We start from the raw sequence: 113,186 nt of genomic DNA, 5'->3' as shown, positions 1-113,186 counted from the left end.
ATAGGCGTCATACCGCCCGCTCTCGCGCCAGAGGTCGGCTGACTGGATTGTCGGCATCAGCATTTCGACAGCCCCGGCGCGGTTCTGCTCCTCGCGCACGATCTGCGCGATTTTCTGCAACACGCGATGGCCGAGCGGTAGCCAGGAATAAATGCCCGCAGCCCCCTGACGCATCATGCCCGCACGCAGCATCAACTGGTGCGAGACAATAGACGCCTCCGCAGGCGTTTCCTTCAAGACAGGCAAAAAGAATTTCGACAGGCGCATGAGTTATGATCCTTGATTGAAAGCGCTGTTTAGGAAGCCCGCTCGCGCTTGTCTACAAGGACTGCCGAAACTGAATGGCTCTGCAATGGGGCAAACACAAAGACTGAAACCATTAGGTGTGAAGGTACAGGACTCAAGCCTGGCTGTCAGAAGTCAGTGGGGTAAAGGAACTTTCTCGTAATAAAACCTCTGAATGCCACCATTCTTGAAATCGACCGCTGCTTCCATACGCCCTGGTTGAGTTTCTACAAAACTGAGGCGATCAAAATATACCGCATGATGCTCAACAGAAACGAGAGGAAACTCCGCGTAGTCAGACTTTTCTTCCCAGCCTGTGAAGTCAGAAGAGAAATGCTTCATCCGCAGGACAACAGTGTCATCCTTTTCCACGAAAGTGTAAAATTGATACATGGTAGTGTCACCTTCTGATGTCTGCGCCTGAAAAGCGCCCATCATCTGGGACCCGCTAGCTGGTGAAATCAGTTGGACGACTTTGCCACCAAAGCCTTTCCCCTCCCAATACCCGGCCAACCAGGATATATCTTTGATCGTAGCTGGATGGCTGCTTGCTCCCTCTTCCAGGTGGTAGACGCTAATCTCTTCCGCAGCGCAAATGCCAAAAAACAAATTCAGCACAATGAAAAATAAAATTTTCCGCATACTATTCAATCCTCGTCCAGAACACTAATATCCACTTAAATCGTTCTTGCACTTTTATATCCTGTTATTTGTGTCTTGGCGAGCGGACTGGTGTGAACCTTTAACACGTAACAGCGGCTTGTGGTCAGTTGCAGGAAAGAGCGCCATGTGCGGAATTAGGCACGGCAGTGTCATATCATGAGGCATCATCCTGAAAGCTGAGCAGAGCTCGCGTAACTAAACGGCAACGCACGGAAAAGCCGATCAGGAACCATCAACCCCTACTTGATATTGAAGCGCTCACCATTGTGCAGGGCGAAAACGTAGGCCTTAAATATCGGTGGCTTCCGATCCTACGTTGAAACAGTTTCCAAAACTGCTTTACCCATAATTAGACACCCGATAAAACATGATCAGATTTGCCATTTGGCGAAATGGGAACGATGCTGAAATTGAACAAACTACTTTACTGCGCGGCTATTTTATCGGTCGCCGGACTAATGTTCTGTATTGCTCCCGATGCTGCGGCCCATTCCGTTATCGAGGGCGATAAGGGTTACATTCAGGAAACATCCGGTGTTCACCTGACGGCATTTCTGTATCTCGGCGCAAAGCACATGATTACCGGATATGACCACATCCTTTTTCTGCTGGGGGTTATTTTTTTCCTTTACCGAATGAAGGAAGTTGCAACCTATGTCAGTCTGTTTGCCATTGGTCATTCCACCACAATGCTTGCCGGTGTTTATTTCGGTTTTGGAATTAACAGCTACATCATCGATGCCATCATTGGCCTTTCTGTTGTGTACAAAGCACTTGATAATATGGGTGCTTATCAACGGTGGTTTGGCTTTCAGCCCAATACCAAAGCAGCCACGTTAGTTTTTGGCTTATTCCACGGCATGGGTCTCGCAAGCAAAATTATCGACTACGAGATTTCTCCGGACGGGTTACTGCCAAATTTGCTCGCGTTTAATGTCGGCGTGGAAATAGGTCAGATCCTGGCGCTAAGTGCTATCTTAATCGTGATGGGATTTTGGCGCCGTACTGAGAGTTTTTTTCGTCACGCTTACACGGCCAACATGCTGCTTATGGCCGCGGGGTTCATCTTAATTGGCTACCAACTGACAGGGTATTTTGTCGCTTAGCCAAAATCGTAAAGGTCAGTCATGTACAACGCAAATACACCAGACAAAGACGAACTTCCCACGACACGGCAGTTACTGCGCTCGACGGCCATTGCTTTTGGCGTAGCTGCCATATTGCTGGTCACCGTTGTTTTACCGGCTGAATATGGCATTGATCCGACAAGGATCGGACGTGTCCTTGGTCTTGCGCAGATGGGTGAGATCAAGATGCAGTTGCATCAAGAAGCTGAAGCAGATGGCCTCAGTGTTGTTGAAGCAGCTACAGTTGCCCCTGAAACGGCGCTTGAACCCGTTGAGTCAAAATCCGTGGCCTCTGAGGAACCGGTCACAGCACCGATACCAACAGAATCGGCAGTCCCTGTCTGGCAGGATGAGCGTACACTAACGCTCGCCCCTGATGCCGCTGCCGAAATCAAGCTGGTGATGTCAAAAGGTGCTGTCGCAGAATATGAATGGGTCGTTGCCAATGGACACCTCAATTATGATCTTCATGGGGATGGAACAACCGGCGAATCGACAAGTTACAAACGGGGCCGTGCCGTAGAGGGTGGTGCAGGAAAATTAACTGCGGCATTTGATGGTTCTCATGGCTGGTTCTGGCGAAACCGCAGCGGCGAGGCAGTCACATTCACTCTTCGCGTGCGCGGCGCTTACGCTGAAGTGAGACGCGTTCTGTAAAGTAGCCAAAAGCGGAAACAGTATATCCGCCCAGCTGCTCAACCAGGCAACGCACGGAAAAGCCGATCAGGAACCGTCTTCATATTCTGCCATAAGCCAGCTATGCTGTCCTTGGTTTCAGAGGAAAGTCGCGTATGTCGATCCATCCGGCGATAGAAGTCAAGAACCTGACTTTTGCCTATCAGCGCAATCAGCCCCTGCTTGATATTGAGGCGCTCACCATCGCGCAGGGCGAAAAAGTGATGCTCGCCGGCCACAGCGGTTCTGGCAAGAGCACGCTGCTGGGCCTGATTACCGGCGTTGTGGAAGGGGCCGCTGGCACCCTTAATGTGCTGGGGCAGGATTTTGTCAGCCTCCGGGCAAGCAAGCGCGACATGATCCGCGCCGACCATATTGGCTATATCTTCCAGAGCTTCAATCTGGTGCCGTATCTCTCAGTTGTCGAAAATGTCACCCTGCCCTGCCGCCTGTCGAGTGTCCGTGCGGGCAATGTGCAAGGCAGCACCTCAGCCATCGCCAAGCGTCTGCTGCAAACCCTTGGCCTGGAAGACCCTGCGCTGCTGAAACGCTCTGTCACAGCGCTTAGTATCGGTCAGCAGCAGCGGGTGGCGACCGCGCGGGCGCTGATCGGGTCCCCCAAACTGGTCATTGCCGATGAGCCAACATCCTCCCTTGATGAGGATGCCAAGCGGGACTTCCTTACCCTCCTGCTGGAAGAAGCTGACCGGGCTGGCGCGGCTGTCCTGTTTGTCAGCCATGACCGGACCCTGACTGACAGCTTTGACCGGGCCATCATGCTGGAGCAAATCAACACGGCATACAGTGCCAGACAGCGGGAGACTGCCTGATGCGTTTCCCGCTCCTGTCTCTCAGCTATAAAAGCCTGCTCAACCGGCGTGTCAGTGTTTTTCTCACGGTCCTGTCGCTCGCCCTCAGCGTCACCCTGTTCGCCGGTGTTGAGAAAATCCGCGAAGGGGTGCGCACCGGGTTTGAAACCACAATTTCCGGCACGGACCTCATCATCGGGGCGCGTACCGGACAGATCAATCTTCTTCTGTACACGATCTTCCGGATTGGTGAAGGCACCCCTGGTATCAGCTGGGAAAGCTATCAGCTTGTGGCCAACCGGCCGGATGTGGCCTGGACGATCCCGCTGTCTCTTGGGGACTCCCATCAGGGCTATCGTGTGGTGGGTACGGACAACAACTATTTTGAACATTATAAATATGGCCAGCAGCGCAATCTCGCCTTCGCTGAAGGTGGCATCTTTGATGCCCCGACGGATGTGGTGATCGGCGCAACGGTTGCCGCTGATCTGGGCTATGCGCTGGGCGACAGGATTCGCATTGCCCATGGTCTCGTCTCGGCCGCTTTCGCCGAACATCAGGAAGCTGAATTCGAGATTACCGGCATTCTGCGCCCGACGGGAACCCCCGTTGATGCTTCGGTTCATGTCACGCTTGACGGGCTGGAACTGGTTCATGCGGATGAAAGCAGTCCTGCACCGACGAATACACCGCGCACAGAGCCGAGTACGCATGATGAGCACAGCGATGCGCATCATCATGAAGGAGCTGGCGCGCCCGACGACCATGCACATCATGATGACCATGAAAGTCATGACCATGACAGCCATGGTCATGAGGGTCACGCTGAAGACGGTGACCCAGCCCATAATGAAAGCGCTAACCATCCGGAAGGTCATGATCATGACCACGATCATGCACATGAGCCGGGACAGATCTCTGCCTTCCTCGTGGGCATGACATCCCGGCCGCTGGCTCTGCGCCTGCAGGGACAGGTCAACAATTATCAGGGCGAGGCGCTGATGGCGATCCTGCCTGGGGTCACCCTGCAACAACTATGGTCCATGTTTGGTGTCGCGGAAAAAGCGCTGTTCGCCATTTCCGCTTTCGTCATTGCCGTTGGTCTCATCGGGATGCTGATCCGCATTCTTGCCAGCCTGAATGAACGCCGCCGGGAAATGGCTATCCTGCGGGCGCTGGGCGCGCGTCCGGGGCATATTTTCAGCCTGCTTGTCTGCGAAACCATGCTGAGTGCCTTTGTTGGCGCGCTGCTGGGGCTGGGTATCCTGTATGGTGGTTTCTGGATGGCCGGCACTCTGTTTGCCGACAGCGCCAGCATCCCCGCCTTTGCTGCCATCATCAGCCAGAAACCCGGTCTTTTTGACCTGTTGCTGGTGGCGGGCGTCACCTTCCTTGCCGCGCTCATGTCGCTGTTCCCGGCCTGGAAAGCGTTCCGGGATTCGCTCAGCGACGGGCTGACAATCCGGGTTTGACCTCTGTCTGTTTGCTGTGGCTGACGTCATTGTCACTGGCCAACCCGGGCCGGGGATCGTATTTGAAGGATAAGTAACAAGGATACCTGACATGAGAGTTGCACTGTTTCTCATCCTGATGATTTTTGCGGTCAGCCCGTCCGCGATGGCCAAAGAGCCGCGGGAGATCGGCTGGGACGACTTGCTGCCGGCAGGCGAGGATGCGGGGCCTGGCAACAATGTCCAGCATGAGCAGTCCATTCCCCTGTTCGGCGACATGACGGGTGACCTTGGTGGCGGCGAAATGGGCGGCTTCCCGCCGGTGCAATACGGCACCTTCAACACCGTGGAAGAACTGGACGGTGAGTATGTCAAAATCCCGGGTTTTGCGCTCGCGCTGGAGTTTGCCAGCGAGGGGAACGTCAACGAATTCCTGCTGGTCCCCTATTTCGGCGCCTGCGTTCATGTGCCGCCCCCGCCGCCAAACCAGATCGTTTATGTGACCTCGGAAGAAAACGTGAAGCTGCGCGGTATCTGGGACCCCGTCTGGCTGATCGGCACGATGCGCGCAGAGCGCAACTACAACGATCTCGGCAACGCCGCCTACACACTGGAGCTGGAACGCATGGAGCCGTATGAATAGGGTGTGAGGGATAAAGGAGATCAGACATCTCACCAAAAATAGCCCAGATCACTCAAATCAAGCTACATATGGCTTTGAACATGAGACCGACGATCCCTGAAGGTCTACACAGGACTGGCACATGAAAATGTGGGGCATAACAACGGTGTCCGACTTCCAGATCAATAATGGCCGGTCTGGTAGATTAGAGTCGCTAGCGGTCATTCAAGGCACCAATTCTTTCTCATATAATAAACTATCAACTCTCATTTGATAAAATTGAAGAAAGCCTACCAATAGGAGCCGCTAACATGAACCTATACCATTGCATGATAGAACTGAAGAGTGCCGACCGCTCGCTAGCTTTTGCAGCAGCGACAGAAGCTTGGCTAGGGCACCTCGAAAACGAGCAACTTATTCTTGGTTGGCGGCTTTTCCGGCGAAAATTCGGCCTTGCTTCAGGGGAGCATACAGATTTCATTCTTGAAATCGAACTCGAAGGCATGGCGTCTTTGGAAAATACCTTTGCCGCATTGTCCGGGATCGGTGAAGAACACACCCGTCGCTATGAACAGATGCATTCAATGATTGAATCTGTTCAGACTGGTTTGTACAGACCCTATCCCGATCCGGAGCAACGTGAACGGATTGCTTTAGTCTAGTATCGAATTTGACATAGCCCCGCTGACGCTCGGCGCAAAATCTCCCGATGGCGCTATGATTACAATAATATCAGGTCTCATTCCGCCCACAACGGAAAACCACCGGCAATCGTGGGGCATGCGTTTGAGCTATTGGATGGTTCCACGCACACCGCGCTCGCCAACACTCAAAACATCAACTATGAAAGTAAAATACTCACCTTTTGACCATGGGCATCATGGGGAGCAGGTCACGCGCCAGCTGCAGGCGGGCTAGAAGGAGAAATGGCGCTCTTGTGGAATGCGGTTTAATGCTAATTAAGCTGGGAGGTTAAAATATGCACTCCCAGCTTAATTAATGGAGGGGGCTTCCTGAAAGGGTTCCCTTTAATTCTTCCTCGATCAAAGGAGCAAACCAAGCCTCAAGTTCTGAAAATGGTACGCCAGTGGACAGTCTATCTTCTTTCCATGGCGTTTGTTGTAGAGTTGCAAACGCAAATGCTTCACAAGTTCTGCGAGGATGCCTCATTAAATATCCCTCGTCGTATTTCTGGGAAACTGAACTATGAGTGCCGGATATGAAATCATCCCAATCCTTGCGCACTTCGTCTTCGGATCGCACGTCAATTAGGAACATCTCACCTAAAGTTTGTGTAGGGTTTTTTCTCCAGGCCTCCAGTAAAAGGCTTCGCGCTTCGACATCCGACATTGGCGCGCTATATCCAATTACTGTAACCAAATACGCGTCTCGAAGGTGGGTCGTGGCATTTTGCCATTCATGAGATATAAAGGGATCGTCTGTGTAGTTCTTTTCAAGAACTGGGTAAAGTAATTTACTTTTTGAAAACCCGTCATTATTTGTTGGGTGATCTGAGCAAAAACGAACTTGCTTTTTCTCCGTATTGACACAAACGTCAACGTTCCCATGAAGAAATGCCAGTTTTGGAAGAACCGGCCCCAAATGTCGCCATCTCTTAAATGCTTGTGGCAAAAGAGGGTCCCAGTTGAATGTGACAATAATATCCTTCGGGCGAAGGGAGAGAATCAAATAGTCATAAAGGGTTGCTTGTTCTGGCAATTCAAGCGTGGAAAAATATTCGTTTGTCCTTCTCTCGAGTATTTCTACGAAATCGATCATTCCCTTTGTTGCAGCAGAGCTGTAAATTGCCTCGAAATTTTCATTTACGTTGAAACCAGCATTTGACACCTCTTCCTTCAGGTCGAGCACATCAATATAGTCGGCCATCAAAGGGAGCTTCGACCCAGATTTGTCCCCGTTTAAACAACATGCCCGACTTGCTCCCGCTCCCAAAATAACAACATGAGGAGCGTGATTAATACGATTAACAATATCTAGTGGTGGAAGAGATTTTCCTGTCATCCTACAATTCCATTCGAGTTTCTCATGGAAATCAAGAATGGAATTAGCAGCCGAGGCTACGTTCTTACAATCGACACAAACGGACTTCTAATGGAGTCTACCATGTGCGGCCCCGGTGCGGCCCGGGGCCAGTTTTCATAAACGACAATTCGCATTACCCAAGGTGGTTCCGCTGAATTCATTGTTTTTGCTGGCCTTTCTGGTGCACCTGACAGGTGAGACTTCGAACCAATTATTCGAAGAATTAGCCCGGTGGAACAATCATTTAGCCAGCACCGACACGCTTTTGTCGGAGCTATCAGATGACTCTCAGCAATGAATTCAACCAAGTCAGTACAAAATCCAAAGACAAGCGCCCAACACCTGTTTCGGTGCGTTTGTTACCCGAGGAAAGATCAAGGCTGGAAACTGACGCCGGGGATTTAAGCCTCAGCGCCTACATCCGACTATGCCTCTTCGGGGAGAGCATCCCCAAAAAGCGCAGGAAGTCGCGTCAACCAGTCAAAGACCAGCAAGCACTGGGCAAAGTCCTGGGGCTCCTCGGAAGGTCCAACATTGCCAATAATCTCAACCAACTGGCGAAAGCCGCCAATACAGGCACCCTCACTATTGACGATGATACAAAGGAGTTGCTGGTGGAAGCCTGCTCCGATGTTCAAGCGATGAAAACAGCCATGATTGAGGCCATGGGGTTACAAGCATGATCCTGAACGGAAGCCAACGCGGCGGTGGGCAAAATCTAGCAACCCACCTCCTGAAACAAGAAAATGATCATATAGAGTTGTATGATCTTCGCGGTTTCATATCCGATGACCTTCATGGGGCATTCAAAGAGGCCCATGCACTGAGCCGGAATACGAAGTGCGATCAATATCTCTATTCGTTGTCGCTGAACCCGCCTCAACAAGAAGTCGTCTCGACGGACTTATTTAAACAAACCATTGACCGGGTTGAAAGCAAACTTGGCTTGAAGGGTCAGCCTCGCGCCATTGTCTTTCACGAAAAAGACGGGCGGCGGCACTGCCATGTGGTTTGGAGCAGAATTGATGCTGAAACCATGACAGCCCGGCAGCTTTCTTTCTCCAAGCTGAAGCTAAGAGAAATCTCTCGTGAGCTCTATCTCGAAAATGACTGGAAGATACCTCGTGGGCTGATGAACAGCCAAGAACGTGACCTCAAGAACTTTACACTTGCAGAATGGCAACAGGCAAAGCGCGCGATGAGAGACCCGCATGAAGTTACTTCTGCCATTCAGGAGTCGTGGTCAATTTCGGACTCAAGAACTTCATTTGCGAATGCCTTGAAAGAGCGTGGATACATCCTGGCACGTGGGGACAGACGCGGCTTTGTCGCTGTAGACTACCACGGCGAGGTTCATGCCATAACTCGGAAAATCGGTCTCAAAGCCAAGGATGTCAGGCAGAAACTGGGGTCGCCGGAACATCTGCTAGATACGCGTGAAGCCACGGCACAACTCACCGCTGAATTGGCACCGCAACTCAAGCGGATGATTGAACATCAACTAAGCCTGCGCAATTCACTCAAAGATAACCACAAGCAAGCTCGCAACAACTTAGTCAATCAGCAAAAACGTGAACGGGCAGCATTAGACAAACGCCAGACGGCACGCTCAACGCAAGAAGCAAAACTCAGGGCTCACCGCTTTCGTCATGGGGTGCTTGGATTATGGGATCGCGTTCGAGGGCGTCATGCACAGATCAAACGGCGAAACGAACAAGAGACCTGGGATAGCTTGGTCCGTGACCGACGAGAGAAAGATCAACTTATCTTCCAGCAACTGGAAACCCGGAAAGCACAAAAAGAAATGCATACCTTCGCTTTGAGCAAGCAGCGTAAAGACTTCAGGGAGATCAAACGCGATTATCAGGAAAATCAAATACAGAAGCGAACTGCTTCCAGAGACATAGAACAACACCTGTGCCGACAAGCACAGCAAAAACATGAACCCAAACTAGAAAGGTAGAACATGACCAGCGATAAAAATTCTACACAGAACATAAACGCACAACGCCTCAGCATATACATTGACCTACATTACTATCCACTCCGCACTTGTACCGATGAATTCAGGCAATCATTCTTCAGCCAGTTTGATCCGGAGCGATCAGACGAGTTCAATCGTCTTACTGCCTATTTCAACGTCGTGGGGGAAGAGAAAGTCAAGGTGCTGAGAGAAAATGGGTTGCAACTCTGATCTGGAAAATAAGCGTTTCAGTGAACGCCAGAACTAAATCAATTTATGGGTCACTTTTTTCGGAGTGGTCCACCCCAAATTAGAAAATTCTAGCCATAAATGGTCCAGATTTAAGGAAGCACGTCACTTAAGAGATGGCCTCACCTTTTAAATGAGGGACTAATTGGGGCTCAGGTCAGCAATTCTATACCAGCTCCAGTCGTTAAGATAAAACTTTACATCCGCGGCCTTGATTTGTAATCAGGTTCAGCCACAGACTCAATAAGTTGCTTTACCTCACTCTTAAGTTGCTCGGCGTCAATCTCCCAATCATCTCTGTCAGGATTTGGACTATATGCATCACAGGCCACAAAGATAGAGTCAACAACTCCACCTATATCGTTATAGCGATCAACAACTGGAATGCTATTTCGATTCTCAATATTCCTGAGCGTGATGAACGTTTCTGCAAAAACGTCTACATCAATATTCTTATCAAGAAATTCTTTTGCATAATAATAAAGAGTTCCACTCATCCCAAGCCTAATGTAAATTGCCATTCTTGATATAGTTATGCCATTGTTTTGTATTAGGCACAATATTAAAACCCGTAATGAATTCATTATTAGGTCCTAATACTACAGCATTGTTTGTAGCGTTATTAAAAAACACTTTATGAGCGGAGTTAACTCTGTAAACCCCCCACGGAATAGTCGTATCAGCATTCAAATGACTGACCAATGCGTCCTGGAACTTTGCTCCGTTAGCCGGGCTCCAGTTACCGAATACTCCAAAATCTTCAGCATGCTTAAACTTACTTTGTAATTTTTGCGTCGCGAATATTGCATTGCAAGGATCAGTATTATGTACTTTCGCATAATCTTCACCAACAAAAAAAGTATGAAAATCTGCCACCGTAAGATTGAAAGTCTTCTCATAACGATCCGTCTTCTCAATTTCCTGTAAGATCAGGACTTGTCCGGATCGAGTCTCCACCCCATCGCCAGTACTAAGCTCAGCAGTTATTGATCGGCCAGGCATGAAAAAACTCCTGTGCTTTCTGAGAAGCCACCGCAAATACAAGCCCGTTGTCATTATTGATGACATCTCGCGGCTTGCCCGTGATGTCGATGCACACCTGAAACTGCGGCTTGCCATCATGAAAGCTGGCGGGCGGCTGGAAAGCCCAAGTATCGAGTTCGGAGAAGATTCAGACTCCATACTGGTTGAACACTTGCTAGCATCAGTTTCACAACATCACCGCCAGAAAAATGCCGAACAGGTTCGCAACCGTGTTCGCGCCCGGATCATGAACGGATACTGGACGTATCCCGCCCCTCCGGGATACCGCTACAAGGCCACAAAGGGACAAGGCAAAATACTGGTCAGGGATGAACCACTCGCCAGCATTGTACAGGAAGCTCTTGAAGGGTTCGCCTCTGGTCGCTTTGGCACCCAATCGGAAGTTAAGCGCTTCTTGGAAAACTCCGGAGTCTACCCAAGAAACAGAGAAGGCATTGTCAGAGTGCAGCGTGTTTATGAAATGCTGACACGCATAATATATTCAGGATATATCGACCTGCCTGATAAAGGCATCACAATGGTTGAAGGGCGGCATCCGCCACTTATCGATTTTTCAACCTTCAAACGCATTCAGGATCGTCTGAACAGCAAAGCCAAGGTTTGTGCCCGTAAAAATGATGATGAAGCCTTCCCGCTTCGTGGGTTTGTCAAATGCGGTTCATGTGGTGGACCGCTTACAGGTGGTTTCTCAACCGGGCGCAGCAAGCGATACGCTTATTACTTCTGCTTTAGCCGATCTTGTACCGAATACCGAAAGTCTATCAAACGCAGTGACATGCACACTCGGTTTGAAGAGGTTATCAAGAGGCTGAAGCCATCTCGCACACTCCTGACCATTGCCAGTGAAATGTTCAATGACATCTGGAATTCACGTCAGAGCCAGAACAAGAAGCGCCTAGATACCATTCGAAAAGAGCACGCCAAGATTGACCATCAGGTCACTCAATTACTCGACCGGATCGTAGACGCAGAAAATGACAGCGTAATCTCCGCATACGAAAAACGCATCCAGACACTGGATGTGCGCAAGGTCGAATTGAAGGAACTCGCAGAAGAAATTGAGAAACCGAAAGCGGGATTTGAGCGGACATTTCGAACCGCCATGTCGTTTCTCTCAAACCCCTATAAACTCTGGGCTTCAGAGGAGCTCAACCACCGGAGAACCTTGCTCAAACTGGCGTTTTTGAACAATCCTGAATACGACCGTGATTCAGGGTTTCGAACCGCCGATTTTTCCATTCCTTTCAAGGTCTTAGAAGGAATTAACAACAACTCGTGTCATATGGTGCCCCCACACGGACTCGAACCGCGGACCTACTGATTACAAATCAGTTGCTCTACCAGCTGAGCTATAGGGGCGAGAGCGCGTCTTTTAGTCAATTTCGCGGGCGCGTCAACCGATTATTGAACATGACAGACGCGCCGGGCGTGGCCTATAGAAAAGCGGTAAAAATTACCGGGAATTGTCATGAAACTACACCATATCCTGCCTGTTTGCCTCCTCGCGCTTTCAGCGTGCAGCCAGGGCACAGCGCCACCGGAGGGGAAAACGGCGCCCGCCGGCCCCGCCTCCACAGACGAGAGACTGTCCACACCCGCCAGTGCTGAAAACGGCCAGAAGCTGTTTCTGGCCTGCGCCGTCTGCCATGATGTCAAAGAAGGGGTTGGGCACCGCGTAGGGCCTAATCTCTTTGGCATTTATGAGGCGCCAGCCGCGCGCTTTGATGATTTCGCCTATTCGCAAGCCTTGCTCAATTCCGACCTGACATGGGATGAGGCAACGCTTGATGCCTATCTTGAACGCCCAATCGCCGTCGTGCCACGCGGGCGCATGGCCTATGCCGGCGAGCCCAATGCCGCCAACCGGCGGGACGTGATCGCTTATCTGAAGACGCTGAAATAGGAAGCGCACCATGCCGGGACAGAATATCGGCCATATTTTATGGACAGACCTGACAGTGCCGGATGCTGACAATGTTCGGGCCTTTTACGAAGCCGTTATCGGATGGTCCTCACAGCCGGTCGAGATGGCGGGTCGCACAGATTTTTCCATGGTTGCGCCGGGCGATACGCCCGGCAAGCCAGCCGAGCACGCAAATGTCGTAGCGGGCATCTGCAACAAGGTCGGTGAACTTGCTGACTTTCCGTCGCAATGGCTTTTATATTTCGGTGTGGCAGATCTGGGTGAGAGCCTTGCCGCCTGTGACAGGCTGGGGGGCAAGCGGCTGACAAAAGTCATCACGATGGGTGCCAGCAACTTCTGCGTTATTGAAGACCCCGCAGGTGCCGTATGTGGATTGTTCGAGAGTAACCCGCAAGACGGTAACTGACTGGACGGGGCCTGGGCCGCTCCCTGCCCTTAGTGATTGTATCCCGGGTTCATTCTGTTCAGGCGACGGATCAGACCAGGCCAGACCAGATTATCGCCCAATCCTTCCGCAAAGCCAGCAGCCCCCTGTTGCAGAACGCGCGCGGACATATCGTCAGTCTCTTCAATCAATCCATCCGGACTGCCCACAGACTGCGCAAATATCTGGGCCTTGCAGGCCTGCTCCAGAAAATACATACGCAGGAAAGCGATGGCGCAATTTGGCCCTGTCGTCAGGGTGCCGTGATTGCGCAGGATGATGAAGTTCTTGTCGCCAAGGTCACGTACCAAACGCTCACGCTCGTCCAGATCCAGGGCGATGCCTTCATAATCATGATACGCCACATCATCATGCACGACCATGGCAAACTGCGTATATTTGCGCAGGCCTTCCTTCTGCACGGACACAGCAACCCCGTATGGGGTGTGCACATGCATGACGCAGCGGGCATCATGTCTGTGCATGTGAACGGCGCTGTGAATGGTAAATCCTGCCGGGTTCACAAAGTAGGACGTGTCCTGCTTGATGTTACCGTCCATATCAATCTTGATGAGGCTCGAGGCCGTCATTTCATCAAACATGACACCATAGGGGTTAATCAGGAAACGCGGTGAACCGTCTTCATCCGGCAGGCGCACTGAAATGTGTGTAAAGACCAGATCCGTCCAGCCATAAAGCGCGGTCAAGCGATACAGGGCCGCCAGATCAAGGCGCAGTCGCCATTCCGCATCACTGACCTTACCCTCCAGGCGCTCGATCTTAGTCGGATCAGGGATATCGAAGCCTGCAACCACACCGGCGAGAGCGGCCTGATCAACCTTGCTGGAATCCTGTACGTTCATCTGGGGTCTCCTTCAATTCGTTGCTGGCACCTTACAGCCGCCTGTGCGGCGAAACCAGTCCTCACTGCAGATACTGCACAGCAACATAATCCTGCTGGACCGCTCACCCCCACGGCTGGTAAAGGAGCCCAAGGAAGAGAGAAATCAATGAAGATAGCGTTTTCGGCCAGCCAGAAGCCTGATGCCCAGACTGCCATGGACGCCCTGGTTGCAAAATATGGCAATACCGCGCCACAGGACGCTGATGTCCTGGCGCCCATCGGTGGTGATGGCTTTATGCTTGAGACACTGAAAACGCATATGGACCTTTGCAAACCTGTCTACGGCATCAACCGGGGCACGATCGGCTTCCTCATGAATGGTTTGGAACCGGACAACCTGCTGGAGCGGATCAATGCTGCCGAGCGCGCTATCATCCATCCGCTGGAGATGCGTTCCACCTCGACGAGTGGCAAGCAGGACACAGCCATGGCGATCAATGAAGTGTCGCTCCTGCGTGAGATTCATCAGACGGCGCATCTGTCGATCTATGTGAATGACAAACTGCGCATGGAAGAACTGATCTGCGACGGGATCATGCTCGCAACACCCGCCGGGTCAACAGCCTATAATCTCTCGGCGCATGGGCCAATTCTGCCCGTCGGATCGCAATTACTTGCCCTGACTCCCATCAGCGCCTTTCGCCCGCGACGCTGGCGCGGGGCGCTTTTGCCCCATGACGCAACTGTGAAGATTGAGGCACACCAGCCAGAATTTCGCCCCGTTTCTGCTGTAGCTGACAATTATGAAGTTCGGCGTATCCGGATGGTGGAAATTTATGAACGTCAGGACAAGGAAATGACACTTCTTTATGACCCTGAACATTCCCTGGAGGAGCGTATCATCCGCGAACAGTTTGCTTATTAGTAAGTAAGCAGTTGAGCGAAGGCATGGTATGGCAACCAGAAAGGGTATGGGCATGGTGCTCCTTCTCCATAGATTGAATGGCTTGCAGCCGTCGAAATTAACTGACGGCTGGCTGGAACTCGCCCGTCTGTTCAGGCGTAAGGTCAGCATGAGGTCTTCTTTCAAATTTGGCCGGAAATCAGTCATTGCGATCGGTGCCTGCCTGGCGCTTGTTGCTGCCCCTTTTGCGGTTGGCCTGCCATACATCAATGCCTTGCTAAGCGCCCCCCTGCCCGAGCGTGCACCTGTCAATAATCTGCAAAGTGTTATTTTCTATGATACGCATGGAGACGAAATAGGTATTCGCGGTCCACACAGGCGGGCGGTATCCCTGACGGCCCTGCCCGACCACACAATCGCAGCCTTCATCGCCATTGAGGACAGACGGTTTTTTGACCATCAGGGCGTTGATACATATGGCATCCTGCGGGCACTGAAATCTAATTACGAGGCAGGGTATATTGTCGAGGGCGGCAGCACGATCACCCAGCAGCTCGTCAAGAATATATATCTTAGTGCAGAACAGACAGTTTCACGCAAGATGCAGGAAGCTGTCATCGCATTGCAACTTGAGCGCCGCTGGAGCAAGGAACGCATTCTCGAAGAGTATTTGTACACAGTCTATTTTGGCAATAATGCGTATGGCATTGAGGCTGCTGCAGAAAGTTATTTTGGTAAAGAGGCTGCGGAACTGACTGTCGCAGAAAGCGCCCTACTCGCTGGTTGCATCAAGGCGCCCGGGCGCAACGCACCACATATAGCTCTCGATGCAGCACGCGCCAGAGGGCACCTCGTGCTTGAGGCGATGATTGAAACAGGTACCTTGTCGCTGCTCGACGGGCAGGTTGCGCATTATGAACTGGAGTTACTTGATGTACTGGAGCCGAAGCCAGAACCGCGTGGCCACTTTCTGGATCACGCTGTTGCGACACTGAGCGATTTCAGTACCCGTGATATCCTTCATGTAGAAACAACGCTCGATCCTGCCTATCAGGATATTGCGCAATCCGTTTTGCAGTACACACTTGATGACAAGACACGTCAGTCTTCTGCAGTATCAGAGGCAGCACTGGTTGCCATGCGACCCAATGGAGAGATCGTGGCCATGGTCGGCGGTCTGGATTATACAGCCAGCCAGTTCAACCGCGCAACGCAGGCCAATCGTCAGCCCGGCTCATTATTCAAGGTGTTTGTCTATGACGCTGCGCTGCGCCAGGGGTGGAAACTGGATGATATTGTCGCGGACATTCCGTTCAGTCTCGAGATCCCCGGAAAATCTGAGCTTTATCAGCCAACAAATTACAATAACGCGCAGCGTGGCCTTCTGACCACCCGGCAGGCTTTTGCTTTTTCAAGCAACGCCGCAGCACTGCGCGTTCAGGAGTGGGTGGGCCGAGACCGGGTCATCAAGGCAGCACAACGTGCCGGCGTTAAGGCTAACCTTGAAGCCTATCCCAGCCTTGCACTTGGTGTGACGGAGACGACGCTGCTGAATATGGTCGCCGCTTATGCGTCTATCGCCAAGGGGCACATGGTTGAGCCTTATCTCCATACGCGGGACAAACCCCGGCCGGCGCTTATACGGGAAGCACCGTCGTCAGATCTCCTGCACCTGATGTATGGCAACGTGCAGGCTGGTACTGGACATGCCGCGCGTATTAATGCGGCATCGTTTGGCAAAACCGGCACAACCCAGGACCATCGCGACGCCTGGTATATCGGCTTTACAGACGAACTCATTGTCGGTGTATGGCTGGGTAATGATGATTACAGCCCCATGAACAAAGTCACCGGTGGTTCTTTGCCCGCGGTCATCTGGAAGAACTTCATGACCCAAGCCGGCCCTGTTCTGGCAGCGGAACAGAATACGTTACGGTTTCAAAAAAGACCGCTACTGGATATCGCCAACGAAGAACAAGATAAGCAGCAACCCTTTTCAAACTGGCGCGAAGAAAAACGGAAACTGATTGGACCCGCCCGCATTTCAGAATATGGCTATTTAAGCGTTGCAGATCAGGAACTTTATCTCGAATATATACAACCAGTTTCTCCTTATGGGTCATATTATCAGGTACATCAGGAGATGACAGACGGCTTCGCAAATGTAGAAGTCGTGTGTGAACTGACAGATGGATATGCAACCTGTCGGGCTGGAGAAAATGATCTCGCAGAAATGATACTGGAAAAGGGCTGGGCACGCACTCTTTACGGTGCGCCCTCCGGGTATATTGCCTCTGAAAACCGCGCGCGTGAAAATACGCTCGGGATATGGTCGGATGATTATTATGCACGCTACGCTGGTTATGAGCGCTACGACATGCGCGGCCTCAGTTGGCGTCAGCAACAGCGCCTTGAAGAACAGCGCCAGGCCGAGGAAGAGCGTTTTCGGCGTGAGCGCGAGCGTGACGGTGGCTATACTTATGGCACCGTCACAGGCAGGACAATCACTGGTGCAACAAGTCAACGGCGACCTCTAAGGCCAGAAAATCCGCCTGTAAGATCTGGTCAGGTCGTTGGCCGCCTGGGAACCGTTTCCAGTTACTAAAGTGCTGAACAATCAGGCTGACAACATTTGCTCAACGATTTTTTCTGCCATCATGACCACAGGCGCATTGGTGTTACCCCCTACGACAATCGGCATTAGCGATGCATCAACAATGCGCAGATTGTCCAGCCCGTGCACTCTACCTTGCGCATCCGTGACAGCCATATCGTCGGTGCGCTGTCCCATCTTGGCTGTGCCTACGGGATGATAAATGGTTTCTGCACGGGAGCGGATAAACTTGGCCCAGTCAGCTTCATTACCCGGCTCTTCTTCAGGCGCCCAAAATCCTGTAATAATGTCCGCCAGCGCTGACTGCCTGCTGATTTCCAGCGCCTGTTTAGCTCCCTCAATCAACACGAACATATCTTCCTCCGCATCAAGATAATGTGGATCGATCAAAGGATGGCGCTTGGGGTCGGTTGAGGCAAGACGAATGGTGCCAGTTGACTTGGGATAGAGACAGCAGGCGTGGATTGTCAGCCCCTGCTTACCCCAGATCTTGGTCTTTGCATGATCCTCACCCAAAGCCGGAAGGAAAATAAACTGAATATCTGCCTTGGAAAGGTCAGGAGAAGATTTGGCAAAGCCTGTCGCTTCCGCAAAATTAGAGGCAAAAAGGCCTGACTTTTTGCCCATATATTCCCCAACACCTTTCATGATGCCGGGCAGACTGCCGAAAGTGTAGCCAAAGGTTGACCCCGGCCTGGTCCTGAACATTAGTGAGATATCAAGATGATCCTGAAGATTACTGCCGACCCCTGGCAGGTCACTCACCATCTCGATATTATGCTCAGCCAGATGATCCGCAGGCCCCACACCGGACAGAAGAAGTAATTGTGGTGTGTTGATGGCGCCGCCACACAAGATCAGTTCCTTTGCCGCTGTCAGTTCCGTCATTGTGCCACTCAAAGATGTGCGCACGGAGCTGGCTTTTTTGCCATCAAAGTGAACCTTACGGACCAACGCTTCGGTCAGGATGGTAAGGTTGGGTCGGCTACGCACGTCTTTTGGCAGATAGCCCGTTGCCGTTGAACAGCGCCGACCATTGCGTATGGTGGTATCATAATACCCAACACCTTCCCGGCCATCTGCATGGAAATCATCTATATGTCGATACCCAGCCTGCACCCCGGCCTCGATAAAGCGCTCGGTCGCTGGCATGACCCAGTCGGCCTTGCGCACACCCAAGGGCCCACCAGCGCCATGCCATTGGCTTTCGCCACCGGAATAGTCTTCGGATTTTTTGAAATAATGCAGGGCATCCATCGCTGACCAGCCCTCTGCCCCAGCTGCCGCCCAATCATCATAGTCGCTGAGATCACCGCGCTGGTAACACATTCCGTTTAGGCTGGAAGAACCGCCTAGTGTCTTGCCCCGCGGCCAGAACAGGCGGCGGCGATCAAGGTTTTCCTGCGGCTCAGTGTAATAGTTCCAGTCGATAACGGTGGAGCCAAGCAATTCCGGCAGCATGGCCGGCACATGAATCCGAAAATCTGTATCATTCTTGCCGGCCTCGAGCAGACAGATGGATATGCGTGGGTTCTCAGACAGGCGACTGGCCATGACGCAACCAGCAGACCCGGCACCTACGATAATATAGTCGAATGTTGTTTGCATATTTTTCTCATCTGTCTCCAGCCACAAGGGAAGCACACTTTACAGAAAATCGAAATATTCTGACGCAGGTCGTGGAAAATGCTTTCAGGAACGAAGCAACCACTTGTGCCTTAATCCCTGAGGGCCTGCGCACGGCTGGTCGCCGCCTGAACAGCCTCGCTCATCAGTTTTCGCAATCCATCTGCCTTGTCGAGAACCTTCAACGCTTCCGCTGTTGTTCCCCCCTTTGAGGTCACTGCTTCGCGCAAGGATGAGGCCGCGCGCTGGTCTTCAGACATGAGCGCGCTTGCCCCGATCACGGTTTCCCGCGCCAGACGAGCGGCTGTTTCCGGCGCCAGTCCGGCGGTAATGCCTGCCTCTTCCATGGCCTCCACCAGTAAAAAGACATAAGCCGGACCGCAGGCGGAAATACTCATGCCGGTATCAATTTCCGCTTCGCTGCGCACCCAGATTGCCTGCCCCGTGGCCTCGACAAGGCTTGTGGCAATCTGCCGCTGTAAGGAGGAGACGCTGTCTTCAGCATATAAAAGGGATATCCCCTCGCCGACCGCAACAGGCAGATTGGGCATCACCCTGATGATCGATGCATCTTCAACACCCGCTTCTTTAAGGTGCAAACTGGTCGCAGCGATGGACTTACCGGCAGCTATCGAAATGTACACCGTCTTCGCCATATCGGGCCAGCCAAGCACCGGGATGACAACCGGAAAGAGCTGCGGCTTTACCGCAATGACGCATACATCATAAGATGTGTCAGTGACAGGATTGACCGACAGACCATAACCATCTGCCTGCGCCGCAAGATCTTCTGGAAGGTTCGGATCAACGACCGCTGATTTTTCAGGGTCAAGTAATCCGGCCTTGAGCCAGCCTTTCAACATGGCACCGCCCATTGAACCGGCACCTATGAGTAATACGGCGTGTTTATCTGTCATTGAAGCAAGCTAGACCGGCCTTGTTCGGGCTGCAAGCAACCCTGATATCAGGCAGTGCCCTGCACTTCAAACAGGGACGCTTCCAGTGCCTCTTCAGCGGTTTTGCCGCCCCAGATGACATAATTAAACGCAGGATAAAACCGTTCGAATGCTTCTGATGCGCCGCGGATGAGGATCTCGGCCTGAACCTGATCGAAGTCAGCCATTTCTGACAGGACTGCCCCGTTCCGGTAAACAATGCCATTGTCATCTGACCACAGGTCAAAATGTCCAAGCCAGACCCGCTCATTCACTTTCGCCAGCAACTTGCAAACTTCACTTGTCTTGACGGCAGGCACTTTGAGTTCAAGCGGTGCGCCCATCTGCAGCACGCGCATGTCTTCCCGCCATGCAAACCAGACAGCAATATCGCGCCACATCCCGTCAACATTGACGTGGAGTTCTGTAGCGTCCACCCGCTCAACATTCATGGACGACTGGGCAGCGACTGTTTCGATGACATCAAGGGGGTCGTTAAGTTCAACTTCTGTTGTGACTTGTAAGGACATGCATTTTTCCCGTTTTGCCGGAGCAACGGTTCAGCCCGTCACTCACATCAACATAGCGGGGCGAGTCGCAGGCTGACTCAATGATTCATGAGGCATGGTTGAAAACCAGCTTTCCACTGCGCCGAAAAAGCAACGTGTCTATGTAAATTTGCCAGTGAAAATAGTCTGGCTCAATCGGCCAGCCTGGCTTCCAGCGCCTCAAGGCGGGCACGCAGCTCGTCATTTTCGGCTCTGGCTTTCGCTGCCATTTCCTGCACAGCTTCAAACTCTTCCCGCTGCACCAGATCACTGTCAGCAAGCATTCTCTGCAGCTGGCTCTTCATTACAGTCTCTGCCTCGCGCCGAACACCATCGGCCGCGCCAGCTGCTTCAGTCATGGCCTTGGCCATCTGTTCAAAAATCGGGTTCTGAGTTTGCATTTGCTGCTCCACTTGCTTGAACACTCACTTAAGCACCTCGTCCGAAAATGCAAATATGCATATTTATCAGTAGTGTAGCAGATACTGCTACACCCTGTCCGGCCCCTGAACTTGCCCCTAGAACTTCTTGCTCACGGAGAAGCGGGCATTCAATGGTGCGCCAACGCTGGCCTGATGTGTGCTGTGCGCATTGGGGAAATATAATTCGTCGGTCAAGTTCTCGATATTGATACGGAGGCGAAGGTCTTCCGTGACCTCATAATAAGCAGCCGCATCAATGCGAGTATAGTCAGGCAAGATAGCTGTGTTCCCATTATCGATGAATGTCTCATCCTGATAGGTCAGACCCAGACCAAACCCGAATCTGTCCGTGACGAGAAAATTATTCCAGATCGAGAATGTATTTTCAGGCAACTCCCGTGGACGCAAACCTGTCGGCCCTGAACGGTCGACCTGCTCACCGTCAAGATAGCTGTAGCCAGCAGAGACATACCACTTGTCAGTAACCGTGCCGCGCAGTTGCAACTCGAAACCGGTAATTTCGGAATCTATCACATCTAGCGTGGCCGGATCATTATCCGCAACCTGCGGTGAACTCTGTTCAATTTCAAAGAAGGCGGCGGTCAGGCTCAGTCCCGTCTCGAAATCCCATTTGAGCCCAACCTCACTATTGGTGAACGTATTGGGATCAAGCGCATCATTGTTACCGTTGATATTGGCGAACTGTTCGCCGCTGCGTGGCAGGAAGGACTCACTATAACTACCGTATAAGGAAATATTCTCTTGTGGCTTGTAGACGAGGCCGAAGCGCGGCGAGACTTCCTCATCAGTGCGTGTACGTGTTTCATTGGCTGGAACGTTGAATACTTCAATGTCGAAACTGTCGAACCGCGCCCCAATGATCAGGTCCAGTTTCTCGGAAATCTCTATTTCATCCTGAATATAGGCGGAAAAAATGTCTATACTAACGCGCGTATCGTCATTCAGATCGACCGTAAAATCATTGCTGGTAGGATTGCCTGCTGCGTTGACACCGACACCTCCGCTGAATGCGAGAGGTCGCGTCGCGATGAATGTTTCTTTATCATCGTTTGAGCCACTAAAGAGCGAATTGAAGCGATCCTGATCGGAGGCGGTGTCAATATATTCTGCCCCCGTAATCAGTGTATGGCTGAAGTCGCCGGTAACAAATTCACCAATCAGATTACCGGACAGAATCAGGTTTTGCCGGGTAGTTGTATCGATGTAACCGTCCAGTTCGACGATGTTTGTGGCTTCAACATAGTCTGTGGCGAAGAAATTCTGATACAGCTTGTCATAGTCGCCGTAAAAGGCATTGAGATTGCCTTTGAGACTATCAGAGAACTCATGTTGCAACGTCGCCCGCAGGATGTGTGCTTCAAGCTGAGTAAAGTTACCTTCAGGATCCGCAAAAACAATATCCTGCAAGGCTTCAACCGGACGACCATCTGCGCCTGTTGGAATACCACGGTCCACAAAACGCTCATGGTCAGCATACTCGTATGAAAGATCGAGCATCGTCGCCGGGCTGACCTCGACTTTGTAGGTCGGGTTGATGCCAACGCGCTCGCCATCGTAAAAATCACGGTGGTTTTCCAACTCGGAATAGTAGGCGTTCAAACGCAACGCAGATGTTTCTGACGCCGCGTAATTACTGTCGATGGCAATATCATACGCGCCGAAAGTGTCGATGCCGGCTTCAAGACTGTTGAAATTCTCGCCTATCACACCCTTTTTGGTGACGCGGTTCAGAATGCCACCTGTGCCGCCGCGGCCGAACAACAGCGCATTGGGCCCACGCAGGATTTCTACCTGCTCCAGATTATAAAGCGGGCGATAATACTGCACATCATCCCGGACCCCATCGAGAAAGAAGTCGGCTGTTGAGCGCACACCGCGAAAGACAATAGCATCCCTGTGTCCTTCCCCCTGAGAGGTGTTCACCCCCGGCGTATAGTCAATAATTTCGCCAATGCTGAGAAAACCACGGGACCGGATTTCATCAGCTGTGATGATTGAGAGGCTCTGCGGCACGTCGATGATCGGTGTCGGGCTTCTCAAGGCATTGACCTTGTCTGAGTAATGAACCTTACCCTCAACAATGATTTCATCTGCCATTTCAGTGGCAAGCGCAGACGTCGTCATCAAGGCTGCGTAAAGCGCTGTTGATAGGATGAAACTGTACTGTTTGACTGACATGAGATTGCCCCTGATAATTATTCTCAAATAGCTATGCGCTCGGAGAAACTGATAATCAATCTTAAAAACTGCCTTTTTTGAAATTTTCTGCCGTCGGTCGGCAAAGCGTGACAAAAATTCAACAACGAACAAGGTGACGACACCGGAGCTGCACGTTATGAAGAAAAATCAGAACGGGAATGACCCATGCCACTGCTTCAGCTGCCCTATCCAGAAATTGACCCTGTATTTTTCAGCATCGGCCCATTTCCGATCCGCTGGTACGCACTCGCCTATATCGCCGGCATCACGATTGGCTGGTTCTATGTCACACGGCTGATGCAGAATACAGCCCTCTGGAAAAGCACGATTACAGGGACAGCGCCGGCGGGGCCACCGATTTCCCGGGAAAAATTTGATGACCTCCTGTTCTGGGTAACGCTTGGTGTCATTCTTGGTGGCAGACTGGGATACGTCTTCTTTTATGAACCGGGATTGCTGACCGCTGCCTGGGTTTCCGTCCGGGACATCATGGGGGGTGAAGGAATCATCCAGACATTACTGGGCTGGATTCACATCCCCCCTGCCCTGATGATGTGGAACGGCGGTATGTCCTTTCATGGCGGCCTCATCGGCGTCACGCTTGCCGGATATCTGTATTCCCGCAAGCACAGCCTGAACGCGCTCGCAGTGGGAGACCTGTTCGCCTGTGCAGCGCCCATCGGTCTGTTCTTCGGCAGGATTGCCAATTTCATCAACGCAGAACTTTATGGCCGCGAAACAGATGTGGCCTGGGGCATGGTCTTTCCCACAGACCCAGAACAGCTCGTACGCCATCCCAGCCAGCTTTATGAAGCGTTCCTGGAAGGGCTGGTCCTCTTTATCATCATCCGAATTGCAACGCACCGATTCGGCATCCTGAGCAAACCGGGTTTCGCCATTGGGCTTTTCCTTGCCGGTTATGGAATCGCCAGATCTATAGTTGAGCTGTTTCGCCAACCAGATTTGCACATGCCGGACTTCCCGCTTGGACTGACCATGGGGATCATCCTGTCCCTGCCGATGATCGCTCTCGGAGCGTATCTGATCTGGCGCGCCAATGGTGGCCATATGCCAAAGCATGATCGCGGCCCGGCAACAGTGACGACCAGCCTTGATGCGACAGATGACAAAACTGCAGCAGGAGAGGACACAACCGCGCGTCCATCCGCTGCCGCCAAAACAGATACAAAAGAATCCGACCAGCAATGAAGGACTCGGTGCCGCAGACCGCCCCGAAAACACCTTTGGAAGAAAGCCTGATCGCCCTGATCAAACGTCACGGACCGATCAGGGTGTCTGACTATATGGCAGATGCGCTTGGCCACCCGCAGCATGGTTATTACATGACGCAAGGCGCATTCGGCGCGCAGGGTGATTTCACGACCGCGCCGGAAATCTCTCAGGTCTTCGGAGAACTGGTTGGCGCATGGATTGTCAATGCATGGGAAGAGATCGGATCACCCTCCCTGTTCAACCTGATTGAACTCGGGCCGGGGCGTGGCACATTGATGGCGGATCTCCTGCGCATAGCTGCCATTCGACCAGACTTTCTGAAAGCCGTCCGCGTGTATCTGATAGAGACATCCGGGCGCCAGCGATACGAGCAACAAAAGCAGTTCAGGAACAGCGGCATCACGATCACCTGGGCAACAGACATGTATGATGTACCGGCAGCACCTACCCTGATTGTTGCCAATGAATTTTTTGACTGCCTGCCTAGACGACAGTTTGTGCGCACAACCCAAAAAGATGAGCCAAGCTGGCGGGAGCGACTGATTGGCCTGTCAGATGGTGGCGGTGCCGATATGTTACAATTTGTCCTCTCTCCTGAGCTTCACGACACACCCACAGGTGCCCCCAATGGCGCAAAGCCGGAGGATATTTTTGAAACCAGTGAAGAAGCCCGCAAAGTCGTGCACCACATCGCAGAGAGATTCCGCACGCATAAAGGGCGGGCACTGATAATAGACTATGGCCACGCGCAAGCCGGGTTCGGGGACACTTTGCAGGCAGTGCAGAACCATCAATTTTGCCCGCCGTTGCACCAGCCTGGGCTGGTTGATGTCACTGCGCATGTGGACTTCGCGGCCCTGTCCAGTGCAGCAAAAGAAGCAAACCTGTCTGTTGCCGGCCCTGAAATTCAGGCCCGCTTCCTTGCGCGGCTCGGTCTGGCAGCGCGGGCGCAAATACTCGCCGCCAAACTCTCAGGCGAACAGGCGCAAAGTCTGGAAAGTGGTATACGTCGGCTCGTTCATCCCGAAGAAATGGGTACCCTGTTCAAGGTTATCTGCCTTTCTTCGGAAGGGTTACCAGTGCCGCCGGGGTTCATGGACTGATGGCTGTAAACAGACATACAACCAGCCTGTTTGACGGCCTGGCTCTAAGCCACGGTTTTTTTGGCCGTCATGGCGGTGTTTCGCACGGAGATTATGCCAGCCTGAACTGTGGTCCCGGCTCTTCGGACAAAACTCCTGCTGTCGAACAGAACCGGCAAATCTGCCTGAACAACTTGCAGGCGAGCCATCTTTATACGGCGCACCAGACGCACTCCAATAACGCTGTTTTCATTCAATCCGCGACAGCACAGCGCCTTGAAGCCGATGCTGTCGTGACGGACCGGCCATCACTGGCTGTCGGTATTCTGACGGCTGACTGTATGCCCGTACTTTTCTGTGACCCGGAGGCCAGACTTGTCGGGGCGGCCCATGCAGGCTGGCGCGGTGCCCTGTCCGGCATTCTGGAAAGTTGTGTCAGCCTGATGTGTGAGCATGGCGCCCAACCGGGGCGTATCAGGGCCGGTTTTGGGCCGTGCCTTCGGGTCGATAATTTCGAAGTTGGCCTTGAGCTGGTCGAGCTGTTTGTAGAAAAACACGCTTATAGTGAGCAGTTTTTCAGCCCCGGCAAAGCTGACAATAAACGCCAGCTAGATCTGGCCGGTTTTGGTCGGGATCGCCTTTTACGCAGCGGCGTTTCTGCCAACCATATTACGGACCTCAACATCTGCACACTGGATCAACCGCATGACTTTTTCAGTTACAGATATTCAAGGCAACAGGGCCTCGCAGATTATGGCCGCAACCTGTCAGCCATCAGCCTTTCTGATAAGCAACAGTGATGGACAGGATTATTTTCCAGAGCGCGCAAAAACAGTTTGAAACACTGTCAAAAAAGCGTCACAGGGACACAATACAGGCGAAAACGGTGGGGTCTTCATGAAGATACTTTCTGGCAACAGTAACCGCAGGCTCTCGAACGATATTGCATCTGTGCTTGGCGAAGGCTTGACCGAGGCCGAGATAAAGCGCTTTGGCGACGGCGAGGTTTTCGTTGAGATTCAGGAGAATGTCAGGGGCGAAGACGTATTTGTTGTCCAGTCAACCTCGACGCCCGCCAATGACAATCTGATGGAACTGTTGATCTCGATCGATGCGCTATCGCGTGCTTCTGCCAGTCGTATCACAGCAGTTCTGCCCTATTTCGGTTATGCCAGACAGGACCGCAAAGCCGGCCCACGGACGCCCATTTCTGCCAAGCTCGTGGCAAACCTCATCACCACAGCCGGCGCAGACCGGGTGCTCACCGTCGATCTTCATGCCGGACAGATTCAGGGCTTTTTCGACATTCCAACGGACAACCTCTATGCCGTGAAGGTTATCGAAGACCGCATTCGGAAAAACTACGCCGACAGCGTGAAAAATCTCTGCGTTGTCTCACCAGATGTTGGCGGTGTTGTGCGGGCCCGCGCTCTCGCGAAGCGTCTCGGCGACGTACCGCTAGCTATCGTGGATAAACGACGCCCCAAAGCCAATGTTTCAGAAGTGATGAACATTATCGGGGATGTTGAAAATCTCGATTGTATTCTGTTTGATGATATCGTGGATTCGGGCGGCACCCTCTGCAATGCAGCAGATGCGCTTATGTCACGGGGGGCAAAATCAGTCGCTGCTTATGTGACCCACGGGGTTCTGTCCGGCACTGCTGTGGAACGCATCACGAAGGCGGATGGCCTGCAGAAACTTGTGGTGACTGACTCTATAGAGGCCACGCAGTCAGTGCTGGCGTGCGGCAAGATTGAAGTGGTTTCCATCGACTCCCTTCTGGCAGAAGCGATCCGCCGGATCGCCAACGAGGAAAGTGTCAGCAGCCTCTTTTAAGATGCTATCAGCCACTTTCTACTTAAGGCTCGATTTTTGCAGGATGATCGTCTAGATTCCGCACGGGTTTAACGTTGCGTCATAGGGGTATTTCATGCGCTTTATCGGTATTTTGCCAATCGTCTTCATGGTCGCTCTCGGGTTGTATGCTTTCTGGGACCTGAAAATTGATGGCTTTCAGCCACCTGTCCCAGCAGACAGGCTGGCCCAGAAAAATCCAGAGATCGAGGCCATCATGGCCCCTCATGGCGAAGCCCTCAAAACAGGTTTGAGCAATCGCATCGTGCCTCAGATAGATGAGAGCCTGCAACTTGTTGCTGAAGAGTTTGGCGAAAACTCCGCCGAGATGAACCAGGCGCTGGTCGATACTGCAATCATGCTAAGCCAAAGTTCTCGTGCAGACCTTGCTGACGATTACATGTTAAGAGCCGTGAATGTCAGCCGTGAGGTATATGGGACCAATCACCGTGAAACTGCACTGGCGCTGAATGATCTGGCCAATCTGATTACAGATGCGCAGGATTTGGATTATTCTGAAGAATCTATTGCGCATCTCACCGAGGCTATGGAAATCAGACAGAATGTTCTTCCGTCCAACCACCCGGAAGTCCTGGTCAATAAGGTCAACCTTGCGGATCAGCTTTTTCTGCAGTGGCAGAATGAAGGACTCGAGGAAAACAAGGCCAACCTTGATACGGCAGCATCCCTTCTCACCGATGTCATGAGTTTCCACGCAGAACAGGGCGAAGATGCCAATGCGTTCGACAAAGCTGGCGTTCAGTTACTGTTTGCCCGTGTTTCTTTTTACAGGGACGACTTTGAAAATGCTGCACAATATTTTGACGAGACATTGTCTCCTGTGGCCCCGGAAACTGACCCCGCAACATATCTGGTCTTCAACAATGCCTATGCAGAGCACATTACAGCACTGAATGAGCTGGGACAGACCGAAAAAGCCGACCAGATGAGGGCCAACATCATCAGTTTTCTTCAGACCGATCCAGTGGCTGAAGCAACATCAGACGGGACTGAAAGTGAGCCCGCACCAGCCCAGTAATTAAAGCTCCCGGCTTTGGTTTTACAGGTTGCGCTTCGAAAAACCGCTGTGTATAGACATTGATCACAATTATAGCAGGTCAAGGGTATTTACGCGGCCATAATCGCTGCGACCGGGTGACCTCATCAAAAAGGACTAAGGTCAATGTCAGACGTAACAGTTTTTACCTGCGAACTTCGCCAGCGTTCCGGTACGGACGGCTCACGCGCTGTGCGCCGTGATGGCTGGGTACCGGCTATTTTGTATGGTGGTGACCAGGAACCAGCAAACATCAAGCTACGCTACAACGAAGTTCTCAAGGCGTATAACACGGGCAGACTCATTTCTGTTCTCTCCAAGATCAATGTTGATGGTGAAGAACAATCCGTTATTGGCCGTGATATTCAGGTCGACCCGGTGAAAGACTTTCCGTTGCATGTTGATCTGATGCGCGTGAGTGAAAAGACCCGTATCAATGTTGATGTGCCGATGGCCTTCCACAATGAAGAGGCGTCCCCTGGCCTCAAGCGCGGCGGTGTCCTCAATGTTGTGCGCCACACCGTTGAAGTCATCGCACCAGCTACACGCATTCCTGAAACTCTTGATGCCGACCTTACGGGTCTGGATATCGGTGATGCGGTGCATATCTCATCCATCAACATGCCAGAAGGTGTACACCCTACGATTACGGATCGTGATTTTACGATTGCAACAATCGCCGCACCTTCCGTCGTACGCAGCACTGAAAATGAAGATGCTGATGCAGAGGGCGATGACGATACGGCTGACGGTGGCGAAGAAGGCGATAACGAATAAGCTGTACTTTGCCTTTACGACTGAATTAAATAAAAGCAGACCATCAGGTCTGCTTTTTTCCTATAGATCACCGGGAATTTGAAAATGTTATTGCTGGTCGGACTTGGCAATCCAGGCGCACAATATAGCGGTAACAGACATAATGTCGGCTTTCAGATTGTGGAAGCCATTGCTGACCACCACAATTTCACTCCAGCCAGAGAAAAATTCAAAGGGGTGATCCGTGAAGGAAACATTGCAGGTTCCAAAGCGCTTATTCTGAAACCGGCAACTTTCTATAATGAAAGTGGTAACAGCGTTCGAGAAGCGGCAACATTTTACAAGATCCCCACGGACAAGATATTCGTGATACATGATGAAATCGACCTTGCGCCCGGCAAAGTGAAAATGAAATCCGGTGGGGGCACTGCTGGAAATAATGGCCTTAAATCCATCTCTGCCCATATGGGCAATGATTTCTTTCGCATACGCATTGGTATTGGCCACCCGGGTGACAAGTCAAAAGTCACAGCCCATGTGCTGAGCAATTTCAGCAAGTCTGACCACACCGAATGGCTGGATGATCTTGTGCAAGACATCGCCAGAAATGTCTCTCATCTGATGGATCACAACAACGGGCGTGACAGGTTTTTGTCTGCCATCTCCAGTATGCCAACACAAAGCGCACCGACGAAAGAATCGCAAAGTTCCAAATCTGAAAAACTGCATGAAGCGCATGCACAAAAATCTGCTTCCTCGCTACTAACAGAAAAAAAGCCAGCAAGTCCTTTTGACAAACTCAAGGGACTGCTGAGAAACGACCAAGAAGGAAAATCGTAATGGGCTTTAAGTGTGGTATCGTAGGCCTGCCAAATGTAGGCAAGTCGACATTGTTCAATGCCCTGACGAAAACGGCTGCGGCGCAGGCAGAAAATTATCCTTTCTGCACAATCGAGCCCAACATCGGTGATGTAGCCGTTCCGGAACCACGGCTTTTCAAACTGGCGGAAATTGCAGGCTCCGCTGAGGTGATTCCTTCACGCATTCAGTTCGTTGATATTGCGGGGCTGGTCAAAGGGGCCGCACAGGGGGAAGGCCTTGGCAATCAGTTTCTGGCGAATATTCGAGAGGTCGACGCAATTGCTTATGTGTTGCGGTGCTTTGAGGATGACGACATTACACATGTTGATGGCAGAATTGATCCTGTGGCTGACTTTGAAACGGTAGAAACCGAATTGATGCTTGCTGACCTTGAGAGCCTGGAGAAGCGCTTGCCTGCATTGGAGAAGAAGGCAAAAGGTCAGGACAAGGAAGCTAAAGAACTCATCCGGCTTGTTACCAGAGCACTTGACGTGTTGCGCGACGGCAAACCTGCACGAAGCGTCGATATAGACCCTGACGATCTCAAGAACTGGAAGGGACTGCAGTTACTAACCACTAAGCCGGTACTTTTCGTCGCTAATGTTGATGAAGCATCTTCCGGAGCAGGTAACAGCTTTTCTGAGCGGGTTAGTGCGCAGGCTGAAGAGGAAAGTGCTGTCAGCGTGGTCATTTCAGCACGGATCGAATCAGAGCTTGCCCAACTCGAAGATGATGAGCAGGCTGAGTATCTCGCCGAGTTAGGGCTTGAAGAGCCCGGACTTAATCGTCTCATTCGTGCTGGCTATAATCTACTTGATCTCAATACCTACTTTACTGCAGGACCAAAGGAATCAAGAGCCTGGACATTTCCGACAGGTGCAACGGCCCCGCAGGCAGCAGGTATCATCCACACTGATTTTGAAAAAGGCTTCATCCGGGCAGAAACAATCAGCTATGACGATTATATAGCCTGTAACGGCGAAGCCGGGGCCAAAGAGGCCGGCAAGATGCGTCTGGAAGGCAAGGAATATCTCGTCAAAGATGGAGACGTGATGCATTTCAGGTTTGCCAACTAGGCGCCTGACACCAGACCGTGCATCATCAGTACCCTTTTTTGTTGCGCTCCGGCGTTCCTTTTGGGTGACGGACATAATCTTCCATGTCTCGCCGGCGTCTGTGATCATCTTTCTCGTAAGCTGTAATGACCCGGTCACTGCGGGAAGACCGCTTACTGTATGGATCAATCCGAATATAGCCCTCCCCCGGGCGCACATAGGGAGTATTATCCAGCACTCTCACGCCGGAAAGATCATAGTCGTAATAGCTTCCGCTGAGATAAGGAGAGTCCACAAATGGCTGACTGCGCACAACCTTGTCGCGCGGAAGCTGTGTATCGCGTCCACTATCTGCTTCCCGTGTGCGCCCGAAAAATCGCCATTGAAATCCATCATGGGTGAAAAAGCCGAAATCGGAGTAATCGAGAGCGCCCAAAGGGAATACGCTGAAACGGCAGAAATATCCGTTATTGTCAGGAATATTGTTCAGAGCGGGATTAAGGTTCTGCTCACGGCCCCATACGCACTCACTGATCCTGAAATCAACGGCCCATTGTGGTGATGTATCCACAGCAGTTCCCGTACTGCCCCCTGCTCTCGCTTCCAGAATTTGGCTTTCGATACGACGATTGAAGGAATCATGCGCTTCAAACATGCTGGGTGCCTGATAGGCCGGCAGGCTTGGCGCCTGCATGAAAAGCAGAAGGATCAGGTTCATGATGGACAGCACTCTCTTGACTGGCCTCAACCTAGTCATTCATGCTTAAATTGGTCTTAAATCTGAAAGCTGGCATTATCCTCGCAGTGAGGGAGAAACGCTGGTCAGGAAGGAACAAGGCAATGTGGAAAACAGCTGTAGCGCTAGTCTCAGTCGTCACGCTTGCGGCCTGCGCCTCAGGCAAGCCGATAGATCCGCGCATTACGGAGGTCACCGCCGGGGTCACGTCAGAGAAGACCTCATTTGATGTACACCGGAAGTTTCAGGGACCGGCGCATGAGCTGACCGGGATTGACGGGTATGCCCTGGTCAGATCATGGCAGGATGCAGATCGCCCCCGCGCTGAACACCAACTTTACGTGCAGGTGAAGCATGACGGGCGTGAGAAAGAATTCCTGTCTGCGAGTGAGCCGGGCGGCAAGCTGGTCGAAATCAAATCCATCGATACTGGTGAACTGTGCGCAGAAACATCATCCGGTGAGAATTGCATCCGGCATGAGGATGTGGGTGTCTGGCTGAAAACGGCGGACCTTAAGCGTGCTGTGCGAAATGGCGGGCTAACAATACGCCTGAATGCCAAGCGCGGCGATGATGTCGTCGTGCGTCTGCCCTCGTGGTATATAAAAGGTTATCTGGCTGCGTTGGATTAAACACGATCAGGTAACAAAATCTGTCAGAGTTTAGCCAACTTTTAACCGGTCTCCCCTTATGGATGGCTGACTATGGCAGCTACATCCCAAAAAACGAGCAGATTCAAACGCATACCGGTCAAAATGCCGGTGCGCTTGCTGATTGAGAATATTGTCGAGTCCAAAGGCGTTATCATCGGCATGTCCATGACAGAGATGACAGCAGCCAGTCGGCACCAGGTAAAAAAGGGTGATGAAGTCGTTGCCTATATCAATGGCCGTGACCGCGTCACGGGCACTGTCTCTCGCACGATGGGCAATGTATTTGCCGTTAAAATGGAGCTCACCAAACCCAAACGCGAGCGGCTTGTGGAACTGCTCACTGCGGAACTTGCCAAGCGGGATGGTATCGTTGCCGAGGGTGATATCGTAACTGAAAAGCGTTTTGCCCTGCGCCGGAAAGTATCTGACCGGGAAAGTCTTTGTATCCTGCCAGACAACCAGAAACACAAATGCTCCGTAATCGATATTTCACTCACGGGTCTTGGTATCGAGATTGAGCCTGTGCTTAAGATCGGACAAATCTTGCAAGTTGGCCGAATGAAGGCAAAGGTCGTTAGTGAAATCACGAACGGCTATGGTCTTGAACTTGTAAAATCAGAGCATGCCTATCTCAAGGAAGACAAAAAGAACGAGGCGGCGACAAGCCGGATACGCAAGAAACAGATAGCCGCCTAGACGGCCCTACTCATTCTGCCCGAATTACAATACGCGACCTGCGATCGTTTTCAGTTTTTCGACAACTTCCGGATCGCGCGCTTCTGGCGCAGTAATCAACGCGAAATCAAGACAGGTTTCTATGCCCAGTGGTGAGGGCTTGCGCGCAGGCCCAAGTTTTGGCGCCACAGCTTTTACAAGATCACGCGCTTTCAACGTGTTCTGATGCATAATTTCAAGAACATTGGCCACTTCAACATCTGCCTCGCCTTCGCGCCAGCAGTCATAATCCGTCACCATTGCCACAGTCGCATAAGGCAGCTCTGCTTCACGCGCGAGTTTAGCCTCCGGCATGTTGGTCATGCCGATGACATCACAGCCCCAACTTCTGTAGATGTGTGACTCAGCTTTCGAAGAGAATTGCGGTCCCTCCATGGCCAGATAAGTGCCATTCTTCGTGTATCCTATGGATAACTCTTTACACGCCTCAGCCAGCGCATCCTGTAATTTGGGACACACAGGTTGCGCCATGGAAACGTGCCCGACCATGCCAGCTTCGAAAAAGCTTTTGGCCCGCAACTGAGTCCGGTCGATAAACTGGTCAACCAGAACAAAATGCCCCGGGGGCAACTCTTCTCTGAAGGAACCACAGGCGGAAACGGAGATAATGTCCGTTGCACCGGCCATCTTCATGGCGGCAATATTGGCGCGGTAGTTCACATCTGTTGGTGTACGGTGATGCCCCTGCCCGTGTCGCGAAAGGAAAAGGCATTTTACACCGGCGAGTGTGCCTGACACGATGTCGTCCGACGCCCCCCCCCAGGGTGTCTGAAATTGGTGCCGTTCAACATCTGACATCTCGTCAATGGCATAGACGCCGCTACCGCCAATGATACCCAGTACTGTCTCATCAGACATGATAATGCTTCCTTCTGTAGAAAAGGCCGCCCACAGAAAATATGGCGCGGCCCTTTATAAGTTCAGACTTAAGGGAGACCTAATGCTCGATACCAGACCAGATCTGCTTGTAAGAAAGATAAACGATTATTGCCATAATCAGCAGATAAAGAACACTTATCTTGCCCATCTGTTTGCGCGCTTCCAGTTTAGGTTCTGCTGTCCACATGAGAAAGGCCGTAAGGTCTTCTGCATATTGCTCGACAGTTTCAGGCGTTGAATCATCCGCGTAATCGACGATCCCTTCAGCCAAAGGCGCTTTCATTTTCAAAACACCACCATATGGTACATCAACACCTTCAAGTGGTTTGCCTTCCTCATCGAGGAATTCAGGCTTCAGCAATGTTGACATATCACCACCGTAATACGGATTGTAATATGTACCCGGATCAAGGGTCACAGTCTCTGGTGGGTCTTCATAGCCCTTCAGAAGGCTGTAGATATAGTCAGGGCCATGATGGCGTGCCTTGGCAATAAGCGACAGGTCCGGTGGGATAGCGCCGCCGTTTGCTGCAGCGGCCTGTTGCTCATTCGCGTAAGGGCCGGGAATGGTATCCGATGGCAGGCCAGCGCGCATAAACATGTCACCAGCATCATCAGGGCCGTCCTGCACCTCATATTCAGCTGCAAGAGCCTTAACCAGAGGGTTGTCGTTCGGATTACTGCAATTCAACGTATCCGGCGCGCCCTCAGGACACTCGTCAAGATAGAATGGCCCGCCTTTGTCACCAAGGTGACGGAACGCAATGTAATCGAGAGAGTGGCAGGCGGAACAGACTTCACGATAAACCTGAAAACCTCTCTGCAGGGCATCCTTGTCATATTTTCCGTTGATCCCCGTAAAGCTCCAGTGATGGTGCTCGACAGGTTTGGTCTTTCCACCAGCAGCCAAAGCTGACCCTGTCGACATCAATACGACCATCATCAGGGACATGAAGAGTTTTGAAATCAGTTTCATTATTTTCACACTTATTCGGCTGGTTGCGCGATGGGTTCTGGAGAGGTCGCCCTCGCCTGTTTGTTCTGCGCTCGGCTCAGCACATCTTCCGAGATTGACTTGGGTAAATCCTTGGGCGTTTCCAACACGGCAAGTAGTGGCAGAATGACAAGGAAGTAGACGAAATAATATAAAGTCGCCAGCTGTGAAAGCAGGATATAGGGCTGTTCTGCTACCTGCGCCCCGAGCCATCCAAGGAACAGACAGTCGATCACAAACAGGAAGAAAAATCCTCTCGCAACAGGCCGATACCGGTGCGAGCGCACCTTCGAGCGATCAAGCCATGGCAGGAACACCAACAGCAGGATCGACGCAAACATGACAATCACACCACCAAGTTTTGATGAAATAAAGAAGACATCAAAGGTGATCGCACGAAGCATTGCGTAGAATGGCAGAAAATACCATTCAGGGACGATGTGCTCTGGCGTCACCAGCGGATTAGCGGGGATGTAATTGTCCGGGTGACCAAGGGCATTCGGCATGAAAAACAGGAAGATCGCGAACATGAGCAGGAAAACAATAATCGCGAAGCCATCTTTAACGGTATAATATGGATGGAATGGCACCGTATCCTTGGAGCTTTTCACCTCAATGCCAGTCGGGTTGGCATTGCCTGGAATGTGCAATGCCCAGATATGCAGGATAACAGCTCCGGCAATCAGGAATGGCAACAGATAGTGAAGTGCAAAGAACCGGTTCAGCGTTGGATTATCAACAGAATACCCGCCCCAGAGAAGGGTAGTCAGCGAATCGCCAACAAGTGGCACCGCACTGAATAGGGAAGTAATAACTGTCGCGCCCCAGAATGACATCTGGCCCCAAGGCAGCACATAGCCCATGAAAGCCGTCGCCATCATCAGCACGAAGATAATCACACCGATGATCCAGAGAACCTCACGAGGCTCCTTGTAAGAGCCGTAATACAGCCCGCGGAACATATGCAGATACACAGCGATGAAGAACATCGATGCACCGTTGGCATGTGCGTATCGCATGATGTGCCCGTAATTAACATCACGCATGATGTGCTCGACACTCGCAAAAGCATAATCGACATGCGGGGTATAATGCATGGTCAAAATGATACCGGTAACGATCTGTATCATCAGGCAGACGGTGAGAATGCCGCCAAATGTGTACCAGTAATTCAGGTTCTTCGGTGTCGGGAAATCACCAAAGGAGTCATAACCGAGACGGATGATCGGCAGACGCCTGTCGAGCCAGCGCTCAATAGCCGTACCGGGAACATATGTGGATTCATGGCTCATGATTCTCTCCTATCCGATCCTCAGTGTCGTGTCGGACACGAATTCGTAAGGTGGAACAGCAAGATTTTCAGGTGCCGGGCCCTTACGGATGCGACCAGCAATGTCATAGTGTGAACCGTGGCAAGGACAGAACCAGCCATTGAAGTCCCCACGATTGTCCCCATCATCTGTACCAAGCGGGACGCAGCCAAGGTGTGTACAAACGCCCAGCACAACCATCCATTCAGCAGTGGTTGCACGGTTAGCATCCGTCGCTTCTTGGGAACCGCTGAGATTGTCGTTGCGACTCAACTGATCGGGCAGAACATTTACAGGGGTCGCAGAAGCTTCTGCAATCTCGGCCTCAGTCCGCCGACGGATGAAGACAGGCTTACCCTGCCACATAATCTTGATCGCCTGTCCCACTTCAACCGCCGCAAGATCAACGGTTTTCGTCGCCAGCGCACGCACGGACGCATCGGGATTCATCTGGGTGACAGCAGGAAGGACAACACCAACGCCGGCAAAAGCTGTTGTCGCAACAGCCAGCAGATGGATGAAGTCCCGGCGTGTTTCGCCTTCCTGTTCTTCATGGCCTTGCTCGGCCTGAGTAACTGAATTCATGATATTCCTGTGAAACTCTTCAAAATTTGATGCGGTTTGGCATGAGTTACCTGTAAAGTCTAGGGCTTCAATCAGCGGTTTTGAGCGTGTATTGCCTCAACCTCAAACTACGTTTTGCTGACGATCTTCCCGGAAATGACCCTGCAATGAATCTTGCCTTTTACCAACCTGAAATAGCCCAGAATGTTGGCGCGGCAATAAGACTGGCTGCGTGTTTTGATATCACCTTGCACATTATTGAGCCTTGTGGCTTTCCGCTTAAGGATCGCGATATTCGAAAAGTCGCGATGGATTATGGTGCCCTTGCTGCACCAACTTACCACGCCTCGTGGGAGGCGTTCGCTACCTCAGAGGTGAGACAACAAAGCCGACTGATTCTCCTGTCGACCAAAGCCTCGACGTCTCTTTACGATATAGAGTTTCTGCCATCTGACACTTTGCTGATGGGCCAGGAAAGCGCAGGCGTGCCAGATACTGTTCGAGATAGTTGTGATCTGAGCGCCATAATTCCGCTGGCACCGCAAGCACGCTCCCTAAATGTGTCCGTCGCTGCCGGGATCGCTGTATCAGAGGCAATGCGGAAGATGCGCAGCTACTAGCCGCCTGAGGTCAGATATCTGTGCCGCAGCAAATCAACTGCCAGATCATCCTCGAGAATTTGTTGGAAAAAACCCGCCGTCGCATCGCAGGCAAGTTGCGCATCCGCCTCTCCTTCCGGCATCTGGCCGGAAGTGATAAGTCCGACCTTCTCAACGCCCATCTGCTCGAGCAACCTGTCACTGATTTCAGCAAGGCGCTGTTCGGCAAGCTGTTCGTCATATTGCGGCAGGATCTCTGATGCATCTCGCACAACAGCCGCAAGGTGGCTTTGCAACTGGATGTGCCTGTCCTGGCCGATGGCCATGATATATTTATCGAAATCAAAACTCTGACCTGCAACAGAACCATACAGCCACAAGTGACAGGTTTGCGGATCGTTCACCGACATGACTTCAATTACCTGCTTGATAAAGCCTACTGCCGTAAGCAAATCCTGCTCCTGCCCCCGGGCCATATAATAGGGGAAGGAGGTTTTGATCGCGTCCTGGGCCGCTTTTTGTAACTCGGATAAAAGAGCGCCCTGACCACCCCTGTTATAAGCCCCAATCATTCGGCCTTTTACCGCTTCTGCGCGGCTCGGCTCTCTTTCAAGAACGGCCTCGAAAAATGGATCCTGCAAGTCCTGCAGCGCAACTTCAATGGCAGCCGCGACAGCGGCATTATCGACAGGTTTTTTTTCGGCAAATACGGGGGCTGAACCGGTAGCGGATGGGGGTGGCAGCATTTCAGCAATTATGGGAGAAGCATGTGGTTCTATATATTCTGGCAAATACCAGACTGCCGCGCCGACCCCGATCACTAATGCCACTATTGAAACCAGTCGCTGAACGCCCTTGCCTGCAAAAAAAAGTGCAGCTTTGAAGATAATACCAATGACCCAACCGGCTATCAAACCAGCGATACCGGCGATGACTAATATAATAATGTTGCCCCAATCCATGACGGACCCACCTATCGTGAATTGATGTTAACCTAAGCTGCATTGCGCATTGTTGCAAATGACCTTGAGCTAATGGCGTTTCGAGGTTGCGGAATAGCAACACCTCATTATGTTCCCGCAAAAGATCAGGCAGCTACGATTATGACCGTACAACTTTCAATCGAAGACAAAAAAAAACTGGCCAGTGACTGGTTCAGGTCGTTGCGCGATCAACTGTGTGACCGTTTTGAGCAAATTGAGCAGAATGGCAGCCCTGAAATCTATGCTGACCTGCCTACTGGCAGCTTCGAAAGAACCCTCTGGAAGCGCGGCGACGGGCATCATGATGAAGGCGGTGGCGAGATGTCGCTGATGCATGGGCGGGTTTTTGAAAAAGTCGGCGTGCATATCTCCACTGTTCATGGCGCGTTTTCAGAGCAGTTTCGCAAACAGATTCCCGGCGCCGAAGACGATCCGAGATTCTGGGCATCGGGCATTTCAGTCATTGCCCATACACGCAATCCCCATGCTCCTGCTGCGCATATGAATACACGCATGATTGTCACCACCAAAACCTGGTTTGGCGGCGGGGGTGATCTAAACCCGATGCTCAATCGTTACAGATCAGACAAACATGATGACACCATCAGCTTTCATGCCGCCATGGAGAAGGCATGCCGCAAGTATAGTGACAGCTATTATCCGGCGTTCCGAAAGTGGTGCGATGAGTACTTCCACCTGCCGCACCGCAACGAAGCACGGGGCGTTGGCGGCATTTTTTATGATCGCCATGATACAGGTGACTGGGAGAGTGATTTTGCTTTTACCAAGGATGTAGGAAGCGCTTTTCTGGATGTTTACAGCGATATTGTAGAAACGCGCCTGAACCAGTCCTGGTCTGAGGAAGACAGAGAGGAACAACTTATACGGCGGGGCCGTTACGCCGAGTTCAATCTGCTTTATGATCGTGGCACCCAGTTCGGCCTCAAAACCGGCGGCAATGTTGAGTCGATCCTGTCCTCTCTGCCACCTGGAGCGAAGTGGCCATAACAAAACGCTCCCCGCAAAACCCCACGCAAAAAGCGCTCCCGAATGAGAGCGCTTTTTTCATACCGTATCATCGGGACAGATAGTCAGTCCCTGTCGCCGCTCATGCCATTGAAGCCGGCAACAAGGGTCAATAGCGCCAAAACGCCGGCAACCCAGCCGCCCCAAGCCATCTGAGCAAAGTTACCACTCTGCAGAAGATCAACCATAAACCAGCCTACGGCGCCGGTACTGATCCCGCCTGCTCCGGTCGTGATGACACTGGTCAATCGTCCGATAAACGGCAAGAGACCAATAACGCCAAGAAGGCCTGCCGCGACACTTGAGGCAGCAGCACCGTAAAATGCCCAACCAAGCAATCCGCGATTCTCATTCGGCCCGCATCCCTCAACTGTCGGATTGAACTCCATGTTGCGGGCGCAGTTGACCGGATCTTCTATGAACATTTTGGATGCCGTCAATTCGCTGGTGAGTTCGCCAGCATATTCGTCATTTACAGTATAGCTGTAAAATGGTGCAAAAAGCAGCGATGCTGCGAATGCCAATGGAAGAAAAATTCTGAACATAAATTACCCCGTGGTTTCCTTACCCCCGCTAATCTTAAGGTTAACGCGAATTAAGCCATTCTCCAAGGGCCAATTAGGCGGAGTAAAAATCAGGGCAAGTCAGCCATTTCGAGGTTATCAGGAAACTGCAGCGTCTTTTGCAGCAGCAAGCGCGTCAAGCCTTTGCGATAAAGGCCTTAATTGCGCTTCCCAACTGAACTGGCCTTCAATAAAAACCCGCGCTGATCTGCCGAGCTTCTGCCTTTTTTGGGCATCCGCGAGCAAACTTTTTATGGCGTCAACATACTCTGCGGGTTGATCCCGGATCAGTAAATCCTGGCCGGACGCAGCGCCAATGCCTTCTGCTGCACCGCTAGTGGCAATAACCGGCTTCGCCATCGCCATGGCTTCCAGAACCTTGTTTTGCAAGCCTCGTGCAATCTGCAATGGTGCAATAGCAATTTTAGCCCCCGCGATCCATGGCCGTATATCGTCAACACGCCCGGTAACGGTCACACCTGACAGGGAAGACAATGCCTGTACTCTGCTGCCTGGCCTTGCCCCAACAATCGCCCAGCTCAAGTGGGGATTTTGCTCACGCAAACGCCCCCAGACATTTTCCGCGAACCAGATAACGGCCTCGATATTAGGCTCGTAGTCCATTGCACCTGTGAACACGAGATCACGTTGTGGCACGTTGCCGGGCTGCACTGCGTTCTGGTTGAAATAATCGATATCAACACCGTTGCCGAAGGTGAGGACATTCTCCGGGGCAGCTTGCGGGTGCGTTCTGACTATCTCAGCCTCTTCAGGCGTAATCAGAAAACTTGCTGAAGCCTCCCTCGTGATTGTTGCCTCCACATCGCCCAGCAGCCTCCCCTCCCGGCGATAGACCCAGGACATGGGAAAAGCCTGCCGCTCTGCATAGGCTGACCATTTAGCACTATCGGCATCGCACAGATCCACCAAAACTGGCGCGCTGGATTTGTTCGTATAGGGAAACATTGAGGATGAAAATACGATTTCCGCAGATAACTGATGCTGCCTTATATTTTTCAACCAGGAGGCCATTTGTGCAGACTGATAATATGGAAAAGACAGGGGCTGCCCTGTCAGCAAACCCGAGAGACTGCGCAGCCTAGCCAATCGCGGGCTCAACGTAACCGCATTTACCTCGACACATTGCGTACGCAGAAAGTCCACATATTGCAGATCCTCTGCATCATCAACAAAGAACCCTGTATAAAGATCAAACCTTTTCGTGAGCAGTTGAAAAATTTGCCATGAACGAATTTTGTCTCCCTTGTCCGGCGGATAGGGAATTCTGTGAACGAGGAAAAGCGCCTTTGGCTTCGGCGAGATCATGCCAGATTACCTGCCAGAACCGGCCCAAGGCGGTTCGCCAGCGGTAGCGGCAGCTTTTGCCATGCCCTGGTTATCAATCGAAATTTCGGGTTGTTGGGATTGATATCCGGGACGGTATCTGCATTTTCAAGATAGTAGTGGTATGTCAATGGCTCAGGCTCAAAACCCCAGTGAGTCTTGTACGCAAAAGCGCCTGTACCAACTTTTGAGCGTCCAAAGTCAAAACGGCTATAGCCCTGATCATGCGCGCGGCGCATCTGTTCCCAGTACAGATAATCATAAGCATGCAGCTTTCGTGCTGCGATACCGGCCCCTGCATAATATGGCAACACCGTGTCACCATGATAGAAACTGACCAACGCTGCAACTGGCTGACCGCTGGCCTTGACGACGAGCACCTCTGTGTCTTCCGGAAATGCTTTCAAAATATTTCTTACCAGCTTTTCTGGCCATACAGGCGTGCCGAGATTTCTGACACTCTCCGCATAGAGCTGATAGAACTCCCCGGTCTGCTTCGTGACCTCAAGTTCCATCTCGCCGGACTCAACTTTCTTGATTGCCTTGCGCAAGTCCGCGCGCTTTTTGCGCGGGATGCGCTTCAGGTTTTCATCCGCATCGGCCGGTATATCCGACACAAAGCCAGCATAAACTTCAGACTTTGATTCCCATCCAGCGGGTTTCTCACCGCCGCGCAGCTCAACATATTCGACTTTCTCCTGCGCGGCGATCTCTTGTGCTCTGGTGACAAGCGCCTGACGTGAAGCATTATCCGATGCTATAAGGCCACCCCCAACCGTAAAGGCTGTGGATATCAAGGAGCGTCCAAAAAATGGACTTTTAACAAGCACCAAAGGCAGGATACCGGTTAGTTGTCCGTCCGAATCCTCTGAATACAGATATAATGGTTTGTGTCCGTAAGTACGACGGATCACATTTGACCATGCATATAGATGAAAGAAACTGCCTTCGGCACTTGCCTTCACAAACGCATCCCAGCGGGACTGAAGAGTATCGCTGGCAAGATCAACCCGCCTTTGTATCGACTGCTCTTCGGAAACGGGCTTCACCATGACGTTCATGCAGCCTCCTCAAGACGCGCGACACCGAACACATGGTCCATACGCTGCCACGTCATCCCCCCCAGCAGGTGCTCCAGCTTGCTTTCCATGCGGTCGAGATTGAGATAATGACGTAAACTGGATTTCCCGCTTAAGCCGGAAACCCTTGGTTGCTCCGGATCAACTTCCCAGGGATGAAAATAAAAAACAGCTGGCTGATTATCCTGATGAATCATTCGGTCAATCAGGAAACGGCTCACATGATAGGGCATCGCCCTGAACCAGCCCCCGCCAGCACAACTGACACGGCGCCCTGCAAGCATCGTTGTCGAAACCGGTATTTCCAAAAAACCCTGGTCGTCCTCAAGAGGATGCGAGGCAAATCTTGGGGCGTCCGGCGCGTTGTAATGATCATGAGCGATTGGGTGAACGCTGGAGCTATACTCATAGCCCTCCTCACGCAGGATTTTATGCGCCCATGGAGAGCGTTCATCAAGAGAGAAACCTGCCGCCCTGAACCCCTTCACACGCTCGCCACTTATATCCTCCAGAATTTTTCTGGTATTGCGAATATCCTGTCGAAATTCTTCTGCTGACTGATCGAATATTTTTGTATGATCGTATCCGTGGCTGGCTATTTCATGACCTCTGGAAACAATATCACGGATCAGTCCCGGTGCTTTTTCCGCAACCCAGCCAAGGGTGAAAAAAGTACCTTTCGTATCTGTGCGATCAAAAAGATCGAGTACTGTCTTGGTTGCGCGTTCCACCCGAAGTGGAATAACGTCCCAGTCATCACGCTTGATGACTTCACTCAAAGCCCAGACCTGAAAATAGTCTTCAACATCAACCGATACGGCATGCGTGGTCGGCTTGGTTTTCAAAGGATTGACTTCAGAGACTGGCACTGTCCCGGACACATTATTCTCCGCCGATAAGCTCCAGCAGAGTATCATCAAAATCCTTTAAGTAAGTATGTAAAATTCTGCTGCGCTGCCCTCGAACGGATTCGAGTTTTTTGATATGTGTCTGCAAGTCAGTGATATTGCTCTCAACACCCCGGATTGTTTCTTGGGCGGCCTCTGCCAGTTCAAGCATTTCCTGCTTGATTGATTTCAAAGGATCGTCAGGGTCACTACTCATTTTTCCTTCTCTTTCCCTTACAGGATGATCCATATGGCTCGCGATCTGCTCAGCAAGCTCATCCAGTGACGCTGGCTGCGGTGGATGGGCGTCAATGGCAGACAGATCTGGCGTTTCTTTTTCCGCTTTATCGTCAGTATCAACTTCTGCCGCCACTTGCTGCATCAGCTTGTCTATATTTGCCAGGACCGGCGCAGGCTGATGAGATACAGGCTCAGCTGGTGCTCTGTTCTCGGACCTGATCGGCACGACGTTATCAGCTTCCGTCAGCACGGGCGGTGCGCCGGTTTCCACTGCAGGCTCTGGCTCTTCATCCAAACGGCTCACGAGCTCAGACTCCAGATCGGAAAGAACCGTCGCCAGAACCTCACCGTCGATCGTATCCTTCTCATCAATCACAGCCTGCAACAAAAGACGTTGGCATAAAGCATTGATTTTGCGTGGTATTCCGCCTGTTGCCTCGGCTATTTTCTCATGAGCCTGATCTGTAAACAGAGATGTGGAGTCCTCGAAGCCGGAAATCGACATCCTGTGAGAAATATAGGCGGCAACTTCCTCTTCGGTCAGTGGCCGCAGCTCACTCGAAGCGATCACACGCTGCCTTAATTGCTCCATATCAGGGGACGCCAACAAGCGTTTGAGTTCCGGCTGCCCGACCAAAAAGACCTGCAACAACGGCAATCCACCATAGGTAATGTTCGTAAGCTGCCGAATTTCCTCTATCGCACCAGCAGACATGTTTTGTGCTTCGTCGATGACCAGCAAAATCTGGCGACCTTCTTCTCGCTGATCAGTGAAAAAGTCACGCAAGGCATCAATTTTGGCGACCTTGCCCTGCCCGCGTGCATCTATGCGGAAGGCAGACATGGTATGTTCAAGAATTTCTTCCTGGCTCACAGGCCCTGGACTGATCACCGCAGCAAGTACATTGGCGGTTTCAAGTTCATGCAGGAATTGTTCGATCAACATAGATTTGCCAACACCAGCCTCGCCGGTGATGACAACAATGCCTTCAGCCTGTTGTACACCATACAAAAGGTATGACAGCACTTTGCGGTGCCGGTCGCTGTCGAAATAGAAGGATGCATCCGTGCTAAGACGGAATGGCGATCTATCGAGATTAAAGTATTCTTCAATCATGTGCGGTCCCGGCGAGGTTAATCCTCGGTTAAAAATCGAACGTCAGACCAATCGTTATCGCATTTTCCTTAAATTCCAGTGTAGCACTATCGGCCGAACGGTTTGTATGTCCGTATTGGATGAAAGCTGAAATGTCCTGATAAACGCGGTAACCGAAGCCCCCGAGAACGGACAGTGTTTGAGTGTCAGTGTCGAGAATGCTGGTATCCTGACAAAGCTGGGTCAGCGTTGCATCAGGCAGGCCAGCTGTTGCAGGATCAGTTGCCAGCGCTGCCAGACAATCTACCAGACTGTCCCCCCCATTGGCAGTCGTATACTGATAAGAGCCTCTGGCATAAGCATCCAGTTTGCGGGACAAACGCCGGTTCCAGGCACCATTCAGACTTATGGTTTCGGTTTCCTGAAATCCAAAATCGGCATCATCATATCCGACACGAAGTGTAAAATCGTTTTGGCCCGCGTTGGCCACAACAGCGAAATCAGCCGTGTTCGACCGGGCAAGGCCGGAGCGACGTTGCGTCAGGTCTTGAAGATCACTGTTGAAGTTGAGTGTCTGGTCAAGAACGTCACTCGCTGTGAGGTTCTGCAAGCGGCGCAGGTCTTCAGAGAATGCGAGCGTTTCGCCCTGCAGAATGTCCTGCTGTGCGTTTTGCAACTGTGCAGATGTGTTGAAGTTTCTGCTCAGATTTGCACGGAACCGCAGCCTGGATGAATAGATATACTCTGCCGCCCCCTCAATCAACGTACCGCCATAGCGCTCGCCAACTTCCAGTTGCGCCCGCGTGCGTCGGCCTGGTGTTGCCAGAAGACCGGCTTTCCAGAACACCCCGGAAAGCTCATCATCATCAAATGCGGGGTTGTTGTTGGTATCAATATCGTCATACCCAATTGTCCCGACTGCTGACAGTTTACGGCTTAGAGGGTAGCGCACGCTGCCTGAATAGGCATTCTGGTCAAAATCCACTTCTGGCAGCACGTCACTGCCCTGCTCCTGCGTTTGCGCAGCATATGCCCGCAAAGAAAAGGATAGCCTGTCAAGCAATCGCCCGCTTGTATATTCCGCCACGACTTCCTGACTTTGCGAGTCGTTGAGAAAATTATCGACGCCCTGCGCCGCATCCTCATCATCAATTTTGACATCAATAAATCGATACCGCGCCGCTACAGTACTTCGGTTTGAAAACTCAGTACGCAGATAAGGGCTTACACTGTAAGAATAGGAAGTGGCCTGTCTCTCGTTGGCCGCAATTGACTGTTGTGAAAACTGCGAGCGCTCATCCAAAGCGCGACGTTCAGTTGATGCGGCAAGGTCAAGATACAGAAGGTTATCAACAAATTCTGCCGTTGCTGCGCTTCGGATATTCTGATCGACGATAAAATGGTCATAAAGTTCCTGCCCGTTCTCTGAGGCTGGATCAAGATAACTGCCGACTTCCAGACGCCCATTGACAATGCCGGTAAAATTGACCCGGTCAATCAGCAAACCACCGGTAAATTCGACAGAGGCCAGACCGTCTTCGCTCTCACTGCCTTCAGGGGCCAGTGTGACGTTATCTGAGTATGTCAACTGCGGTGAAACACTCAAGGAATATCCAAGAAAACCTGACCTGTTATTAGGGGCAAACGGATCAACTTCATCCTCTGCCGGCTCATCGACAACTGGTTGCGCCAAAGCCACCTCTGGGGCGAGCAGAGCAATGCCAGCTATTGCGCATACCGCAATGAAAACGGACAGGTGCCCAGCATCATGACGCGCCATCGGTTTATCAGCAGTAAATTCATCAGGATTACGCATACTGTTAATCGTCCTGTCCTTTGGAGTCGCTGTAATACTCTCCGTATGATCCGTAGTGACTGAATTTCCCAGGCACCAGGGCTTGGTTGAGCACCAGCGAAATGCTGTCATTAAACTCCAGAACTTCTTCGAGAGCAGCGGCAATCGCAGACTCCGGCGTATTGTTGGCCTTCACAACAAAGACAACCTCGTCGGCATGTTGCGCAAGAAGAGCTGCCTCTGGCGCCGCCAAAATAGGCGGTGCATCAAAAATAATTAAGTGGTCAGGATACGCCGTAGTCAGTTCCTGCACGACACGCGCCATCTCACCGCGTTCAAAAACATCACGCGGAATATCACGTTGCTGTCCTTCTGACAGCAGCAACAGAGAGTGACCGCGAACCTTAACCACAATGTCGGATAATGGCAGGTCAGGTTTGCGAAGTTTGTCACTCAGGCCTGGTAGAGAAGGTAAATTCAGATATTTGAAAACGCGCGGGCGCGGCATGTCAGTATCGACCAGCAGCACATTTATACCGTCTTCAATGGCAAGACTGAGCGCGAGATTGATGGCCGTAAATGTTTTACCTTCAGCTGGCGAGGTAGATGTCATGAGAACGCGGCGACGTGACTGGGCGCCGAGAATCGATCTTTTGCTTTTGCGGCCAGAAAGGTCGTTTTTGTAATATTTCAGGCGTCTCAAAAGGCGCCGTTTGATGGCGCGTAATTCCTGGGGAAGGCGCTCAGGCTTTGATGTTGGGACAAACAATCCCTGCTGCGCGAGATGGCCATAATCCAGCTCAGCCTCAAGACGAAAAGCTGTTTCGGCTTTTCGCTGTTTCCTTTGCTTCGTTGTTTCCCCTGCCCGCTGCGCACTGTTTCCGTCCCGGAGACTCTGAGCGGCTCTTTGCACAAGACTCATTATATCCCCTCCTGCAAATAGATGTCAGTGCTATCTGCTGCCACGCTTTGAGCTGACGGCCCCTCCGGCACATAGATGATCTGATACCAGAACAACGCAATCGTTGCTGCGCCAAGCGCTGCACAAATCATGCCCAATGAGACACGTTCAAAAAGCTTCACGGTTCGGTAACGCGGCGTAAGCACCGGGGAAACAGCTCCAAGCACTGGAAGGCCAAGCGCTTCCTGCATCTGGTTTGCCATCGTGTATGATGTGTCAAAATGCGTAATCAGGAAGGCAATACCACCAGCAAGTCCGGCTGCTGCGAAGAGAATAAGGAATGTCAGAATACCCCGGGGTGGCGAACTAGGCTCGGCCGCCACAACAGGCGCTTCAAATATCTTGTACTCAATCGTACCGCCGCCCTCACTCAGATTGGCTGTGATCGCGAGGCTACTTTGCTGGCCAAGCAACTCCTTGTAGAGATTTTCAACCTGCGTGTAGCTGCGCATCATCTCCTGCAATTCAGCCTGCACCGCAGGCACCTGACCGCTCAACAGTGTGTAGCGCTCAATGTCCTGTTCAATCCTTGACTTTCTTTGGGCCAGCTCCTGCACTTCACCCTCAACAGAGCGCAGCGTAGTCTCGAGCCGCAGATATTCCGGATTGTCAGGCAACCCGGCACCACCTGCCTGCAGTTCAGCTATCTTCGCCCGCAACCCTATTATGTCCGGATGATTGTCAAGATACTGACTTTCTAGCTGGGCAAGCTGGATCTTGAGCGTATCAAGTTCACCTTTGGATGTTGTTCTGGGTGTTGCGGCAAGAAGACGCCGCAATTCATCCCGGTTACGGATAGCCCTGTAGCGGGCATCATCAATTCTGGTCAGTTCACTTTCAAGCAGATCGAGCTGCCGCAATGTCCTGTCATCACCAGCCAGTTCGGCGGCATGCTGACGACGAAACTCCGATATTTCTTCGTCTTTTTCTGCAAGCTGTTGCTCAAGATTGTTAATCTCCTGCTCAACCTTGCCCACAGCCTGACGGCTCTGGACGATACCTGCACCGATATCCTGCTCGATGAAAAGATTGACTACCTGGTCGACAACACGCTGTGCGATAACCGCATCGTGGTTGCCATAATCAATGTAAAAATACTGGCCCTCTTCATTCACAACAGAAATATCATTCTGGAGATCCTGCACAACACGCGACAGTTCCGTTTCATTCGTAAGTTCGGCAGCCAGACCAGAACTTTTCGCCACAATCTCCATATTTTCACGTGAGAGAAGTTGCAGGCGCATGACCCGAACACGCTTCTCAAAATCAGCGGAAGTAGCAGTTTTGTCGATGAAACTGCGCAGGAAAGTATCCGTATTCAGATAAACCTGCGCCCTTGAGGTATATACATCTGGCGCCATCAACAGGAAAAACCATCCCAGCAAAGCCACAGCCCATGTCAAAGCGGCGATCAGCCAGCGCTGCCGCCACATACCGACGATATACCGAACCAGAGGTTCGGGAAGATCAGATAGTGAAATCAAGACCGTCTCCGCTCTTGCCAAGCTGTTGCCACATTAAAAAATACTCTCCGGGATAAGGATGACATCGCCCGGAGCTACGGGGACATTTGCCCGCACATCTGCCTTGCGCATCAGGTCATCCAGCTTCAGACGATAGGAATTTCTGTTACTGCCGCGCCCTCTGATCAGAACGGCCTTGTTGCCAGCAGCAAACTCAGTCAAGCCGCCAACAGCAACCATCACGTCGAGAACAGTCATGCCAGCCTGATATGGCAGGGCGACTGGCCTTTGCGCCTCTCCCAATACGCGAACCTGCTGATCGAAGGTCGAGGAGAACTGGCTGACAATGACTGTCACCTCAGGAGTGCGCACAAAATCAGCCAGCACGACTTCAAGATCTCGCGCCAGTGCAGACGGCGTTTTACCTGCTGCCAGCATGTCTTCCACAAGCGGTGTCGAGATACGGCCATCCGGGCGCACAACAACATCTGTAGATAGTTCCGGCGCGCGCCAGACAAATACCTGCAGCTGGTCCAAAGGACCGATCAGATATTCCGGCGTTGAGGCCAGTAACTGATCAGGGGACTGGGGTTCCTGCCCGTCCCCGTAACTCAAATCATTCCCGCCGATGCCCTCACATGCACTCAGGAAAATAAGCGAGACCATGATCAGTCCCGCGAGTTTTGGAATTGCGGTTAAAAATTTCATCATGCAGCACTCACCTCTTGCCCGAATTTCCTGGTAACCGGATGCTATTTCCCGGGTTCCAGCCCTAATATTGTGTCCAATTTGATACAATTTCTGCCTGATACTGCATAGGGGTGACATCCTTACTGTTATCTTAAGACAGGCTGTCACCGCCTAGCGGCTACCAATACCTTTCACAGCAACCTTGATGGTGCGGATGATGATGAAGAGGTCCAGCACAAAACTGAAATGCTTGATATAATAAAGGTCGTAAGTCAGCTTCTGACGCGCATCTTCAACTGAGGCACCATAGGGATAGCGAATTTGCGCCCAGCCTGTGAGCCCTGGCTTAACCAGATGGCGATCGTTGTAATGCGGAATCTCAGCTGCCAGCATTTCTGTAAATTCAGGGCGTTCAGGGCGCGGCCCGACAAAACTCATGTCACCCTTGAGAATATTGAAAGCCTGAGGGATCTCGTCAATCCGGGTCTTGCGGATAAACCTGCCAACGCGGGTAACCCTGGCATCATTGCCTGCGGCCCATTGAACGCCTGATTTTTCAGCATCAACGGTCATGGAACGAAACTTGTAAATGCTGAAATGCTGACCATTCCGGCCAACCCTGATTTGCTTGTAAAATACGGGGCCAGCAGACTCCAGTTTGATCAGCGCTGCAGTAAGCAGAAGAACCGGTGCTGTGAAAATCACCAGCAACAGGCTCGCGCTCATATCCACGGCCCTTTTGGCACCGCGCGCCCACAAGCTACCTGTTGCAACAGGATTTGGCGCAACCTGCTCAACGGAGAAAGTATCGAGATCGACCTGCCCCAGAAGGTGCTCCGGGGTGGTTGTTGGCGAGGTAAATATAGAAAGTGCCTGACGCCCAACCCATGTTTTGATGATCCGCTTACGCTGAGGAAATGCGAGCATGGCCGCTTCCTGCGCTGATCTGTCCAGCGTCAGGACATACAACGCGGCAGCTGCAAAGCTGGCAGCAAGGCCACCATATACCACCACGAGCATGTCGATATTACTCAACGCCTCGACAAACACCCCAAAATCCCCATCAAACAAGGACATCCCTGCCTACTCCGCTGATCAAACTATTGACCAGTGAGAAGCAGGATGCATGCCATGCTTAAACTCGCTTTAATACACGTGCGCTACAAAGTGGCAAGTAACTTTTTGCACCGCAAAAAAGCGAGCAAAACACTGGGGAAACACCAAATACGGGTATTCTGGAACCTTGAAAATTCTCAGCCTGACCACTCTTTATCCCAATACAGCGAATCCACATCATGGCATATTCGTGGAAAATCGCCTGCGCCATGTCCAGAAACGGCACAACCTTGATTTGCGCGTTGTTGCTCCTGTGCCATGGTTTCCGTTCAAATCCGGCATTTTTGGATCATATGCGCGATATGCGCGCGCGCCGCTGTCAGAAACGCGCCATGGCATAGAAGTCAGTCACCCGCGCTATATGCTGCCACCCAAAATCGGGATGACAGCAGCAGCCTATACTCTTCAGTGGTGCTTTGAAGCAGAGATGCAGCGCCTGATCGATGATGGCTGGGACTTCGATCTGGTCGACGCGCATTACTACTATCCTGATGGTGTGGCAGCCGCGCGGGCGGCGGAGAAGTTCGGCAAACCAGTCGTCATCACGGCACGCGGCACCGATATCAACCTCATCCCCCAATACAGACGTCAGAGGGACATGATCCTTGAAGCCTCTGCGATAGCCGCCGCAAGTATCTCTGTCTGTCAGGCGCTGAAGGACGAGATGGGTGAGATCGGGCTTGCCAAGGAAAAAATCCAAGTTTTGCGCAACGGCGTTGATCTGACCATGTTCAAACCTGTCGACAGAGAAACGACACGCCAAAAACTTAACCTGACCGGCAAAACCATCCTCTCTGTGGGGCACCTGATAGAACGCAAGGGCCACCACCTGATTATAGAAGCCATGGCAGCCATGCAGGATGTGACTCTTCTGGTTGCTGGTGACGGCCCTGACAAAGCCGCTCTATTAGCACAGGCTGAATCTGCTGGGTGTGCAGACCGGGTTCGTTTTCTGGGTGCTGTGCCACATCATGACCTGGCAGAAATTTATAGTGCAACAGATATTCTGGTTCTCGCATCATCCCGCGAGGGCTGGCCGAATGTGCTTCTCGAAGCACTGGCCTGCGGCACACCGTGTGTTGTCAGCCCGGTATGGGGCAATGCAGAAGTCATTACGGCACCGGCGGCAGGGGTTGTTTGTTCAGCCCGCTCACCCGAGGCCATCGCCGATGCTGTGAACAGAGTTTTTGCCAACCCGCCTGACAGGGCTGAGACACGAAAATTCGCAGAGCGCTATTCCTGGGACCAGACATCTGATCGCGTGATGCAACTCTATTCCGAGACTGTTGAAAATCATGCCGACAGACCGATGGCACGGATCGCTTCACCTGACTGGTCAGTAGAGCGTCTATGTGAGTTGCCGGACATAAGCCCGTCCCTTCTCGTGACCGTCGATACCGAAGAAATTTTTGACTGGGACAATTCAGACTACAAAACGCATAAGGTCGCGCCGCCTGAGGACATTGCCCGTTTTCAGTCTGTGTGTGACCGGAATGGAATCAAGCCTCTTTATTTCATTACATGGCCGCTGATGCAGGACGCAGCGAGTGTTGCTTATTTCAAAACCCTGCATGAAACAGGCAAAGCGGATCTGGGATTACATCTTCATGCATGGGTGACACCCCCTTTTGAGGGGGAACATACAGCTGTAACTTCCTACCAGTGCAATCTGTCAGCGACGTTGCATCGGCAAAAGCTCCGCACTTTGATTGATGCATTTGAAAAAGTATTCGGCTTCACGCCAATATCACACCGTGCGGGGCGCTACGGTGTGTCGCCAACAGTTCATGAGCATCTTGTCGAGGCGGGAATAAGATATGATTTTTCACCGGGGGCCGGGTTTGATCTGTCGCACGATGGCGGCCCGGACTTCTCCGCGACTGGCAACACTCCATGGTGGCGAAAAGCTGACAATGGCAATGAAAGCCTGCTTTGTGTTCCTGTTACAGGTGGCCGTTCGATAAAACGAACACGTAAAGTCATTTCCGGCTCCCCAACAGCGCGCGCGTTGCCCCTCCTCTTGAAGAAGACTACAGCGCCCCTGAGGCTGTCTCCGGAGAATTTCGAACTCGAAGACCTGAAGGCCCTGACCCATGCTGTGCGCGAAAACGAAACACCATTGCTTGTCTACAGCCTTCACTCAACGTCCCTGACGCCCCAGGCAACACCGTACTCACAGATGGAAACTGATATTGAAAAAATTCTGGATACTACGGACAGCTATCTGAAGTGGTTCAATGGTGACATTGGCCGACCGACAGATCTGCACCAGCTGATATCTGATGCTAAAAATGCATAGCGACTAACCGCTGTTCAGTCGTCGCGATGTACTTTTTCCTTACGCTCGTGGCGCTCCTGCGCTTCGAGCGATAAAGTGGCAATAGGCCGTGCTTCCAGGCGTCGCAGAGATATCGGCTCACCTGTGTCTTCGCAGAAACCATATTCGCCATCATTAATGCGGCGCAGGGCCGAATCTATTTTTGAGATGAGTTTTCGCTGGCGATCACGTGTGCGCAATTCAAGCGCCTTGTCAGTTTCGCTGGAAGCTCTGTCAGCCTGATCGGGCATATGCAGGCTATCTTCCTGTAGCTGCCCGAGCGTATCCCGGCTCTCGCGCAGAATATCCTCTTTCCAGTCGTTCAGTTTTTTTCTGAAATACTCGACTTGTCGCTCATTCATGAACGGCTCGTCTTCTGATGGACGATACTCCTGAACCTCCGCAATTGACATCCTCGAAACTCCCTATGATGTCCGGTCCCGTTTATATGGCGTCTTTAGCCAAGGCACCTCGATTCAACAAGCGTGCAATATCGGGAATGCATTAAAAGTACATGACAAATTCGGGCCAAATGGGGCACAGGATTCAAATATTTGTGTGTTGCAGCGCAGCATGTCCTGCAAAACAGGCAATTAAATAGTCTCCCCTCATGCCACTTGCCCAAGAGAAGCGCGCTTTACAGTGTCGCAAAAAGACGAGTTGTGTCATATTCACACATAGTTTTTTGCGACTTTGAGGGTGACGAGATGCACATATCTTCAACAGGGCTTGATTTGATTCGGCATTTTGAAGGGTTGAACCTCAGCCCGGCAATGGACCCTGGAGGCACCTGGCGGGTCGGTTATGGCCATACAGGAGACGAAGCCGTCGCCCAAGGGGAGATAAATGTTTCCGACGCTGAACAGCTCTTACGCAGCGATCTCGAAATCCATAGAAGCTGGCATTCTTCAACTCGTCAAAGTGGAACTCGACCAAAACCAGTTGGATGCGCTTGCCTCTTTTGTTTTCAATATCGGCCTTCCTGCCTTCAAAAAATCTGTTGTATTGCGGCGCCTGAACAAAGGTGACGTAGTGGGAGCAGCAAATGCAATGTCCTGGTGGAATAAGGCGCTTATCAACCGGCAGGTGAAAGAGATGAGCGGTCTCGTACGACGCCGCTCAGCTGAGCGCGCTCTATTTCTAGAAACCTCAGGTATTGGAGAAGCCGGCGACGAAGCGGCTGATGCCAGTAGTATTCGACCAATAGAAAACAGGCCACGCCGTCACAATATTCTGGCATCACGTACATTTTCCGGCGCCGTTCTGGCGGGTGCGGCGGGCGCTCTTATCGCTGGCGCCAGTTTCATAGATGGGGCACCGTTTGACCTTAACCAGACCGGTGACAGCACTCATACGAATACCTCCACGGCGCTGAGCCTTATCGACATGGAAGGTTTCAAAGCGTCAGAATATCAGGATGTTTTTCAGCTGGCTGGCACCGTGATGATTTTTGTCGCAGTGCTTTACATTATTTATGCCCGCGTGGACGACTGGTTCAGATACCGCCGCTAGAGGCCGACAAGACGCTTCCGGGAGGGCGCAGCAGTCGTTCAAGAGCAGACGGCTAGTCGCGACCCAATCAGAACGTATCACTGAGACTGATGCGTAGAATCTGGTCGAAGCGGCGCTCCCTCAGCTCACTCGTTTGTGTAACACCCGGCACATCCCGGAAATCATCGAAGAAGGTACGATCAAACTTCTCACCAATATTCGCCAGATTGTTGACGCGCACTTCCAGATTCATCCCAAAGAAATCCTTGTCTTCAACAAATACTCCAATAAAGGGATCACTCCACTGGAACTGGCTAATTTGCAACAGGCCAAATTGTGGCGAGTCTTCAAAATACTCCGCAAAGAAACCATATGCATAATCAGTCTCAGGAATATCATGCCTGTATCCCACAAAACTGAACCACTCAGAATTACCACTGAAGGGTCGCTCGACTCCTGTCAGCGGGTCATCAACCTTCGTTTCCTGATAAAAGAAACTGAAATCGAGCTCACCGCCCTTGATGCCGAAATCGTCCAGTCTGATCGTTGAATCAATATCGACACCATACCGTTCAGCCTCCTCGATATTGCCCGGCCCCTGCCCGCGCTCCCTGTTTGGATCAGAAAGGTCTGCACCCGGTAATTCCAGCGGGATGGTGTCAACGATATCTTCAAACTGGCGCGCGAAGAATTGAACTGTGAATTGGCTGTTATTCTCGAATCTTTTCTCAAATTCGATTTCATAATTCCAGAACTGCGGCGGCACCAGATCGGGGTTGCCGGCGCGGTCAATGCCGTCCTGCAAATCGACAGAGCCAATGAACGAGAAGAAATTCAACTGGCCAACGCCACGTTCCAGCTTGAGGCGGATATCCATACTGTCGGATTTTTTATAGGACGCAGAAATAAAGCCTTTTGGCCGTGTAAAACTTCTTTCCTGACTGGCGTCAAAAGGTTCAACCGTATCAAGACCAGTGTCAGGATCTGTCACAGTCCGGCGGAATGTACTTTCCTGTGTAATCTCGGAATACTCCAGACCAACAGAGGCCTGCAGATCAATCTTATCACCAAGAGGACGGTTGTAGGCGATGGTTGTTTCAGCACGCTTCTCTTCAACGCGAGAGAAACTGATTGTTTCATCTATGACCTCAAACTCACCCTGGTCATTCAGCTGACTGACAACATCATCAATCTCGAGAAAGTTAAAAACGCCCTCTACGCCCAGTTCCCAGGAATGGTCTTCCTTGGGCGACCAGCTGTATTCTGCCCGGAAGATGCTCTCGCCTTCGTCAGCCTGACGCTCAAACGTACTGCCAGTAGGATCTTCACCCGGACGCCTTGTCGTAACCAGACTGAGAAACGGGCTGCTCTCATAATACTGAAGACCAATAAGTTTCAGTTCGCCATCCAGGAAATCAAACTTGTAGTCACCACTGATTTCAGTGTTCCACTCATCCTCGGAATTCAGGAAGTCGCGCACGAATGGTTGTTCAGTGGAGTCCTACGGAAAGCGGTCTGATCTTTCTGCGCCATCAAACTGAAACAGTGACGCCTGTGCATTAAAATTACCGACATCACCATTCTCGCGATTCCAAGTCAGGTTGGCGCTGATGCTGGGATTTTCACCGTAATTTTGGCCATCCTCTTCGCGGATCTCAAGGAGATTGCTATCATTATCGAGAACGATCTCGCGACCTGTTGCGCCACCTTTGAAGGAATCATTCTCCAGGCTGAGTGTATAAGACATGATGTCGCGCTCACCGCTGACCGAAATACTGCCATTATACAGGTCCGGCTTTACCCCCGTCCTGAACCTGATGTTCCACTCCCAACTGCCGCTGACTGTTGAATTGTCCAGAATAAAATTGGCAACCTGCCCATTCAGGCCGGGGATCCCCAGCGACGCTGCATCAACGATTTCAATACGTACAACATTGCTCGCCGGCGTGCGCTGCAGGATGTCCAGTGGGTCAGTCTGCTTGCCGGATACGCGTGCACCATTGATGATGACGTTTGTACCCCCCTGACCAAGCCCGCGCCCGCCATCACCTCGGCGTACTGAGAAACCGGGAATTTCGTTCAGCATGTCACGAGCCGTATTCGGTGAAAAACGGTCGAAAAACTCAGGCTGATATACCTCGCTGGTTGATTCCGGTGTCGTCGTGTCGGGAACAGTGCCCTCCTGTGCCGAAGCGGACAGGGCAATGAATGAAACGCAGCTTGCGAGACCTGCAAGTATATATTTTCTGGACGACATGATTCCCTCTCACTAATTCACTTAACTACTAAATGGATAGTATTATCCTGCGCCCCGTGTTAAGTTACAAAACCTCCATAGACTATCTCTTGCCTCACGTATCTATCAGCTTGCGGATTCTTACACGAATTTCAGGAAGTAATTCAGTCTCAAACCAAGGGTTTTTCTTCAACCAGCCGTTGTTTCGCCAGGATGGATGCGGCAACGGGATCATCACTGTATTTCCCTTTTTTTCTGCATCTCTGACAAGCTCAGGCCACTTCCTGACCGTATCAGTCAGAGTGCGTTCCATCTTTGAAACAAGATGCCAACGCTGTGCATGGTTGCCGATCAGAAAAACAAGCTCCAGTTGTGGCAGAAGCTCTGCCATCAAGCTGTCACGCCAGGTTTGCGCACAAATCGGCGGTGGCGGCAGATCACCGCCCTTCCCCGTCGGGCCATTGCCATCATAACCAGGAAAGCAAAATGCCATGGGTACAATGGTAATTTTAGAGGGATTGTAGAACGCTTCTTCACTTACCCCGAGCCAGTCGCGAAGCCGCACACCGGACGGATCATTGAACGGCTTTCGGGTCTGGTGTGTGAGGTTGCCGGGGGCCTGACCGAAAATACCGACCTTTGCGCCGGACCCGATTTGAAAGACTGGCCGCGCCTCCGGGATCAGACCCTGCTCCTCACAAACGGTACAGGCACGCATACTGCTGGTCAGGTTGCCCAGTCGGCTCACGCGTAAATAACGCCTATCACTGCCCCCGTCATCAGAGTGGTCAGCGTACCTGCAATCATGGCCTTGGGTGCCAGCGCAATAATATCTGACCGCCTGCTCGGTACCAGCCCGGACAATCCACCTATGACAATACCGAGGCTGCCGATATTGGCAAAACCGCAAAGGGAGTAAATCAGGATCAATTCCGTCCGGGCACTGAAAACACCTTCCTCAACACCGGCAAGCCTGAAATACGCCACGAGCTCATTCAGGGCTGTTTTAATGCCCATGATCTGACCAGCGTCAAAGGCTTCCGCCCATGGCACGCCGGCTAACCACATAAGCGGCGCAAACAGCCATCCCAGCATACGCTCCAGCGTCAGCGGCGCACCCCCAATATCAGGGATGAAGGCGGCCAGCATAATGTTGATGAGAGCCGCCAGGGCGATAAAAGCAAGAATGGAGATAACAATGTTGGCCCACAGCTTACCGCCCTCTGTAACGCCGTTCATAAAGGCATCCATTGACCCCTCATAGGAAAGCCCGTCACCCGCGTCCGACGCGGTTGGCACTTCATCTTTTTCAGGTGGTACCATAATCCTGCCAAGCAGCAGCGCTGCCGGAACAGATATGATCGACGCCACAATGATATGACCAAGAATGGATGGATCGATATTCTCCAGCACCGTCGTATATACGATAATCACCGATCCGGCGACGGTTGCATATCCCGATGTGATGACGGTGAAAAATTCAGAGCGGGTAATCCGTTCAAGATAGGCCCGGATCAACAAAGGCGACTCCGTCTGGCCGAGAAAGACATTTGCCGCAGCTGCCAGCGCTACAGCACCACCAACACCAAAGACACGCGACAGAGCAAACGCAAAGCCCTTCACAAGAACCTTCAGGATTTTCCAGTGCCATAATACGGCCGACAGGGCAGAGATAAAAACGACAAGCGGGAGGGCCTGAAAAGTGAAAATGAACAGGTTCGGGTCCTCGCCATCTACCTCAAAAGGCATCTGGTCACTGCGTCCGATATAACCAAACAGAAAATCGGTGCCCTGGGCTGTCGCCTGCTGCAACGCGATCACAACACCGTTCAGGGATGCCAGAACCTGCGTGGCTGGTTCGAATCTGAGAAAAAACAGGGCGATAGCAAACTGTGCGATCAGGGCAGAGACTGCATTAAGGACAGGAAACTGCCCCTTGCGCTCGGACAGGGCCCAGGCAATCCCCATAAAGGCGAAAAGGCCAAGAAAGCTCTGCCCGCGCAATCCTAGTTCAGTAATTTCCACGATCAATCACCCTCTTAAACCTTACCCCGGAACTGAGCCGCCATTAGTCTGGCGGCACGCCTTGCCCCGCCCGAACAGCACAGCTAAGCATCGCCAGACGCCGGAGCTACAGGAGAGCCTTCATGCTGCCAACCCCGCAAACAGACCTTAAGCCGAATACGCTGGAATATGAAATACTGCCGAAGGTAAAACCGACGGGTTTTCGCGAATATGATGCAAGATGGGTTTTTGAGAAAGAAATCAACCTTCTCGGCATACAGGCTCTAGGTGCCGGTCTGGGTACGTTGATCCGAGAACTCGGCAAAGAGCCGAGAATTGTCGTCGGTCATGATTTTCGCAGCTACTCAGCTTCCATCAAACAAGCGCTGACAGTTGGCTTGATGAGTGCCGGTATTGAAGTGAATGACATCGGCCTTGCGTTGTCTCCCGTTGCCTATTTTGCCCAGTTCGAACTCGACATTCCTTGCGTCGCCATGGTGACGGCTAGCCATAACGAAAATGGCTGGACCGGGGTCAAGATGGGCGTGAATGCCCCCTTGACGTTTGGCCCGGAAGAAATGGGCCGCCTCAAGGAGATTGTCCTGACCGGCGCATACAAATCCGCAAACGGTGGAGCCTACAAATATATTGAAGGCTTGCGTGAAAAATATATCGCGGACATTTGCGATGGTGTCAGTTTCAAGCGGAAGATGAAAGTCATCGCCGCCTGCGGCAATGGCACTGCCGGTGCGTTTGCACCAGAAGCACTTGAAAGGCTCGGCCTTGAGGTTGTGCCAATGGATGCAGAACTTGACCATACTTTCCCGAAATATAATCCAAACCCGGAGGATCTCGAAATGTTGCATGCCATGCAGGCAGCTGTGAGAGAACATGGCGCAGATGTGGCTCTTGGTTTCGACGGTGATGGAGATCGCTGCGGTGTGGTGGATAATGAGGGCGAGGAAATCTTTGCGGACAAGATTGGTGTGATGCTTGCCCGCGATCTTTCAGCGCAGCATGAAAATGCTGTCTTCGTGGCTGACGTAAAATCCACAGGACTGTTCATGACAGATCCTGTACTGATCGAAAATGGTGCGACGACAAAGTACTGGAAAACGGGCCATTCCTACATCAAGCGCTATTCCCACGAGATTGGCGCACTGGCTGGTTTTGAGAAATCCGGTCACTTTTTCTTCAACCAGCCCTATGGACGCGGCTATGATGACGGACTTGTGGCGGCCATTGCCATTCTGAATATGCTTGATCGCAACCCTGACAAGACACTGGCTGATTTACGGCGCTCCTTGCCGATGACGTACCAGTCACCAACAATGTCTCCTTATTGCGAGGATGAGAAGAAATATGATGTGGTAGCGAAAATCGTTCAGCACTTTGAGCAACTGGGCTCAGCAGGCGGTAGCCTCATTGGTCAGAAAATCCGTGATGTAAACACCGTCAATGGTGTGCGCATCACTGTTGAGGATGGTACCTGGGGACTGATCCGTGCATCTTCGAATAAGCCAGAACTGGTCGTGGTCGTGGAAAGCCCGGTCTCGGAAGAAAACCGCAATGCTATGTTCGCCGAGCTGGAAGCTGTACTGTCACAGCATCCGGAAGTCGGTGCGTTCAATCAAAAACTGTAAGGTCTCAGCATAATGACAATCACCCTTTACCACTTTCCGCAGAGCCGCTCACTACGCGTTGCCTGGTTACTGGAGGAAATGGGGCTTGACTACACTCTCAAGACCATTCCGCGGGCAAAGGCTCGTGAATATGCAAAAACACCCGAATATCAGGCCATCAACCCGCTTGGCAAATATCCAACTCTGATTGACGGCGACATGACGATGGTAGAATCCGTTGCGATCATGGATTACCTAATGCACAAATACGATGCCGGATCCTTGAAACCTGCCGTTGATACACCTGATTTTGGTCCGTACACACAGTGGCTGCATTTTGGCGAGTCCGGCATGGGCATGTATGTTATCATGCTTTTTGCCCATAGCTATCTGCTGCCAGAAGAACACCGTTCTCCAAAAATCGCGGAATGGGGCAAAGAGGAAACCCGTAAATGTCTTGAGTTTCTGGCCGCTGGTCTTGGTGACAAAGACTATCTATGCGAGTCAGGCTTCACCGCGGCAGACATCTCAATTTTTTACATTCTCTACCTGCTCAAGATTATCAGGCAGTTTGATGATGCGCCGGATAACCTCAAAACATATTTTGACAGATTAAAGCAGAACCCTGCCTGGCAAAAGATTTCTGCGATTGAGGAATGATGCCCAATCGCAGAAAGTAAACCAATGACGTTTATTCCTGCTCAAATGTCAGGCCGGCATTCGCTTTGAGACGCTCTATCAGGTGCCGGCCCATTGCGGGTGCCGGTGTCCAGATGCCACCAGCTGTGTCTTTCGCTTCCTGTGTCAGGCATATGGCGCTCTCGGCAATCATTTTTGATGTGGAGCCATAGCCGGGATCCATATCACCGGTAACACCAAGGCGAATGGACTTACCATCTGGTCCCTCTCCGACGAACAGTACGTCATAATGACCTGCCTCGCGCTCTGCCTTATCAGGCCCTTCACCCGGCTTTGGTGCATCATCACCCATCATGGAGTTATCACCAGCAATGGCATTGGCGATCTGCTCACCTTTTTCCCCATCGCCTGTCAGCATCATTTCATCATAAATGAAATCTTTTCCATACAGATGATCGAGCAGCAGATTTGAGCGATGGATATTCTTGGTATTAATCGCTGCCATAATGAAAGGTGCTGCCCAGCTGCCAAGGCTTTCATCATATTCAGGCTTGTTGCCTTTTGGTTGCTTTGGCCCTTCGAAACCGGGCGTCAGACAGAACGGGCTTTTGAGCCATTCAAGGATTTGCGGATCCTGAAATGCTGCTACCATAGTCGCCTTGAGACTGGCGGCAGTCCCGCCGGAGAACGTGCCCTGCATCTTGCGCACACGCCCTTTCACGCGCGAAACTGGTGCCCCGAACTCTTCCTTGGCGAGGGCCTGCAAGCCATACACACCAAGGTCGAACGGGATAGAGTCGAAACCGCAGGAGAAAACGATCCGTGCGCCAGATTTGCGTGCAGTCTCTTCATGGGCATCAATCATCTGCCGCATCCATGCAGGCTCACCGCATAGATCAACATAGTCTGTCCCAGAGGCAGCACAGGCTGCAACGAGGTCAGAGCCATAAAGCTGATATGGACCGACAGTCGTGCAGATCACCTGCGCACGGTCGGTCATCGCTTTCAAAGATGCGTCATCCCCGGCATCTGCGGTCACCAGCGGCGTATCATCAGGGGCACCGATCTCATCACGCACCTGCGCAAGCTTGTCTGCATTGCGCCCGGCCATGGCCCAGGAAACCTTGTCACCAACACCATATTGTCTTGCCAGATATTCTGCTACGAGACGGCCTGTAAAACCGCTTGCACCATAGACGATGACATCAAATTCCTTGCTCATTGTTTCTCTCTCTTTTCTTTAGTGATTATTCTGGTGGGATTTTATTCAGCAGGCGACTGCTCAGATACGGTCTCTGAAGAGGTTGTAACAGTCTCGTTCCGGTCGGTGTAAAGTGGCCAGAACATTTCGTGTTTCCAGTTTTTTTGCGGAATATTTTCGATGCCATATTCTGGCGGGTAAGTCTGGCTGATCTTTGCGGTGCCAAAAAGCACATCCCAGAAAAACAGCAGATTCCCGTAATTGCCCTTGTAGTTGGTCACGCCATCTTCCTTGTTCAGGCCATGATGGGCAAAGTGTGTTGTGGGCGTCGAAATCGTCCGCTGCATCACCCAGACAAAAGGCTTCAACCAGGAAATAGCGTAAAGTTTCTGATCCCACTTTACCGTAGAATGAGCGCCAAAAATTATGCTCTGCTTGATGATGATATAAACTGCGTAAACGGCGCCAAGACCGAGATGGATCAATGCAGCCCCGGCCCAGAGCGACGGGATGAGCAGGAAATAAAAGATATTGTTCCGGTAGGTCAGGCGTACGCCCATATAGTTACATGAATGATGCGCGCGATGCAGATTATACAAGGCAGGTACACTGTGACAGGTACGGTGCCACCAGTATTGTGTCAGGTCATCCCCCAGCAGAAGCACGATGACCATCAACCACCATGGGAGACCACTCCAGGCATTTGCGGAGCCCGGGAAGACAGCCTCTAATAATAGGGGTGTTACGTAAAAAGCAAACGGCGTGATTATCAGGAACAGCGATAGCGTGCCGACAATCTCAATCCAGATGTCCCCCGGCTTCATCTTTTCGCGGTTATGAAAAGTACCGATCAACAATTCCAGCAGCACAAAGCCAAACAGAATGACAATGATAATCGGTTTGTAGTCGATTGCTTGTTCCATCATTCAACCGTATCCGAAATTCTCGCCTTCCTCAAATCAGAACAGCACATCATAAATCAGCAGGCTTGCGGTCAGCGCCAGATAGATCGCGAACACACGGTTGAGCCATGTATCGTCAAGTTGATGCGCAATATTGGCGCCAATCGGGGCTGTGATGGTCGTCATGCTGGCGATCGACAGAAAAGCGGGCACCGAAACAAAACCCAGCGACCAAGGGGGCAGTCCCTGCTGTCCCCAACCAACAATGATAAAACCGATGGTCCCGGGTATCGCGATGGCAAGGCCGAAACCGGCTGCCGTGGCAATCGCCTGATGAATGGTGCGCCCAAAAGCCGTCAACACGACCACCCCCATGACGCCGCCGCCGATACCCATCAAACTGGACAGAAGACCGATTGAGCCACCGAGACTTGCTCTAAAACCGCCGCCAGGTACAGGGGCGAGATCATCCCCGACCTGCGGCTTTTGGCGGTCAAAGAGGCCCTTGCGAATAGCGACAGCCATGGCACCTGTTGCGAAGATCAATGTCAGCACATCAGCCTGTAATACTCTCGCCAGTAAGGCACCTGATATAGCGCCAAATATAATCCATGGCGCCCAGCTTTTCAGCAGACTGACATCCACGGCTCCATGGCGATGATGGGTCGAAACAGAACGCCAGGACGTAATGATAATTGTCGCCAGAGACGTGCCGACCGCAATCTTGATACGGATTGCATCCGGTACCTCCAGTACGCCGAAGACCGCGTAAAGTGCTGGTACAATGACAATTCCACCACCAATACCGAAAAGGCCGCCAATGAACCCGGCAAACAGTCCAACACCCAGCAAAAGACCCAGTAGAACCAGCATTTCCGGCGTCAACAAGGCTTCCATCATGCAGCCACTTCAAAAGCAGCGGCAGGCAGCCGGTTGAGCGCATCACGCAATAAACCAGCATCTGCGTCAGACTTGCAGCTTTCCACTGTCAGATGCTGACGCCAGGTTTTCGCGCCAGGCTGGCCATGAAACAGACCGATCATGTGACGGGTCACCATGTTCACTTTGCCACCCTCTTCCAGATGATCGGTGCTGTATGCAATCATCGCCTCAACCACGGATCGCCTGTCTGGTTGCGCCGTATTCCCTCCAAAAAACACCCGATCAACATCCGCCAGGAGATAAGGGTTTTCATAGGCGGCCCGCCCGAGCATTACGCCGTCAAATCGGCCAAGATGTTCTCCAGCCTGATCAAGGCTTGTGATGCCGCCATTCAGGATAATCTGCAGGGCCGGATTTTCCTGCTTCAACCGAGCTACGATCTCATAATCCAGAGGCGGAATGGTGCGGTTCTCTTTCGGACTCAACCCCTGCAACCAGGCTTTGCGCGCATGAACGATAAACGTATCGCAGCCAGTCTCTGCAACGCGCCGCACGAAGGTGAACAGGCTCTCTTCCGGATCCTGATCATCAACCCCGAGACGGCATTTGACTGTTACAGGAACAGAGACAGCCGCGCGCATGGCAGCAACACACTCAGCCACAAGCGCAGGATCGCGCATCAGACAGGCACCGAAAGTGCCGGACTGCACTTTGTCTGACGGGCAGCCCACATTGAGGTTGATCTCGTCATAGCCGTAGCTTTCGGCGATCCCCGCCGCTTCCGCCAGTCTGGCCGGGTCACTGCCACCAAGCTGTATCGCCACCGGATGCTCGCAAGTGTCAAAACCGAGGAGATATTCCCGGTCCCCACGAAGGATCGCTTCAGCAACAATCATTTCTGTATAAAGCCGGGCACGCTTAGTCAGCTGCCGATGGAAAAAGCGGCAATGACGATCCGTCCAGTCGATCATAGGCGCCACGGAAAATCTATGTGATTGATTTAATTGCATTTTTCCAATAGTATCAATGGGATAAACAGGGAACGTGTGCACTATGTGTGCACCAAATTTGACCAAATTGTACCTGTTTTGACCTCTCTGTGCACACATAGTGCACACAAAATGGAAGAAAAAAGATGGCCACGATCATCAAAAGCCCCTCCGGCACATGGCGAGTGCAGGTTCGACGAAAAGGCCAGTATATCGCGGAGACTTTTCGACGCAGACATGACGCTGATGAGTGGGCACTCCAAATGGAATGCAAGATCGACCGCGGAGAACTGGTCTCGCGAGTCAGGCCGAAAGAAAATATTGTCACAGTGGCGGACCTCATCGACACCCATATTGCCGATATGACCCAACTTGGCAAACCGCTCCGCCGCTCAAAGAGATTTTCACTCAAGAAGTTGAGAACGGATTTGGGTAACGTTCGAATCGACAAACTGGACCGCGAACGCATCATCAAGTTTGGAAGAGAACGGGCCAAAGAAGGCGCCGGAGCCGTGACCATCGGTATGGACATATCGTATTTGAAAACTATTGCGCTTCATGCTTCCGCCGTTCACGGCGCGGACGTTTCAGTTGAGCAAATTCAACTTGGGCGCGCTGCACTTAACCTCCTAGGTCTTATAGGCCGGTCCGGAGAACGTGACAGGCGCCCAACCGATAAGGAACTGACCGATCTAATAGCGTTTTTCTCATCTAATGAGAGACAAGTCATACCCATGGACCGCATTATTCAATTTGCTGTCGCAACAGCAATGAGGCAATCCGAGATTTGTACAATTAAGTGGGCTGACTTGGATGAGAGAAAATGTACGGCACTTGTCCGTGACAGAAAAGACCCGCGCAAAAAAGTGGGAAACAATCAGTATGTCCCTCTTGTCAATTTAACCGGCTTCGATGCAATGGCGGTGATTCGGGAACAAAAGAAACAAACCGGTAATCGAGGTCGAATATTTCCATACGACTCTAAGTCAGTAGGTGCTGCTTTCAGACGCGGATGCCGTGTGCTGAGTATTGAGGATTTGCATTTTCATGACCTACGACACGAAGCGACAAGCCGACTTTTCGAAGCTGGCCTGCAAATTCAACAAGTTGCTCTCGTCACCGGCCATAAAGACTGGAAAATGCTGAAGCGGTACACCCACTTAACCGCTGATTCCATTGTAGCGCTTGCGAATAAAAATAAATACTCGGCACCATGAATTTCGGTAGTGTCACAGATTGTAATTTTGGTAGGAATTGGCCGAAGCTGTGTGAAGACACGACATCATTTCATCATTCCAGCAGTTGATGCAGGAGGCTTTGATCAAGCGGTATTTGAAGGCGCAGAGCATGGTCAGGGTGTTTTGATTCCATCGCATCTGGATGATTTCATTGATGAAGATAATCCGATCCGCGCTGTCGATGCGTTTGTCCATATGAGGGATCTGCACGGCATTGGCTTTATTACGGTTGATCCGTGCGCCACACGGTAACCTGGATATCAACCGTCAGTTCTGGCCAAATTTACATTTACGAACTTGACAATATTTATATTATTTACTAACTTAACGAAACATCAAGTTAGAGTGACCCGATGTCTGAGACCCTAAAGAAGCCCGCATTTCCGCAATACCGCCGCAAAAGTAACCGAGCGGTCACCACTGCGCATGAATATATTGAGACTGCAGCAGCGGAAGCTTTAACGACTGCGGGCCACAAGGCACCTCTAGAAGTCGCCAAAGCACTCCGGTTTGCGACCGACGCATTTGATGACCTCGCCTCTGAAACACTAGAACGAGCAACCCTCAATCCGGTCGCCTTTGATCGGATCATGAAAGAAGCGATCCGGGAAGCAGCGAAAATTCCTTCTCCTGAGCGCAACAAAGGCTTTCAACTTGGGGAGGTTATCGAAATTGAATCTCTATCCGCTGCAGAAGCCCGACAACCATTCAGCGCAAACCCAGAAGTAGTTAGTGACGATGATGAATTTTACGCCGTTTATTCAACGACGGAAGCAGCTAAAAAACTGAACATCACTCGTCCAACCGCAATCGACTGGATCAAGTCTGGCAAACTGATCGGCATACAAGGTGCCAAACGTGGGTGGCGCATTCCTGTCGCACAAATCCGCCGTGGCCGCTTAGCCCCCGCATTACAGGAGGTGTCTGCGCATTTTGATGATCCAGAAGATGCCTGGCATTTCCTGGTAACCGAACAACAGTTTGGCAAAGAGTTGGTGCGTCCGCTTGATCTTCTATTCCAGAAGAAGGCTCATCTTGTGATTGGTCTTGCCAAGTCCTACGGCAGTGACTTTCTATAGGGTGGGCACGAGTACCTACCAGAAGCTCGATCAGTTACACAGGCCGGTATCTTCTGCCGGCATCTGGCGCATTATGCCCAAGCGACACATCAAGCGTCCCCTTGGCATGGGTTTCGGCTACAGTCGTTTTGCGGCTCCAAGTGAAGAATTCAAAGTTCTCTACGCAACGCCCAATTTTGAGACGGCGTTGCGTGAGAGTTTGATCCGAGACCGGTATGATCAGAAGAAGCAGCGACGTATCGCCGAACACACACTGCGCAATCATGCGAGCGCTGTCATCGTCACGATAGAAGAAATCCTGCTACTCGATCTGACAGATGGCGGTGCACATAAAGTTGGTGTACCGTCGGACATTCGTCACGCTAAAGATTACCAGAAGTCACAAGCATTTGCTTTGGAAGTCTATCAGCAAATGCCAGAAGTCGACGGATTTTTGTACCGCTCGCGGCTGGACGATCAACCTTGTATCAGTGTCTTCGACAGAGCGGTAACAACGAAACTACACTCTCCACATCAGTTATCACTTGCAAGCAACCCGCTCACCCGCCCTGCACTCAAAAAAATGAATATCCGTACATTCAAATGGCGAGGCAAAGCCTAGAGTTTGGATGCGCACTCAGCTGTCGATTGAAACACACGGCCCTGCAGGTACGCATCGAGATCAGACTTCCGGTACTTGATAAGACGACCTACCTTCAAAAAACGCGGCCCAACTCCAGAACAACGCCATCTATTGAGGGTTGATGCCTTCATTCCAAGATAGTTTGCTGCCTGCTCATTGGTAAGCGGTTTATCCGCTGTTGCCTCGATCAATATATCATCCGCACTCATTTTCATTACTCCTTACAAAAATCAGAGAATTAGTGGATTAATTCCGGCTCCAGACGAGAACCCCTTTCCCCTCTTCTGCCTTCTCAAAGAAAGCAGCACGAATTGGCTTGTCAAAACTCGGATCGTCCAATTCGACACTCAGATACTGGTTATCGTTGTCACCCTTTGCAAACGCCCGCCACGCAGCACCTAGTTCTGCACCGCCCGCATAAATCCTGAAATCTGGCGCCTTGTCGTTGCCGTTTTTCTCGTTTGGAACAAATGTCGACTTGACATTGATCGTCATGGTTCGGATCGTGCCTGTGTATCCATTGTCTGTTTTACTGAATGTGCCGATGGTTGCCATGGCTTACTCCTTTACTGTGGTTATTGAATTTTCAGACTGTCGTTTTTTTTGTGCACGCTTGAACCCGGTATCACTCGCCAGAAATGCTTCCAGAATCGACGGGATCAGAGCGGTCGCTTGTTCTGACTTTCCATATGTCTCCTGATAAATCGCAGCGTAATCTTCCAGGTCTGAGAACACATCAGGCGAGACACTGATGGTCAGCCGTTTCAATTCCCGGTCAGGGAGTTGTTTCAGTTTGATGGGCATCAGCTACCTCCATAAGGTGCGAGGGACAAATCTTCGGTCACGATGACCTGAAACGCCCAACCCGGACGCACCGTCAGTGTGGGTTTGATATTCAGTTGCCGGCGCACCAACCGCTGACCGGCGTTATTGGCCGTCCCCTGAAGTCCTTCGCGCAACGCTCTTGCAACATCATCGTCATTATCGTCGATGCTTAACTCTGCTCCAACGCCGAGCAATGTCGACAAAATACCAGCACCTACCAATTCGCCAGTGTGATTATCGACCCGGTCAGTCAGACCCGCATATCCCGAGAGATCGGCAGCGCCTAGATTATCAAGATCAATCGACGACCCGTCGGGATTGATGATCCGTGTCCATGAGATGAAGACCCGCTTTTGACCGAAATCGACTGAGCTGTCATAGATACCGATCAGGCGAGCGCCTTGGGGGATCAGTAAATGTTGGCCCGTGTCAGTATCATATATGTGTTGGGTGATTTGCGCGATGGCAGGACCCGGTAGATCAGAATTTATGCCGGTCAACAAGCTGGCCGGGATCAAGGTACCGGCCCTGACAGCTAGGCCAGCTATCTTTCCTTTTGTACTCACATCAGCCAGTGCGTCTGCAATCATTTGCTCCGCATCCATCGGGCCTTGACGGTTGGATCTCGCAAAGAACAGCGCAGAAGTGTGGGCATCGCTTGCTGTTGATGGTGACGACACGTAACGCCGCTCCGTCAGCATTGGTGAAGATTTTGGTGACATTTCGGTTACCTGCGACGGCGTTGGGGGCATCACCGGCTGCAATTCAGGTACAGATTGCCAGGCGACTTGTGGCGCGTGATCCTGGTACGTCGCGGGGAGTTTATTCAACCGGTCACTGACAGGTTTGATCTCCACATTGTAGAGTTCCCTTATTGAAGGGGTTTCTCGGGCAGAGGGTGGGCTGATGGTAACCATCAGCGCTAGCACAACAATCAACATAACCACGCCAGTGATAACGATAATCGCCCGTTTGCTAAGCCGGGTGACGGGTTGCGGCTTCGTCCGCAACACAAATGATTGAGCGTTTGTCATGCGCCCTCCTCGACACGGTCAATCGCTACAATTGTCTGATACTCGGTTCCGAGCCGTAGCTGTGCATGATCAAACAGACGGTCCACGACATAGTATTTTCCGAGTACGCGATAATTGACGAGTTCCGGGACATCTGCACTGCCAATCAAAAAAAGAGGCGGTGTCTCGGATGTATCCACATCGTCCGGAAACTCGACATAGGTCTTGCGCCCGTCATCAAAGACACGAGTCGGTCGCCACCGTGGTGATGGTCCGGAGATCTGACAGGCGAAGTTCAACGTCGCCGGATCGAGCGTCATTGTGTTGGCAACTGGATCCACTTCCGCGACCATTACAGCTTCAGCCGGGTACGCCCAGGAAAGCGCGGCCATATAAGTCTCCCGGAAACTTCTCATTTCGACGAGATAGGTCCGCTTTGAGGTCGTGATGACAAGGTTGGTGGCAAGACCTGAGCGCACCGGTTTCACTAATATCTGCACCTGTGCTGCACTGCCACTGCCACTGGACGTATCACCCACAATCCAGTTTACGGTATCGCCTGCAGACACGGATATAAGACCCTCGCCGCGCTCGAGGGAGACAACCGACACTTGTCCCGGTGCCGTATAGAGCTGGTAGAGCGCACCCGGTGTAAACGGGTAGACCTGTACCGCATTCACATAATTCTCTAATCCCGGTTCAATTTTTGCAGCAGTATTTGCCCGCTCAATACGCTCCCAGGGCCGCGCGCGGTCATCGCGCTCATGACGAACTTCATGAGGATCGTAAGACTGAACCACCGTCGTCGAAGGCAACAGGTAACCTGGCATTTCAATGACAATCGGGTCTTTTGTCATCTGATCAGCGACCGTCGTAACGCTGTTTGTTTCGCAAGCGGCCAAGAACGCAAACAGCAAGATTGGAATCGAGTTTCTCATGATGCCCCTCCCGGCTCGAAGTCTTTGGACCAGTCGAGGCCGTGCACATAAATACCCAAGGGATTACGCCGCAGCGTGTCGACATTGCGTGGCGGCGTGAGGACGGTTGTGAGGCTTGCCGTATATCGCTCGGTTTTCTCGATCCGGCCTTGACGGAAACTTGTTTCCTGCCAGCGAATATCGAAAGTGTCACCGCTTGAGCGTACGACACTGATGATTTCGACGCTGACACTGCGCTCACCCACTTCAGCAAACGGATCGTTCTCTCTGGCATATTCGTTGAGCGTCGCAGCACCTCTATCCGTGGTGTAGTCATAGGCCTGAAGCCAGTTCTCCCGCACCACCACCGGATCGATCGACACGGCGCGTACAAGTTTGATAAATTCAGCAAGGTGCCAGGCGATCTGGGCATCCGTCGGACTATAGGCGTCCATGGCCGGTCCGATTGCACGGGCTGTCCCGTGTTCACTGACCTCAACAACATATGGTGTCACGATGGAGCGGCTGCCTTGCCAGACCACTGCTATTGCAAGCCCGCCTGCCAGCAAAAGCAAGCCAAAGGCCGCGAGACGCCAGTTTCGCGCCTGAACGCGCGCGGAGCCAAGACGCTCATCCCAGACTTGTCCTGCTTTCTGATAGGGTGTTTCCGGAACAGCACTTTCGCCATAGTGGTTTTGGGGACGTTTGAATTTCATGGATTAGATCCTTTCTTCCTGACCAAGCCGTGGTCCTTCACCGCCACCGGGTCGATCGCCCATGGCGACAGTTTGCGTCGTGGCAAGACTGGCATCGCGCATGGATTGCTCACGCCGCAGGGAGCTTGCCCAATTCGGCGCAGTGGTGTTTGAGCTATTGATTGACTGGGGACGTCCGTTGACCTTGCCGCCAGTGTCAGCAAAAGCGGCAGTCGAACCGTTACGAAAGGCTTCTCCGGGCTCCCCCATTGCTCGACCGGCCATGGCTTTGAGGCCTGCACCCGCGCTGGAAGCCCCTGCCGCTAGCGTTGATTTTGTTCCCGCCACCATGGCAGCGGCTCCGGTCTGACCGGCACTGCCAAGCGAGTAAGCTGTGCCAGCACCGCCCGCGAGAGAGGCCCCTGCCCGTATCGCACTGTGACCACCTGCGACTGCCATACGCGCGCCCATGAATCCAAGGGCGCCGCCTGCCGCAGCACCTGCACCGGCGCCGAGCGCCGTTCCTACTGCCGCCCCAGCGCCTAATTGCGGCGCACCGGACACAAGACCAGTGGCGATACCAGGCCCGAAAATGCCAAGAGCCAGCAAGGACAATGACGCCAGAATGGTTGCGGCTGCCTGCTGCAGAGTGACGGCCCCGGGTGTAAATGCAGAAGTGACAGATGAAAAAATCGTCGAGCCAATGCCGACTATCAAGGCCAGGACCATCAACTTAATGCCGGAGGCAATCACATTGCCAAGAACCTTTTCTGCCAGGAACGCTGTCTTGTTCCACAGAGCAAACGGCACGAGCACGAAGCCTGCCAGCGTGGTCAGTTTGAACTCGATGATGGTCACAAAGAGCTGGATCGCCAGAATGAAGAACGCGAGCAGGACGATCAACCACGCGAGCATGATGATAAAGATCGTCACCGCATTGGCAAAAATATCCGGGAAGCCCGCCAGGGCATTTGCTTCATCAAGCAGAGGTGTTGCTGCCTCAAAGCCGGTATTGGCAACAAAGCCAGGTTTCAACAAATCAGCTGCGGTAATGGTCGTGCCCGTCGCTTTCAATCCCAGTTCAGCAAAAGAGTCGAAAATGACCGTCGCCAGAAACTGGAAATTGTTCAGGATGAAGGCAAACGTCCCCACATAGAGGACTTTCTTCACGAACTGTCCGAGGACATTGGCCTCCCCGTTCATGGACCAGAATAATCCCGCAAGGACAATATCGATGGTGATGAGCACTGTCGTCAGGAACGCCACATCTGCAGACAACAAACCGAATCCGGAATCGATATAGGTTGAGAAAACAGACGTAAACTGATCTATGACACCGAGATCGTCCATCACTTGTCTCCGGCATAAGCGACGCCGTCACCGACAAAACGCGAAAACCGCGCCCGGGCGATTTCTTCAGCTTCAACCGTGCGGGCACGCTCCAATGCTTCAGCGCGATATTGGCTTGCCATCAAAAGTTGGTGTTGCATCATCTGCTGGGTTTGCAGGGCGACCAGCTGATTTCCGGCCTGGGTCACTTGTAGATTGCCTTGGGCTGCCTGACTTTCAGCAATCAACCGGTCCAAAACAGCGCGGTCGGCATTCACGGACTGCGCTACTTGCGCCTGTATGATCAGCGTATCGTAGAAGGCAGCCCTGGTGACCCGCCATTGCTCCCGTGTCGCCTGGATCGTTGCTTCACGACCGATGGCCTCATAGTCGTCCGGATATAGATCATGATATAGAACCTCCATTTCACCGACGGACTTAGCGATGGAATTTGCCTGTCGGATCAACATTTCAATCTGCTGCAGTTTCTGATCGATATCGCTCCCCGCTGAAAAAACGAGGCTTGCCAGGTCTTCATCCTGATTGGCGATCATCCGCACATCATTTTCCAGCTGCGCGATCTGATTGTTCACCTGTTCCACATTACGGATAGCGGTGATCAGGTTCTGCCTGTAATTGGTCGGGTCAAACACAATCCCGTTACCAAACTGCGCCAGAGCGGGTTGGCCAATTAGCGAGCCCAGACATATGATCATCATCAGCTTACGCATTGAATTTCCTCCTTTGGGCTGGATTCGGCAATGAGGTCTGCGGCCCACGGAAGGCCCTTATGCGCGAGCCAATTTTGGGCAAAATTGTCGGTGCCGTTTCGCGCAAGCACTGTATCAATCTCTTGTTGATCCGATGCTGTTGAGGCACCGCTGAAAGCAAGCGCCACATCACCAAGGGCCAGATCAAACAACCTATTCCCAGCCCGCGACTGAAAATAATAGTCGCGCTTCGGCGTGGCACTGGCGATGATCTCGATTTGACGGCGATTGAGACCGAAGCGTTCATAAGTTTCGCGGGAGATCTCTTCGAGTGCAGCCGGGTTGGGCAGAAAGATCCGTGACGGACAAGATTCAATTAAGGCTGGTGCAATGCCACTGGTGGCTATATCTGCCAGAGATTGCGTGGCAAAGATGACCGAAACATTCATTTTACGGAGGGTTTTCAGCCATTCGCGTATTTTTGCTGAGAATTCAGGGTGATCAAGAAAGAGCCAGGCCTCATCAAGGATCAGTAATGCGGGCGATCCATCAAAGTCCTGTTCAAGGCGGTGGAACAGAAGATCAAGAACCGGCTTCACGAGGCGTTTCGTCTCCATGAGCTGGTCCATTTCAAATCCGGTAACACGCGACAGAGACAGATTTTCCTGATCACTGTCGATGACCGCGCCAAAGGCCCCGGCAATGGTGAAGGGTTGCAGGGCCGCCTTGATCTCGTGATCCTGCACCAGCAGAGACAGTCCGGTAATCGTACGCTCATTTTCAGGTGCCTCAGCGAGGCTCTGGAGCGCCGTCCAGAGACGCTCTTTTTGATCCGGAGAGAGTTCAATGCCCTCGGCTGTAAGGATCGAGATCAGCCATTCCTGGGCCCAGCTTATGTTGTCATGCTGATCAATATACTTAAATGGTTGCAGAGCGATTTGTTCTTTTTCAGCAAAATCAAGCCACGTCCCTCCAAGCCCCAGGATCATCGCTCTGGCCGATGCACCTTTATCAAAATATATAACTTGCGCCTTTTTATATCGCAGAAACTGAGCGGCCATCAGGCTTAAGAGAACTGATTTTCCTGCACCAGTGGGACCAACCACCATCGTATGTCCAACATCGCCCTGATGTGTCACCAGCCGGAACGGCGTCGCCCCTTCCGTCGCGGCGTGGAGCAAAGGCGGGCCATCAAGATGGCTGTTTTCGCCGGGGCCTGCCCACACCGCCGACAGTGGTGAAAAATGTGCAAGATTTAGCGTATGAATTAGTGGCTGGCGCACATTCGCATAAGGCTGTCCCGGGAGTGATCCGAGCCAGGCATCGACGGCATTTACCGTCTCTTGGATCGTCACAAACCCCCGGCCATTTAGGATTTCAGCTACTTTCTGAACTCGTTTCTCCGCAACCGATGGATCGGTGTGGCTGACCACGATGGTTGTTGATAAATATCCGAACGCGACAGCATCTGCCCCAAGGTCCTGTAGTGCCATATCTGCATCGGCGGCCTTGTTTTCAGCATCGATATCGAGAAGTTGAGTGGGTTCCTGAAAAACGGCTTCACGCAGCAATGACATGACTGATTTGCGTTTGGCGAACCAGTGACGACGGGCTTTTTCAAGCGCCACCTGCGCATCGCGTTTATCAAGTGCAATAAACCGTGTCATCCAGCGACAGGGAAACGCCAATGTGTTTAATTGATCGAGCAGGCCTGGTTCACTTGCGCCCGGTAGTCCCAGAACACTCAATATCCGCATATGAGTATCGCCCAACTTCGGCTCCAGACCGCATATCAGATGCTCGTCTGCCAACAGGCAATCGAGATGGGCGGGACAGTCCGGAACCTTCACCCTCTGTCGTTTGGAGGATATGCAGTTGTGCAGGTATGAAAGTGTCTCACGATCATCAAATAGGCTGATCGCAGGTAATGTGGTCGCTAAAAGATCAACCGCCTGTCCGACTTCTTGCTCGAATTTTTGTAAAACTTCGCGCCACCCGCTGGACTTAGAATCCGCCGACCGATCAAACATCATGCTATCAAATCTGCTGGTTTTGTCCTCCGGAGGCAGATACTGAAACGTCAGGAAAAACTGGCTTTCAAAAAAACGGTCATTTCCCTCGAAATCATTCTTTCGCTCTTCATCGATGAGCCATGCTAGCCGATGATCGAATTGAGACTTGGGATAGCGTTGGCTGGGAATACGGGCTGCCTCGAAGTAAAGCGACCAGCCTGAACCGAAACGCCGTAAGACATTATTGATCCGTGCCGTGACGGCAACGAGTTCATCAGGCGTTGCACTTGCAAGATCTGGTCCCCGGTATGCGATCGTTCGCTGAAAACTTCCATCCTTATTGAGGACAATGCCGGGCGCAACCAGGAAACCCCAAGGCAGATAGTCGGACAGGAATTTCGGACGCTGTTGATACTCGGCAAGACTCAACATGAGAGAAACCCCTTATGTTTAATATGCCGTGTGGCTGTCTCGAAAAACTGCGGATCGCGTTTGGTCATCCAGACAGCGATGCCTTGGCTTGCAAACCAGTAAATGAGGCCCAGCAGCCACAGTTGCAGGCCGAGACCCAAACTGGCAGCAAGGGTCCCATTAAGGATGGTCACTGCTCGTGGTGCACCGGCAATCAATACCGGCTCTGACAACGAGCGATAAACTGGTACGATATATCCTTCTGGCAGGTCCATCAGATCAACGCTCCTCCACCAAACGAGAAAAATGTGAGAAAGAAACTGGTCGCGGCAAAGGCAATCGAGAGGCCAAAGACAATTTGGATCATGCGCCGCGCCCCACCCGACATATCGCCAAAGGCCATGGTGAGGCCTGTGATCACAATTATGATAACAGCGATAACGCGGGCAACCGGTCCCTCGATCGAATCGAGTATCGACTGCAACGGTCCTTCCCATGGCATGCCTGACCCTGATGCATGGGCAGGAGCGATTAGTAATGTGAGAAGGATGATGCTAATTGTAGCTATGCGGATCATGGGTTTATCTCCTGCGGTTCAACAAGGGTAAGAGCTGGCGCGGTTACATCTTCTGTCATGAAGGTTTCGAGGGAGGTGAGCCCGGTGACGCGCTTTAGTTCTGTGACTTTGCGACCGTCCGGTGTCCTTTTCAGGAAGACAATCAGGTCAACAGCTTCAACGATCAGGGACCGCGGCACGCTACTCACCGCCTCTCCGCATAATTGTTCAAGGCGCACCAAAGCGGCATCCGCCGAATTGGCATGAAGGGTGGTAACGCCGCCTGGATGCCCTGTATTCCAGGCTTTCAACAAGTCCAATGCTTCTGCCCCCCTCACCTCACCAATGATAATCCGGTCGGGACGGAGACGCAGTGCGGACCGGACAAGATCGCGCATACTGACAATGCTCGGTATTGTCCGTAGCGCAGCATGATCTTCCGCGGCGCATTGCAGTTCCCGCGTATCTTCGATCAACACCAGCCGGTCAGACTTTTTGGAGATTTCCTGCAGCAAGGCATTTGCGAAGGTTGTTTTGCCAGACCCGGTGCCCCCGGCAATGACGATATTTTCCCGGGATTCGATTGCATGGCTCAGGATTAACTCCTGCATCGGACTAATCGTTCCTGCCTCCACATATTCATTGAGGGCAAAAACGCGAGATGCAGGTTTTCGGATTGAAAAACAGGGAGCGGACACTGTTGGCGGTAGCAAGCCTTCAAACCGTTCACCACCGCCCGGTAACTCAGCGCTGACAATGGGTGCGTGTGCCGCGCATTCGCTTCCTACGTGACTTGCTACCAATCTGATGATGCGGTCGCAATGGGCGCGTGCAAGGTCTGCGACCACCTCACGGTAGCCACCCTCTTTCTCAACCCAGAGCTTTCCGTCGGGATTCACTGTGATCTCAACCGTATCAGCGGCTCGGATTGCTGCCAGAATGACCGGTCCAAACGCCGTCTCCAGCATGGCAAGATGTCTCGTCTCGGAAGTCATACCGGCACCGTCTCTCTGTTTTGAGGTTCTGACCCGAAATCCAGACCCGCAAGAAGGTCCGTCATCGCCTCCTCCTGCTCGAACACCAGGTCCGCTAAAGAAACATCACTGCGCAAACGCTTGGCGAGCTCACTTAAGAAATGATCGTAGCGTTTCAGCCCGATGGCTTTGGCGGCATCCTGATCATGTCGCGGCATTGACGGGGTTATCGTCATGAAAAACTGGATGAAAAGTCCCAGCGTTTCAGTTGCCACCAGCTGGTCGTCCGCGAGGCGGCGGCTTGTCTTGTTGATCGCGTCCAGCCGCCGCTCCATAATTGACAATCGGTCGCTACCATCCGGTTGCAGATAAAGCCGGATCGCCTTGTCTGCAATATCAGAGCGAGAACCATATTGTACGCCTGCTGCATGATCGAGAAGCGTTGCCGTCTTGTCAGTCAACCGTAATGTGAAGCGGGATTTATGAGGCCGTTCAGTCAAGACTGCCTCCCAGATCTGGCAGCAACTCTTCATCGACCCGGCTTAGAAATCTGAATCTCTCAACATTTCTTTCGTCGCCCTCTGGCTCGTGTTGCTGAACTGCCTCGGACGATTGCGACGGGTGACAGGGCTCCTGCGGTATCAGCTCCAACTCTGGTTGCCGTTGTTTTGGAGCAGTATGCGATTTTGCCGTAGCCCAGTCGGATCGTTTTGCCTGTTCGTTTCCAAGGGAAACAGCAGTAACAGGTGGCGGAAATTGCCGGCCAATAAAATTGCGATCGTCAAAAAACTTCAGTTTCTTCGCACGGATCGGCTTCTGCCCACCCAGCAGAATAACCGCATCATCCGCAGGCAATTGCATGATCTCGCCCGGGGTCAACAGATGACGCTGGGTTTCCTGGGACGAAACCATCATATGGCTGAGCCAGGGGGCTAACCGGTGGCCGGCAAAATTGCGCTGGTGGCGTTGCTCAGTCGTCGTTCCCAGGGCATCGGAAATACGTTTTGCGGTTTGTTCATTGTTCGCCGCAAAGGTGATCCGTATATGGCAGTTATCAACGATCGCGTTCTGGCTACCATAGGCTTTTTCGATCTGCGTGAGAGACTGTGCAACAAGAAAGGCCTTGATGCCATACCCTCCGATAAAACTGAGCGCCGCCTCAAAGAAATCAAGACGACCCAATGCCGGAAACTCGTCCAGCATCAAGAGGAGATGATGAGACCGTTCTGCCGCGTGACATTCCGTTAAGCGCCGCAACATCTGATTGACCATCAATCGGATCAAGGGGCGGGTCCGTGACAAATCAGCTGGGGAGACGACCAGATACAAAGATACCGGATGTTCGGTAGAGATCAGGTCCGCAATCCGGAAATCAGATTCCGACGTCACCTCCCCGATGATCGGATCGCGATAAAGACTTAAACAGGACAATGCCGTCGACAGGACGCCGGAGAATTCATTAGGCGACATGTTCTGGGCCTGCCGTGCAGCCTGAGCAATGACAAGGTGTGGACGACCTCCCGAATGCACCGAGATACGCATGACCTCCAGCATCTCCTCTGCGGTGCGGCTCGGGTCCGACAAGAATTTCGCAACACCGCGCAACGTCTTGTCGGATTCCGCATAAAGAACGTGCAGGATGGAAGCTGTCAATAGATCAGCGGCGGTTTTGTCCCAATGATTGCGGTCTTCTTTCGACCCTTGCGGGTCAATCAGCATATCCACAATGTTCTGTGTGTCCTGCAGTTCATGGATGCCTTTACGGATTTCCAGGAGCGGATTGAATTTTGCAGAAACCGGATCAGCGGGGTCAAAACGCAAACAACGGGAGAATTTTGATCGCCACCCCGCTGTGACGTCCCAGTTTTCCCCCTTGATGTCGTGAACAATCGTACTGCCGGTCCAGGAAAGAAGCGTCGGGATCACCAATCCAACCCCTTTCCCGGAACGGGTGGGCGCAAAGGCCAGCACATGTTCCTGCCCTTCATGACGCAGATAATGGTTTTGCCACTTGCCAAGTATCACGCCGGTGGACCCTAACAAGCCTGACTGGCGAATATCGCGGTCACTCGCCCAATCAGCCGATCCGTAAGTCGTAACCTGCCGGGGCTGACGTGCCCGCAAGACTGACCCCGCTATTGCGGCGGCAATACCCATCAATCCACCCGATGCTGCAATAACGCCCGCTGTGAGAAAGACGATGGGCGCAGCGCTTTCAAAGCTTAGCCACCAGACAAACAGGTCGAAGGGCCGATAGAACGGTGACTGATTGAAATAGAACCAGGGGGCCCCTAACTGGCTAGAATACCCAAATTGATCGGCAGTCCATTGTGTGGCGACCCAGATCATGACAAAGGCCAGAAATCCTGAGATCGTTAATTGACCAAAGAGGATTTTGGTTGGTGTCATGATCGTCTGCCTCCTGTCTAACGCATGGTCTGCATTTCTGCACGCATGATTGTTCAGGAAGTTCGAAGTTGACTAGGGTCTTTTCTGACCCTTTCTGGTCCCGCCTGCTCTCCATGGACCCTCAAAGAACCTGGCAGACCCCCTCTGGACCCTTTTGTGCCCCCCCGCGGGGCTCTGACTGGTTCACTTAGCGTGGTGGTAAGGGAAGCGTTCGTCCCGGAATATTCACGGAGATGCCCTTCCCTTCCAGCCGCGCTACGCGTCGCAAATAATCACCCGGGATAGTCCAGCTGCCGTCGGATTTTCTCGAAACGATGTTTTTGCGGCGCAGGGCTTCAAGGCGCCGTTTGTGGGCCAACAGAAATGCATCGGACTGAGGCCCATCTGCATTCACATGGTTTGAAGCGGAATAGATACCACCGTAGCGACGCGCGATCCGATCTATGGTCAGGTCACTTGGTTTCGGGCTTCCAGTCTTTGCAGACAGCTCTACCTTACCGCCTCGGACAGGCAAGGGTTGATCAACCGGCACCACCGCATACCAGTGTCGTCCGTCATCTCCTTCCAGGATCAGATATTTTCCATCACCACCGTCATCGCGCAAACCAGCTGCCAGAAGTTTTCCGCTGACGGGCCGCTGTGCGGGATCGAACGGGGCAAAAATATGTCGGTTGACTTGCGCAGAATATGCGCGTTGCATGGTGCGGATGATGTCGCCGCGCTCGCCCATCTTAGTCAGGGTGTCCCGCAACCCTTCCGACAAGCGCCATTTCTTCTGCCCAAGGGAGCGTGCCAGCCCCATCTTTTGCAACTGCTGCAATCGGGCGATCCGTAAATGTGCCCGGAATCTGTCATAGGCGGACCGCGCCTCGGGTAAAATCACCTCTCCAGCAATACTTAGTCCCAGCAGATCACGATCGAGACTGGTCAGGCGTTCCTGGCTGATTTCTGCTTTGAGGCCTGCCGCAATTTGCCTCGTTGGTCGGGGCCCAAGTTCAAGAGTCAGAACCTGCTCTGCTTGTTGCCGGAATCCATTCCGGATATAATCCCGGGCAATGATCAGATCCTTCCCCCGGTCGTCTTTGCCACGCAGAACAATATGGGTGTGCGGATGGCCGGTATTGAAATGATTGACGGCTATCCAGTCGAGTCTTGTATCAAGATCCTGCTCCACCGCCCGCATGAGACCCCTTGTGTAGTCCTTGAGCGATTTAAGTTCGCCGCCGTCCTCGGGAGAAACGATGATCCGAAATTGATGTCTGTCATCCGCGCTTTTCTCCAGGAACGCCTGCCCGTTCAGTTTGTCATCGTCACCATTGTAAAACTTCCCGCGATCCTCGAAAGGCGCCTCACTGGAACTTACCTCGGACCCAACATCAAGTTCCACTTCTTTGGGATGTTCGACAGCGCTTTCACGTCGCAGATAGGAAAGATGCGCCCGTGCGGCGGAGATCGATGACAACCGGGTTATCCCTTTTCCGAAAGTTACCAGACGGATTTTGACTATGACGCGCCGACGATCGAGACCGCTACCCTTGTGACGTGCACCAAAACCGCGGCCTGTTCGCGCCCCGGTAAATTGCTTCCCCCTGCGCCGCAATCGCCGGGATCCGCCCCCTCGCTCCACTCTTGCCAGAAGTAATTTTGTAAAGCGCCGCGCCGGTCTCGACCCAGCTTGTCTGATCCTGCCGGACCGCGGCGTGAATTCATCACCGGCCATGATCAGTACGGCCCCAACTTTATTGAAGGGGTTAAATGGGTTATCTCAAACACGACGTCATCCTTTAGTGAATGACGTCGAAAAAAAGACGTGCAGACAGGACATTACGGCGTCAACGACGCCGTAGCTTTTATCTTGCCCTTCGGTCTGCTTCATATTTGGGAGTGATGTTTTCGATTTTGAAAAGTCGATCATGACCTGGCTCTCCACATCAATCGATAAGTTCCGATCACAGAATCCATATGCACAGAGCCAAAATACCGACTGTCGAATGAGTGTGGATGCGCTCCTAATAGAAAGATTTCGTCTCTATCAAGAAGCTGGCACCCCTGCCAAACAGGTAACTGACGCCCCATTGAATCCATTGACAGCGCGATAGCGGCAGGGTCTGTTCGGATAAAGATTTCCTCTTTAAGTCTGCAAGTTTGATCCCCCGAAACGGCTGCAACATATTTCATCAAGGGGACATTTTCCGGCAAAAATCCCCCTTCACTGAGTTGTTTACGATGTTCCGGGGGGACGGAAACGGCAACGATCACACCTCTTTGCACCCGATATCCGGCATAGATATAGAGCCCGCGCTCTATACTTTTTGTATGATTCCAGATGAACATCGGTGGGATATGCGAGACCTGAACGGCACACAAAGCCACGATAACAAGGCAAGATGAGGATAGTATCGCGCATCTTTTCTTCATATACCGGCTCCGCCAGTTGATGTGTACATATGACCTTCAGACCATTTCTCCAGGTCATTAATGTGATACACAACGTGCCCCATATGCTTTCGATAGATTGGCCCTGTACCATCTATGCGCATACGTTTCATTGTGGTCACGGATAATCGCAGATAGTCTGCCGCTTCCTGAACGAGCAGATACGGACTGGCAGGAAATCTGCTATGATGATCACTTTTCTCCGGCATATTTTACTCAGACAATGAGCTCCTTAACTATGGGGAGCACCCGCATGTTGCGGCATTTGACCGTAAAAAATCAATGTTACATGTCTGAGATTATCTATGCTGTATGTTGAATACTTGCAAAATATGCAACCGGCTGAATCGCCTGATTTGAGCCATTCGATGATGTGGCTGCGGAATGAGAGTGATTATCCTAAGCCTTGCCTGAAATCGAAATGGCCCAGTATTTGCATATAATACAAATATTTTTAATCAAAAAACCGATTATATCGAGGTAGTTGAGTATAGATTTTGATCCTGTTTGGCAGGTTTTTCGGCAAAATCAAGGGAATTATCTCGTGATGGTTAAATGAGAAGCAATGACATGTCAGTTCATATCCTTAGGACAACCGGCACCAATGAAAGCTCCATCGACCAAAATCACCAGAGATAATTCTCATTCTGGAGAGATCATCAGGCTGATGCGTCAGACCCGGGGCATCGCGCAATCTGACGTATCAACTTTGCTACAATTACAAAACGTCCGTCATTTCGGTGTATCTCAAATATCACGATATGAGACGGGCCAGTCCAGAATGACAGTTGAACTGGCGACGCTGTTTTGCAGATTATATGGTTTTCATCCTGTGACGCTCGCCTTGTGCGAACTGAAAAATGACCCCGTATGGTGGCGTTGTATCCTGGCACTCGACCCCGGACGTTTCTTTGAAACGATTTTGACCAGTAGTTATCATATCTATGGCGAGACGATATCTGATTTGGAAGATGAGGATTTTCATGTGGCCTCCAGCCTCATACTCGCTTTGTTTGACGCAAGATTGTCCCCCCGTCGTCGAAAAAATAATAAGTATGATGAAATAATAAACTCATAAATACCCCGCCTCAAAATGAGGCGGGGTACTAAAAAGGGGATGACGCTCAATCCTGCGGATTCCACAAGATTGCCAGTACCTCTTCCTCATCCTGACCGGAAGCCGGGGCGAGATTTGCATAGAGTTTTGACGGACCAAGGGCCGGATGGGCAAAGGTCAGGGATATATATTCCCGGCCCGAATTTTTGCCCGTGCGCTTCCAGCCACCGCCGATTTCGCCAGCCCCGGTCCCTGCGTAAATTCGGAAGTCGGGTTGCCGCTCGGTGGCTTTGGTCTGGTTGGGCACGATACTGATCCGTGTTTTGAGGGTCAGCATGGCAAGCGTGCCTTCAAAACCGCCGGTTTCCTGTGATTTTACATATCCGAGTGCTTGTGCCATCTTTTTATCTCCTTTTGATGGAGCCGGAAGACCATCTCCCGGCCTGACACCGGACCGCCGCCACGGGCTGGCAGCATGGCAAACCTCACATCCGCAAAAAACTCAGAGGCCGGAACGCCAGTGAAGGACCGGCAGTCTCACAAATTTTGGTGCGCGAGGAAGTCCTGCCGACAGGCGGACGGGGAAAATTTTTGAGATTGCCGGTTTTGCCTGATGCCAGCCCGTGGCAGGTCCTATGGGTATTTCTGGCCTGGATGGTCTGGTCCGTTTCCATCAAACCGAGATGGGAAAGCGCAAGCGCCGGACTTGTCAAAAGAGATCAGGACCTGACTGTTCGGTGCACCATCCATAATCGCCCATCGCGCACACCTTCTGCCGGACCTTCCAGCGCAAAGGCCCGATAGTCAGCAATGTGCTTACTCCGTTATGTCGGATATCCTGCTGCGGCGACCTGCCAGTGCCAAGGCGCGTTCGGGCAAATACTGGCGGGCCGGAAAGGTAAACCAGCGCGGCACCCATCCTGGCGGCAACGCCCTCGCTGGTATCTAAAATTTGCCCTGACAAAGCTACCCCACATTAACCATAGTGCACCGCACACGAACCGTTTTATAACCTTTCTGCGATAGATTGAGCTTATTCAATTTATCGGTGTGGTGTCGTGTTTAAGTTTAGTTTTTCCAGGTTTGGCTCACCTGCAGTATTTGGGCTATTGGTTATTTTGTTTTTGGCTCCAGGCTGTGCCACTTCGCTGCAGCCAAGTAGCCCTCTAGCCCCCTCGCAACCAATGCCAGTTGGTATAAAGACTATAGTACCCGCCGGGCTGCAGGAGTTTTGCAAGTTTGAACAGCATATCTGTGCCAGAATGGACCGTGATCGTAACCTCGCGAAAGAGAAAACAAATCCTGCGCTCGAAAACTTTGCGGGTGCCCGCCCGCTACTGGATATCGGATATACTGGCGCCATTGAAGAATTTAGCAATTCGTCACTTGGTGACGATGAAAGTGCAGTCTCTTGGGACAAGAATTTGCTCAAAAACTCCGGGCTAAAGGTGAATTTTTTGACACCTCAAAACTTGCCGATCAATATCGCCGGTTCTGCATGGCCACCTGTTATCAATCCCTCAAAAGCAAGGGCCAAATTAAAAAGGGTGGAATCTGATCGAGACGTATTTCGGGGTGACGTACAAATAGTTATAGACATCAATCGGTCGATAAATCGCTCTCTGCGCCCAAGGACTGACATGGATAATTACGGCGTCCAGGAGAAATGGGCCCTGCCCTTATCGACCGGCGCTAGTCGTTTTGGTGACTGCGAAGATTATGCTTTGGAAAAACGCCAAAAGCTGCTCGAGGCGGGTGTCCCGACCAATGCCATGTATTTGGCTACTGCGCTCTCGCGGACGGCAGGACTACATTCTGTGCTGGTTATCGCACTGCCAGAAGGTGATTATGTCCTGGATAATCTCAATCAGACCCTCACCCCCTGGAACGAAACGCCGTATCAATGGGTGTCGCGCCAATATGGTCGCTCGCTCGAAAACTGGTTCAAGGTGCCCTTACAGATGAGCCCCGCCGCAAAAGTGTCAATTTGATATACTTTGTTGTGCCGTGCTATCGCTTGCTTTTAGAATAAGAGAGTGAAAAGTCTTTGGAGCAAAACCACGGCACTGAGAATATGAGCCGATTTCTAAAAAGTTTGTTCTCTCGTAAGCCCATATTGCCTGGGCGTCCCCAAAATACAATTCACAAGGTATCTTCCGGCCCTAAATCTGAAACCGCCTATATTATCGGTGACGTACATGGCTGTTTAAAGGAATTGACGCAGCTTCTCGGCGTTATCGAAAAAGATTTTGCAGGAGATCCTTCGCATCCTGCCAAGCTTGTATTTTTAGGCGACCTCATCGATCGAGGCCCCCAATCCCGGGAAGTCGTAGAATTTCTCAGGACTTATTCCCAAGCACTGTTCCAACCCGTTTTCCTCATGGGAAATCATGAGGAAGTATTCTTGAAAATATTAGGGGGGCGCACCGATTTGCTAGAGCCTTGGTTTTCTTTTGGCGGAGACGCCTGTGCCAGAAGTTATGGCGTGACGAATTTGGGGGCTGTCTATGCCGAACCACAAACAATATTTGACCAATTGAGGGCTAAAGTCGATCCCGCGCATATAGATTTTCTGAAATCTTTCAGAGACATATGGGCATTTGGTGACTTTGTCTGTGTTCATGCAGGGATAAGACCGTTGACTGCATTGCAAGCACAAAAAACGCACGACCTGCGCTGGATTCGCTCAGAATTCCTGGACTTCAAGGGCGATCATGGCGCTGTTATCGTACACGGCCATACCGTTGTCGAAGAAGCCAAACATTATGGCAACAGGATTGCCCTGGATACAGGGGTTTACCAATCAGGTAAGCTTTCTGCGTTGAAAATTTTCGAGCGAAGCCTGTCTATTGTTGACAGTTATGGTCAGCTCAAAACTATCCAGACATAAAATCGCCGTTAGAGCCTGATCCAAAAGGAACTGGGTGATTTCATTCCAAGACATTTTGGCCCTCCGTGTCCTAAGCAAACACAAGGAATCATAAATCGTTGAAATCACTCAGTTCCTTTTGGATCAGGCTCCAAGAGTTTATTCATCGCATCAAGGATGGCTGCATTCGATGAATCAGCCGCAAACGGATTCACATTGCGTAAGAACTTGTCCAAGCGGTCAAGATCTTCAAAAGCCTCTGCTGTGAAAATTAGTCGATTTTGCTTGGAACCGGACATGGAGCCTCTGGATCGAGACTACGCGCTTTCATCCAATCACGCACCTGATCGAGTGTTACACCCATTCGCGTGTCATCGAAGCGCCGTAGGCGTTCCATTGTGATAAGATATTCCTCAGCGTCAGCTGGTGACATGCTCGCCGCATTATCTAGGAATTCTTCTGTTGTGTGTTATATTTCACTCATAAATTCACTGTATCACAGCGCGGGTTAATAAATCCAGCCCTGCCCTATTGTCCCGAAAACCTAGCGCCTTTGTCGATCAATCAACGCCAGGGTTTGGCTGGTTGCTTCATATCGAATGCTTTGGTCTGGCTCCAATAGAGCCGTCTGGAAGCGTTCGCAATGAAGTTTAGTCTTATCGCTACGCGTCGATAGAAACTCAATTGCTGGGGCAATCTCAGCGGCTTTTATTTCACGTTCTAAGCATTCAGCCTGGGCACGTCTTAAAATCTCGACACTTGCTATCCTGACAGATACGGAAGGGTTTCTGGTAACGGCGCTGGGGCACCTCAGGCAATCAGGATCGCAACGGTGCGCCGAGTGTTCTCGCAGAGGCGCGCGACAAGTTTCCATGGCTGCGCCACATCTTCGCCGCTGGCGGCTATGCGGGCGCCAAGCTGCGCCGTTCCCTGGCGAGCATGGGAGACTGCACCGTCGAGGTCATAAAGCGTTCGGACACGATGAGGAGTTTCGAAATCCTACCCAGACGATGGCTCGTCGAGCGCACCGTCGCATGGCTCGGCCGATCCCGCCGCCTCGCAAAAGACTGGGAACGAGACTGGACCTGCGCCATGGCGTGGCTCTTCATCGCCCATATCCCTGTCGCAAGGAGGCGAATGGCAAGCAAGATAGTGAAAAGTAACGCAGACTTATGATCAGGCTCTCAGCAATACTAGAATTAGAAGCCTATGCTCTTCTATACAGTACTAATAGTAGCATTCGTGAAAGTTTCATAAACAGAATATTGACATCCATATCCCGAAGTGCATTTATATGCACTGCAACACATGCAGGGGGCTTTTGTGGCTGGGGCGTTAGGGAATCTTGTTCGCGACGACTATAATACTTCGACCGTAGAATCACGCGCGCTTATTCTGCGTGGTCACAACACGCGGCGATTAAGCTTTGTCAAGAGAGTAGTAGATTTTAGCGTAGCGACAAGCTTCTTGTTTTTTTGCTTCCCGCTGCTTCTTGCGATCTGTTGCACGGTCCGGGCGACCTCTCAAGGGCCAGGCTTGTTTTGGTCAAAGCGGGTTGGTTTGGGTGGCAGGACTTTTTGGATGCCAAAGTTCAGGACAATGGAACTAGGCTCCAAGCTTCTCTCTCGTGAAATTGCCGGTTCAAGTGATTTCAAAATGACCCCTATCGGTGATTTTCTGCGCCGAACGAGCATTGATGAATTGCCACAATTATGGAGCGTCATGCTTGGTGACATGAGTTTGATTGGCCCAAGGGCCTTGCTTCCTAATGACATCGCGGGCCCGGAACGTGCCAAGTATCCGGATATTTACACTGTCCGACCTGGTATATCCGGTCTGGCGCAAATCAAAGGGCGAAATATTGTGACCCCGCGCAGAAAAGCGTTGTATGATATCTTCTATGTACGACGCACGCGCCCGAAGTTTGACTTATGGATATTTTGGCAAACACTGATCATTATTGTTGACAGAAAAATTATCAAATGATAATTTCGGGACGAAGTGCGCGTGTTTTTTTCATCTCATAGGAGAATGACTATGCCTAGTGTTAAATACTTTATCAAGGCTCTTTTAAGTAGTGCAGTGGCCGTCGGAGCGTTCACCCTTAGTGCTTTCGCGCAAGATACCGTCGCCACGCTCAATGACGTTACCGGTGATATCTTCATTCAACGTGGCGATGATCTTTTGGTTGTGGTTGATAATGACACCATACTCCTTGATGGTGATGTTGTTTTGACGACTGAGGGTAGTACAGTCTCTATTGTTGGTGTTGGCACGACAAGCTGCTCAACTCCTCTTGCGGGAGGCAGTGCTGCCGTGATCAGCGCGGCGGCTGTTTGTGCCCCGGCGACTTCCGCGTTGTCGGCAACTCAACTTGCCTCTATTCAAGCAACTGGTGTTATACCAGTTGTGGCGACACCACTATTACCTGTCATTGCCGGTGGGGGCGCAATTGCAGCAGCAGCAGCAAGTGACGACGGCGCATCTAGCCCATAATATTTTTGAGATCTCGCCGAGGTTCAAACCTCCACGGTGAACAAAAAAGCCACTCTTGAGTAGAGTGGCTTTTTTTGATTCCGTGATTTTCTCATCGTAAGAATAGCCCAAATAGAGGGACGGTACGTAATATTTCGCCTACGGCAAGAGAGACGCGCCTGTTATCAACAAATATTGCGTCGTTTGGATAAATTAGCGGATCCTGCCCACCTTTTTCTCTGATTGCTACCATATTATATTCGGAAACATAGCGCTCATCCCCAATGTTTCTTAATACCAGAATCCGACGTAAATTCGCCACGTCATCCGTTCCACCGGCCAATGCTATCGCTTCGGAAAGGCGAATTGCCTCGTATAGATCATAAACGCCCGGTTTACCTACCGCTCCATCGACGACAAATTTGCCAATTTTTGCCGCAACCCGTTTGACGACAATGTCCGGATCTTTTAAGTAGCGCTCTTCATATCGTGCCTCCAACGTTTCCGAGAGGTCACTCACAGTGACATTTTCCACCTGTTGTTCACCGATGAGTGGAAACTCAACTTTCCCAAAAGCATTCACAACAAAAGTACCGGACAGATCAGCTGGCCGATAAACTATCATTTCTACGGTGTCCCCAGCGCGAAATATATCGTTTTGAGAAAGCCGACTGATAGCTTCCGCGTCAGGCTGAGGAAGTTCCGACGTCACGATGATATCAGATGCGTCCAGTTGCTTTGACTGCGCTGGCTCACCACTTGCACAAGACGCCATTGCCAATAAGACTGGCAAATAGCCTAAACCGCCGCCGCGAGCCGTTCGTTTCATCTTCTTGTCTTCCTATCCGCTGCTCAAGAAGCGGATTGTTAGCAACCACTTCCACCCGCTTTAACGATTTACGCCAAATGGGACACCCTCGCCAGTTAAATCCCTGCAAATTTTTATAAAAACATCGATTTCCAGCCCGAGCAATAGCGGTTTTTTATGGAATTATTAGCTCTAGTCCGGTACAAACTGCCTAACTTTACTGACGTTGTCGCGTTTCTCCTTCCGAGGTGACCCGATGGGTGTGGTTGCAAGGGTACAGTTACAATGACACCTCATGATGGGCAATTTGACAAAACGCGGGTAACAAGGTTTCCGGGGGGTGGTGCCAGCATGCCTTCAACGCCCCCAGCACCGTATCCAGACGCCAACTTAGATTTTGACGAAGGCTCGGATGGGGGCTTCAATTTCTGGGAACTATTACGCATATTCGTCAAATGGTGGTGGCTCATTGCTATAATAGTCCTTGTGGTGGTAGCAGCGACCACAATTTTTACCTTACGGCAAACGCCGATGTATCGGGCGACTACGACTGTTGAAATCAAGCAACAGGAATCAAACATCATTGAAGTGAACGATGTGGAGCAGATTAATGCGAATGCAGAGTTTATGTCAACACAGTACTCTCTCCTTCGCAGCAGAGCCCTTGCCGAGCGCGTGGTCCAATCCCTGAACCTGACGACCGATGACCGTTTTGCAAATCAGACAGTTGAGCTTCCAAAACGCGTGGAGCAAGCTGCAAGCGTGGTGGTGGACAATCTCTCAGTCGCCCCTGTTGGTCGTAGCCGCCTCGTCAATATTTCCTATGCGAGCTCTGATCCGCGTCTCGCCGCCAGGGTTTCGGATGCTGTCGCCGAAACTTTCATTGCCTATAATCTGGAGCGTAAATTCAACGCAACCTCTTATGCCAGAGACTTTTTAGAAGAAAGGATTGCAGCGACAAAAACCTCTTTAGAGGCCTCGGAACGTGCCCTAATCCAGTATGCTGATGAACAGGGAATTGTTAATATTAATAACAACGCCAGCGGCGAGACCGATGCAACAGGTTCACTGGATTCTGCCGCCCTTGTTTCGTTCAATGCCGAACTCGCCACAGTTCAAGCGCAACGTATTGACCTTGAGCAACGCTACAACGAAGCCGCAAGCAATCAATTTGCGGCTGATATCCAAAATGATCCCACGATCCAGTCTATTCAGACCGGCCTCGCGGAACTTGAAAGCGAATATCTGGAAAAGAGTAATTTTCTTAAACCTGATTTCCCCGAGATGGTCGAATTAAACGGCAAGATTGATGCAGCAAAAAGTCGACTACGTTCCGAACGCTCCAATATTGTGAATACTTTGGAGTCACAATATCAAGCGACTCTTTCGCGCGAACAAGGTCTCCAATCACGCATAAACGAAATAAAAGGTGATGTGATTAGCGTCCGCAATCGAAGTATTGATTATACCATTCTTCAACGTGACGTAGACACTAATCGTACTCAGTATGATGCTTTGCTGCAACGGTTAAAAGAAATCAGTACTTCTGATGGCATCGGCTCAAACCTCGTTTCAATTGTCGATCGCGCAAAAGTACCGAACTTGCCTTTCGAGCCAAATCTTAAAAGATCCCTTGTCATGGCCTTGCTCTTAAGTGCAGCATTTGGCTTTGGTCTTGCCTATTTGATTGAATTGATTGACGATCGGATCAAACTTCCTGACGACATTAAGGAAAAACTAGACTTGCGCATACTTGGTGTCGTTCCGCTTCTAGGCAAAGACGAAAAATTCGAACAGGTATTAACAGATAGTCAGTCAAGCATTTCCGAGGCTTACGCCTCTACTCGAACGAGCCTGCAATTTGCGGTAAGCGGTGCCCCGCGGATTATCCAAATAACAAGCACTCGGCCTGGTGAAGGCAAATCCTCCAGCGCCTTTGCGCTGGCCAAGTCTTTCGCGGCCCAAGAACAAAAAACTCTTATTATTGATGCTGACCTCCGGTTACCCGCCTTTTCAAGAGGCGGTGGCGAATCAATTGGCCTTACCGGTCTACTTACCAGTATGGCTCCAATTGAACCGCAACTCCTGCCTTCAAAATTTCCGCACTTGTTTCTCCTGCCGGCCGGCAAAGTACCCAGCAATCCCGCTGAACTTTTATCGGGCCATCGATTTGAACAAGTGTTACATGAGTTACGGGATCAATTTGATCAAATCATTATTGATGGCCCGCCAGTACTCGGTCTGGCCGATGCCCCAATTCTCGGGGCAGTGTGTGAGGCGACAATCCTGGTCATTGAGGCAGGCGCGATCCGTACCCCTTCCGTCAAGTTGACACTCGAACGGCTCGCGACCAGCAATACGCATCTCATTGGAGCCATACTGACCAAATATAAATCGGCCGCTAATGGATATCTGGATTATTACCAATATAGCTATGGCAAGGAATTCAGTGAATATGGGAAAAGGAAACACCGTAAGCCCAAATCAGTCCTTGCTCATCTTTCGTTTCTAAAGAAGCCCGACACGCGCAATCGAGACCTGGAAATAACAGAAAATTTTTGATGTTCGGTCCGGATGATACGATCTTTCCTGATATGTAGCTTAACCAGCATCTTTATTGTGTTTGAACTTTTCTGGGGAAGAGTTCAAATTCTTGCTAAATCAGATGCCGCAAGCGCACTGCAACTTGCACCAACCAATGCGACTGCCCTCATTAACACCAACTGGTCTCGCATTGATACGCATCGGATCGATGATATTCAGTCAGCCATCAAACAACCTATTGCTCAGTCTGCGTTAAGGGCGGAGCCATTTACGCAATTGGCGCTCCTTGAGCTAAAAAGTGGAAATGACCAAACTGCTAAGACCTATTTTCAGACAGCACAAAAAAGGAATCCTCGTAGCCGAGGTGCGGCAAGAGGTCTTTTCGACCTAAATGTTAAGGAAGAAGATTATGGCGGCGCGCTCGACCAGCTCGACCTATTGTTAAGATTAGATCGTCGGCTTTCAAACGAGTATTTCGCAACTCTTCTTCCGTTTGCCCAAAATCCCCGCGCGCAAAGCGCTTTAAAAGAAAAGCTTGTTCAGGGGGCTAGCTGGGCGCCCCAATTTCTCTCCTATCTGACAAACCAAATCGTCCCGGCAAAGTTTATGGCTGAGTTAATCCAAGAAACACCCTTTAACGATCCGCAAATGCGCACCAAGTTGCAAAGCAGCTTTCTGACGAAAATGCTCCAAAAAGGCAATTATCAGAACGCAAAATCCTATTGGGAGGCATTTGTTGGCCTGGAGACAACGCGTCCGGAACTTCCTTATGACAATTTATTTGAGAGTAAACCTGGCCCTTTGCCATTTAATTGGCGCTTGATCAATTCAGCCACTCATAGTGCCGAATTGATCAAGCCCGGCCTTCATGGTTACTTTTCTGGCAACCGGACCACCGTTCTTGCGGAGCAATATGTCAGCTTGCCTGTTGACATACCGCATCAACTCTCTGTCAGGGCTGATCATAACATCCGTCGTCGGCACGGTCATTTTTCCTGGCGGCTGGTCTGTCACCCTGATAATCAAATTCTCGCCAAGTTGGAATTCTCAGGGGTAAGTACTGGTCTGCGTCGAACAACCAATGCCTTCAAGATCGATCATGAGACATGCCCTCTCCAAAAACTCCAACTGCTAGGTATTGTTGGTGAATATACATCTGGCATTACCCTCACAACACATGCTGTTTTGCTCGAACCAATCCCATCATGAGATTTGCCATGGGACCTAGATTTCACCACATTGTATCGCACTTCACCCGTTTCCGTCTCGCGGCATTCCTATGGATATGCCTTATGTTGGGGGGCACCAGTCAAGATATTGTCCAACCAAAACTCTGGTTGCAAGTGATCGGGACTTTGCTTATTTCGTTCGTCTTTTTGAAAGCAAGCATCAGTGAAGTCTTTCAAAAGAGTCCATATATATCGATCCTGATAATATGTACTATTTTTTTACACCTCCTCTATCTATTGCCGCTTCCTCCCTTCATTTGGTCCAACCTTCCTGGACGCGATATTATCGAGACAGGGTTTAACGCGGCGAACCTGTCGCTCCCCTGGCAACCCCTCTCACTAGCGCCGGACCGCACCTTATCAGGGTTCCTCTCGCTAATACCGGCGTTAGCCGTCTACCTCGTCACCATCTGCCTCGCCAGCAAGATTGAGATTGAGATTGCGATCAACGCTTTTCTTATTTTTGCCGTCATCACTGTCGGTCTGGGATTATTTCAGGTGAGCGGCGCTGAGCCCCTGCTCTATTTTTACGACGAAACCAATCCGGGCGCACCCGTTGCTTTCTTTTCGAATGTCAACCATCAGGCAACCTTATTGTTAATGGCCATCCCGTTTGCCATTAGCATGCTGAACATGAAGGATTGGCGTGCTGGTGAACCAAAACGATCTTTCGTTCTGAGCGTTGCGGTGACTTTAATTTTGACAATTGGCTTAATGCTGAATGGATCCATGGCCGGATATCTTCTGCTTTTACCAGCTCTCGGTTTGTCCTTTTGGCTGTTGATTGTCCGTGGAAAGATAAATCTCGTTTGGATGGGAGTTGTAGCCGCTCCCTTTATTATGTTCCTTGCAATCGACGCATTCCTCCTCAACCCGATTGGGGCCGACATACGAAATACCATTCTAGACCAAAGTTCAGTCTCAAGATCACAAATTTTTGCCGGCACCATGGACGCAATTTACTATTTTTTTCCAATCGGTACAGGGCCTGGCACGTTTAGCCTAGTCTACCCCTTATTCGAAAACATTGATCACGTTACTTCCACCTATGCGCCGCAAGCTCATAATGAGTACCTGCAAGTCGTCCTGGAATTTGGCCTCCTCGGAGGCATATTGATGATGGCTTTTATCTGGTGGTGGTTCAAGAGCTTTGGCGCTTATGCGAATTCGCATCACAATCGCTTGGCACGCTGTGCCATCATTGCCACTTTGCTGGTGATGGTCCATAGCACAGTGGATTATCCTTTACGGACGATCGCCATCAGTACGATGTTTTCGTTTTGTGTTGCCTTAATTGTGCGATCCCAATTTGAGAATCAATAACAAGGTATCAAGATGATAAGAGGTAATCATGACTGTTTCTGACCTCAGCACTTCTTCAAAATGGTATGCTGTGCAAACGCATCCCCATAAAGAAGAACTTGCCTTCAAAAATCTCCAACAGCAATCCTATGAAACTTTTTGTCCTCAAATTTTCCGAAGTATTCGTCACGCACGCCAATTTAAAACCGTACGCCGACCATTATTTCCGCGCTATTTGTTTGTCTCCTTTGACCCGTCTGGTACGCCATGGCGTGCTATCAACAGTACGCTAGGTGTTACAGGGCTGGTGATGATGGGAGAACAACCCCAGGCTGTGCCTGATGGGCTGGTTGAACAGCTGCAATCCCAATTTGAATTGGACGGCGATTCCCCCCCCAAAACTGCTCAATTCACTCCGGGATCGAAAGTCGAGATTGTAAAAGGGCCCTTTGCGGGAGTTATCGGTCAATTTGAGAAAATGGATGGCCCTACCCGCGTTCTGGTTTTGTTAGACATGATGAATCGCAAAGTACCTTACTGGACGAATTCAAGTGCACTATACCTTCATGACAAATAATATGACGTTTTTGTGATGGTGCATTCAATGACTTTCTTTACTTAAATTATCAGTTGACACATTTTTGTGCACTGCGGTACGCCTATTGCAACAGAAGTTGGGGGCCTTCATCACATCGATGAAATCATAGCACCCAATCTATAGCGACTTTCTCTCAGGTACTTCACCCAGAGTGCGGTAGCTATTGAAATAACTCTAATGATTTCTCTGGCCCCGCGGGTGATTGATCTGACCGGCTCACGCTCGAAGATGGTCAATAGGCCCCTTACATAAGATTACCCGAAAAAAATAAAAAGAGGGCTTCTTGGCAATAGGGGTTTTCGGGCGGGCAAAATGATACGATTTATCAAAGTGTGCTGGTTGCCGCATTGTTACATCTTGACCCACATGTCTATGAGCCAACCCTTTTCGCTCTTGAGGCCTTGTGAGCAAGGTGCGTTCCTGGACGGATTGTCATCTTAGATGATTACAATGCCGTGAGCGGCGCAACTGATGCCGTCGACCATTTTTTGCCGGTAAGCAAGCAATGCAAAAGCTGCCGATATGTCATGTGCCAGCCTTTATTGAGAAGAGCCAATAGGGAGGATGTAATAACGGTGCGATCCCTATGAGCCAAATAGGTAAATTTAAAATGCAGTTCCCCAAGATTGAAATTGGTGGCCGACTTATAGGCTTGTCTCACCCACCGCTCGTGATTGCCGAAATAGGGATTAATCATGGCGGCGATCTCGAAGTGGCAAAAACTATGGTCAAGCTCGCCGCGCTTGCAGGATGCGAAATAGTTAAGCACCAGACGCATATTCTCGAAGACGAAATGACAGAGGAGGCGAAGTCGATATTCCCTCCAAACGCCGATGTTTCCATCTGGGATGTGATGGAGAGGTGTGCCCTGAGCTTAGAAGATGAGGCGGCACTTAAAGAGTATGCTGAAGACCTTGGTCTGATTTGGATCTCAACACCCTTTAGTAGAATGGCAGCTGATTTCCTAGAAGATCTTGACGTACCTGCGTTCAAGATAGGATCTGGCGAAGCCGATAATCTGCCCCTGATCAGGCACATTGCGCGGAAGAAGAAGCCAGTGATCCTATCGACGGGTATGCAGTCAATCGAAACGCTTCGAAGATCAGTGCAAGCGCTGGAAGATTCCGGTGTCCCTTACGCGCTCCTTGAATGTACCAATCTTTATCCAAGCCCGCCAGAGATTGTCTCGCTAAGCGGCGTAACCGAATTACGCGAGGCATTCCCGAGAGCTGTAGTGGGGTTTTCAGATCACTCCATTGGTCCAGAGATGGCGCTAGCGTCGGTTGCATTAGGTGCCTCGATCCTTGAGAGACACTTCACGGACACGCGGTATCGCAACGGGCCGGACATCATCAATTCGATGGATCCTGCGGAGTTACGGCTCGTTATTGATCGCTCTCGCGAGATTTGGGTTGCAACAAGCAATCCGAAGGGGCGTACTGAGCTTGAAGAACCAGTCTATCACTTTGCTCGTGCCAGCGTTGTAGCTGACGCTAACCTACCCGAGGGCCACGTGATTGGCGAGAACGATATTTGGGCGCGGCGACCAGGCTCTGGCGAGATCCCTGGTTATGAGTTCGATAAGGTAATCGGCAAACGACTGACACGGTCAGTCAACAGAAATACCCAGCTGAGGTGGGCTGACTTAACGTGACCCCAAAGAAGTCAATCTTGTTTGTGACCGGCACGCGCGCCGATTTCGGCAAGCTCGAACCACTCGCCGTGGCCGTTAGGGATGCGGGGCACAACGTTTCCTTTTTCGTGACTGGGATGCATATGCTACCGACCTATGGCTTTACGAAAGTCGAGGTGAACCGAGTTCCCGGCATTCGGGTCGTCGAATTCCTCAATCAGCGTGAAGAAGACCCGCAAGACGTCATCTTTTCAAAAACTGTGGTCGGTTTCTCTGACTACTTGAGATTGGAGCAGCCAGACCTGGTTGTAATTCATGGCGATCGCGTAGAGGCGATGGCCGCAGCGCTTGTTTGCGCTACGAACTATGTTCGCTGTGCACATATCGAGGGCGGTGAGGTTTCAGGTACCATCGACGAGCTCTTTCGTCACTGCAATACAAAGCTGGCATATGCTCACTTGGTGAGCTCCCATACTGCAAGGCAGCGCATTCTGGCGATGGGAGAAAGTGCAGACCGCATTTACGTAATAGGATCTCCGGAGTTGGACACACATTCGGCTCCATCCGGCGTGACTTTGCAGCAAGTGCAAGAGCGCTACGATATACCGTTTTACGACTACGGCATCGTCATCTTTCATCCTGTAACATCCGAGCTGGATCACATCGGACGCCAGGCTTCCGATCTTTTTGATGCGCTTGAGGGATCTGACCGCAATTTTGTTGTGATCCGTCCGAACAATGACCCGGGCTCCGAGGCAATTATGGAGGTGATTAATGCGCTTCCATCGCCGCGCTTCCGCGTGCTTCCCTCCATGCGGTTTGCCCATTTTTCCGAATTATTGCGCAACTCATCGGCGATCATAGGTAACTCAAGTACCGGAGTGCGTGAGGCTCCGTTCCTCGGGATACCCAGCCTTGATGTCGGCACCCGCCAAACCAATCGATGTGCGTCGGAGTCCATCCATCAAGTCGCCGCGAAAAACCGGAATTCAATCAGGGGTTTTCTCCGCGATCACTGGGGTAAGCGGTTTTCCCCAAGTCGTGAATTTGGCGAAGGATCAGCGGCACCGAACTTTATCGCTGCGCTTAACTCTCCGGAATTTTGGACGCACCCCCTTCAGAAGAATTTCAGTGATACCTTTCTGAGTTTTGCATAGAGATGGCGCTGATCGGTTTGATTCCTCTGCGCGCAGGCTCTAAGGAACTGCCAGGCAAGAACACCCGCTCACTCACGGGCAGGCCGCTCTTCCAGCACAGCATTGATCATGCTCGCTCCGCAGGTATCGAGAGCTTGATTGTATCAACTGATATTGAGGAGTTGTTCGATACCGACCTTGGATCAGACGTAATTGTCGCAAGGCGCCCTCCGGAGTTGGGCGCCGACAATACTCCGATGAACCATGTGTTGCGCCATGTACTCGCTCGAGACTTTCCCGAGCCGGGCACGATTGTACTATTGCAGGCGACATCTCCGCTTCGTGATCCGTCCGACATACGCCGAGCGATCGACCTTCATGCTGCGGAGGATTACGATTTGGTCATGAGCGTGACGGAGGCGAACTCTAGTGTCATGAAGTGGGGACGCATCGAGGGCCAGGACTTTCTTCCACTCTCTGATCCCACTTACTGTTTTGCTAACCGTGATGACCTGCCGGCTGTTTACCGACCAAATGGCGCCATTTATGTTTTTGATGCTGATTGGTTTCGTGAGGTTGGCACATTGTCAGGCGGACGGATCGGAGCAATCCAAATGCCGGCCGAGCGTTCTCACGACATTGATACACGAGCGGACTTTGAGGCAGTAAGCGCTCTGATTTCTAGCGATAAGAGGCGTGACGCCTAAACAGAAGTCCACGGCATTTCCGAACTTACCATAAGCAGAAGACGCAACTTCTGGGGATCAAATACCCCTCTGATAATGTAGTCCTAATGCTGAACTGGGATATTCTAGGCCCTTTTTGTCAAGAGGGCCTACATAAAACAAAGAGCACACGTACGCTGATCACCTGAGACACCATGATTAGGATTGGCTTGGGTTAAGTCACATTTACTCCGGCTCTGGAGGCCAAAGACACTTCAGCATCCGTGGTCGAACCTTTGACACTTTTGATCTACTTTACTCAAACAAATATGACGCGAGATCCCATTATAAGCGCCGCCGACCGTGTTCAGGCTATGCCTCAATTTCGCCGCGCGCTTCTGGCCAGAGAGGCCTTGATTGCGGGTGCCAGCAAAACAGTGGCGTTCGGGCCGCGGGAGGGGCGGCTAAGGCGGCTGCTTGCCGCAACAGGACGCGGCGGGATGGTCGTAGTCAGCCTTGTTTTGCTTTTGGGACGGTATTTCGCTGGGTGTAGAGTAGCGACCAAGAAGGTGATGCCGGAAGCGATTTTTCTAGGTATCGGAGCTATGCGTGAGCAAATGCTCCGAGCCGATATTCAGGCCCAGCTTGGCACAGAGCCTCATTTTGTCGATGAACTAGGTGCTGACGGCTTCGCGGCTTTGCCTAGACCAAGTCTAACCCAGGTCATCCGACATTGGATGCGAGCGATGCATGAAGCGCTCGAAATCTATTCCGAACCTGACCCAGACTTCAAGCCGCTTGATCTGCTTTCGACGCTAACGATGCGCCTGCACGAATTAGCATACCTTTTGGCCTTGTTCGAAAGATTGCACGAAACCCGGCCACAATTATTAATCTACTCGTCAACTGCTGGCCTCGCAGCTTACGCTGCTTGTTTGGCCGGCTTCAAGGTAGAATACCGACAGCACGGCCTCCTCGCCCGAACACTCGTCTTCCCAGAATTCTGTGCGATGGTAGCGTTAACGGCATTCGAAGGGCGATATGTTGCCAGTCGTATCCACGGGCTTGCGCTAAGACTAAACAAACCGCCTGCAGCTCTTACATCCCTTCCAAAGGTGTTTGCTTTTGCGGGTGACTATGAGGCGAAAGATCCCTCACCCGTCACCGAACTTGCAGAAGTAGCCTTGGTAAATGGCTTCCATGTAATCGTGCGCCCGCACCCCAGGGGGCATAATAACCTTTGGGATGATATCCGTGGGCGCGATGGAGTGGATTTTGATACCGACGGTCGGTTCGAAGACTTTCTTGGAAAGTGGCGGCCTGCTTTTGTGGCTTCTTGGATCTCAACAACGCTTCTGGACGGCCTGCAGATGGGTGCGGTTCCGGTGACGCTGTCGCGAGATAATCGCTTACTTCTGCTGCCGATAGACACCATCGCATTTTCTTGGCCCCAACAAAGAGCGCTTATCGAGAGCATTATGCGTGACAGCGAAGAGAGACAGCGAGCGTTTGAAAGCTTGAGTGAGAACCTGCAGCCATGAGCCAAGCCCCGATCCTCTTCTTCCACTCGGTCGACCAAGACAACCTGAACGCACAATCCAATAACGTTAAAGCAATCCTTGCACGATGGGATGCTAGCGAGATACCAGCGACCGCGTTCCATTTTCGAGCGCCAGACCCACTCGTTGCTGCCAACTCGAATGTCCGCCTTATCAAGTTGCCACCAAACCGTCTTTGGAAGGCGAAAGCCTTGGCTGCCGGGCTCAATCGCTATTCGGGTGTGGTTTATCCTTGCCTCTCGGCCGTTCTTGATGATCGTTTTCGACAAATGCGCAGGGCACTGGGCCTGGGCGGGGCCGTCATCTCGACACTTGAGGGCGTGCCTGCGGACCAGCGCAATCAAATCATAGAACAAGAGCGTTTATCCGAACTCGTTGGTCATAAAGTATTCTGTCAAGGTATAAAAACGCCTGACATGGCCGCATTGTCGAGGGTTAAAGCTGACTCAGACCTTCTGATTGCCATCAGTCCGTTTCTTGAACGGATTGCCAATACCATATGGCCTGACGTGAAGACGGCTGACATCCCTTTGGGCGTCAATGTTGAGCGCTTCCATGCGCGTGATCGAGTGCCCCATGGAAGCAATAAGACGTTAAAAGTGGTTAGCGCTGGGAACGTCCAGCAACATAAGCGTCCAGACGTATTTTTTGAGTTAGCGCGTGCGCATCCCGAGGTCGAATTTATGTGGTATGGTGAAGGAAAGCAGCGGCATCAGTTACAGTCACGCGCTGCCAGTGAAGGGCTGTTTAATCTCGTGCTTCCTGGCGCCGTCGACGGCGACAGCCTTGCAGCAGCCTTCCGACAGGCTGACATATTCACCCTGCCTTCGGTCTCTGAGGGTGTACCGAAAGTGACGCAAGAAGCGGCCGCCTGCGGATTGCCAGTGGTTTGTATGCAATATTACGAACCTTTCTCTGTACGGCACGGCGTCAACGGTTACCTAGCCGAGGATGACACAGCCTACGCCGAGCATATCGAAACATTGATCAAGGACGCCGAGTTGCGCGCACGCATGGGCGCTGCCGGTGCAGAAATGGCCGAAGACTGGAACTGGGCCCACGTCGCCAAACGCTGGCAAACAGCGATCAGGGACACAGTCCACCGCGTGGCTGCGGGCTCAAGCAATGATTAGCTTGCTGCGCAAAGCATCACGCGGACTGGTCAAAGTCATGCGTATGGCTGCTTTGATACTCGCCAACATGGTCCCGCGTTTGCCGTATTTGGATGGGCTGAGGGTCGCTCTGCTGCGCGCCGCGGGCATGAAAATTGCGCCGCGTGCTATCTTGTGGGGTCCCGTCACGGCGGTACCGATTGGTAGGCTCGGCAATATCTCGATCGGGCCGCGTACTTTCCTCAACACAGAGCCGTATTTCGGCTGCCCCGACGCGAAGATCTCCATCGGTGCAGATGTCCAAGTGGGGCCCAGAGTGAGCTTCATTACAATCAACCATGGTCCAGCGCGCGCCAATGGCCAACGCGGCGCGTTACCTGCGCCCATCACGGTGTGTGACAAAGTCTGGATCGGTTGCGGTGCAATCATCCTCCCCGGTGTGACAATTGGTGAAGGCGCGACAGTTGCCGCAGGAGCTGTCGTCACGCGCGACGTCGCAGCTGGGATTTCAGTGGCTGGGGTCCCGGCCCGCCCTATCAATGCACCCAGCCAACAACTCGAACAACTGCAATCATCGAGAGATTGTTAGTGGCAAAAGTTTCATGATCCAACGCCTTATCAACTGGCAGCGCGCGGCTTCGCAGCGACGAGAACTCAAACGATTGGTGAGGCACTGCAGGCCCGATGACTTGCCGAGCCTTGCACTGAAAATAGCCGTGCAGAGAAGTCTAGGCACGGCGATTGGAAAACGTTGTCGTTTGTTGGGAGGTATTGATGCGGTGAATCCTCATCTCGTAAAAATTGGTGACAAATGCGTGATCGGCGGCGAGAGTAGACTGTTAGCGCACGGCCCTGGCTTTGACGGAAAGGAGCTCACCGTCATTGGGGACTATACTTATCTCGGGTACCGGGTGACCGTTTTGCCCGGTGTAAAGATTGGTGAGGGATGCATCATTGGCGCGGGGGCCATCGTCACGCGAGATATTCCTGATGGCTCTGTAGCGGTTGGCAATCCTGCTCGCGTCTTGCGGCAAGTAAGCCCAGAGGAGGCCGCAGACATTCGATACCGCTTAGACAATGATTTGTTTTTTGGCCGAGATGGCAAGATCACTTGAGTATCAAGACAGCTGAGACCCGGGCAAAAATCCAGTCGGTGCGGCACCTTGGCGGTCAAACGTCTATGGTAATGGCCGGAACTCTCTTTACCTTCGTTGTTGGCTTTCCCTTCCAGATTTACCTTGCGCGAAGCCTCGGCGTCGCAGGTCTTGGGCTTTTCGGCATTACAGAAGCCTTGGTAACAACCGCGGCCGGGCTATTATCGTTTGGCCTTTCATCGCTAGCGGTGCGTTTCATCCCCGAATACACCACTCGTGGCGAATCCAGAGCGATTCGGCGATTGGTCGCGTTCGGTCTTGTGATTTTGGCTGCCACGGGTGCGCTCGGGGCCTCCCTACTCCCGTTGTTGGCCGGGTTGATGCCGGATATTGCGGGTATCCCCGTCGAGGCCAAGGCGCTTTTGTCAGTGCTAGCGCTGCTCCTTCCCGTCAGCATGATTTCCTTCTTTCTCGCGCAATCACTGCGTGGGTTCCAGGAAATCCGCATCATGGTGTTCTCCACTTCGATCCTTGCGCTGACATTAAAGGTGGTTCTGACCTTCGGGTTATTTGCGACGTTTGGCGCCTCAGTCTGGTCCTATGCATGGGCCGTAGTACTAGCGCAGGCCACTGCGATCTTCCCTATGGCATGGGCATTGTGGCGATTAATGCGCATGCTTCCAACCGAGGCAGAACCGAGCCCTGTGAACCCGCGTGCCTGGGCATCCTATGCCGGAACAAATTATGCCTCGGGTTTATTGAATATGTTGATCGGAAACTTGGACCGGGTGGTGGTCGGGGCCTTATTGGGGCCGTCTGCGGTTGGTGTCTTGATGGTGGTGCGTCAACTTCAGCAATTTCCCACCGTGTTTCAACAGGTGGTGTTGACGGTTGTCTCCCCCGTCTTCGCCCGCATGAAGGCTTCCGGCAATATGGCGGGACTGGCCCACCAGTTACACCTATCCAACGACTGGGTCATGCGAATGGCACTAGGGCTCATATTGATATTGGCGATACTACCCGATCATCTGCTGGGGCTTTATGGTCCGACCTTCGCAAGCCAAGGGACCTCACTGATGCTGGTTATGGCATTGGCGGCGGTCGTAAACCTGGGTACTGGCCCGGTGGGAATTTTGCTCAACATGACGGGTCATCATGTTGTGCTTTTGCGTGTTATAGCGGTAACCGCCGTCGCAACATTTGCCGGCTATTTCGTACTGATCCCCATGTTTGGTCTGATGGGCGCGGGGCTGGCGGTGCTGCTGGGCACAATCATCAACAATTGTGTGGCCATCTGGCTCGTGTGGAAGCGGCTGGGGATATCATGGTATAATTCTCGCTTTAGCGGCTGGTTTCTTCCTTCCGCTGCCGCGGGCGCGACCCTCCTTGCAATGCGCCTCATGCTGAACGGAGTAGAGGATTTGGGGACACGCGCCGCGTTACTGGCAAGTGCAACGTTTTTGACCTACGCCATATTCTTTACTGTGAACTTTGTGGTCGGGTTTCACGAGGATGACCGCGAACTCATGCGTACTGCGCGCTCGCGAATTGGCAGATCTTTCAATAGGGCGAAGCCGCTTAAATGACGGCATTGCTTCAGATGCGGCGACGCCTGGCTGACCTTCGTGGGCGGGGAGTTTACGCTGGCTGGCCTAATGAAAATCGCGCCATCTTTATTCATTTGCCCAAAACAGCAGGGACGTCTGTGTCGAAGGCATTAGATTTGCCATCGTCGCGGCATATTCCGGCTGAAGAGTATCGAAAATCTAACCCGGACAAATTTGAGAAATTCTTCAAGTTCGCCTTCGTACGAAATCCATACGATCGTCTGTTGTCGAGCTACGCCTTCTTGAGAGATGGCGGCATGAACGATGACGACGCGCAATTTGCCCGCCGATATGTTCAAATCTATCCAAGCTTTGAACATTTTCTGATCGAAGGGTTGGCGAACTGTGTTGAGATACAGGCTTGGGTGCACTTCCGCCCGCAGGTAACGTTTGTGTGCGACAAGCCAGGCCGCAACCTGATGGATTTCACCGGTCGCTACGAACGCTTGGCCGAAGATTATGCGAACGTCGCTGCGCATCTCGGCAGGCCCGGCGAATTGCCATTCACCAATAATTCTCGTCGGGGAGACTACCGTGAGGTGTATACTCCAACGATGATAGATGTCGTGAGTCGATTGTACGCATCTGATCTCAAAATATTTGGATACGGCTTCGAGTAGGAAATGCGGTTGCGTGTTGTTTCTAGCTACTGGCCACGTCCAGAGAGAGCACACAATGCCTTTTTCGAGGTTGACCAGGTTCGCGCCTTTGCGGAACTAGGCCATGATGTCGATGTTATGGTTCAGACCGTGCCGTGGAAGAGAGGAGCCGCCTTCCTCAAAGCTGAAGATTTGGAGCTCGACCCAGAAAGGGTGCATATTGAGCAAGTGGTAATGCCGCGCTTACCTGAAGCTCTTTCCAGGCGAGAGGCGCTTGCGCGCCTGAATGTGCGTGCCACTGGCCTGCGAATGCAAAATTTGTTGAAAAAAAGACCGGCTGTTGATGCAATAATCGTGAACGGCGAGCGTAATATCGGACTATCAGCTGGAATATGGAATCGCGATGAGAAGCACCGCGTCGCGATGATTGTCCATGGCGCAGACCCGGTGCTTGAGTGTCTGCCACAAGGTTGCCTGCATGTGAACAATGGTTCGGCGGTCGGCGCGGGTCTCGCCCGTGTCATTTTAGTGGGCAATCGCCTTCGTTCATATGCAGCGCACGTCGGTTACGCCCCAGAGCGGGTCGCTGTGATCGCCAACGGATTTCGTCATCCCGCGCCACCAAAAGTCCCGATCGAAGCCCGAAACGGACCTGTTCGGCTGATCGCGGTCGCCAGGCTCGTGCCGGTAAAAGGCATTGATGACGCACTGGTTGCCCTCTCGTATATCCTTGCAGAAAAGCCCGAGCTCGACTGGGCGTTTGACATTCTGGGTGATGGTCCCGAGCGTGAGGCTCTTGAAGCGCTAACAACTCGGCTGGGACTGACGGAACGCGTACACTTTCATGGCGCGGTACCACACTCGAACGTGTTGAGAGCCTTAGAAGGCAGCGATATTTTCCTTCTCCCAAGTTGGAATGAGGCCTTTGGTTTGGCATATCTGGAAGCCATGGCGATGGGAAATGCTGTTGTAGGTTGCCTTGAAAACGGCGCTGCAGATATTCTGACGAATGGTGTTGACGGCTGTTTGGTGCCACCTCGCGATGTGTCAGCCTTGTCTGCTCTGCTTACTAAACTGATGGTCGATCGCGAAATGAGACTAACTCTTGCGAGTGCGGCAATTAGGAACGTCAAGCGTTTCTCGTGGGAAAGCAATGCGCGCGCCATACTGAGGATGCTAGATGACTAGCTTCTGGTTGCTATTGCGGGATCGCTTCTGGCAAATCGCGCTGCTTGTCCTCATCCTGCGCGCGGTAGGCGGCCCGGCTGGCCTTTTGGCATACGGTGTTGTCGCAATCTACGGACTGGGAGGCCGGCGCCAGGCCGTCGAAGCCATCCTGCTGTGTTGGTATATCACACTCGCCAATTCAGCAATTTTTGGAGCTATCCCAAATGCCAGCCTTGCACGTTACGGCGTAATTTTCCTGATCGCCGGTGCGATGGTTCTAAGGTCGGCAGGACGACCGCTGAGTCATGGTGTCGTAGCAACTCTGGTTCTGGGTTTCTACATACTTCTCCACTCAGCACTGTTCAGCGTCGTGGGGACAATTTCATTTCTTAAGGGAGCAATTTGGACACTCGCGACGGTAACTGTTTTGTTGGCTTTCACATCGATGCAACAAAACGAGATGCGACGCGCAGAACAACACATCTATGGCTTTCTCGCGCTCGTGCTGGCTCTGAGTGTACCAGTATATTTTCTGCAGCCTGGTGGAAGTATGTTTGGCTACAGCTACCTGCGCGGCCTTCTCGGCCATTCTCAGGCGATTGGAGTTGTTGGGGCGATGGTCGGTGCATGGGCATTCGCCCGCCTTGTTGATCACTCAAGGCTAGCAATATTGGATGTGATGATATTCGCGTTATGTTTCTACGTGGTTATGCTTTCGGGCGCGCGCACCGCGTTACTCAGCATTCCTTTCTGCATGTTTGTGACCAGCTTTTTAGCCATTGCGAAGGGCAAGCGTCCTTTGAAGCGGCTTCTCAGTCATCTGCGTAATCCTCTCGTCGCCTTGGGCGTTGGGGTCATTGCAGTCGGCGGAATCTTATTTGCAGGCCCCTTGTTCACGTCTGTGATGGAGACCCTCCAAAAGAACTCCGAATCGGCGTCTATCGCTGAGGCCTATGGAGAATCACGAGGCGCATTGATCGATGAAATGCTGGACAATATCCGTGAAGATCCACTCACGGGAATAGGCTTTGGTATTGCCTCTGACCCAGAAAACATGGTCGTCGAAACGGTTTCCGGGATCCCCATCAGTGCTGTCGTTGAGAAGGGTGTGACCCACATTGCGGTCTGGGAAGAACTCGGCTTGCTTGGTCTTTTCCTGGTCATCTATTGGGCGACAGTTATATTTTCCAATGCTGCAAGGGCCGCGTTGGGGCAGTTTGCGCTCTTACTGAGTATTTTTGTTCTTAACCTCGGCGAGGCAACGCTTTTCTCTGCTGGCGGGATGGGGCTGCTGCAAATTTTGTTCATTGGCTTTGCCTCATATCGCATGCGCAAGCAAAGACAACGGCTCTCCCCCCGCTCGGCCTTCAGATCACAAACCGCGTATGTCTCGCGAAGATGATCGATAACTCGATTTGCGTCCACTTGTGGGAGTTCGCTCTCAGCCCGCATTTGGGAAACGTCCTCAAAGGGCTCGCTGATCGAGGGTATCAAACGCGTTACGTCGTTCATTCAGATACATACGCGCATCGCAAAGCCGAGGGATGGGTACCGCCCGAGTTTCCGGGGGTCGAAATCCTTCAACCCTCGTCAGTCAAAGAAATTCGTGACCTGATCTTTCAATCTTCGCCCGAGGACGTGCATATCTGCGTTGGTCTTCGCGGGAATGACTTTATGCGCAATGTTGTCGCTTCTCTTCGCAGAGCGGATCGGCGGTATATGGTCTTCATGGAGACAATCTCTGAACGCCAACGCTGGAGCCGGTTAAAGCGTCCATTGTACTATGCCTTGTTTCGTCACAACCAACGGTGCATTGAGGCCGTTCTGGCGGCAGGTTCCGATACGTCAAACTGGGTCGCCGCACGCGGCTTATCGCGATCTAGAATATTTGATTTCGCATATTTTCTGCCTTCGTCGAAAACTCAACTGGTACCCCGCCACGATGATGAACCCTACCGGTTGCTTTATGTGGGCTCATTGATACCGCGAAAGCGCGTGCGATTGATCATAGAGGCACTCTCAGGTTTGCCTGATTGCGTTACGCTGGATATCGTTGGCGATGGTCCCTTACGCCCTGAGTTGCAAACCTTGGCCGATCGAACGGCGCCAGGTCGTGTCGTCTTTCACGGCGTGCGGCCGATGCCCGAGATTAGCGACTTTATGGTTAAGGCAGATTGTCTTGTTCTCGCGAGTGATCATGATGGCTGGGGAGCTGTTATATCCGAGGCAATGTTGGTCGGCACACCAGTTGTCTGTTCTGACCGATGCGGAGCCAGTGTGGTGGTCCGTGCCAGCGGTCGAGGCAAGGTGTTTCCAACATTTGTGCCGGGAGCATGCGAGGATGCATTGCGTGAACAAGTCGCTTTGGGACCGATAACTTTTGCCGAACGGGCTTCGCTGGCAAAATGGGGGGGCTGTCTTACTGAACCAGCAGGTGCAGAGTATCTCGATGCGATCATTGCGCACGTCCGTCACGATGCCGTTCGCCCCATCCCGCCTTGGGCCAAATTGGCCGAAGAGGTCCTGAGCAATAGGAATTGACCCAATGAGCGCACTACAGATAAAGCGGACTCTGGGGAAGCTAAGTCGGAAAATTAGCAGGTCAGGCGCGAGACGAATTGTGCTGCTCTACCACGCAATCGGCGAAGGACCTGACGCCTGCCTGGAAGAACGTTTTGCCGAACAGATGGCTTGGCTTGCAACTCATGCAAAAGTAGTGTCGCTTGAAGATCTGTTGTCCGTGGAAGATAGTGAATATCTCCAGATCGCCATCACGTTCGACGACGGTTACGCTTCTGTCGCGCAGGTAGCCGCACCAATTATGGCGCGCCACGGTTTCTCTGGCACCGTTTATCTAACAGTCAGTTGCATAGAAGATAGTGAAGAGCTTCGTCGTGTTTCCGACCCAGCTTCGGGGCATTTGTCGGGTGAGCAGTTCATGACTTGGGCTGAGGTGCGAGCACTTGAAAGTGCGGGCTGGCTGATCGGCTCACATGGCCTTGATCATGTGGATATGACAACTCGGACGCCGTCCGAACTTAGGCGTCAATTGGAGAATGCACGGGAGCGTATAGAGGACAGATTGGGGTCTGAGTGCCGCGCATTCGCCTATCCTTGGGGGCGCAACGATGCAACATCTCGTACGGCAGTCATGACTGCAGGTTATGCGCACGGGGCAGGCACCCTTCACGGACCGCTTCGATATGGCTCATCTTTGATAGCTTTTCCCCGCATTGATATCAGGCGAGAATATAGGCTAGACGACTTTGTCTGCATGCTCCGGGGAGATTGGGACTTTCTTGGAACGGTCCAGAATCTAAAAGCACTGCGTCACGCAAGCGCCTTTAAACATGTTGGCTTGATTTAAGTATTAATTTTACGCAAGCAGTGCATTTTGTGATTTTGTGCATGGCAAATTCGTTGGCATTCTAAGTTCAAAAGATAAATTTCAAATTGTCATTGACAATGATATTATTTGTTCCGCATTTTGCGTTTTTTGATTGTTCGAAATTTTCACTCCTATTCGTGTTTTGTGTGAGTGTTCGAACGATTTGTTTCTGGAAAATTATTGTTCATGACTGAACGAGCGCCTTCTACGAGCCGGACGAAGGTCCTGCCACATATTATCCAGGTTAGTGCGGGCATCTCCAATGAGGCTGCCGGGACAACCTACTGCATCCGCCGCCTGAGCGAGAACCTCGCAAGCGCGGGCGCGTCGGTCCAGGTTGCGGCAATCGGTGAGGGTGCCGCTCCGCAAATGGGCAAGGCCGACGCGTACCTCTTTCCGGCCGAAAGGGCCCTGCCTGGTCTCGGAACCCTGCTGTTCTCCAGAGCGCTGCGCGCCCATCTCGATCAGGCCGCCGCCACGCCTGGCACGGTCATTCATTGCAATGGACTCTGGCGGATGCCCAACGTCTATCCCGGGGAGGCTGCGCGTAGGCACGGCGCCCCGCTTGTCGTCTCGCCCCATGGCATGCTCGCCGAGGATGCCCTCAAATTCTCGTCGGCGCAGAAACGCGTGTTCGGCCTACTGGCCCAGGACAGGGCATTGGCCACGGCCAGTTGCATCCACGCCACCAGCGAGAAGGAATTGGAGGATGTGCGCGCCTACGGGCTCAAGGCGCCGGTCGCGTTAATCCCTATTGGGATCGATATCCCGAAGCTGCCGCCGAAACGTTACGATACTCGTTCGCAACGCGAGGTTCTCTATCTCGGCCGCTTGCATCCAATAAAGGGTATCGACCGCCTGCTGGTCGCATGGTCGCGGCTCGAAGCCGGTCATCCAGACTGGCGGGTACGTATTGTAGGGCCATCGGAGGCGGGCTGTATCGATCAGTTGAAGGCGCTGGCGAGCAAGCTTGGCCTGGCGCGTGTCGAGTTCCAACCGGGGCTGTTTGGAGCGGAGAAGGACGCAGCCTACGGGGATGCAGATGTCTTTGTTCTGCCAAGCCTGAATGAAAATTTCGGCATGGTCGTGGCCGAGGCGCTGGCCTGTGAGACGCCGGTCATTTGTAGTAAAGGTGCGCCTTGGTCTGGCTTGGAGAGCCATGGGTGCGGTTGGTGGGTCGACCACGGCGCCGATGCGCTGGAGGCGGCCCTGCGGGCGGCGCTTGCCATGCCCCGAGAGGCGCTCGCCGCCATGGGCGCGCGCGGCCGCGCCTGGGTCGAGGAGGCGTTTTCGTGGCAGCCCATCGCCGACGACATGCTGGCCGTCTACCGTTGGTGCCTCGGAGCGGGCGAACGGCCTGCTTGTGTTGTTACCGATTGAAAGGATGCCTTGGCGGCCGATATGGCAAGCGCCTAATGGCGTGTTGCCGGCCTTGAGATGGAGTTGAATCGATCATGATGAAGGGATTGCGGAGAACAGCAGAGCGGCTCAGTCGTAACCGTGTCCTGCTCCGGCACGTCCATATCGGGATCAAAAGAGATCCGTTGGATATAGGTTATTCGAACTTTTGAAAGAGGCTGGAGACTAAAGAATCTGCACGCAGATTTACTGGAAAACACTGCCCTATATGTATCTCAAATGATGGAGCATTTGGAGCGCTTAGAAAACGAGCCAATGTGCTACTCTCTTAAATACGAGGATTTGGTTTCAAATCCCGAAAAAGTGGCGCGAGGGTTTCTTACATTTCTGAATGAGCCTTGGGACCCTAATGTCATATATCCATGGGAGCAGTCTCACAACTTTGGAACAGAAGACCCGCTGTCTCGATCCCTCAAAAAATTTCGGCCCAGTATTGGGAACTAGAAGCAGCTTTCAGATGCTTAAGTCGATGTGCTGAATCGACATTTACACAATTGGCGATTGAAAATGGGTTACACGATCGATCGAGAACATACTGTTGACCAATCATGAGTTCGCAACACTTTTCTCCTGACGTATCTGCGAATCGAAAAGCCATCAAATGGTCCAAAAAGGAGCTGTTTGGGCGCCTGATGTGGGATATTCTTCAATATCCACTATTTGCGTGGACCCCAAGACAGATTTGGATAATTAGGCGCTTAGTGTTGCGGGCATTCGGAGCTACGATTGGTAAAGGTGTTCACCTCTATCCAAGCGTCCGTATTGCTGTTCCGTGGAATCTAGCCGTTGGGGAGCGGGCGGCGATCGGGGACCATGCGATTCTTTATAGTCTTGGAAAAATCTGGATCGGTGATTACGCGACAGTCTCGCAGTATGCGCACATTTGTGCAGGTAGCCATGATTATAGCAATATAGAGATGCCGCTCGTTAAGTCTGAGATCCGAATTGGAGAAGGTAGCTGGGTTTGCGCAGATGCCTTTATCGGACCGGGTGCGTCAGTTGGTGCGGGCTCCATCGTAGGGGCACGCTCGGTTGTCACAAATGACGTTCCCGAAATGATGGTTATCGTAGGAAACCCTGCGCAGGTGTTGAAGCAGAGGCCGGCTAAGGGGGGCAGCGCGTCTTCCTAAGGTGCCGGTATACAAACATGGCGACGTTACACGCAATAATTCTCACTTTTAACGAAGAGAAGCATATCCAAAGGTGCATCCGGAGCATCGCGGAGTTGTGCGATTCTATCACTGTTGTCGATAGTGGCTCAACAGATCAAACAGTAAGTCTTGCCGAAGAACTTGGAGCAAATGTTCTGCACAATGAATGGGTTAACTATGCCACTCAGATGAATTTCGCGATTAAGTCGATCAGCGGAGTAGGTGGTTGGATCCTGCGAATCGATGCCGACGAAGTTTTGCATAGCAGCGAGACCGTGCAGTTAGCAGAATTATTGGAAACTACGAACGCCGAAGTAGACGGATTATTGGTAAGGCGCCGCATACATTTTATGGGTAAACGTATTCGATTTGGTGCCATAGAGCCTAGTTTTCAGCTGCGAATCTGGCGGGATGGTCGAGGAGAGTGTGAGCAGCGGTGGATGGATGAGCACATTCGCGTCGAAGGAAAGATTGAGAAGAGTTCGGTTATATTGTCGGATATCAATTTGAACTCAATTGACTGGTGGATACAGAAACATAATTCATACGCATCGCGTGAGGCGATAGATATCCTCAACAAAGATTTTGAGTTCCTTTCTCAGACAAGTCATAAAAAAATCGCTACTAACCTCCAAGCGAAATTAAGGCGGTTCTTCAAGGAACGAATCTATCGAATGGTATCGCGTGGAATACGGCCATGGATATACTTCGTATACAGGTACGTATTTAGGCTGGGATTTCTCGACGGAAAGCCTGGGCTGTATTATCACACTCTCCAGGGGCTCTGGTATCGAATGCTAGTCGATGCCAAGGTCGATGAAATAACTTCTTACGCCGAAGAGCATCAGCTAAATATTGTGGAAGCCATTGAAGTGTGTACAGGCTTCGATCCACTAGCGATGACGCAAGGGGCGGCTCCTTCCACATAACGAGACACAACTTCGATGTTTTTCCATCCACCGGCGCACATTATCGTTAGAGTGTCGTATCCAGCTCGCAACAGATCTTGAGCGGCGCCGACTCGCATAGAATGCCCAGATAAATCCCTAGCTTCCGCGTTCAATCCTGCTCTTTTTGCGGAAGCTTTCAATATTCTTCGAATTGAAGAAGTCTCCAATTGTTGCTGACTCACTTTGCCCGTGTGAAGCCCCCTGAAAAGAAATCCCCTTCGAAGCTGACTTGCAATCAGCCAATTATGAAGTCGGGTAGAGGTTTGTTCTGATATCTTTGCAAACCGCCCGTCCCCGAATGGATCGCTC

118 protein-coding genes, 1 tRNA gene and 3 pseudogenes (2 of these 122 only partly in view) are annotated in these 113,186 nt (G+C 51.8%); 64 read left to right on the top strand and 58 right to left on the bottom strand.

The window, feature by feature from the left end:
• Together proS and RAL90_RS07200 are read right to left on the bottom strand one after the other, a co-directional pair.
• On the bottom strand, nt 1-267 hold the 5' end (the start) of the coding sequence (gene proS, locus RAL90_RS07205) for a proline--tRNA ligase (RefSeq protein WP_306253838.1). The gene continues 1,077 nt to the left of window position 1, outside the view; only the first 267 of its 1,344 coding nucleotides appear in the window; its start codon is at nt 265-267; the stop codon falls past the left edge of the window.
• Nucleotides 268-420: 153 nt separating this feature from the next.
• Nucleotides 421-927 (bottom strand): DUF6265 family protein, encoded by a 507-nt coding sequence (locus tag RAL90_RS07200; RefSeq protein ID WP_306253837.1) that lies wholly within the window; start codon nt 925-927, stop codon nt 421-423.
• A gap of 479 nt (nt 928-1,406) precedes the next feature.
• Here RAL90_RS07200 and RAL90_RS07195 point away from each other — a divergent pair, with 479 nt between their 5' ends.
• From RAL90_RS07195 to RAL90_RS16320, 7 genes and pseudogenes are all read left to right on the top strand, one after another.
• A complete protein-coding gene (locus RAL90_RS07195) occupies nt 1,407-2,054 on the top strand; it encodes a HupE/UreJ family protein (RefSeq protein ID WP_372340446.1) in 648 nt (215 codons plus the stop codon).
• Between the two features lie 21 nt (nt 2,055-2,075).
• Nucleotides 2,076-2,732: a transmembrane anchor protein gene (locus tag RAL90_RS07190; RefSeq protein WP_306253835.1), complete on the top strand. Its 657-nt coding sequence runs from the start codon at nt 2,076-2,078 to the stop codon at nt 2,730-2,732.
• A gap of 134 nt (nt 2,733-2,866) precedes the next feature.
• Nucleotides 2,867-3,580: an ABC transporter ATP-binding protein gene (locus RAL90_RS07185; RefSeq protein WP_306253834.1), complete on the top strand. Its 714-nt coding sequence runs from the start codon at nt 2,867-2,869 to the stop codon at nt 3,578-3,580.
• On the top strand, nt 3,580-5,031 hold the full coding sequence (locus tag RAL90_RS07180; protein WP_306253833.1) for an FtsX-like permease family protein: 1,452 nt from the start codon (nt 3,580-3,582) through the stop codon (nt 5,029-5,031). The genes RAL90_RS07185 and RAL90_RS07180 overlap by 1 nt, the downstream gene beginning before the upstream one ends.
• A 91-nt stretch (nt 5,032-5,122) precedes the next feature.
• Entirely contained in the window at nt 5,123-5,653 is a 531-nt protein-coding gene (locus RAL90_RS07175) for a DUF3299 domain-containing protein (RefSeq protein ID WP_306253832.1), read from the top strand.
• 290 nt (nt 5,654-5,943) lie between these two features.
• Complete coding sequence (locus RAL90_RS07170) at nt 5,944-6,294, top strand: DUF6614 family protein (RefSeq protein WP_306253831.1); 351 nt, start codon at nt 5,944-5,946, stop codon at nt 6,292-6,294.
• Between the two features lie 27 nt (nt 6,295-6,321).
• Nucleotides 6,322-6,501: pseudogene (locus tag RAL90_RS16320) on the top strand (IS3 family transposase); the annotation flags it as partial.
• 127 nt (nt 6,502-6,628) lie between these two features.
• Here the strand turns inward: RAL90_RS16320 and RAL90_RS07165 are convergent.
• Nucleotides 6,629-7,654 (bottom strand): hypothetical protein, encoded by a 1,026-nt coding sequence (locus tag RAL90_RS07165; protein WP_306253830.1) that lies wholly within the window; start codon nt 7,652-7,654, stop codon nt 6,629-6,631.
• A gap of 302 nt (nt 7,655-7,956) precedes the next feature.
• Here RAL90_RS07165 and mobC point away from each other — a divergent pair, with 302 nt between their 5' ends.
• Genes mobC through RAL90_RS07150 form a run of 3 tightly spaced genes read left to right on the top strand, consistent with a single transcriptional unit; the run spans nt 7,957 to nt 9,869 of the window.
• Complete coding sequence (gene mobC / locus RAL90_RS07160) at nt 7,957-8,358, top strand: plasmid mobilization relaxosome protein MobC (RefSeq protein ID WP_306253829.1); 402 nt, start codon at nt 7,957-7,959, stop codon at nt 8,356-8,358.
• Nucleotides 8,355-9,638, top strand: a complete 1,284-nt coding sequence (locus tag RAL90_RS07155; RefSeq protein ID WP_306253828.1) for a relaxase/mobilization nuclease domain-containing protein — start codon at nt 8,355-8,357, stop codon at nt 9,636-9,638. The genes mobC and RAL90_RS07155 overlap by 4 nt, the downstream gene beginning before the upstream one ends.
• Nucleotides 9,639-9,641: 3 nt before the next feature.
• Nucleotides 9,642-9,869 carry a hypothetical protein gene (locus RAL90_RS07150; protein WP_306253827.1) on the top strand — a complete coding sequence of 76 codons (228 nt, stop codon included), beginning with the start codon at nt 9,642-9,644 and terminating at the stop codon, nt 9,867-9,869.
• Nucleotides 9,870-10,084: 215 nt separating this feature from the next.
• Here RAL90_RS07150 and RAL90_RS07145 read toward each other — a convergent pair whose 3' ends face one another.
• Nucleotides 10,085-10,384 carry a colicin immunity domain-containing protein gene (locus tag RAL90_RS07145; RefSeq protein ID WP_306253826.1) on the bottom strand — a complete coding sequence of 100 codons (300 nt, stop codon included), beginning with the start codon at nt 10,382-10,384 and terminating at the stop codon, nt 10,085-10,087.
• A 7-nt stretch (nt 10,385-10,391) separates the two neighbouring features.
• The gene (locus RAL90_RS07140) at nt 10,392-10,889 is read right to left on the bottom strand and encodes a colicin D domain-containing protein (protein WP_306253825.1); all 498 of its coding nucleotides are present in this window, start codon (nt 10,887-10,889) and stop codon (nt 10,392-10,394) included.
• Between RAL90_RS07140 and RAL90_RS16315 the strand changes: the two genes are divergently transcribed.
• On the top strand, nt 10,888-12,252 hold the full coding sequence (locus RAL90_RS16315; protein ID WP_372340445.1) for a recombinase zinc beta ribbon domain-containing protein: 1,365 nt from the start codon (nt 10,888-10,890) through the stop codon (nt 12,250-12,252). The two genes, RAL90_RS07140 and RAL90_RS16315, sit on opposite strands and share 2 nt — an antisense overlap.
• Here the strand turns inward: RAL90_RS16315 and RAL90_RS07135 are convergent.
• A tRNA-Thr gene (locus RAL90_RS07135) sits at nt 12,215-12,290 on the bottom strand. The genes RAL90_RS16315 and RAL90_RS07135 overlap by 38 nt on opposite strands.
• 109 nt (nt 12,291-12,399) lie before the next feature.
• Between RAL90_RS07135 and RAL90_RS07130 the strand changes: the two genes are divergently transcribed.
• Both RAL90_RS07130 and RAL90_RS07125 read left to right on the top strand, forming a co-directional pair.
• The gene (locus tag RAL90_RS07130; protein ID WP_306253824.1) at nt 12,400-12,834 is read left to right on the top strand and encodes a cytochrome c family protein; all 435 of its coding nucleotides are present in this window, start codon (nt 12,400-12,402) and stop codon (nt 12,832-12,834) included.
• Between the two features lie 10 nt (nt 12,835-12,844).
• Entirely contained in the window at nt 12,845-13,261 is a 417-nt protein-coding gene (locus RAL90_RS07125) for a VOC family protein (protein ID WP_306253823.1), read from the top strand.
• A gap of 29 nt (nt 13,262-13,290) precedes the next feature.
• Here RAL90_RS07125 and RAL90_RS07120 read toward each other — a convergent pair whose 3' ends face one another.
• Nucleotides 13,291-14,142 carry a class II aldolase/adducin family protein gene (locus RAL90_RS07120; RefSeq protein ID WP_306253822.1) on the bottom strand — a complete coding sequence of 284 codons (852 nt, stop codon included), beginning with the start codon at nt 14,140-14,142 and terminating at the stop codon, nt 13,291-13,293.
• Nucleotides 14,143-14,289: 147 nt separating this feature from the next.
• Here RAL90_RS07120 and RAL90_RS07115 point away from each other — a divergent pair, with 147 nt between their 5' ends.
• Together RAL90_RS07115 and RAL90_RS07110 are read left to right on the top strand one after the other, a co-directional pair.
• Nucleotides 14,290-15,048, top strand: coding sequence for an NAD kinase (locus tag RAL90_RS07115; protein ID WP_306253821.1), 759 nt, complete (start codon nt 14,290-14,292; stop codon nt 15,046-15,048).
• A gap of 28 nt (nt 15,049-15,076) precedes the next feature.
• On the top strand, nt 15,077-17,632 hold the full coding sequence (locus RAL90_RS07110; protein WP_306253820.1) for a transglycosylase domain-containing protein: 2,556 nt from the start codon (nt 15,077-15,079) through the stop codon (nt 17,630-17,632).
• A 12-nt stretch (nt 17,633-17,644) separates the two neighbouring features.
• Here the strand turns inward: RAL90_RS07110 and RAL90_RS07105 are convergent, their stop codons facing one another.
• From RAL90_RS07105 to RAL90_RS07085, 5 genes are all read right to left on the bottom strand, one after another.
• Complete coding sequence (locus RAL90_RS07105) at nt 17,645-19,249, bottom strand: GMC family oxidoreductase (protein ID WP_306253819.1); 1,605 nt, start codon at nt 19,247-19,249, stop codon at nt 17,645-17,647.
• A 110-nt stretch (nt 19,250-19,359) separates the two neighbouring features.
• On the bottom strand, nt 19,360-20,184 hold the full coding sequence (proC, locus tag RAL90_RS07100; protein ID WP_306253818.1) for a pyrroline-5-carboxylate reductase: 825 nt from the start codon (nt 20,182-20,184) through the stop codon (nt 19,360-19,362).
• 47 nt (nt 20,185-20,231) lie between these two features.
• Nucleotides 20,232-20,732, bottom strand: a complete 501-nt coding sequence (locus RAL90_RS07095; protein WP_306253817.1) for a YbjN domain-containing protein — start codon at nt 20,730-20,732, stop codon at nt 20,232-20,234.
• A 170-nt stretch (nt 20,733-20,902) separates the two neighbouring features.
• The gene (locus RAL90_RS07090; RefSeq protein ID WP_306253816.1) at nt 20,903-21,151 is read right to left on the bottom strand and encodes an accessory factor UbiK family protein; all 249 of its coding nucleotides are present in this window, start codon (nt 21,149-21,151) and stop codon (nt 20,903-20,905) included.
• A 117-nt stretch (nt 21,152-21,268) separates the two neighbouring features.
• Nucleotides 21,269-23,371, bottom strand: coding sequence for a TonB-dependent siderophore receptor (locus RAL90_RS07085; protein ID WP_306253815.1), 2,103 nt, complete (start codon nt 23,369-23,371; stop codon nt 21,269-21,271).
• A 186-nt stretch (nt 23,372-23,557) separates the two neighbouring features.
• On the opposite strand from RAL90_RS07085, the gene lgt reads away from it, so the two are divergent.
• The 8 genes from lgt to ychF all read left to right on the top strand — a co-directional run bounded on the left by lgt (nt 23,558) and on the right by ychF (nt 31,314).
• Nucleotides 23,558-24,601, top strand: a complete 1,044-nt coding sequence (gene lgt, locus RAL90_RS07080; RefSeq protein WP_306253814.1) for a prolipoprotein diacylglyceryl transferase — start codon at nt 23,558-23,560, stop codon at nt 24,599-24,601.
• The gene (locus RAL90_RS07075; protein ID WP_306253813.1) at nt 24,598-25,728 is read left to right on the top strand and encodes a class I SAM-dependent methyltransferase; all 1,131 of its coding nucleotides are present in this window, start codon (nt 24,598-24,600) and stop codon (nt 25,726-25,728) included. Before lgt ends, RAL90_RS07075 begins: the two co-directional genes overlap by 4 nt.
• Complete coding sequence (gene pgeF / locus RAL90_RS07070) at nt 25,728-26,507, top strand: peptidoglycan editing factor PgeF (protein ID WP_306253812.1); 780 nt, start codon at nt 25,728-25,730, stop codon at nt 26,505-26,507. The genes RAL90_RS07075 and pgeF overlap by 1 nt, the downstream gene beginning before the upstream one ends.
• Before the next feature lie 97 nt (nt 26,508-26,604).
• Nucleotides 26,605-27,546 (top strand): ribose-phosphate pyrophosphokinase, encoded by a 942-nt coding sequence (locus RAL90_RS07065; protein WP_306253811.1) that lies wholly within the window; start codon nt 26,605-26,607, stop codon nt 27,544-27,546.
• 94 nt (nt 27,547-27,640) lie between these two features.
• The gene (locus RAL90_RS07060) at nt 27,641-28,603 is read left to right on the top strand and encodes a tetratricopeptide repeat protein (RefSeq protein WP_306253810.1); all 963 of its coding nucleotides are present in this window, start codon (nt 27,641-27,643) and stop codon (nt 28,601-28,603) included.
• A 144-nt stretch (nt 28,604-28,747) separates the two neighbouring features.
• Nucleotides 28,748-29,398 (top strand): 50S ribosomal protein L25/general stress protein Ctc, encoded by a 651-nt coding sequence (locus tag RAL90_RS07055; protein ID WP_306253809.1) that lies wholly within the window; start codon nt 28,748-28,750, stop codon nt 29,396-29,398.
• Between the two features lie 84 nt (nt 29,399-29,482).
• Entirely contained in the window at nt 29,483-30,217 is a 735-nt protein-coding gene (pth, locus tag RAL90_RS07050) for an aminoacyl-tRNA hydrolase (RefSeq protein WP_306253808.1), read from the top strand.
• Nucleotides 30,217-31,314 carry a redox-regulated ATPase YchF gene (gene ychF, locus RAL90_RS07045; RefSeq protein ID WP_306253807.1) on the top strand — a complete coding sequence of 366 codons (1,098 nt, stop codon included), beginning with the start codon at nt 30,217-30,219 and terminating at the stop codon, nt 31,312-31,314. Before pth ends, ychF begins: the two co-directional genes overlap by 1 nt.
• Nucleotides 31,315-31,339: 25 nt before the next feature.
• Here the strand turns inward: ychF and RAL90_RS07040 are convergent, their stop codons facing one another.
• Nucleotides 31,340-32,011, bottom strand: coding sequence for a hypothetical protein (locus RAL90_RS07040; RefSeq protein WP_306253806.1), 672 nt, complete (start codon nt 32,009-32,011; stop codon nt 31,340-31,342).
• Between the two features lie 122 nt (nt 32,012-32,133).
• On the opposite strand from RAL90_RS07040, the gene RAL90_RS07035 reads away from it, so the two are divergent.
• A complete protein-coding gene (locus RAL90_RS07035) occupies nt 32,134-32,661 on the top strand; it encodes a hypothetical protein (RefSeq protein WP_306253805.1) in 528 nt (175 codons plus the stop codon).
• Between the two features lie 72 nt (nt 32,662-32,733).
• The gene (locus RAL90_RS07030) at nt 32,734-33,378 is read left to right on the top strand and encodes a PilZ domain-containing protein (RefSeq protein WP_306253804.1); all 645 of its coding nucleotides are present in this window, start codon (nt 32,734-32,736) and stop codon (nt 33,376-33,378) included.
• Between the two features lie 24 nt (nt 33,379-33,402).
• Here the strand turns inward: RAL90_RS07030 and RAL90_RS07025 are convergent, their stop codons facing one another.
• From RAL90_RS07025 to petA, 4 genes are all read right to left on the bottom strand, one after another.
• On the bottom strand, nt 33,403-34,275 hold the full coding sequence (locus RAL90_RS07025) for an S-methyl-5'-thioadenosine phosphorylase (RefSeq protein ID WP_306253803.1): 873 nt from the start codon (nt 34,273-34,275) through the stop codon (nt 33,403-33,405).
• 79 nt (nt 34,276-34,354) lie between these two features.
• The gene (locus RAL90_RS07020) at nt 34,355-35,272 is read right to left on the bottom strand and encodes a cytochrome c1 (protein ID WP_306253802.1); all 918 of its coding nucleotides are present in this window, start codon (nt 35,270-35,272) and stop codon (nt 34,355-34,357) included.
• 11 nt (nt 35,273-35,283) lie between these two features.
• Nucleotides 35,284-36,582, bottom strand: a complete 1,299-nt coding sequence (locus RAL90_RS07015; protein ID WP_306253801.1) for a cytochrome b N-terminal domain-containing protein — start codon at nt 36,580-36,582, stop codon at nt 35,284-35,286.
• 9 nt (nt 36,583-36,591) lie between these two features.
• A complete protein-coding gene (petA, locus tag RAL90_RS07010) occupies nt 36,592-37,185 on the bottom strand; it encodes a ubiquinol-cytochrome c reductase iron-sulfur subunit (protein WP_306253800.1) in 594 nt (197 codons plus the stop codon).
• A gap of 146 nt (nt 37,186-37,331) precedes the next feature.
• Between petA and RAL90_RS07005 the strand changes: the two genes are divergently transcribed.
• Nucleotides 37,332-37,784: a tRNA (cytidine(34)-2'-O)-methyltransferase gene (locus RAL90_RS07005; RefSeq protein WP_306253799.1), complete on the top strand. Its 453-nt coding sequence runs from the start codon at nt 37,332-37,334 to the stop codon at nt 37,782-37,784.
• Here the strand turns inward: RAL90_RS07005 and RAL90_RS07000 are convergent.
• Entirely contained in the window at nt 37,781-38,725 is a 945-nt protein-coding gene (locus tag RAL90_RS07000) for a hypothetical protein (RefSeq protein ID WP_306253798.1), read from the bottom strand. The genes RAL90_RS07005 and RAL90_RS07000 overlap by 4 nt on opposite strands.
• 141 nt (nt 38,726-38,866) lie before the next feature.
• On the opposite strand from RAL90_RS07000, the gene hemF reads away from it, so the two are divergent.
• Entirely contained in the window at nt 38,867-39,754 is an 888-nt protein-coding gene (gene hemF, locus RAL90_RS06995; RefSeq protein ID WP_306253797.1) for an oxygen-dependent coproporphyrinogen oxidase, read from the top strand.
• Nucleotides 39,755-39,837: 83 nt separating this feature from the next.
• Here the strand turns inward: hemF and RAL90_RS06990 are convergent, their stop codons facing one another.
• The 10 genes from RAL90_RS06990 to RAL90_RS06945 form a co-directional block, all read right to left on the bottom strand.
• A complete protein-coding gene (locus RAL90_RS06990) occupies nt 39,838-40,317 on the bottom strand; it encodes a hypothetical protein (protein WP_306253796.1) in 480 nt (159 codons plus the stop codon).
• A 117-nt stretch (nt 40,318-40,434) separates the two neighbouring features.
• Complete coding sequence (locus RAL90_RS06985; protein ID WP_306253795.1) at nt 40,435-41,661, bottom strand: TIGR03087 family PEP-CTERM/XrtA system glycosyltransferase; 1,227 nt, start codon at nt 41,659-41,661, stop codon at nt 40,435-40,437.
• Nucleotides 41,658-42,740 carry a FemAB family XrtA/PEP-CTERM system-associated protein gene (locus RAL90_RS06980; protein ID WP_306253794.1) on the bottom strand — a complete coding sequence of 361 codons (1,083 nt, stop codon included), beginning with the start codon at nt 42,738-42,740 and terminating at the stop codon, nt 41,658-41,660. Before RAL90_RS06980 ends, RAL90_RS06985 begins: the two co-directional genes overlap by 4 nt.
• Nucleotides 42,737-43,639, bottom strand: a complete 903-nt coding sequence (locus tag RAL90_RS06975) for an XrtA system polysaccharide deacetylase (RefSeq protein ID WP_306253793.1) — start codon at nt 43,637-43,639, stop codon at nt 42,737-42,739. The genes RAL90_RS06980 and RAL90_RS06975 overlap by 4 nt, the downstream gene beginning before the upstream one ends.
• Before the next feature lies 1 nt (nt 43,640).
• Nucleotides 43,641-45,002: an ExeA family protein gene (locus RAL90_RS06970; RefSeq protein ID WP_306253792.1), complete on the bottom strand. Its 1,362-nt coding sequence runs from the start codon at nt 45,000-45,002 to the stop codon at nt 43,641-43,643.
• A gap of 28 nt (nt 45,003-45,030) precedes the next feature.
• Nucleotides 45,031-46,797 (bottom strand): TIGR03016 family PEP-CTERM system-associated outer membrane protein, encoded by a 1,767-nt coding sequence (locus tag RAL90_RS06965; protein WP_306253791.1) that lies wholly within the window; start codon nt 46,795-46,797, stop codon nt 45,031-45,033.
• Nucleotides 46,798-46,801: 4 nt separating this feature from the next.
• A complete protein-coding gene (locus RAL90_RS06960) occupies nt 46,802-47,698 on the bottom strand; it encodes an AAA family ATPase (protein ID WP_306253790.1) in 897 nt (298 codons plus the stop codon).
• Nucleotides 47,698-49,221, bottom strand: coding sequence for an XrtA system polysaccharide chain length determinant (locus RAL90_RS06955; protein ID WP_306253789.1), 1,524 nt, complete (start codon nt 49,219-49,221; stop codon nt 47,698-47,700). The genes RAL90_RS06960 and RAL90_RS06955 overlap by 1 nt, the downstream gene beginning before the upstream one ends.
• A 33-nt stretch (nt 49,222-49,254) precedes the next feature.
• Entirely contained in the window at nt 49,255-49,908 is a 654-nt protein-coding gene (locus tag RAL90_RS06950) for an XrtA/PEP-CTERM system exopolysaccharide export protein (protein WP_372340444.1), read from the bottom strand.
• Nucleotides 49,909-50,061: 153 nt separating this feature from the next.
• Nucleotides 50,062-50,967 (bottom strand): exopolysaccharide biosynthesis polyprenyl glycosylphosphotransferase, encoded by a 906-nt coding sequence (locus RAL90_RS06945; RefSeq protein ID WP_306253787.1) that lies wholly within the window; start codon nt 50,965-50,967, stop codon nt 50,062-50,064.
• Between the two features lie 166 nt (nt 50,968-51,133).
• On the opposite strand from RAL90_RS06945, the gene RAL90_RS06940 reads away from it, so the two are divergent.
• On the top strand, nt 51,134-53,305 hold the full coding sequence (locus RAL90_RS06940) for a glycosyltransferase (RefSeq protein WP_306253786.1): 2,172 nt from the start codon (nt 51,134-51,136) through the stop codon (nt 53,303-53,305).
• A 14-nt stretch (nt 53,306-53,319) separates the two neighbouring features.
• On the opposite strand, the gene dksA is transcribed toward RAL90_RS06940, so the two are convergent.
• A complete protein-coding gene (gene dksA, locus RAL90_RS06935; RefSeq protein WP_306253785.1) occupies nt 53,320-53,736 on the bottom strand; it encodes an RNA polymerase-binding protein DksA in 417 nt (138 codons plus the stop codon).
• A 294-nt stretch (nt 53,737-54,030) separates the two neighbouring features.
• On the opposite strand from dksA, the pseudogene RAL90_RS16310 reads away from it, so the two are divergent.
• Together RAL90_RS16310 and RAL90_RS06930 are read left to right on the top strand one after the other, a co-directional pair.
• Nucleotides 54,031-54,156: pseudogene (locus RAL90_RS16310) on the top strand (glycoside hydrolase family protein); the annotation flags it as partial.
• Nucleotides 54,157-54,169: 13 nt separating this feature from the next.
• Nucleotides 54,170-54,835 carry a lysozyme gene (locus RAL90_RS06930; protein ID WP_306253784.1) on the top strand — a complete coding sequence of 222 codons (666 nt, stop codon included), beginning with the start codon at nt 54,170-54,172 and terminating at the stop codon, nt 54,833-54,835.
• 67 nt (nt 54,836-54,902) lie between these two features.
• On the opposite strand, the gene RAL90_RS06925 is transcribed toward RAL90_RS06930, so the two are convergent.
• The 4 genes from RAL90_RS06925 to RAL90_RS06910 form a co-directional block, all read right to left on the bottom strand.
• On the bottom strand, nt 54,903-56,294 hold the full coding sequence (locus RAL90_RS06925; RefSeq protein WP_306253783.1) for a TonB-dependent receptor domain-containing protein: 1,392 nt from the start codon (nt 56,292-56,294) through the stop codon (nt 54,903-54,905).
• A gap of 21 nt (nt 56,295-56,315) precedes the next feature.
• On the bottom strand, nt 56,316-57,071 hold the full coding sequence (locus tag RAL90_RS06920; RefSeq protein WP_306253782.1) for a TonB-dependent receptor plug domain-containing protein: 756 nt from the start codon (nt 57,069-57,071) through the stop codon (nt 56,316-56,318).
• A gap of 94 nt (nt 57,072-57,165) precedes the next feature.
• Entirely contained in the window at nt 57,166-57,798 is a 633-nt protein-coding gene (locus RAL90_RS06915) for a uracil-DNA glycosylase family protein (RefSeq protein WP_306253781.1), read from the bottom strand.
• A complete protein-coding gene (locus tag RAL90_RS06910; protein WP_372340443.1) occupies nt 57,795-59,069 on the bottom strand; it encodes a NupC/NupG family nucleoside CNT transporter in 1,275 nt (424 codons plus the stop codon). The genes RAL90_RS06915 and RAL90_RS06910 overlap by 4 nt, the downstream gene beginning before the upstream one ends.
• Before the next feature lie 128 nt (nt 59,070-59,197).
• Here RAL90_RS06910 and RAL90_RS06905 point away from each other — a divergent pair, with 128 nt between their 5' ends.
• Nucleotides 59,198-60,697, top strand: coding sequence for a phosphomannomutase/phosphoglucomutase (locus tag RAL90_RS06905; protein WP_306253779.1), 1,500 nt, complete (start codon nt 59,198-59,200; stop codon nt 60,695-60,697).
• A gap of 12 nt (nt 60,698-60,709) precedes the next feature.
• Entirely contained in the window at nt 60,710-61,336 is a 627-nt protein-coding gene (locus RAL90_RS06900; RefSeq protein WP_306253778.1) for a glutathione S-transferase family protein, read from the top strand.
• 31 nt (nt 61,337-61,367) lie between these two features.
• On the opposite strand, the gene RAL90_RS06895 is transcribed toward RAL90_RS06900, so the two are convergent.
• Genes RAL90_RS06895 through dusA form a run of 4 tightly spaced genes read right to left on the bottom strand, consistent with a single transcriptional unit; the run spans nt 61,368 to nt 65,271 of the window.
• On the bottom strand, nt 61,368-62,537 hold the full coding sequence (locus RAL90_RS06895) for a trans-acting enoyl reductase family protein (protein ID WP_306253777.1): 1,170 nt from the start codon (nt 62,535-62,537) through the stop codon (nt 61,368-61,370).
• Between the two features lie 41 nt (nt 62,538-62,578).
• Nucleotides 62,579-63,442 carry a sterol desaturase family protein gene (locus tag RAL90_RS06890; RefSeq protein ID WP_306253776.1) on the bottom strand — a complete coding sequence of 288 codons (864 nt, stop codon included), beginning with the start codon at nt 63,440-63,442 and terminating at the stop codon, nt 62,579-62,581.
• Nucleotides 63,443-63,475: 33 nt separating this feature from the next.
• Nucleotides 63,476-64,318 (bottom strand): sulfite exporter TauE/SafE family protein, encoded by an 843-nt coding sequence (locus RAL90_RS06885; RefSeq protein ID WP_306253775.1) that lies wholly within the window; start codon nt 64,316-64,318, stop codon nt 63,476-63,478.
• On the bottom strand, nt 64,315-65,271 hold the full coding sequence (gene dusA, locus RAL90_RS06880; RefSeq protein WP_372340442.1) for a tRNA dihydrouridine(20/20a) synthase DusA: 957 nt from the start codon (nt 65,269-65,271) through the stop codon (nt 64,315-64,317). The genes RAL90_RS06885 and dusA overlap by 4 nt, the downstream gene beginning before the upstream one ends.
• A 164-nt stretch (nt 65,272-65,435) precedes the next feature.
• Here dusA and RAL90_RS06875 point away from each other — a divergent pair, with 164 nt between their 5' ends.
• From RAL90_RS06875 to RAL90_RS06860, 4 genes are all read left to right on the top strand, one after another.
• On the top strand, nt 65,436-66,506 hold the full coding sequence (locus RAL90_RS06875; RefSeq protein ID WP_306253773.1) for a site-specific integrase: 1,071 nt from the start codon (nt 65,436-65,438) through the stop codon (nt 66,504-66,506).
• 9 nt (nt 66,507-66,515) lie between these two features.
• A complete protein-coding gene (locus RAL90_RS06870; RefSeq protein WP_306253772.1) occupies nt 66,516-66,779 on the top strand; it encodes a hypothetical protein in 264 nt (87 codons plus the stop codon).
• A 101-nt stretch (nt 66,780-66,880) separates the two neighbouring features.
• A complete protein-coding gene (locus RAL90_RS06865; protein ID WP_306253771.1) occupies nt 66,881-67,606 on the top strand; it encodes a helix-turn-helix domain-containing protein in 726 nt (241 codons plus the stop codon).
• A gap of 1 nt (nt 67,607) precedes the next feature.
• Nucleotides 67,608-68,207 (top strand): RES family NAD+ phosphorylase, encoded by a 600-nt coding sequence (locus tag RAL90_RS06860; protein ID WP_306253770.1) that lies wholly within the window; start codon nt 67,608-67,610, stop codon nt 68,205-68,207.
• On the opposite strand, the gene RAL90_RS06855 is transcribed toward RAL90_RS06860, so the two are convergent.
• The 17 genes from RAL90_RS06855 to RAL90_RS06775 all read right to left on the bottom strand — a co-directional run bounded on the left by RAL90_RS06855 (nt 68,204) and on the right by RAL90_RS06775 (nt 82,724).
• A complete protein-coding gene (locus RAL90_RS06855) occupies nt 68,204-68,437 on the bottom strand; it encodes a helix-turn-helix domain-containing protein (protein WP_306253769.1) in 234 nt (77 codons plus the stop codon). The genes RAL90_RS06860 and RAL90_RS06855 overlap by 4 nt on opposite strands.
• A 37-nt stretch (nt 68,438-68,474) precedes the next feature.
• Complete coding sequence (locus RAL90_RS06850; protein ID WP_306253768.1) at nt 68,475-68,783, bottom strand: DUF736 domain-containing protein; 309 nt, start codon at nt 68,781-68,783, stop codon at nt 68,475-68,477.
• A gap of 3 nt (nt 68,784-68,786) precedes the next feature.
• Nucleotides 68,787-69,032, bottom strand: coding sequence for a DUF2274 domain-containing protein (locus RAL90_RS06845; protein ID WP_306253767.1), 246 nt, complete (start codon nt 69,030-69,032; stop codon nt 68,787-68,789).
• Nucleotides 69,032-70,087, bottom strand: coding sequence for a TrbI/VirB10 family protein (locus RAL90_RS06840; protein ID WP_306253766.1), 1,056 nt, complete (start codon nt 70,085-70,087; stop codon nt 69,032-69,034). The genes RAL90_RS06845 and RAL90_RS06840 overlap by 1 nt, the downstream gene beginning before the upstream one ends.
• Nucleotides 70,084-71,004: a P-type conjugative transfer protein TrbG gene (trbG, locus tag RAL90_RS06835; protein ID WP_306253765.1), complete on the bottom strand. Its 921-nt coding sequence runs from the start codon at nt 71,002-71,004 to the stop codon at nt 70,084-70,086. The genes RAL90_RS06840 and trbG overlap by 4 nt, the downstream gene beginning before the upstream one ends.
• Complete coding sequence (trbF, locus tag RAL90_RS06830) at nt 71,001-71,699, bottom strand: conjugal transfer protein TrbF (protein ID WP_306253764.1); 699 nt, start codon at nt 71,697-71,699, stop codon at nt 71,001-71,003. The genes trbG and trbF overlap by 4 nt, the downstream gene beginning before the upstream one ends.
• 3 nt (nt 71,700-71,702) lie before the next feature.
• Entirely contained in the window at nt 71,703-73,028 is a 1,326-nt protein-coding gene (gene trbL, locus RAL90_RS06825) for a P-type conjugative transfer protein TrbL (protein WP_306253763.1), read from the bottom strand.
• Complete coding sequence (gene trbJ / locus RAL90_RS06820) at nt 73,028-73,738, bottom strand: P-type conjugative transfer protein TrbJ (RefSeq protein ID WP_306253762.1); 711 nt, start codon at nt 73,736-73,738, stop codon at nt 73,028-73,030. The genes trbL and trbJ overlap by 1 nt, the downstream gene beginning before the upstream one ends.
• Entirely contained in the window at nt 73,726-76,161 is a 2,436-nt protein-coding gene (gene trbE / locus RAL90_RS06815; RefSeq protein WP_306253761.1) for a conjugal transfer protein TrbE, read from the bottom strand. The genes trbJ and trbE overlap by 13 nt, the downstream gene beginning before the upstream one ends.
• Nucleotides 76,155-76,415 carry a VirB3 family type IV secretion system protein gene (locus RAL90_RS06810; protein WP_306253760.1) on the bottom strand — a complete coding sequence of 87 codons (261 nt, stop codon included), beginning with the start codon at nt 76,413-76,415 and terminating at the stop codon, nt 76,155-76,157. The genes trbE and RAL90_RS06810 overlap by 7 nt, the downstream gene beginning before the upstream one ends.
• Nucleotides 76,415-76,717, bottom strand: coding sequence for a TrbC/VirB2 family protein (locus RAL90_RS06805; RefSeq protein WP_306253759.1), 303 nt, complete (start codon nt 76,715-76,717; stop codon nt 76,415-76,417). The genes RAL90_RS06810 and RAL90_RS06805 overlap by 1 nt, the downstream gene beginning before the upstream one ends.
• Complete coding sequence (gene trbB, locus RAL90_RS06800; protein WP_306253758.1) at nt 76,714-77,691, bottom strand: P-type conjugative transfer ATPase TrbB; 978 nt, start codon at nt 77,689-77,691, stop codon at nt 76,714-76,716. Before trbB ends, RAL90_RS06805 begins: the two co-directional genes overlap by 4 nt.
• On the bottom strand, nt 77,688-78,170 hold the full coding sequence (locus tag RAL90_RS06795; RefSeq protein WP_306253757.1) for a hypothetical protein: 483 nt from the start codon (nt 78,168-78,170) through the stop codon (nt 77,688-77,690). Before RAL90_RS06795 ends, trbB begins: the two co-directional genes overlap by 4 nt.
• The gene (gene traG / locus RAL90_RS06790; RefSeq protein WP_306253756.1) at nt 78,163-80,079 is read right to left on the bottom strand and encodes an IncP-type conjugal transfer protein TraG; all 1,917 of its coding nucleotides are present in this window, start codon (nt 80,077-80,079) and stop codon (nt 78,163-78,165) included. Before traG ends, RAL90_RS06795 begins: the two co-directional genes overlap by 8 nt.
• Before the next feature lie 187 nt (nt 80,080-80,266).
• Nucleotides 80,267-81,541 (bottom strand): DUF3363 domain-containing protein, encoded by a 1,275-nt coding sequence (locus RAL90_RS06785; protein WP_306253755.1) that lies wholly within the window; start codon nt 81,539-81,541, stop codon nt 80,267-80,269.
• A gap of 449 nt (nt 81,542-81,990) precedes the next feature.
• Entirely contained in the window at nt 81,991-82,497 is a 507-nt protein-coding gene (locus RAL90_RS06780; RefSeq protein ID WP_306253754.1) for a S26 family signal peptidase, read from the bottom strand.
• On the bottom strand, nt 82,494-82,724 hold the full coding sequence (locus RAL90_RS06775; protein ID WP_306253310.1) for a helix-turn-helix domain-containing protein: 231 nt from the start codon (nt 82,722-82,724) through the stop codon (nt 82,494-82,496). The genes RAL90_RS06780 and RAL90_RS06775 overlap by 4 nt, the downstream gene beginning before the upstream one ends.
• A 395-nt stretch (nt 82,725-83,119) precedes the next feature.
• Between RAL90_RS06775 and RAL90_RS06770 the strand changes: the two genes are divergently transcribed.
• Nucleotides 83,120-83,593 (top strand): helix-turn-helix transcriptional regulator, encoded by a 474-nt coding sequence (locus RAL90_RS06770; protein WP_306253309.1) that lies wholly within the window; start codon nt 83,120-83,122, stop codon nt 83,591-83,593.
• A gap of 46 nt (nt 83,594-83,639) precedes the next feature.
• Here RAL90_RS06770 and RAL90_RS06765 read toward each other — a convergent pair whose 3' ends face one another.
• Nucleotides 83,640-83,972: a DUF736 family protein gene (locus RAL90_RS06765; protein ID WP_306253308.1), complete on the bottom strand. Its 333-nt coding sequence runs from the start codon at nt 83,970-83,972 to the stop codon at nt 83,640-83,642.
• 426 nt (nt 83,973-84,398) lie between these two features.
• Between RAL90_RS06765 and RAL90_RS06760 the strand changes: the two genes are divergently transcribed.
• The 3 genes from RAL90_RS06760 (at nt 84,399) to RAL90_RS06750 (ending at nt 86,462) form a co-directional block, all read left to right on the top strand.
• Nucleotides 84,399-84,521 (top strand): hypothetical protein, encoded by a 123-nt coding sequence (locus RAL90_RS06760; RefSeq protein ID WP_306253753.1) that lies wholly within the window; start codon nt 84,399-84,401, stop codon nt 84,519-84,521.
• Nucleotides 84,522-84,834: 313 nt separating this feature from the next.
• On the top strand, nt 84,835-85,563 hold the full coding sequence (locus RAL90_RS06755) for a transglutaminase-like cysteine peptidase (protein ID WP_306253752.1): 729 nt from the start codon (nt 84,835-84,837) through the stop codon (nt 85,561-85,563).
• Between the two features lie 83 nt (nt 85,564-85,646).
• Nucleotides 85,647-86,462, top strand: coding sequence for a metallophosphoesterase family protein (locus RAL90_RS06750; protein ID WP_306253751.1), 816 nt, complete (start codon nt 85,647-85,649; stop codon nt 86,460-86,462).
• 104 nt (nt 86,463-86,566) lie between these two features.
• Here the strand turns inward: RAL90_RS06750 and RAL90_RS06745 are convergent, their stop codons facing one another.
• On the bottom strand, nt 86,567-86,740 hold the full coding sequence (locus RAL90_RS06745; RefSeq protein ID WP_306253750.1) for a type II toxin-antitoxin system RelE/ParE family toxin: 174 nt from the start codon (nt 86,738-86,740) through the stop codon (nt 86,567-86,569).
• A gap of 420 nt (nt 86,741-87,160) precedes the next feature.
• Between RAL90_RS06745 and RAL90_RS06740 the strand changes: the two are divergent.
• The 3 genes and pseudogenes from RAL90_RS06740 to RAL90_RS06730 form a co-directional block, all read left to right on the top strand.
• Nucleotides 87,161-87,617, top strand: a pseudogene (locus RAL90_RS06740) (transposase); the annotation flags it as partial.
• 132 nt (nt 87,618-87,749) lie between these two features.
• Nucleotides 87,750-88,427, top strand: coding sequence for a sugar transferase (locus tag RAL90_RS06735; RefSeq protein WP_306253749.1), 678 nt, complete (start codon nt 87,750-87,752; stop codon nt 88,425-88,427).
• A gap of 51 nt (nt 88,428-88,478) precedes the next feature.
• A complete protein-coding gene (locus tag RAL90_RS06730; protein WP_306253748.1) occupies nt 88,479-88,937 on the top strand; it encodes a hypothetical protein in 459 nt (152 codons plus the stop codon).
• A gap of 91 nt (nt 88,938-89,028) precedes the next feature.
• Here RAL90_RS06730 and RAL90_RS06725 read toward each other — a convergent pair whose 3' ends face one another.
• On the bottom strand, nt 89,029-89,745 hold the full coding sequence (locus RAL90_RS06725) for a polysaccharide biosynthesis/export family protein (RefSeq protein ID WP_306253747.1): 717 nt from the start codon (nt 89,743-89,745) through the stop codon (nt 89,029-89,031).
• 264 nt (nt 89,746-90,009) lie between these two features.
• On the opposite strand from RAL90_RS06725, the gene RAL90_RS06720 reads away from it, so the two are divergent.
• The 21 genes from RAL90_RS06720 (at nt 90,010) to RAL90_RS06630 (ending at nt 112,856) form a co-directional block, all read left to right on the top strand.
• Nucleotides 90,010-92,286: a polysaccharide biosynthesis tyrosine autokinase gene (locus RAL90_RS06720; RefSeq protein ID WP_306253746.1), complete on the top strand. Its 2,277-nt coding sequence runs from the start codon at nt 90,010-90,012 to the stop codon at nt 92,284-92,286.
• 57 nt (nt 92,287-92,343) lie between these two features.
• A complete protein-coding gene (locus RAL90_RS06715; protein WP_306253745.1) occupies nt 92,344-93,477 on the top strand; it encodes a type IV pilus biogenesis/stability protein PilW in 1,134 nt (377 codons plus the stop codon).
• A gap of 83 nt (nt 93,478-93,560) precedes the next feature.
• On the top strand, nt 93,561-94,820 hold the full coding sequence (locus RAL90_RS06710; RefSeq protein ID WP_306253744.1) for an O-antigen ligase: 1,260 nt from the start codon (nt 93,561-93,563) through the stop codon (nt 94,818-94,820).
• A gap of 28 nt (nt 94,821-94,848) precedes the next feature.
• Entirely contained in the window at nt 94,849-95,376 is a 528-nt protein-coding gene (locus RAL90_RS06705) for a transcription termination/antitermination protein NusG (RefSeq protein ID WP_306253743.1), read from the top strand.
• A gap of 607 nt (nt 95,377-95,983) precedes the next feature.
• Complete coding sequence (locus RAL90_RS06700) at nt 95,984-97,051, top strand: N-acetylneuraminate synthase family protein (protein WP_306253742.1); 1,068 nt, start codon at nt 95,984-95,986, stop codon at nt 97,049-97,051.
• A 14-nt stretch (nt 97,052-97,065) separates the two neighbouring features.
• A complete protein-coding gene (gene neuC, locus RAL90_RS06695; protein ID WP_372340441.1) occupies nt 97,066-98,187 on the top strand; it encodes a UDP-N-acetylglucosamine 2-epimerase in 1,122 nt (373 codons plus the stop codon).
• 2 nt (nt 98,188-98,189) lie between these two features.
• Nucleotides 98,190-98,873: an acylneuraminate cytidylyltransferase family protein gene (locus tag RAL90_RS06690; protein ID WP_306253740.1), complete on the top strand. Its 684-nt coding sequence runs from the start codon at nt 98,190-98,192 to the stop codon at nt 98,871-98,873.
• 254 nt (nt 98,874-99,127) lie between these two features.
• Entirely contained in the window at nt 99,128-100,372 is a 1,245-nt protein-coding gene (locus RAL90_RS06685) for a hypothetical protein (protein ID WP_306253739.1), read from the top strand.
• A complete protein-coding gene (locus tag RAL90_RS06680; RefSeq protein WP_306253738.1) occupies nt 100,369-101,523 on the top strand; it encodes a glycosyltransferase family 4 protein in 1,155 nt (384 codons plus the stop codon). Before RAL90_RS06685 ends, RAL90_RS06680 begins: the two co-directional genes overlap by 4 nt.
• A gap of 1 nt (nt 101,524) precedes the next feature.
• Nucleotides 101,525-102,091 (top strand): hypothetical protein, encoded by a 567-nt coding sequence (locus RAL90_RS06675; RefSeq protein ID WP_306253737.1) that lies wholly within the window; start codon nt 101,525-101,527, stop codon nt 102,089-102,091.
• Between the two features lie 13 nt (nt 102,092-102,104).
• Nucleotides 102,105-102,617, top strand: a complete 513-nt coding sequence (locus RAL90_RS06670) for a DapH/DapD/GlmU-related protein (protein WP_306253736.1) — start codon at nt 102,105-102,107, stop codon at nt 102,615-102,617.
• Nucleotides 102,614-104,182: an oligosaccharide flippase family protein gene (locus RAL90_RS06665; RefSeq protein ID WP_306253735.1), complete on the top strand. Its 1,569-nt coding sequence runs from the start codon at nt 102,614-102,616 to the stop codon at nt 104,180-104,182. The genes RAL90_RS06670 and RAL90_RS06665 overlap by 4 nt, the downstream gene beginning before the upstream one ends.
• Nucleotides 104,179-104,823, top strand: coding sequence for a sulfotransferase family 2 domain-containing protein (locus RAL90_RS06660; protein WP_306253734.1), 645 nt, complete (start codon nt 104,179-104,181; stop codon nt 104,821-104,823). The genes RAL90_RS06665 and RAL90_RS06660 overlap by 4 nt, the downstream gene beginning before the upstream one ends.
• 9 nt (nt 104,824-104,832) lie before the next feature.
• Complete coding sequence (locus RAL90_RS06655) at nt 104,833-105,990, top strand: glycosyltransferase (RefSeq protein ID WP_306253733.1); 1,158 nt, start codon at nt 104,833-104,835, stop codon at nt 105,988-105,990.
• Entirely contained in the window at nt 105,983-107,371 is a 1,389-nt protein-coding gene (locus tag RAL90_RS06650; RefSeq protein ID WP_306253732.1) for an O-antigen ligase family protein, read from the top strand. Before RAL90_RS06655 ends, RAL90_RS06650 begins: the two co-directional genes overlap by 8 nt.
• Before the next feature lie 272 nt (nt 107,372-107,643).
• Nucleotides 107,644-108,510 (top strand): glycosyltransferase, encoded by an 867-nt coding sequence (locus RAL90_RS06645; protein WP_306253731.1) that lies wholly within the window; start codon nt 107,644-107,646, stop codon nt 108,508-108,510.
• Nucleotides 108,511-108,589: 79 nt separating this feature from the next.
• The gene (locus tag RAL90_RS06640; protein ID WP_306253730.1) at nt 108,590-109,336 is read left to right on the top strand and encodes a polysaccharide deacetylase family protein; all 747 of its coding nucleotides are present in this window, start codon (nt 108,590-108,592) and stop codon (nt 109,334-109,336) included.
• 207 nt (nt 109,337-109,543) lie between these two features.
• Nucleotides 109,544-110,737 (top strand): glycosyltransferase, encoded by a 1,194-nt coding sequence (locus RAL90_RS06635; protein ID WP_306253729.1) that lies wholly within the window; start codon nt 109,544-109,546, stop codon nt 110,735-110,737.
• Between the two features lie 177 nt (nt 110,738-110,914).
• Complete coding sequence (locus RAL90_RS16305) at nt 110,915-111,220, top strand: sulfotransferase (RefSeq protein ID WP_372340440.1); 306 nt, start codon at nt 110,915-110,917, stop codon at nt 111,218-111,220.
• A 104-nt stretch (nt 111,221-111,324) separates the two neighbouring features.
• The gene (locus tag RAL90_RS16300; protein WP_372340412.1) at nt 111,325-111,906 is read left to right on the top strand and encodes an acetyltransferase; all 582 of its coding nucleotides are present in this window, start codon (nt 111,325-111,327) and stop codon (nt 111,904-111,906) included.
• A gap of 17 nt (nt 111,907-111,923) precedes the next feature.
• Entirely contained in the window at nt 111,924-112,856 is a 933-nt protein-coding gene (locus RAL90_RS06630) for a glycosyltransferase family 2 protein (RefSeq protein ID WP_306253728.1), read from the top strand.
• Here the strand turns inward: RAL90_RS06630 and RAL90_RS16295 are convergent.
• A protein-coding gene (locus RAL90_RS16295) for a tyrosine-type recombinase/integrase (protein WP_372340439.1) crosses the window boundary here: on the bottom strand, nt 112,772-113,186 show its 3' portion. 272 nt of this gene lie beyond the right edge of the window; 415 of the gene's 687 nt are visible here — the last part of the coding sequence; its start codon lies beyond the right edge, outside the window; it ends in the stop codon at nt 112,772-112,774. The genes RAL90_RS06630 and RAL90_RS16295 overlap by 85 nt on opposite strands.

The sequence above is a fragment of the Parvularcula sp. IMCC14364 genome (genome assembly GCF_030758415.1).
Taxonomy (GTDB): Bacteria; Pseudomonadota; Alphaproteobacteria; order Caulobacterales; family Parvularculaceae; genus Aquisalinus.
The sequence above is the reverse complement of the archived record's forward strand: the minus strand, read 5'-3'. Positions and strand labels throughout refer to the sequence as shown.

Excerpts from the sequence above, each read along its gene's own strand:
- RAL90_RS07200 (WP_306253837.1), bottom strand. The coding sequence starts at position 927 with ATGCGGAAAATTTTATTTTTCATTGTGCTGAATTTGTTTTTTGGCATT.
- RAL90_RS07195 (WP_372340446.1), top strand. The coding sequence starts at position 1,407 with ATGTTCTGTATTGCTCCCGATGCTGCGGCCCATTCCGTTATCGAGGGC.
- RAL90_RS07190 (WP_306253835.1), top strand. The coding sequence starts at position 2,076 with ATGTACAACGCAAATACACCAGACAAAGACGAACTTCCCACGACACGG.
- RAL90_RS07185 (WP_306253834.1), top strand. The coding sequence starts at position 2,867 with ATGTCGATCCATCCGGCGATAGAAGTCAAGAACCTGACTTTTGCCTAT.
- RAL90_RS07180 (WP_306253833.1), top strand. The coding sequence starts at position 3,580 with ATGCGTTTCCCGCTCCTGTCTCTCAGCTATAAAAGCCTGCTCAACCGG.
- RAL90_RS07175 (WP_306253832.1), top strand. The coding sequence starts at position 5,123 with ATGAGAGTTGCACTGTTTCTCATCCTGATGATTTTTGCGGTCAGCCCG.
- RAL90_RS07170 (WP_306253831.1), top strand. The coding sequence starts at position 5,944 with ATGAACCTATACCATTGCATGATAGAACTGAAGAGTGCCGACCGCTCG.
- RAL90_RS07165 (WP_306253830.1), bottom strand. The coding sequence starts at position 7,654 with ATGACAGGAAAATCTCTTCCACCACTAGATATTGTTAATCGTATTAAT.
- mobC (WP_306253829.1), top strand. The coding sequence starts at position 7,957 with ATGACTCTCAGCAATGAATTCAACCAAGTCAGTACAAAATCCAAAGAC.
- RAL90_RS07155 (WP_306253828.1), top strand. The coding sequence starts at position 8,355 with ATGATCCTGAACGGAAGCCAACGCGGCGGTGGGCAAAATCTAGCAACC.
- RAL90_RS07150 (WP_306253827.1), top strand. The coding sequence starts at position 9,642 with ATGACCAGCGATAAAAATTCTACACAGAACATAAACGCACAACGCCTC.
- RAL90_RS07145 (WP_306253826.1), bottom strand. The coding sequence starts at position 10,384 with ATGAGTGGAACTCTTTATTATTATGCAAAAGAATTTCTTGATAAGAAT.
- RAL90_RS16315 (WP_372340445.1), top strand. The coding sequence starts at position 10,888 with ATGAAAAAACTCCTGTGCTTTCTGAGAAGCCACCGCAAATACAAGCCC.
- RAL90_RS07140 (WP_306253825.1), bottom strand. The coding sequence starts at position 10,889 with ATGCCTGGCCGATCAATAACTGCTGAGCTTAGTACTGGCGATGGGGTG.
- RAL90_RS07130 (WP_306253824.1), top strand. The coding sequence starts at position 12,400 with ATGAAACTACACCATATCCTGCCTGTTTGCCTCCTCGCGCTTTCAGCG.
- RAL90_RS07125 (WP_306253823.1), top strand. The coding sequence starts at position 12,845 with ATGCCGGGACAGAATATCGGCCATATTTTATGGACAGACCTGACAGTG.
- RAL90_RS07120 (WP_306253822.1), bottom strand. The coding sequence starts at position 14,142 with ATGAACGTACAGGATTCCAGCAAGGTTGATCAGGCCGCTCTCGCCGGT.
- RAL90_RS07115 (WP_306253821.1), top strand. The coding sequence starts at position 14,290 with ATGAAGATAGCGTTTTCGGCCAGCCAGAAGCCTGATGCCCAGACTGCC.
- RAL90_RS07110 (WP_306253820.1), top strand. The coding sequence starts at position 15,077 with ATGGCAACCAGAAAGGGTATGGGCATGGTGCTCCTTCTCCATAGATTG.
- RAL90_RS07105 (WP_306253819.1), bottom strand. The coding sequence starts at position 19,249 with ATGCAAACAACATTCGACTATATTATCGTAGGTGCCGGGTCTGCTGGT.
- proC (WP_306253818.1), bottom strand. The coding sequence starts at position 20,184 with ATGACAGATAAACACGCCGTATTACTCATAGGTGCCGGTTCAATGGGC.
- RAL90_RS07095 (WP_306253817.1), bottom strand. The coding sequence starts at position 20,732 with ATGTCCTTACAAGTCACAACAGAAGTTGAACTTAACGACCCCCTTGAT.
- RAL90_RS07090 (WP_306253816.1), bottom strand. The coding sequence starts at position 21,151 with ATGCAAACTCAGAACCCGATTTTTGAACAGATGGCCAAGGCCATGACT.
- RAL90_RS07085 (WP_306253815.1), bottom strand. The coding sequence starts at position 23,371 with ATGTCAGTCAAACAGTACAGTTTCATCCTATCAACAGCGCTTTACGCA.
- lgt (WP_306253814.1), top strand. The coding sequence starts at position 23,558 with ATGCCACTGCTTCAGCTGCCCTATCCAGAAATTGACCCTGTATTTTTC.
- RAL90_RS07075 (WP_306253813.1), top strand. The coding sequence starts at position 24,598 with ATGAAGGACTCGGTGCCGCAGACCGCCCCGAAAACACCTTTGGAAGAA.
- pgeF (WP_306253812.1), top strand. The coding sequence starts at position 25,728 with ATGGCTGTAAACAGACATACAACCAGCCTGTTTGACGGCCTGGCTCTA.
- RAL90_RS07065 (WP_306253811.1), top strand. The coding sequence starts at position 26,605 with ATGAAGATACTTTCTGGCAACAGTAACCGCAGGCTCTCGAACGATATT.
- RAL90_RS07060 (WP_306253810.1), top strand. The coding sequence starts at position 27,641 with ATGCGCTTTATCGGTATTTTGCCAATCGTCTTCATGGTCGCTCTCGGG.
- RAL90_RS07055 (WP_306253809.1), top strand. The coding sequence starts at position 28,748 with ATGTCAGACGTAACAGTTTTTACCTGCGAACTTCGCCAGCGTTCCGGT.
- pth (WP_306253808.1), top strand. The coding sequence starts at position 29,483 with ATGTTATTGCTGGTCGGACTTGGCAATCCAGGCGCACAATATAGCGGT.
- ychF (WP_306253807.1), top strand. The coding sequence starts at position 30,217 with ATGGGCTTTAAGTGTGGTATCGTAGGCCTGCCAAATGTAGGCAAGTCG.
- RAL90_RS07040 (WP_306253806.1), bottom strand. The coding sequence starts at position 32,011 with ATGAACCTGATCCTTCTGCTTTTCATGCAGGCGCCAAGCCTGCCGGCC.
- RAL90_RS07035 (WP_306253805.1), top strand. The coding sequence starts at position 32,134 with ATGTGGAAAACAGCTGTAGCGCTAGTCTCAGTCGTCACGCTTGCGGCC.
- RAL90_RS07030 (WP_306253804.1), top strand. The coding sequence starts at position 32,734 with ATGGCAGCTACATCCCAAAAAACGAGCAGATTCAAACGCATACCGGTC.
- RAL90_RS07025 (WP_306253803.1), bottom strand. The coding sequence starts at position 34,275 with ATGTCTGATGAGACAGTACTGGGTATCATTGGCGGTAGCGGCGTCTAT.
- RAL90_RS07020 (WP_306253802.1), bottom strand. The coding sequence starts at position 35,272 with ATGAAACTGATTTCAAAACTCTTCATGTCCCTGATGATGGTCGTATTG.
- RAL90_RS07015 (WP_306253801.1), bottom strand. The coding sequence starts at position 36,582 with ATGAGCCATGAATCCACATATGTTCCCGGTACGGCTATTGAGCGCTGG.
- petA (WP_306253800.1), bottom strand. The coding sequence starts at position 37,185 with ATGAATTCAGTTACTCAGGCCGAGCAAGGCCATGAAGAACAGGAAGGC.
- RAL90_RS07005 (WP_306253799.1), top strand. The coding sequence starts at position 37,332 with ATGAATCTTGCCTTTTACCAACCTGAAATAGCCCAGAATGTTGGCGCG.
- RAL90_RS07000 (WP_306253798.1), bottom strand. The coding sequence starts at position 38,725 with ATGGATTGGGGCAACATTATTATATTAGTCATCGCCGGTATCGCTGGT.
- hemF (WP_306253797.1), top strand. The coding sequence starts at position 38,867 with ATGACCGTACAACTTTCAATCGAAGACAAAAAAAAACTGGCCAGTGAC.
- RAL90_RS06990 (WP_306253796.1), bottom strand. The coding sequence starts at position 40,317 with ATGTTCAGAATTTTTCTTCCATTGGCATTCGCAGCATCGCTGCTTTTT.
- RAL90_RS06985 (WP_306253795.1), bottom strand. The coding sequence starts at position 41,661 with ATGATCTCGCCGAAGCCAAAGGCGCTTTTCCTCGTTCACAGAATTCCC.
- RAL90_RS06980 (WP_306253794.1), bottom strand. The coding sequence starts at position 42,740 with ATGAACGTCATGGTGAAGCCCGTTTCCGAAGAGCAGTCGATACAAAGG.
- RAL90_RS06970 (WP_306253792.1), bottom strand. The coding sequence starts at position 45,002 with ATGATTGAAGAATACTTTAATCTCGATAGATCGCCATTCCGTCTTAGC.
- RAL90_RS06965 (WP_306253791.1), bottom strand. The coding sequence starts at position 46,797 with ATGCGTAATCCTGATGAATTTACTGCTGATAAACCGATGGCGCGTCAT.
- RAL90_RS06960 (WP_306253790.1), bottom strand. The coding sequence starts at position 47,698 with ATGAGTCTTGTGCAAAGAGCCGCTCAGAGTCTCCGGGACGGAAACAGT.
- RAL90_RS06950 (WP_372340444.1), bottom strand. The coding sequence starts at position 49,908 with ATGAAATTTTTAACCGCAATTCCAAAACTCGCGGGACTGATCATGGTC.
- RAL90_RS06945 (WP_306253787.1), bottom strand. The coding sequence starts at position 50,967 with ATGTCCTTGTTTGATGGGGATTTTGGGGTGTTTGTCGAGGCGTTGAGT.
- dksA (WP_306253785.1), bottom strand. The coding sequence starts at position 53,736 with ATGTCAATTGCGGAGGTTCAGGAGTATCGTCCATCAGAAGACGAGCCG.
- RAL90_RS06930 (WP_306253784.1), top strand. The coding sequence starts at position 54,170 with ATGTTTCCGACGCTGAACAGCTCTTACGCAGCGATCTCGAAATCCATA.
- RAL90_RS06920 (WP_306253782.1), bottom strand. The coding sequence starts at position 57,071 with ATGTCGTCCAGAAAATATATACTTGCAGGTCTCGCAAGCTGCGTTTCA.
- RAL90_RS06905 (WP_306253779.1), top strand. The coding sequence starts at position 59,198 with ATGCTGCCAACCCCGCAAACAGACCTTAAGCCGAATACGCTGGAATAT.
- RAL90_RS06900 (WP_306253778.1), top strand. The coding sequence starts at position 60,710 with ATGACAATCACCCTTTACCACTTTCCGCAGAGCCGCTCACTACGCGTT.
- RAL90_RS06895 (WP_306253777.1), bottom strand. The coding sequence starts at position 62,537 with ATGAGCAAGGAATTTGATGTCATCGTCTATGGTGCAAGCGGTTTTACA.
- RAL90_RS06890 (WP_306253776.1), bottom strand. The coding sequence starts at position 63,442 with ATGATGGAACAAGCAATCGACTACAAACCGATTATCATTGTCATTCTG.
- RAL90_RS06885 (WP_306253775.1), bottom strand. The coding sequence starts at position 64,318 with ATGATGGAAGCCTTGTTGACGCCGGAAATGCTGGTTCTACTGGGTCTT.
- dusA (WP_372340442.1), bottom strand. The coding sequence starts at position 65,271 with ATGATCGACTGGACGGATCGTCATTGCCGCTTTTTCCATCGGCAGCTG.
- RAL90_RS06875 (WP_306253773.1), top strand. The coding sequence starts at position 65,436 with ATGGCCACGATCATCAAAAGCCCCTCCGGCACATGGCGAGTGCAGGTT.
- RAL90_RS06865 (WP_306253771.1), top strand. The coding sequence starts at position 66,881 with ATGTCTGAGACCCTAAAGAAGCCCGCATTTCCGCAATACCGCCGCAAA.
- RAL90_RS06855 (WP_306253769.1), bottom strand. The coding sequence starts at position 68,437 with ATGAGTGCGGATGATATATTGATCGAGGCAACAGCGGATAAACCGCTT.
- RAL90_RS06850 (WP_306253768.1), bottom strand. The coding sequence starts at position 68,783 with ATGGCAACCATCGGCACATTCAGTAAAACAGACAATGGATACACAGGC.
- RAL90_RS06845 (WP_306253767.1), bottom strand. The coding sequence starts at position 69,032 with ATGCCCATCAAACTGAAACAACTCCCTGACCGGGAATTGAAACGGCTG.
- RAL90_RS06840 (WP_306253766.1), bottom strand. The coding sequence starts at position 70,087 with ATGACAAACGCTCAATCATTTGTGTTGCGGACGAAGCCGCAACCCGTC.
- trbG (WP_306253765.1), bottom strand. The coding sequence starts at position 71,004 with ATGAGAAACTCGATTCCAATCTTGCTGTTTGCGTTCTTGGCCGCTTGC.
- trbF (WP_306253764.1), bottom strand. The coding sequence starts at position 71,699 with ATGAAATTCAAACGTCCCCAAAACCACTATGGCGAAAGTGCTGTTCCG.
- trbL (WP_306253763.1), bottom strand. The coding sequence starts at position 73,028 with ATGGACGATCTCGGTGTCATAGATCAGTTTACGTCTGTTTTCTCAACC.
- trbJ (WP_306253762.1), bottom strand. The coding sequence starts at position 73,738 with ATGCGTAAGCTGATGATGATCATATGTCTGGGCTCGCTAATTGGCCAA.
- trbE (WP_306253761.1), bottom strand. The coding sequence starts at position 76,161 with ATGTTGAGTCTTGCCGAGTATCAACAGCGTCCGAAATTCCTGTCCGAC.
- RAL90_RS06810 (WP_306253760.1), bottom strand. The coding sequence starts at position 76,415 with ATGGACCTGCCAGAAGGATATATCGTACCAGTTTATCGCTCGTTGTCA.
- RAL90_RS06805 (WP_306253759.1), bottom strand. The coding sequence starts at position 76,717 with ATGATCCGCATAGCTACAATTAGCATCATCCTTCTCACATTACTAATC.
- trbB (WP_306253758.1), bottom strand. The coding sequence starts at position 77,691 with ATGACTTCCGAGACGAGACATCTTGCCATGCTGGAGACGGCGTTTGGA.
- traG (WP_306253756.1), bottom strand. The coding sequence starts at position 80,079 with ATGACACCAACCAAAATCCTCTTTGGTCAATTAACGATCTCAGGATTT.
- RAL90_RS06780 (WP_306253754.1), bottom strand. The coding sequence starts at position 82,497 with ATGAAGAAAAGATGCGCGATACTATCCTCATCTTGCCTTGTTATCGTG.
- RAL90_RS06775 (WP_306253310.1), bottom strand. The coding sequence starts at position 82,724 with ATGCCGGAGAAAAGTGATCATCATAGCAGATTTCCTGCCAGTCCGTAT.
- RAL90_RS06770 (WP_306253309.1), top strand. The coding sequence starts at position 83,120 with ATGAAAGCTCCATCGACCAAAATCACCAGAGATAATTCTCATTCTGGA.
- RAL90_RS06765 (WP_306253308.1), bottom strand. The coding sequence starts at position 83,972 with ATGGCACAAGCACTCGGATATGTAAAATCACAGGAAACCGGCGGTTTT.
- RAL90_RS06760 (WP_306253753.1), top strand. The coding sequence starts at position 84,399 with ATGTCGGATATCCTGCTGCGGCGACCTGCCAGTGCCAAGGCGCGTTCG.
- RAL90_RS06755 (WP_306253752.1), top strand. The coding sequence starts at position 84,835 with ATGGACCGTGATCGTAACCTCGCGAAAGAGAAAACAAATCCTGCGCTC.
- RAL90_RS06750 (WP_306253751.1), top strand. The coding sequence starts at position 85,647 with ATGAGCCGATTTCTAAAAAGTTTGTTCTCTCGTAAGCCCATATTGCCT.
- RAL90_RS06745 (WP_306253750.1), bottom strand. The coding sequence starts at position 86,740 with ATGTCCGGTTCCAAGCAAAATCGACTAATTTTCACAGCAGAGGCTTTT.
- RAL90_RS06735 (WP_306253749.1), top strand. The coding sequence starts at position 87,750 with ATGCAGGGGGCTTTTGTGGCTGGGGCGTTAGGGAATCTTGTTCGCGAC.
- RAL90_RS06730 (WP_306253748.1), top strand. The coding sequence starts at position 88,479 with ATGCCTAGTGTTAAATACTTTATCAAGGCTCTTTTAAGTAGTGCAGTG.
- RAL90_RS06725 (WP_306253747.1), bottom strand. The coding sequence starts at position 89,745 with ATGAAACGAACGGCTCGCGGCGGCGGTTTAGGCTATTTGCCAGTCTTA.
- RAL90_RS06720 (WP_306253746.1), top strand. The coding sequence starts at position 90,010 with ATGACACCTCATGATGGGCAATTTGACAAAACGCGGGTAACAAGGTTT.
- RAL90_RS06710 (WP_306253744.1), top strand. The coding sequence starts at position 93,561 with ATGTTGGGGGGCACCAGTCAAGATATTGTCCAACCAAAACTCTGGTTG.
- RAL90_RS06705 (WP_306253743.1), top strand. The coding sequence starts at position 94,849 with ATGACTGTTTCTGACCTCAGCACTTCTTCAAAATGGTATGCTGTGCAA.
- RAL90_RS06700 (WP_306253742.1), top strand. The coding sequence starts at position 95,984 with ATGAGCCAAATAGGTAAATTTAAAATGCAGTTCCCCAAGATTGAAATT.
- RAL90_RS06690 (WP_306253740.1), top strand. The coding sequence starts at position 98,190 with ATGGCGCTGATCGGTTTGATTCCTCTGCGCGCAGGCTCTAAGGAACTG.
- RAL90_RS06680 (WP_306253738.1), top strand. The coding sequence starts at position 100,369 with ATGAGCCAAGCCCCGATCCTCTTCTTCCACTCGGTCGACCAAGACAAC.
- RAL90_RS06670 (WP_306253736.1), top strand. The coding sequence starts at position 102,105 with ATGATCCAACGCCTTATCAACTGGCAGCGCGCGGCTTCGCAGCGACGA.
- RAL90_RS06660 (WP_306253734.1), top strand. The coding sequence starts at position 104,179 with ATGACGGCATTGCTTCAGATGCGGCGACGCCTGGCTGACCTTCGTGGG.
- RAL90_RS06650 (WP_306253732.1), top strand. The coding sequence starts at position 105,983 with ATGACTAGCTTCTGGTTGCTATTGCGGGATCGCTTCTGGCAAATCGCG.
- RAL90_RS06645 (WP_306253731.1), top strand. The coding sequence starts at position 107,644 with ATGCGCAATGTTGTCGCTTCTCTTCGCAGAGCGGATCGGCGGTATATG.
- RAL90_RS06635 (WP_306253729.1), top strand. The coding sequence starts at position 109,544 with ATGACTGAACGAGCGCCTTCTACGAGCCGGACGAAGGTCCTGCCACAT.
- RAL90_RS16300 (WP_372340412.1), top strand. The coding sequence starts at position 111,325 with ATGAGTTCGCAACACTTTTCTCCTGACGTATCTGCGAATCGAAAAGCC.
- RAL90_RS06630 (WP_306253728.1), top strand. The coding sequence starts at position 111,924 with ATGGCGACGTTACACGCAATAATTCTCACTTTTAACGAAGAGAAGCAT.